The 94,074-nt window shown below is 40.7% G+C and carries 83 protein-coding genes and 2 pseudogenes; 42 read left to right on the top strand and 43 right to left on the bottom strand.

Going from position 1 to position 94,074, the window contains the following annotated elements; all coding sequences use genetic code 11:
- From ACM0OW_RS19250 to ACM0OW_RS19240, 3 genes and pseudogenes are all read right to left on the bottom strand, one after another.
- Positions 1-772 (bottom strand): annotated as a pseudogene (locus ACM0OW_RS19250) (NAD(P)/FAD-dependent oxidoreductase); the annotation flags it as partial.
- Positions 773-774: 2 nt separating this feature from the next.
- Positions 775-1,626 (bottom strand): cytochrome c biogenesis CcdA family protein, encoded by an 852-nt coding sequence (locus ACM0OW_RS19245; protein WP_414551759.1) that lies wholly within the window; start codon positions 1,624-1,626, stop codon positions 775-777.
- Between the two features lie 77 nt (positions 1,627-1,703).
- Positions 1,704-2,309 (bottom strand): thioredoxin family protein, encoded by a 606-nt coding sequence (locus ACM0OW_RS19240; RefSeq protein ID WP_414551758.1) that lies wholly within the window; start codon positions 2,307-2,309, stop codon positions 1,704-1,706.
- 205 nt (positions 2,310-2,514) lie between these two features.
- Between ACM0OW_RS19240 and ACM0OW_RS19235 the strand changes: the two genes are divergently transcribed.
- The 3 genes from ACM0OW_RS19235 (at position 2,515) to ACM0OW_RS19225 (ending at position 6,553) form a co-directional block, all read left to right on the top strand.
- A complete protein-coding gene (locus ACM0OW_RS19235; protein ID WP_414551757.1) occupies positions 2,515-5,010 on the top strand; it encodes a BsuBI/PstI family type II restriction endonuclease in 2,496 nt (831 codons plus the stop codon).
- A gap of 114 nt (positions 5,011-5,124) precedes the next feature.
- Positions 5,125-5,730 (top strand): sigma-70 family RNA polymerase sigma factor, encoded by a 606-nt coding sequence (locus ACM0OW_RS19230; protein WP_414551756.1) that lies wholly within the window; start codon positions 5,125-5,127, stop codon positions 5,728-5,730.
- Positions 5,723-6,553, top strand: a complete 831-nt coding sequence (locus tag ACM0OW_RS19225; protein WP_414551755.1) for an anti-sigma factor domain-containing protein — start codon at positions 5,723-5,725, stop codon at positions 6,551-6,553. Before ACM0OW_RS19230 ends, ACM0OW_RS19225 begins: the two co-directional genes overlap by 8 nt.
- 115 nt (positions 6,554-6,668) lie before the next feature.
- Here ACM0OW_RS19225 and arsS read toward each other — a convergent pair whose 3' ends face one another.
- From arsS to ACM0OW_RS19185, 8 genes are all read right to left on the bottom strand, one after another.
- On the bottom strand, positions 6,669-7,682 hold the full coding sequence (gene arsS, locus ACM0OW_RS19220; protein WP_414551754.1) for an arsenosugar biosynthesis radical SAM (seleno)protein ArsS: 1,014 nt from the start codon (positions 7,680-7,682) through the stop codon (positions 6,669-6,671).
- A 47-nt stretch (positions 7,683-7,729) separates the two neighbouring features.
- Entirely contained in the window at positions 7,730-8,698 is a 969-nt protein-coding gene (arsM, locus tag ACM0OW_RS19215; RefSeq protein WP_414551753.1) for an arsenosugar biosynthesis arsenite methyltransferase ArsM, read from the bottom strand.
- A 224-nt stretch (positions 8,699-8,922) separates the two neighbouring features.
- Complete coding sequence (locus ACM0OW_RS19210; protein ID WP_414551752.1) at positions 8,923-9,720, bottom strand: phosphate ABC transporter ATP-binding protein; 798 nt, start codon at positions 9,718-9,720, stop codon at positions 8,923-8,925.
- Between the two features lie 108 nt (positions 9,721-9,828).
- Positions 9,829-10,677, bottom strand: a complete 849-nt coding sequence (gene pstA, locus ACM0OW_RS19205) for a phosphate ABC transporter permease PstA (protein WP_414551751.1) — start codon at positions 10,675-10,677, stop codon at positions 9,829-9,831.
- Positions 10,674-11,528, bottom strand: a complete 855-nt coding sequence (pstC, locus tag ACM0OW_RS19200) for a phosphate ABC transporter permease subunit PstC (protein ID WP_414551750.1) — start codon at positions 11,526-11,528, stop codon at positions 10,674-10,676. The genes pstA and pstC overlap by 4 nt, the downstream gene beginning before the upstream one ends.
- Entirely contained in the window at positions 11,509-12,363 is an 855-nt protein-coding gene (locus ACM0OW_RS19195; RefSeq protein ID WP_414551749.1) for a phosphate ABC transporter substrate-binding protein, read from the bottom strand. The genes pstC and ACM0OW_RS19195 overlap by 20 nt, the downstream gene beginning before the upstream one ends.
- Positions 12,364-12,382: 19 nt before the next feature.
- The gene (locus tag ACM0OW_RS19190; protein WP_414551748.1) at positions 12,383-12,691 is read right to left on the bottom strand and encodes an ArsR/SmtB family transcription factor; all 309 of its coding nucleotides are present in this window, start codon (positions 12,689-12,691) and stop codon (positions 12,383-12,385) included.
- A gap of 164 nt (positions 12,692-12,855) precedes the next feature.
- Entirely contained in the window at positions 12,856-13,482 is a 627-nt protein-coding gene (locus tag ACM0OW_RS19185; protein ID WP_414551747.1) for a cupin, read from the bottom strand.
- Positions 13,483-13,744: 262 nt separating this feature from the next.
- On the opposite strand from ACM0OW_RS19185, the gene ACM0OW_RS19180 reads away from it, so the two are divergent.
- Positions 13,745-14,116 carry a zinc ribbon domain-containing protein gene (locus ACM0OW_RS19180; RefSeq protein WP_414551746.1) on the top strand — a complete coding sequence of 124 codons (372 nt, stop codon included), beginning with the start codon at positions 13,745-13,747 and terminating at the stop codon, positions 14,114-14,116.
- Here ACM0OW_RS19180 and nblS read toward each other — a convergent pair.
- Together nblS and purD are read right to left on the bottom strand one after the other, a co-directional pair.
- Positions 14,105-16,075 (bottom strand): two-component system sensor histidine kinase NblS, encoded by a 1,971-nt coding sequence (gene nblS, locus ACM0OW_RS19175; protein ID WP_414551745.1) that lies wholly within the window; start codon positions 16,073-16,075, stop codon positions 14,105-14,107. The two genes, ACM0OW_RS19180 and nblS, sit on opposite strands and share 12 nt — an antisense overlap.
- A 251-nt stretch (positions 16,076-16,326) precedes the next feature.
- Positions 16,327-17,604, bottom strand: a complete 1,278-nt coding sequence (purD, locus tag ACM0OW_RS19170; protein WP_414551744.1) for a phosphoribosylamine--glycine ligase — start codon at positions 17,602-17,604, stop codon at positions 16,327-16,329.
- A 348-nt stretch (positions 17,605-17,952) separates the two neighbouring features.
- Here purD and ACM0OW_RS19165 point away from each other — a divergent pair, with 348 nt between their 5' ends.
- On the top strand, positions 17,953-18,915 hold the full coding sequence (locus ACM0OW_RS19165; protein ID WP_414551743.1) for an NAD-dependent epimerase/dehydratase family protein: 963 nt from the start codon (positions 17,953-17,955) through the stop codon (positions 18,913-18,915).
- A gap of 157 nt (positions 18,916-19,072) precedes the next feature.
- Here the strand turns inward: ACM0OW_RS19165 and ACM0OW_RS19160 are convergent, their stop codons facing one another.
- The 5 genes from ACM0OW_RS19160 to ACM0OW_RS19140 all read right to left on the bottom strand — a co-directional run bounded on the left by ACM0OW_RS19160 (position 19,073) and on the right by ACM0OW_RS19140 (position 26,699).
- On the bottom strand, positions 19,073-20,674 hold the full coding sequence (locus ACM0OW_RS19160) for a hypothetical protein (protein ID WP_414551742.1): 1,602 nt from the start codon (positions 20,672-20,674) through the stop codon (positions 19,073-19,075).
- A 49-nt stretch (positions 20,675-20,723) separates the two neighbouring features.
- Complete coding sequence (locus ACM0OW_RS19155; RefSeq protein WP_414551741.1) at positions 20,724-21,059, bottom strand: SMR family transporter; 336 nt, start codon at positions 21,057-21,059, stop codon at positions 20,724-20,726.
- A 53-nt stretch (positions 21,060-21,112) separates the two neighbouring features.
- Positions 21,113-21,682, bottom strand: coding sequence for a YqeG family HAD IIIA-type phosphatase (locus ACM0OW_RS19150; RefSeq protein ID WP_414551740.1), 570 nt, complete (start codon positions 21,680-21,682; stop codon positions 21,113-21,115).
- Positions 21,683-21,703: 21 nt separating this feature from the next.
- The gene (locus ACM0OW_RS19145; RefSeq protein WP_414551739.1) at positions 21,704-22,690 is read right to left on the bottom strand and encodes a decaprenyl-phosphate phosphoribosyltransferase; all 987 of its coding nucleotides are present in this window, start codon (positions 22,688-22,690) and stop codon (positions 21,704-21,706) included.
- 148 nt (positions 22,691-22,838) lie between these two features.
- The gene (locus tag ACM0OW_RS19140) at positions 22,839-26,699 is read right to left on the bottom strand and encodes a DUF2157 domain-containing protein (RefSeq protein ID WP_414551738.1); all 3,861 of its coding nucleotides are present in this window, start codon (positions 26,697-26,699) and stop codon (positions 22,839-22,841) included.
- Between the two features lie 366 nt (positions 26,700-27,065).
- Here ACM0OW_RS19140 and ACM0OW_RS19135 point away from each other — a divergent pair, with 366 nt between their 5' ends.
- Positions 27,066-27,500 carry a hypothetical protein gene (locus tag ACM0OW_RS19135; protein ID WP_414551737.1) on the top strand — a complete coding sequence of 145 codons (435 nt, stop codon included), beginning with the start codon at positions 27,066-27,068 and terminating at the stop codon, positions 27,498-27,500.
- A 218-nt stretch (positions 27,501-27,718) separates the two neighbouring features.
- On the opposite strand, the gene ACM0OW_RS19130 is transcribed toward ACM0OW_RS19135, so the two are convergent.
- Positions 27,719-29,167, bottom strand: a complete 1,449-nt coding sequence (locus tag ACM0OW_RS19130; protein WP_414551736.1) for an FAD-binding domain-containing protein — start codon at positions 29,165-29,167, stop codon at positions 27,719-27,721.
- Positions 29,168-29,352: 185 nt separating this feature from the next.
- Between ACM0OW_RS19130 and ACM0OW_RS19125 the strand changes: the two genes are divergently transcribed.
- Positions 29,353-29,907, top strand: a complete 555-nt coding sequence (locus ACM0OW_RS19125) for an acireductone dioxygenase (RefSeq protein ID WP_414551735.1) — start codon at positions 29,353-29,355, stop codon at positions 29,905-29,907.
- An 89-nt stretch (positions 29,908-29,996) separates the two neighbouring features.
- Here the strand turns inward: ACM0OW_RS19125 and ACM0OW_RS19120 are convergent, their stop codons facing one another.
- The 3 genes from ACM0OW_RS19120 to ACM0OW_RS19110 all read right to left on the bottom strand — a co-directional run bounded on the left by ACM0OW_RS19120 (position 29,997) and on the right by ACM0OW_RS19110 (position 33,818).
- Positions 29,997-32,231 (bottom strand): CHASE2 domain-containing protein, encoded by a 2,235-nt coding sequence (locus ACM0OW_RS19120; protein ID WP_414551734.1) that lies wholly within the window; start codon positions 32,229-32,231, stop codon positions 29,997-29,999.
- Positions 32,231-32,998: a DUF928 domain-containing protein gene (locus tag ACM0OW_RS19115; RefSeq protein ID WP_414551733.1), complete on the bottom strand. Its 768-nt coding sequence runs from the start codon at positions 32,996-32,998 to the stop codon at positions 32,231-32,233. Before ACM0OW_RS19115 ends, ACM0OW_RS19120 begins: the two co-directional genes overlap by 1 nt.
- A gap of 304 nt (positions 32,999-33,302) precedes the next feature.
- Positions 33,303-33,818 carry a L,D-transpeptidase gene (locus tag ACM0OW_RS19110; RefSeq protein ID WP_414551732.1) on the bottom strand — a complete coding sequence of 172 codons (516 nt, stop codon included), beginning with the start codon at positions 33,816-33,818 and terminating at the stop codon, positions 33,303-33,305.
- A 345-nt stretch (positions 33,819-34,163) separates the two neighbouring features.
- On the opposite strand from ACM0OW_RS19110, the gene ACM0OW_RS19105 reads away from it, so the two are divergent.
- Positions 34,164-34,658 carry a formylglycine-generating enzyme family protein gene (locus ACM0OW_RS19105; RefSeq protein ID WP_414551731.1) on the top strand — a complete coding sequence of 165 codons (495 nt, stop codon included), beginning with the start codon at positions 34,164-34,166 and terminating at the stop codon, positions 34,656-34,658.
- 18 nt (positions 34,659-34,676) lie between these two features.
- On the opposite strand, the gene ACM0OW_RS19100 is transcribed toward ACM0OW_RS19105, so the two are convergent.
- The gene (locus ACM0OW_RS19100) at positions 34,677-35,312 is read right to left on the bottom strand and encodes a bifunctional 4-hydroxy-2-oxoglutarate aldolase/2-dehydro-3-deoxy-phosphogluconate aldolase (protein ID WP_414551730.1); all 636 of its coding nucleotides are present in this window, start codon (positions 35,310-35,312) and stop codon (positions 34,677-34,679) included.
- A gap of 496 nt (positions 35,313-35,808) precedes the next feature.
- Between ACM0OW_RS19100 and ACM0OW_RS19095 the strand changes: the two genes are divergently transcribed.
- Genes ACM0OW_RS19095 through ACM0OW_RS19085 form a run of 3 tightly spaced genes read left to right on the top strand, consistent with a single transcriptional unit; the run spans position 35,809 to position 38,294 of the window.
- Positions 35,809-37,155, top strand: coding sequence for an erythromycin esterase family protein (locus ACM0OW_RS19095; protein WP_414551729.1), 1,347 nt, complete (start codon positions 35,809-35,811; stop codon positions 37,153-37,155).
- 51 nt (positions 37,156-37,206) lie between these two features.
- A complete protein-coding gene (locus ACM0OW_RS19090) occupies positions 37,207-37,764 on the top strand; it encodes an HdeD family acid-resistance protein (RefSeq protein ID WP_414551762.1) in 558 nt (185 codons plus the stop codon).
- 32 nt (positions 37,765-37,796) lie between these two features.
- Positions 37,797-38,294: an Hsp20/alpha crystallin family protein gene (locus tag ACM0OW_RS19085; protein WP_414551728.1), complete on the top strand. Its 498-nt coding sequence runs from the start codon at positions 37,797-37,799 to the stop codon at positions 38,292-38,294.
- A 67-nt stretch (positions 38,295-38,361) separates the two neighbouring features.
- Here ACM0OW_RS19085 and ACM0OW_RS19080 read toward each other — a convergent pair whose 3' ends face one another.
- The 6 genes from ACM0OW_RS19080 to ACM0OW_RS19055 all read right to left on the bottom strand — a co-directional run bounded on the left by ACM0OW_RS19080 (position 38,362) and on the right by ACM0OW_RS19055 (position 45,991).
- Positions 38,362-39,918 carry a hydantoinase B/oxoprolinase family protein gene (locus ACM0OW_RS19080; protein WP_414551727.1) on the bottom strand — a complete coding sequence of 519 codons (1,557 nt, stop codon included), beginning with the start codon at positions 39,916-39,918 and terminating at the stop codon, positions 38,362-38,364.
- 177 nt (positions 39,919-40,095) lie between these two features.
- A complete protein-coding gene (locus ACM0OW_RS19075) occupies positions 40,096-40,839 on the bottom strand; it encodes a pyridoxine 5'-phosphate synthase (protein WP_414551726.1) in 744 nt (247 codons plus the stop codon).
- A 49-nt stretch (positions 40,840-40,888) separates the two neighbouring features.
- Positions 40,889-41,365, bottom strand: coding sequence for an ester cyclase (locus tag ACM0OW_RS19070; protein ID WP_414551725.1), 477 nt, complete (start codon positions 41,363-41,365; stop codon positions 40,889-40,891).
- A gap of 105 nt (positions 41,366-41,470) precedes the next feature.
- The gene (locus ACM0OW_RS19065) at positions 41,471-43,567 is read right to left on the bottom strand and encodes a hydantoinase/oxoprolinase family protein (protein WP_414551724.1); all 2,097 of its coding nucleotides are present in this window, start codon (positions 43,565-43,567) and stop codon (positions 41,471-41,473) included.
- 93 nt (positions 43,568-43,660) lie between these two features.
- The gene (locus ACM0OW_RS19060) at positions 43,661-45,607 is read right to left on the bottom strand and encodes an ABC transporter substrate-binding protein (RefSeq protein WP_414551723.1); all 1,947 of its coding nucleotides are present in this window, start codon (positions 45,605-45,607) and stop codon (positions 43,661-43,663) included.
- Positions 45,608-45,751: 144 nt separating this feature from the next.
- Positions 45,752-45,991 (bottom strand): hypothetical protein, encoded by a 240-nt coding sequence (locus ACM0OW_RS19055; RefSeq protein ID WP_414551722.1) that lies wholly within the window; start codon positions 45,989-45,991, stop codon positions 45,752-45,754.
- A 16-nt stretch (positions 45,992-46,007) separates the two neighbouring features.
- Between ACM0OW_RS19055 and ACM0OW_RS19050 the strand changes: the two genes are divergently transcribed.
- From ACM0OW_RS19050 to ACM0OW_RS19035, 4 genes are all read left to right on the top strand, one after another.
- Entirely contained in the window at positions 46,008-46,478 is a 471-nt protein-coding gene (locus ACM0OW_RS19050) for a GNAT family N-acetyltransferase (protein ID WP_414551721.1), read from the top strand.
- A 392-nt stretch (positions 46,479-46,870) separates the two neighbouring features.
- On the top strand, positions 46,871-48,760 hold the full coding sequence (locus ACM0OW_RS19045; protein WP_414551720.1) for a transketolase: 1,890 nt from the start codon (positions 46,871-46,873) through the stop codon (positions 48,758-48,760).
- A gap of 164 nt (positions 48,761-48,924) precedes the next feature.
- Positions 48,925-49,158, top strand: coding sequence for a hypothetical protein (locus tag ACM0OW_RS19040; protein ID WP_414551719.1), 234 nt, complete (start codon positions 48,925-48,927; stop codon positions 49,156-49,158).
- 418 nt (positions 49,159-49,576) lie between these two features.
- Positions 49,577-50,377, top strand: a complete 801-nt coding sequence (locus tag ACM0OW_RS19035) for an exosortase-dependent surface protein XDP2 (protein WP_414551718.1) — start codon at positions 49,577-49,579, stop codon at positions 50,375-50,377.
- Between the two features lie 291 nt (positions 50,378-50,668).
- On the opposite strand, the gene ACM0OW_RS19030 is transcribed toward ACM0OW_RS19035, so the two are convergent.
- From ACM0OW_RS19030 to ACM0OW_RS19020, 3 genes and pseudogenes are all read right to left on the bottom strand, one after another.
- Positions 50,669-51,421, bottom strand: a complete 753-nt coding sequence (locus tag ACM0OW_RS19030; protein WP_414551717.1) for an alpha/beta fold hydrolase — start codon at positions 51,419-51,421, stop codon at positions 50,669-50,671.
- Positions 51,422-51,562: 141 nt separating this feature from the next.
- A complete protein-coding gene (gene fldA, locus ACM0OW_RS19025; protein ID WP_414551716.1) occupies positions 51,563-52,075 on the bottom strand; it encodes a flavodoxin FldA in 513 nt (170 codons plus the stop codon).
- A gap of 149 nt (positions 52,076-52,224) precedes the next feature.
- Positions 52,225-52,359: pseudogene (locus tag ACM0OW_RS19020) on the bottom strand (chlorophyll a/b binding light-harvesting protein); the annotation flags it as partial.
- A 678-nt stretch (positions 52,360-53,037) separates the two neighbouring features.
- On the opposite strand from ACM0OW_RS19020, the gene ACM0OW_RS19015 reads away from it, so the two are divergent.
- The 4 genes from ACM0OW_RS19015 (at position 53,038) to ACM0OW_RS19000 (ending at position 57,750) form a co-directional block, all read left to right on the top strand.
- Positions 53,038-53,385 carry a hypothetical protein gene (locus ACM0OW_RS19015; RefSeq protein WP_414551715.1) on the top strand — a complete coding sequence of 116 codons (348 nt, stop codon included), beginning with the start codon at positions 53,038-53,040 and terminating at the stop codon, positions 53,383-53,385.
- Between the two features lie 73 nt (positions 53,386-53,458).
- The gene (locus tag ACM0OW_RS19010) at positions 53,459-55,684 is read left to right on the top strand and encodes a hypothetical protein (protein WP_414551714.1); all 2,226 of its coding nucleotides are present in this window, start codon (positions 53,459-53,461) and stop codon (positions 55,682-55,684) included.
- Positions 55,677-56,327 carry a flagellar motor protein MotB gene (locus ACM0OW_RS19005; RefSeq protein ID WP_414551713.1) on the top strand — a complete coding sequence of 217 codons (651 nt, stop codon included), beginning with the start codon at positions 55,677-55,679 and terminating at the stop codon, positions 56,325-56,327. Before ACM0OW_RS19010 ends, ACM0OW_RS19005 begins: the two co-directional genes overlap by 8 nt.
- Positions 56,328-56,340: 13 nt before the next feature.
- Positions 56,341-57,750 carry an EH signature domain-containing protein gene (locus ACM0OW_RS19000; protein WP_414551712.1) on the top strand — a complete coding sequence of 470 codons (1,410 nt, stop codon included), beginning with the start codon at positions 56,341-56,343 and terminating at the stop codon, positions 57,748-57,750.
- A 14-nt stretch (positions 57,751-57,764) separates the two neighbouring features.
- On the opposite strand, the gene ACM0OW_RS18995 is transcribed toward ACM0OW_RS19000, so the two are convergent.
- Positions 57,765-58,025, bottom strand: coding sequence for a hypothetical protein (locus ACM0OW_RS18995; RefSeq protein WP_414551711.1), 261 nt, complete (start codon positions 58,023-58,025; stop codon positions 57,765-57,767).
- 148 nt (positions 58,026-58,173) lie between these two features.
- Between ACM0OW_RS18995 and ACM0OW_RS18990 the strand changes: the two genes are divergently transcribed.
- From ACM0OW_RS18990 to ACM0OW_RS18940, 11 genes are all read left to right on the top strand, one after another.
- On the top strand, positions 58,174-58,548 hold the full coding sequence (locus ACM0OW_RS18990; RefSeq protein ID WP_414551710.1) for a DUF4870 domain-containing protein: 375 nt from the start codon (positions 58,174-58,176) through the stop codon (positions 58,546-58,548).
- Positions 58,549-58,994: 446 nt separating this feature from the next.
- Positions 58,995-59,837, top strand: coding sequence for a DUF2382 domain-containing protein (locus ACM0OW_RS18985; RefSeq protein ID WP_414551709.1), 843 nt, complete (start codon positions 58,995-58,997; stop codon positions 59,835-59,837).
- Positions 59,838-60,059: 222 nt separating this feature from the next.
- Positions 60,060-60,926 (top strand): DUF2382 domain-containing protein, encoded by an 867-nt coding sequence (locus ACM0OW_RS18980; RefSeq protein WP_414551708.1) that lies wholly within the window; start codon positions 60,060-60,062, stop codon positions 60,924-60,926.
- A 225-nt stretch (positions 60,927-61,151) separates the two neighbouring features.
- The gene (locus tag ACM0OW_RS18975) at positions 61,152-62,051 is read left to right on the top strand and encodes a YsnF/AvaK domain-containing protein (RefSeq protein ID WP_414551707.1); all 900 of its coding nucleotides are present in this window, start codon (positions 61,152-61,154) and stop codon (positions 62,049-62,051) included.
- Between the two features lie 136 nt (positions 62,052-62,187).
- Positions 62,188-63,858, top strand: a complete 1,671-nt coding sequence (locus tag ACM0OW_RS18970) for an alpha/beta hydrolase (protein ID WP_414551761.1) — start codon at positions 62,188-62,190, stop codon at positions 63,856-63,858.
- A 104-nt stretch (positions 63,859-63,962) separates the two neighbouring features.
- Positions 63,963-65,402, top strand: a complete 1,440-nt coding sequence (locus tag ACM0OW_RS18965) for a phosphoglucomutase/phosphomannomutase family protein (protein ID WP_414551706.1) — start codon at positions 63,963-63,965, stop codon at positions 65,400-65,402.
- A 117-nt stretch (positions 65,403-65,519) separates the two neighbouring features.
- Complete coding sequence (gene rdgB / locus ACM0OW_RS18960) at positions 65,520-66,104, top strand: RdgB/HAM1 family non-canonical purine NTP pyrophosphatase (protein WP_414551760.1); 585 nt, start codon at positions 65,520-65,522, stop codon at positions 66,102-66,104.
- A 189-nt stretch (positions 66,105-66,293) separates the two neighbouring features.
- A complete protein-coding gene (locus ACM0OW_RS18955; RefSeq protein ID WP_414551705.1) occupies positions 66,294-66,593 on the top strand; it encodes a deoxyribonucleotide triphosphate pyrophosphatase in 300 nt (99 codons plus the stop codon).
- A 140-nt stretch (positions 66,594-66,733) separates the two neighbouring features.
- Positions 66,734-66,976 carry a deoxyribonucleotide triphosphate pyrophosphatase gene (locus ACM0OW_RS18950; RefSeq protein ID WP_414551704.1) on the top strand — a complete coding sequence of 81 codons (243 nt, stop codon included), beginning with the start codon at positions 66,734-66,736 and terminating at the stop codon, positions 66,974-66,976.
- Between the two features lie 466 nt (positions 66,977-67,442).
- Entirely contained in the window at positions 67,443-67,931 is a 489-nt protein-coding gene (locus ACM0OW_RS18945) for a hypothetical protein (protein ID WP_414551703.1), read from the top strand.
- Between the two features lie 31 nt (positions 67,932-67,962).
- On the top strand, positions 67,963-68,643 hold the full coding sequence (locus ACM0OW_RS18940) for an ATP-dependent Zn protease (protein ID WP_414551702.1): 681 nt from the start codon (positions 67,963-67,965) through the stop codon (positions 68,641-68,643).
- Between the two features lie 52 nt (positions 68,644-68,695).
- On the opposite strand, the gene ACM0OW_RS18935 is transcribed toward ACM0OW_RS18940, so the two are convergent.
- Positions 68,696-69,727: a GGDEF domain-containing protein gene (locus tag ACM0OW_RS18935; RefSeq protein ID WP_414551701.1), complete on the bottom strand. Its 1,032-nt coding sequence runs from the start codon at positions 69,725-69,727 to the stop codon at positions 68,696-68,698.
- 801 nt (positions 69,728-70,528) lie between these two features.
- On the bottom strand, positions 70,529-70,729 hold the full coding sequence (locus ACM0OW_RS18930) for a heavy-metal-associated domain-containing protein (protein ID WP_414551700.1): 201 nt from the start codon (positions 70,727-70,729) through the stop codon (positions 70,529-70,531).
- Positions 70,730-71,218: 489 nt separating this feature from the next.
- Here ACM0OW_RS18930 and alaS point away from each other — a divergent pair, with 489 nt between their 5' ends.
- The 3 genes from alaS (at position 71,219) to ACM0OW_RS18915 (ending at position 74,645) form a co-directional block, all read left to right on the top strand.
- A complete protein-coding gene (gene alaS, locus ACM0OW_RS18925) occupies positions 71,219-73,861 on the top strand; it encodes an alanine--tRNA ligase (protein WP_414551699.1) in 2,643 nt (880 codons plus the stop codon).
- Positions 73,862-73,962: 101 nt separating this feature from the next.
- Positions 73,963-74,202: a hypothetical protein gene (locus ACM0OW_RS18920; RefSeq protein ID WP_414551698.1), complete on the top strand. Its 240-nt coding sequence runs from the start codon at positions 73,963-73,965 to the stop codon at positions 74,200-74,202.
- Positions 74,199-74,645, top strand: coding sequence for a putative toxin-antitoxin system toxin component, PIN family (locus tag ACM0OW_RS18915; protein ID WP_414551697.1), 447 nt, complete (start codon positions 74,199-74,201; stop codon positions 74,643-74,645). Before ACM0OW_RS18920 ends, ACM0OW_RS18915 begins: the two co-directional genes overlap by 4 nt.
- A 32-nt stretch (positions 74,646-74,677) precedes the next feature.
- On the opposite strand, the gene ACM0OW_RS18910 is transcribed toward ACM0OW_RS18915, so the two are convergent.
- From ACM0OW_RS18910 to ACM0OW_RS18895, 4 genes are all read right to left on the bottom strand, one after another.
- Positions 74,678-75,232: a hypothetical protein gene (locus ACM0OW_RS18910; protein WP_414551696.1), complete on the bottom strand. Its 555-nt coding sequence runs from the start codon at positions 75,230-75,232 to the stop codon at positions 74,678-74,680.
- A 56-nt stretch (positions 75,233-75,288) separates the two neighbouring features.
- On the bottom strand, positions 75,289-78,117 hold the full coding sequence (locus ACM0OW_RS18905) for an SNF2-related protein (RefSeq protein ID WP_414551695.1): 2,829 nt from the start codon (positions 78,115-78,117) through the stop codon (positions 75,289-75,291).
- A gap of 24 nt (positions 78,118-78,141) precedes the next feature.
- Complete coding sequence (locus tag ACM0OW_RS18900; protein ID WP_414551694.1) at positions 78,142-78,654, bottom strand: hypothetical protein; 513 nt, start codon at positions 78,652-78,654, stop codon at positions 78,142-78,144.
- Positions 78,655-79,415: 761 nt separating this feature from the next.
- Entirely contained in the window at positions 79,416-80,246 is an 831-nt protein-coding gene (locus ACM0OW_RS18895; protein ID WP_414551693.1) for a DUF2887 domain-containing protein, read from the bottom strand.
- A 311-nt stretch (positions 80,247-80,557) separates the two neighbouring features.
- Here ACM0OW_RS18895 and gap point away from each other — a divergent pair, with 311 nt between their 5' ends.
- On the top strand, positions 80,558-81,574 hold the full coding sequence (gap, locus tag ACM0OW_RS18890) for a type I glyceraldehyde-3-phosphate dehydrogenase (RefSeq protein ID WP_414551692.1): 1,017 nt from the start codon (positions 80,558-80,560) through the stop codon (positions 81,572-81,574).
- A gap of 275 nt (positions 81,575-81,849) precedes the next feature.
- Complete coding sequence (locus ACM0OW_RS18885) at positions 81,850-82,854, top strand: transaldolase (protein ID WP_414551691.1); 1,005 nt, start codon at positions 81,850-81,852, stop codon at positions 82,852-82,854.
- 161 nt (positions 82,855-83,015) lie between these two features.
- Here the strand turns inward: ACM0OW_RS18885 and ACM0OW_RS18880 are convergent, their stop codons facing one another.
- Entirely contained in the window at positions 83,016-83,357 is a 342-nt protein-coding gene (locus ACM0OW_RS18880) for a hypothetical protein (RefSeq protein ID WP_414551690.1), read from the bottom strand.
- A 135-nt stretch (positions 83,358-83,492) separates the two neighbouring features.
- On the opposite strand from ACM0OW_RS18880, the gene ACM0OW_RS18875 reads away from it, so the two are divergent.
- Positions 83,493-84,716 carry an acetate kinase gene (locus tag ACM0OW_RS18875; protein WP_414551689.1) on the top strand — a complete coding sequence of 408 codons (1,224 nt, stop codon included), beginning with the start codon at positions 83,493-83,495 and terminating at the stop codon, positions 84,714-84,716.
- 148 nt (positions 84,717-84,864) lie between these two features.
- Here ACM0OW_RS18875 and atpC read toward each other — a convergent pair whose 3' ends face one another.
- A complete protein-coding gene (atpC, locus tag ACM0OW_RS18870; protein ID WP_414551688.1) occupies positions 84,865-85,278 on the bottom strand; it encodes an ATP synthase F1 subunit epsilon in 414 nt (137 codons plus the stop codon).
- Between the two features lie 106 nt (positions 85,279-85,384).
- Positions 85,385-86,833 (bottom strand): F0F1 ATP synthase subunit beta, encoded by a 1,449-nt coding sequence (gene atpD / locus ACM0OW_RS18865; protein WP_414551687.1) that lies wholly within the window; start codon positions 86,831-86,833, stop codon positions 85,385-85,387.
- Between the two features lie 386 nt (positions 86,834-87,219).
- Here atpD and ACM0OW_RS18860 point away from each other — a divergent pair, with 386 nt between their 5' ends.
- From ACM0OW_RS18860 to ACM0OW_RS18850, 3 genes are all read left to right on the top strand, one after another.
- Positions 87,220-87,792: a TetR/AcrR family transcriptional regulator gene (locus ACM0OW_RS18860; RefSeq protein ID WP_414551686.1), complete on the top strand. Its 573-nt coding sequence runs from the start codon at positions 87,220-87,222 to the stop codon at positions 87,790-87,792.
- 162 nt (positions 87,793-87,954) lie between these two features.
- Positions 87,955-88,794 carry an alpha/beta fold hydrolase gene (locus ACM0OW_RS18855; protein ID WP_414551685.1) on the top strand — a complete coding sequence of 280 codons (840 nt, stop codon included), beginning with the start codon at positions 87,955-87,957 and terminating at the stop codon, positions 88,792-88,794.
- 81 nt (positions 88,795-88,875) lie between these two features.
- Positions 88,876-89,082: a glycogen debranching protein gene (locus tag ACM0OW_RS18850; RefSeq protein WP_414551684.1), complete on the top strand. Its 207-nt coding sequence runs from the start codon at positions 88,876-88,878 to the stop codon at positions 89,080-89,082.
- 84 nt (positions 89,083-89,166) lie between these two features.
- On the opposite strand, the gene ACM0OW_RS18845 is transcribed toward ACM0OW_RS18850, so the two are convergent.
- Positions 89,167-90,660 carry an aldehyde dehydrogenase family protein gene (locus ACM0OW_RS18845; RefSeq protein WP_414551683.1) on the bottom strand — a complete coding sequence of 498 codons (1,494 nt, stop codon included), beginning with the start codon at positions 90,658-90,660 and terminating at the stop codon, positions 89,167-89,169.
- Between the two features lie 970 nt (positions 90,661-91,630).
- On the opposite strand from ACM0OW_RS18845, the gene ACM0OW_RS18840 reads away from it, so the two are divergent.
- The 3 genes from ACM0OW_RS18840 to ACM0OW_RS18830 all read left to right on the top strand — a co-directional run bounded on the left by ACM0OW_RS18840 (position 91,631) and on the right by ACM0OW_RS18830 (position 94,047).
- Complete coding sequence (locus tag ACM0OW_RS18840; RefSeq protein WP_414551682.1) at positions 91,631-92,179, top strand: methylmalonic aciduria and homocystinuria type D protein; 549 nt, start codon at positions 91,631-91,633, stop codon at positions 92,177-92,179.
- 30 nt (positions 92,180-92,209) lie between these two features.
- The gene (locus tag ACM0OW_RS18835; RefSeq protein ID WP_414551681.1) at positions 92,210-93,196 is read left to right on the top strand and encodes a heme-dependent oxidative N-demethylase family protein; all 987 of its coding nucleotides are present in this window, start codon (positions 92,210-92,212) and stop codon (positions 93,194-93,196) included.
- Between the two features lie 434 nt (positions 93,197-93,630).
- Positions 93,631-94,047 carry a CBS domain-containing protein gene (locus tag ACM0OW_RS18830; protein ID WP_414551680.1) on the top strand — a complete coding sequence of 139 codons (417 nt, stop codon included), beginning with the start codon at positions 93,631-93,633 and terminating at the stop codon, positions 94,045-94,047.
- The last annotated feature ends 27 nt before the right edge of the window (positions 94,048-94,074 follow it).

The following is a 94,074-nucleotide window of genomic DNA, read 5'->3' as shown; positions in this document are numbered from 1 at the left end:
GTTTTTGCGATCGCTTGTTTTTTCTCCGACTTCACAAAATCGCGTTGCTCCCAGTTAGAAATTGCACCAGTCAAATTATCCTGAACTTGAACGCAACGTAATACCTGATCACCATCTACACTGATAGGTGAGCTATACCAATGGATATGAATTTGGCTGTGATTAAATACACGCTCCTGCATAGTCTTGGAAGCTCGTAGGCGATCGCCTCTTACCAGTAAATGTACCTGACGAGCATATTTAGTTAGATACAGAGCTTCTTCTATAGCCGAATCACCGCCACCAACCACAGCAATATCTGCATTCTTAAACAAACGATTTGCCCCATCGCAGATTGCACAGGCAGAGATGCCGTTATTCCAAAACTTTTCTTCACCCGGTAGATGTAATCTTTTCGCAGTGGCTCCCGTACAGATAATCACAGCGCGAGCCTTAACCTCTAGGGTATCATCAGAGGCGATCGCAAAAGGGTATTGAGAAAAATCCACAGCGATCGCCGCAGGCGGGGCTTTGCCCATCGCATCATCAGTAATTAATTTAGCACCCCATCGCTGTGCTTGCTGGCGCATCTCCTGTATTAACTTTGGCACCTGAACTCCTGCGGCAAAACCGGGATAATTCTCTACCTCAGTAGTGGTCATTAATTGACCTCCAGGTATTCCCCAGCACCGAAACCTTCAAATACCAAAGGCTTTAGTTGAGCGCGTCCTGCATAGATAGCGGCAGTATAACCCGCAAGGCCAGAACCAATAATCACCAGATTCTCGACCATGACTAACCTCCTACAAACCATTGAGTGCCAGTAAATAGGTAATATGCTCCAGTGAAAAGGAGCGCTACACTGCCAAAGCGGATAATGCCCTCAGAATGTCTCAACAACTTATTACTTTGTTTAGCCAGTCCCGTAAATAAACTCGCTAGGAAAATCAGGAGAGTATAACCCAGCGCATAGCTAACCATTGTCAGCGTACCCAACACCTGCGAACCTGTAGCAGCTGCCGCAGCCAGGACAGCAAACAGCACCGGACTAGCACAGGGGGAACTCACCAGGGCAAAAGTCAAACCCACGCCATAAGGGCCAGCCTGGGGGAGATTTACATTCATCTGCGGTAGGGGAAGTTGTACCACCCCCATCAACCACAGACCCATCACAGCCATAATCACACCCACTACTATATTGATATAGCCCCGGTAATCCACCATCACGGCTCCGGCGAAGGATGAGACTAAGCCAAACAGACTTAAAATTGTCACTGCTCCCAAAACAAACAAGCCAGCCTTACTAAAAGCATCCCAACGGGAGTTAATTTTTAATGTGCCAATGTAACTCAGGTTAACTGGTAAAAGTGCCAAGATACAGGGAGATACACTAGCAAGTACCCCACCGATAAACGCCAAAGGCATCAATACCAATGGATTTGTTGTGTTTTGTTGGTCAAACCACTGTTGATAGCGGTTTTCCACAATAGAAATTACCCGTTCAACAGGGTGACTGATTACAGAACCCAAGGTGATTACCAGAATTAAAGAGAGTAATCCCAATCCACCGTAAACTAGCCATTTTTTCGATATTTTAGAACGCCGAGGAGCTTTCTCCTCAGTGGAAGACTGAGATATCTGTTTCATTAAGTTATCCTTAAGTCAGGTAAAAATGAAGTTGCTTCTTCAATAACAAAGGAAGGCGCAACTCATTTTTTGGTAATTTATTGAGTCAAAGCAGTATCAAGAACCGTTTTGTAATCTGCTAAATTCGGATTGTTGCGGTGCTGTGCTAATATTTTTCCGGTTTTAGGCTCAACGATGGTCAGCATTCCTGTTTGAGACTTATTGGCAGATAAAAATTCGCTTAGTCCTAGTTCTTTTGCTTTCGCTTCTGCTTCAGCTGTGGTCGCTTTATCGCTAACATCCAAAACCACGAAATGGACTTTTCCTTCATAGTCTTTTTCCAGTTGTGATAATGTCGGCGCAATATTCTTACAAGCGGAACACCAGGTAGCAAACACATCTACCAGTACTGGTTTATCCTGAATTTCTTGGGCGAGGGGACCTCCTACAGATTTGGCTTTAGCAGCACAGGGGTTTTTAGATGCACAGGGATTTTTAGATGCACAGGGATTTTTAGATGCACAGGGATTTTTAGACGCGCAGGGATTTTTAGACGCGCAAGGATTTGACTGAGCAACATCTGTAGTTGATGGGGAGGCTTGATTTTGAGAAATATTATCTGGGTTGGTTGCGCTACACGATACTGTCAGAACCAGTCCGCTCAAACACAGTAGACTTAAGAAAAATTTGCTCGGTTTGTACATTGTTCTTTTCCTCACGCTTCAATGGTATTGTTCTGCCACAATGCAGTTTGGGTGCATTTCCAGTTATTTCCCTGTATTTAGGGATGGGAACTGTGAATTGTGGCGCATCTATTTATAAGACGAGTGAAGATCAGAATTGGATTTAATTCTTGGTGAAACGAGTTTAAATTAAATATTAAAATGTAATGTTGGCTAAATTAACAGCATGACGACGTTCCTTACAGACTCCACTGACATCACCAGGATTCATGTCTCTTCCAGGTTGGATTTGAAGCAGCGTAGTGAATTGGGACAGTTTTTAACTCCTGCTCCAGTTGCTCGTTTTATGGCTAGACAGTTCGACAGTTTATCTGGTCACATTAGTCTTCTAGACCCTGGAGCCGGAGTTGGGGCATTAACTGCTGCATTTGTAGAGCGATTATTGGCAAATTCTCACCAGATTGAAAGTTGTTTCATAACAGCGTATGAAGTTGAAGCTACCTTTTTATCATCTTTGAAGCAATGTCTTATAGATTGTTGTGTAGCTTTAGAAAATAAAGGCATTCAAGCAAATTACTGTTTACATGAGAAAAATTTTATTAAAGATGTTGCTGAAATAAATTTACCACTTTTTACCACTTCTTCTTCCACCAGTTTCACTCATGCAATTCTGAATCCACCTTATAGGAAGATTAGCAGCCAATCAATTGAAAAGAAAATTCTTTCAAAACTAGGGATTGAAACTGTAAATCTATATAGCGCATTTGTTTGGCTGACTGTATTACAGCTAACTGAGGACGGAGAAATAGTTGCAATTACGCCGAGAAGTTTCTGTAATGGTGCTTATTTTCGTCCTTTTCGTCAAGCTTTTCTGGAAAGTATGGGGCTGAAAAAAATTCATATATTTGAAAGTCGTTCAGCAGTTTTTGCGGCAGACAATGTATTACAGGAAAACATTATTTTTCAGGCAATTAAAACCAAAAATAAACCTGAGCATATAGAAATTAGTAATGATTCTGAATTTGATTTATATGATTATTCTGAATTAAGATATGTTCCTTACAGCGAAGTAATTGAGACTAATGATTCAGAGAGATTTATTCATATTGTTACAAACTCTCTTGAAGATTATTTGAGAGTACAAATGAAGCAATTTTCATCTACTTTAGCTGAAATTGGTTTAGAAGTTTCAACGGGTCCAGTTGTTGATTTCCGTCTCAAATCAGCTTTGAGAACTTGCTTAGATGAAAAAAGTGTTCCACTGCTTTACCCAGAATCTATGAAAATAGGGAAAGTTTTATTCCCGCCTAAAAACCCTCGCAAGTCGATAGCGATCGCACAAAACCAAGAAACAGAAAAATGGTTGGTTCGATCAGGTTGGTACGTTTTGATAAAACGTTTTTCTGCTAAGGAAGAAAAGCGTCGTGTAGTTGCTGCTGTGTGTTCTCCTGTCGATGCACCTCTATTAGGCATAGAGAATCATCTTAACTACTACCATGCTAGAGGTCAAGGAATGAACCCTGACCTGGCACGAGGTCTGACAGCATTTCTCAATTCAAGTTTATTTGATTATTACTTCCGGCAGTTTAGTGGGCATACACAAGTCAATGCAACAGATTTGCGTAAAATTAAGTACCCTTGCAAAGATGATCTAATCCAACTAGGAACCCAAATTGGTGATTCTCACTTTAATCAAGAGCAACTTGATACAGTTGTACATAAAACTTTGTCGATTATGAGCGAAGCAACAAATGCAATTCAGGCTGGTAAACGAATTGAGGAAGCACTTGCAATTCTCAAAGATATTTCTGCTCCCAGAGAGCAGCAAAACGAACGATCAGCACTTTGCTTACTCGCTTTGGCAGATATTCGACCTGTAACACCTTGGAATCAAGCCACTGCACCAAGACGGGGAATTACACAAATGATGGATTGGTTTCGTGATAACTACGGTAAACAATACGCACCGAATACACGCGAAACAGTTCGACGGCAAACAATGCACCAGTTTGTGCAGATGGGGATAGTTGTTGAGAATCCAGATCAACCAAATCGACCGATTAACAGTCCCAAATGGTGTTATCAGCTTCATCAGCAAGCATTATCGCTTCTGAAATCCTATGGTTCTGAGCAGTGGGAAGAAGCTCGTAAAAATTATGCTGTTTCAGTCACAAATCTGTTGCAGGATAGAAAGCGAAATATACCGATGATTCCGGTAAGTTTGCCTAACGGTCAAGCTATTCAGCTATCATCAGGTGGACAAAATATATTGATAAAAGACATTTTGGAGAGCTTCTGTCCCAGATTTACACCTGGAGGTTTAGTTCTCTATGTGGGCGATGCTGGAGATAAGTTCATTATCAATGAAACTCAGAAATTTCGAGAAATGGGGATTGAGCTAGATCCTCACGGTAAAATGCCAGATATTGTAGTTGACTATGAGAAGCAAGACTGGCTTGTATTGATAGAAGCTGTGACTAGTCATGGTCCGGTCAACTTGAAACGTCACAATGAATTAAAGCAGCTGTTTCAGTCCAGCCTTAAGGGATTAGTTTTTGTTACAGCTTTTCCCAGCCGTAAGGAAATGACTCGGTATCTTGCTCAAATTTCGTGGGAAACAGAAGTTTGGGTTGCAGATCAACCCGATCACATGATTCATTTCAACGGAGAAAGATTCCTTGGTCTCTATGAAAATCCAGAGAAATCCAATCCGATCGCATGACACCAGTCGTCATCAGAATAGATGGTATTTTCCAGAGGAAATGGAGAGAGGTGATGGAACAAAGATTATCACTCACTGGCTCCGGTATCTGTTCAGTCCTGTTTTTAACACAGCATGGAGCCTAAACTACCCCAGCCAAATGCTAAAGAACTTTCATCTGCTACAGATGAAGCTTTATTTGTGGCGCTCAAAAATGGCGACTCCTCAGCATTAAGTATTTTGTTTAATCGTCATGGTCGTCTGGTATATGGGTTAGCGTTGAAAATATTGGCGAACTCCCAAGAAGCCGAAGATTTAACTCAAGAAATTTTTCTGACACTGTGGCGAAAAGCATCTAGTAATCCAGATTGTCGCTTTTTTGTGCGCTATCTGGTAACTGTAACGCGATCGCGCGCCATTGATAAACTACGCGATCGCAACAGACAACTCAAACTTGTGGAACGGTGGGGACAAACCATGTCAAATGAAGCAACACCTTCTCCAACGCCTGTTGAGCAAGCAACTTTTGTAGAGCGATCGGGGCGAATTTACAAAGCATTGAGACAACTTCCCGAAAAACAGCGTCAAGTAATTGAACTGGCTTATAACCAAGGATTAAGTCAGTCAGAAATTGCCAAACAAATTGACATCCCTCTGGGTACAGTCAAAACCTGCACCCGTCAAGGATTACTAAAACTTAAGCGCATTTTACTAGATTTGGATTTATCAATATATGAATAAATCTTTCGATCCCGAATACATCAAAAACCTAGCTGCGGGGTTTGTCGTAGATGACCTCACCCCTGAAGAAGCAGAAGAATTTCGGCTATTACTTGATCAAAATCCAGAACTTGTAGCTGAAGTTGAGGATTTGCAGGAAGTTTTGCGACAAGTTGTAGATGGTTTCACCGAAGTAGAAGCACCAGCCAATTTATTACCAAAAATTCTAGAACAAGCCAAAGATTCCACCAAAAAAGCTACTGTGATTCAAGGACACTTTCCAGGAGTCGCTACGCGAAACTCCCAAGGAGTCGCTACGCGAACGACTCGACGGTGGATAAAAATGGCTGGTAGTATAGCAGCATTGTTTGTAGTGGTTCTAGGAGTTGATAACTATCGACTACGGCAAAATCTCGGTATTGTCACAGCCGATAACCAGCGTTTACGCCAGGATTTTACCCAAGCTCAAATGGTTAAAAGCCTACTCCAAAATTCGCAAACGCGATTATTTACTTTTCAAGCGGTTAACTCAACAGAAAACAGTTCAGGAAGCGTGATTATAAATCCTGAGCAAGAAAAAGCGGTGATGGTTTTCCAAAATCTTCCCGCCCCACCGCCTGGATATGTTTACTTACTATGGACTGTTGTTGCTAACGAAAAGTTACCCTGTGGTGAAGTTAAGCCCTATGCTTGGGGAACTGCTTCCCATGAGCTACCGTTTACTTCTCAAATGTACAAAGAATTTTATCACCCACAATTTTCTGGGCTAGTTGTCACCTTGGAAACAGATCCAAATGTCTCTCGTCCTACGGGAACTGTAGTTATGCAAAGTTCACAAATTTGACATTTAGGGTGCGTTATGGGTGATTTGGCGGAAATCATATTAGTCATGACGCATTGAGAATCTATGATGGTGCGTTGCGCTACGCGACAACACACCCTACATAAAAGTTCTTGGGTTAAATTAAAGTGCCGCCACAACTAGAACCAGACCCAGCAGTACAACCGTAACAGTAATGTGCAGTCCTAATTTCTGTAATTAAATCTAATGTGCCAGCAGCCAACAACTTCGCAACATTTAGGGTTTCGCCAGCATCAGTTTTTGAAGGCAAATTTTCCATTTGGTTAAAGTCGCAGTCATAAACATTACCCAAATAGTCAATTGAAAGTTCATCTCTACACATTAAATGTTCAATCGTTGTAGAGTTGAAATGAGATTCTAAAAATTGGAGATAAGGTCTGTACAGTTTTTTGTGTTCTAGATGAAACTTAGTTCTGCCAATGGGTAAATTGGTAATTGCAAACAAGTCATTAAAACTAATACCAAAATGTTCTTGTAAGAACATTTTATAATCCTGTTTAAGTTTAGCTTGATTGGGTGTGAGGGAAAAATTCTCGGAAGTGGGAATTTGCGGGTTATAAACTAAATCAATAATTAAATTGGGGTCTTTTCCATAGCCAAGACGGTTCAGCCATTGCAAAGCGCGAATTGATGCATCATAGACACCATTTCCTCGCATTTTATCAACGTTATCAGAGAGATAGCAAGGCAGAGAAGCCACAATTCTGACTTGATTTTGAGCGCAATATTCGGGAATATCCCCAAAACCAGCTTCAAAATAAATAGTCAAGTTAGAGCGCACAATTACCTGTTTCCCATTTGCTCGCGCTGCTTCTACAATTGGTTTAAAGCCATAGAGCATTTCGGGAGCGCCACCTGTCAGGTCTACAACTTTAATTTGGGGAAATTTCTCAATTAATTGAATTAATTGCTGGCAAATTTCCGGGGAAAGTTCTTCAGTGCGTTTGGGACTGGCTTCTACATGACAGTGGCTACAAGCCAAATTACAACGTTTACCCAAATTAAGTTGTAAAACAGTAATTGGGTTTTTAGTTAGGGGTAAATTCAGCTTTTTTCTAAAAGGGGTGATGTCTGAATTTAAAGATAAAGGATTTACTTTTTCCTGAACCATTCTCAATCTTCATTCTGTGCTACAAAAAACTAATTAAGGGAGAATTACTAACAACATCCACCACCATTGTAATGCCAAGTTGAATTTGTAATCAGGATTTCTTCAGGAGCGGCTTCACCTAATTTACCAGCAGTTTTATCACATACCGCCGCAGGTACTCCCGATTGCAGAATATGTCCGGCTTGGTCATCAAAGAAGGGTTCTACTCCGGTGTAGATTGCTGTTTTTCCTGTAAAAATACAAGCTCCATCTTCAGGAATTGGCACTTTAAAAGCCACAGAATCGAGACTTTCTAGCAGCAAGTTTTCTGCTAAATTATAATTTTGGCGATTCAGGAGACGGTAAGGACGACGCGCCCGGATTTCTACTTGACCAAAGCCCGCATTTACCAGATGTTCAATATACTGTTCGTAGGTCATTGCTCCCGATAGACACATGGCGCGTAACCTGTCATCATTTTGCAGATGTTCGGGAATGGGACGAGTCGCAATGGGATCGCTCATCAGTAAGCGTCCGTTGGGCTTTAAAACTCGAAAGGTTTCCTGTAAAGCTAACTGCAAATCTGCGGGTTTAAATATATTAAATAGACAATTTTGTGCTACTACATCGACAGAAGCATCAGGAATCGGTAACGCAAAGGCATCTCCTTCCCGAATTTCGACAAAATTCGGCTCAAACCAGTCATTTTCTTGAGCAGCAAGTTCTAAATTCCGAGTCGCTGCTAAACGCATAGCCGCTACAGGTTCAATCGCAATTACTGACCCTGGACGACGGGAGAAGTAAGCAAATTGCAGTGCTTCCAAGCCACCGCCAACGCCTACATAAAGTACCGTTGGGTCGTTAGTTAGTTCTGTGGGATGTACGGTTGTACCGCAACCATAGTTCATTTCCTGCATCTGGGAGGAAATTTTGAGTCCTGGTAGTTGTAACGGACTGCTTTGGACGCAACATAATCCCACTTGTGGTGTTTCGGCGACTTCACTATAAAAGTTAGCGGTTGTTTCAAGATAAGTCATGATAATTTTTTGGTTGTATGACAAAGGTGTGAGTTAGTTTCACGCAAAGGCGCATCAGCGTTCGCGCAGCGTGCCGTAGGCTCTAGCGTTCGCGGAGCGTGCCGTAGGCTCTAGCACGAAGTGCGTTAGGCGCAAAGAAGCCAAGAATCAGAGTTCAAGTTCAAATTTAGCAAGGTCTGAATTAGGGCTTTGTAGACTAATACGAAACTGAAGCTAAAAAGGATTTAACCGCGAATACCGTTGACATAAGCAGCAGTTAAGGCGTGCTGCGGGGCGGTAAACATCTGCTCGATAGTACCATACTCGATTAATCGCCCTACTTCGGCTTGTACCCAAAATAAGGCGGCGTAATCACCAATTCGTCTAGCTTGGGCGAGGTTGTGAGTCACAATTACTACTGTATAACGTCCCCGCAGACTGGCAATTAAATCTTCTACTATTCCACTAGAAATGGGGTCAAGGGCGCTACAGGGTTCATCAAATAATAGGACTTCTGGTTGCAAAACTAAAGCACGGGCAATACATAAGCGCTGCTTTTGTCCACCTGATAAAGATAAGGCGGAGGTATTGAGGCGATCTTTGACTTCTGTCCACAGTCCCACGTCTTGCAGTGCGGTTTCAATTAGCCAGTCAAGTTTTTCGCGGTTTTTGATTCCGTGTTCTTGTAGGGGAAATGCGAGGTTTTTCCAAATTGAGAAGGGGAAAGGGTTGGGTTTTTGGAAAATTGTACCTATCCGCCGACGCAGTGCGATCGCATCTACAGAATTATGCAGAATTTCTCTAGTATCTAAGCGGATACTTCCGGAAATTTTGGTGTGCGGGATTAAATCAGTTAGGCGGTTCAGACAGCTTAAAAAGCTGCTTTTGCCACAGCCAGAAGGTCCCACTAAGGCGGTAATTTTACCTGCTTCAATGGGCATGGTGATATCTGTAAATGCTGCTTTTTTTCCGTAATATAAACTCAGTGCCTTGGTTTGCATTGAGGGTAGATGTGACCGGGAATTTTGTGTGGGTTGAGACATAAAGGATAAACTTAGACCGAAGGGCTTGCCGTAGGCTACCGCAGAGACGCAGAGGACACAGAGGAAAGAGAGTTTGAGTGGTCACTGAGCTTGTCGAAGTGAGGTTTTTTATTTGGAAGTTCTGAAGCAAAACTGGGTTGTCCAAGTTGCTATACTATTCACCAGTAGTAATAAAATTAAGAGGACTAGGGCTGAGGCGTAGGCGTTAGCGTCTCCTCCAGCAATATTCATGGATAAATCGAAAATGTGAACGGATAGCGATCGCCCTGAATCTAGTAATGATTCTGGCATTCTATCTACATAACCACTGGTAAAAATTAGTGCCGCTGTTTCGGCGATCGCGCGTCCAATTCCCAAGACTAAGCCCACTATTAGACCCGGTGTGGCTGCTGGTAAAAGTAGTTTCCATAATGTGGTAGTCCGTGATAATCCCAAGGCTGCTGCCCCTAATCGATACTCTGCGGGAACCGCCTGCAATCCTGCTTCTGTGGAACGAATTAGTATAGGCAACACCATACAAGCTAATGTCAAACCACCGGATAAAATGGAAAAACCGAGTCCCAATTTTATCGAGAAAAAGGCATTACCAAACAAGCCAAACACAATCGATGGTACTCCGGCTAAGACATCTAAACTGCGACGAACTAAACGCCCAAAGGCATTTTCTGTACTTGTAAATTCGGCTAATAATATGGCTGTACCCACACCCAGGGGAAGAGAAACGGCCATACAAACTCCTAATATTAAACCAGTAGAAATCAGTATCGGGGCAATTCCTCCTTCACGCCCAGCATTTCGCGGTTCTGTTGTTAAGAATTCTACAGAAATTTGCCCGATACCATGCCAAATGATATCGCCTAAAATCCAGCAAAAAATGGTGGTGACAAACAGAGCGATGGGCAAAGCCCCGCCTCCGGCGAACGCCCACATAATTAGGGTAGGTAATGACAGTTTCATGTATAAATGTTCCTCCGGCTGACACCTTCGGCTATGACTACTAAGAAGGCGATCGCCATCATTAATAACAAGCCACTCACAAACAAGGCTGAACGGTGGTTCCCAGTAGCGTAAGCCATCTCTAAAGCGATATTAGCAGTGAGGGTGCGAACAGGGTCAAATAAGCTGGTGGGAGTCTGGACAACATTGCCACAAACCATTAAGACTGCCATCGTTTCCCCAATGGCGCGTCCTGTGCCTAAAATCAAACCAGTCAATAAACCGGATTTAGCCGCAGGTAAAACAATGCCTCGGATGGTTCCCCAATGAGAGATTCCCAAGGCGGCTGCACCTTGTAGATACTCTTGGGGAACTTTGGCAAAACTGGCTTCTGCGGTGAGTGCAATTGTTGGTAAAATCATGAATGTCAAAATAGCGATTCCTGCCAACAAACTGGTTCCGGGTGGTTGCAGTTTGCCAATCAGGGGGACAAGCACAACTAAACCCCAAAACCCGTACACAACAGAGGGAATTCCTGCCAGTAAATTAATTAATTGCCGATAAAATATAGCAATGAAAGGCGGTGCATAATACTGACAAAATATCGCCGAACTTATGCCTATAGGTGCAGCCAGAATTACCGCACCGAGTGTTACTAACAGACTTCCCCACAACATCGGCAGCAAATTATAAAATTCTTCCACTGGATGCCAAGATGGATCTGTGAAAAAACGTAACCATCCTATCTGTTGTATTACTGGTAATGCTTCGAGTAATAGAAATCCCGTAATCAAGATAACTATAATACCTGTGATTCCAGCAAATAAACGTAATATCCACAGGAGAACGATATCACTTTGAAATGGGGACAAATTCTTGTTTTTGAACAATATCATGGACTTGAGGCGACTGGGCAAACTCGATAAATGCTTGTTTTAAGCCTTGGGGCTGGTTTTTAGTAACCAAATTTAGGGGACGAGAAAGGGGAAATGTCTGATTTTGGACATTTTCAGTAGTAGCAGCGATTTTATTCAGTGGTAATAATTTGATAGGAATACCACTATTGAGGCTAAATTCAGCCGTACCAATTGATACATAACTAATAGCATTGGGATTCCCTGCTACTGTCTTAATACCTTGCTGATTATCGCCAATGACTACAGATGATTTAATATTGCTATTCTGGATTTGGAAGTAATTAAGAAACAATTCTAGAGTAGAACGTCCTTCAGCTTTATTGACAACTGTAATCGGGGCATTGTTGCCATTAACCTGTTGCCAATTGTCAATTTTACCAGTGTAAATGTCTAAAACTTGTTGATTTGACAGAGATTTTACTGAATTATCTTTGTGTAGAATAATGCCAATTCCATCACGCGCGATCGCAAAACTTTTTAAGTCTGTTTCTTCATCTTTGAGGCTACGAGATACCATAGCCACATCAGCAACTCCTGTCCGCACATCAGCGATACCGCGAGATGAACCTCCTGTTTGTACATCCACTCGCACATCAGGATGCTTTGACTCAAATCGTTTACCAATTTCTGCTGCTAATGGTGCTACTGTACTAGAACCTGTTAAAACCAACTTTCCTTGTAATTGATTTGTTGATTGGGTCGCTATTTGGGATGGTTGCGTACAAGATTTTAGCCCTAAGCAAATTGTGAAACCGACAGCGAGAAATGCTAGGTTTTTGAGTTGTTTCATTAAGAAAGGTTTCTAATTTCTATTCAAAGGAAAGGAGACAACAGCCTAAATCAATTACTTTACTAGTATTGACTTGTCGAACCGTTGGCACAAAATGATAAAGTACCGCCTTACCATCTCTTTTCGCCTCCACAAAACCTGCTGATCGCAAAATTTTTAAATGATGGGATAATAAACTCTGCTCTAGTTTTAAGAAAGTATTTATTTCCCCGACGTGTTTAGGGCTTTCCATGAGAATTTGGAGAACAGATAGACGAGTTTTATCTGCTAAAACTTTGAGTTGCTCGGCACAAAAGGATGGAGACGATAAATTTTTAGGCTTCATCATTCACCATGATTATGGTTTGAATTGCTATTGATATGAAAATATTTTCATATCATTTAGAATATACCACACTTTTTGATTATTTTCCCAAAGTATAGGATTCCTATATTTGATTCAAGACAGTTCAGTAGTCGTTCTAGAAGACGCTGAACTGTCTAACATCGACATCAAAAATTTTTCGCAGTCCCGGTAACAGGATCAAATTCAAAACGCTGTTGATAGTTGGTTTCACCATACAAATTAAAGCTAATTGTCGGTTCATCACCCAAGGCTTCAACATGGTGAATAGCATCAGGCATGAAGCCAATAATTTCGCCTGGATTTAAAATAATATCTCCGGCTTTTTCAATGCTACCGTTTTGATCAGTCCGTCTCCAAATAGTATTTTTTTCTTCTCCACTAATTAGTGCGACAACTCCCCAAGTAGCATGGTTGTGAATCGGTGAAACTTTTCCCGGTAGCCAGGCGACTGTTTGCACAGTCAAGGGAAAATCAGGCTCATCATATAGGGTGAGGACTGACCAGCCTGTTTCAGGATTTGGTTCAAGATATTCACCTTGCAACCATTCCGAACTGGTCAATAATCGCCGCACTAAGGGACAAATTGCTTGTAGTCGCAGGCGATAGCTGCGCTCGCCGGAGGCATCGCTCTGACATTTATGTAGAATATCTTCGAGATCCGTTAAAAACCGATAGAGTCGATATTGACTGGTTAATAATTCTAAATCATCTGGTGATTGTTCCCAAGTTTCGCACTTACCATCATCTGTGACTAACCAATCTTGACTTAACATATTTTTTAAAGATGACTACATCTACTAAACTGAACTTGTTTTATACCATTTCTCAATGAAGTTGCATTTACAGGTATTTTCAGGTAAATAGACCAGCGCAAGACCTTGCGTCCTGACGACTAGCGCACGTGATAAGATTGCACGACGCACTTGTTTTCTGGAATTACAATTTACCAAGAATGATTATCATATAATTTTAAGTAGTGTTGCAACTGGTGATAAATCGCTAGAATCAAAATGTTTACTTATTTGTGCTGAAGTTGTGGCTACTATATCTTGTCCCCATTGCCATCAACTCGTTGATAGTCAGGCGATTACTTGCCCCTATTGTCGTACAACTCTCAAAGCTTACGGTCATCCAGGAATTCCACTGCACCGTGCTACTGGGGAAGAGTATTTGTGTGACAGCTGCACATATCACGCCGATGATACTTGCAACTTTCCTAAACGCCCCTACGCTAAAGACTGTACTTTGTATGAAAATCTGGAAGCAAGCCAGTTAAGATTACAAGAGCAACGCGAAGCTAGCAGCTTTGATGCAACTGTGAAAAAGTGGACTAAACGCCACCAATCTTTGCTGCTGCTACTAGGTTTATTATTCATCTGCTTGCTCGTAGCTTTGTCAACTGGCTGATATTGTGATTGTTTCTGCCGTAGAGTCAACTGGGATATTTGGCTTTTCTTCAAATAGCGTTAAATCGAACCAAAAAGTAGTCCCAACTCCCACTTCACTCACCAGATGCATTTGACTACGATGCCGTTCCATGATGTTTCTCACAATGGATAAACCCAAGCCAGTACCTTCGAGGGTATGAACTCGGTTCTCTACACGGAAAAAACGGTCAAATATTGCTTGTTGGTCTTCTGAGGCAATGCCAATACCAGTATCGGAGATTTCCACCCGCACATAAGCCTGCTGATTGTGTGAGTCCGGTTTGGTATCTAATTGGTAGGCGCGAATTGCCACTTGACCACCGGACTCAGAGAATTTGAGAGAATTCCCCACCAAATTAGCTAATACTTGCAACAATAAATCATAATTACCTAAAACTAAAGGTAAATCCAGAGGGACTTCCTGAATTAGTTCAATACCTTTGTCCCTAGCATTAAGTTGGTAAGTACGCAAAGTTTGGTCGATGGCTTGTGCTAAATCCACCCCACCAAAGTTGTAGCTGCGTCCAGATTCGAGTTTGGACAAATCTAAAACATCGTTAACTAAACGGGTCAATCTATCGGTTTCATTATTAACAGTTTGGAGAAAATCCTGTCGTTGTTCTACACTCAGGTCTTCACCATACTCATGTAAAGTTTCAATAAAGGATTTGATATTAAATAGCGGTGTGCGTAGTTCGTGAGAAACGTTACTGATAAATTGGCTTTTGGCCTCATTCAGTTCTACCTCGCGAGTAATATCTTGCACAGTGATGGCAATACCTTTAATGCTCTCCCGTTGGAGATTGAGTACAGTAGTCAAAAGAATGCGGACAGTACGCTTGGTGGGTTCGTTCAAATGAATGCGGAACTCAGCACTCTCACATTCGCCTGCGGCCATTTCATACAAAGGACGGGTAATTTCCATCTGTACGGCTGGGGGCAAATGATGTAAAACGTTACTACCTTCAACTTCTATCCCTTCCCAGCCAAAAATTCGTCGCGCTGTGGGGTTAACTAAAATCACCTGCATACTGTTATCAATTAATACAGCGCCATCGGCGATTGTGGAAACCAGCGTTTCCAATTTGGCTTTTTCTGCCGTTAATTCTTCAATATTTTGCTCTTCATAGCGCTCTAGACGCTCTGCCATTTCATTAAAGCTGAGAATTACCTCTCCCAGTTCGCCACCTAGAGGTAAGTCAATGCGCTGCTTAAAATTACCCGCAGCAATTTGTTTTACCCCTACTAAAAGTTCTTTAATCGGCTTGGTAATGGTCAAAGCGTTAATTACTCCTGCCAAAATCACCATTACCCAAATCGTGATAAAAACAGCAATGGTGACATCACGGGTAAAATTAGTCGAAATAACTGCGGTTTGATTAGGGTTGATGCCAATGGCCAATACACCCTGGTATTCTTGATCGACAATTAGGGGGATAAATACATCTGTGACTACCCCATCTGGAGTTGTATGTTGCCGCACCATCGGCTTTTCCAGGTCATTGGTGTAATCTTCTGGCAGTTGTATTCTTCTTTCAATGCTCAGGGAGTTTTCCACCTCTGGTTGCCAAAAAGGAAGGCCGAAAAATATCTTGCCAGTTTGATCAGCGTAAAGCATATAACGCACACTAGATGTGGTGCTGTAGAAGCGTTGGGAAAATTGGGCAACTTCTGTGAGATTATGATCAGCTATGAGGGGCGCAACGTTGGCAGCAAGCAGTAGTCCTAGGTCACGACCAAAGCGGGTGTCATTCATTCGAGCATCTTGCTGAATTGTATTCACAGCCCAGAAGGTTAGACCACTCATGACCAATGACACCACCAAGGTGGCGACGGCCAAAAGTTTGGTCTGGAGGGTAAATTCAGACCACCAGTTAGCGAGTGTCTTGGACACGCCGTTGGCGAACGCTTCTCGGATTGTTTTTAAGGGAGCCAGCATTTTAAACAAAGTTGTTAGTAGTTTCGGTTATTCAACCCAACAACTAAAAAATTAACAGTTAATTTGATAAATATGTTAATTGAAAGATGAAGGTACGGATGAGATGACAACTTGCAAGGGTAGATTGTACTTAATTGCGGCAGATAAGGTCAATGATCTTCTACTACACCTTCATCATACTGTGGTCTTCGTGGTGAGGTGAGATGCGCCACGCCTTAGACATCGCGTAGCGCGCAAACCAGAAATAATTTCTATTTCAGGACTCGATGACCGATATCTTTACGGTAATACATCCCCTCAAATTCCAGGGACTTAATCCCAGTGTATGCTTGAGCGATCGCCTCCTGAAAATCTTTGCCGATAGCAGTCACATTTAACACACGTCCCCCGTCTGTGACTATTTGTTGTTGCTGGTTTAATTTTGTCCCTGCGTGAAATACAGTTACTCCTGCTGCCTCCGCCTCTTTAATCCCAGTAATCACTTGGCCTTTGTGGTATTCCCCCGGATAACCACCGGAAGCGGCTACCACAGTGGCAGATACGCCCTGTTTCCAGGCTATGGGGGGCATTTCGCCTAAACGCTGCTGTACACAGGCCAAAATCAATTCTTCGAGGGGTGTGTCTAACAGTGGCAAAATCACCTGAGTTTCCGGATCACCGAAGCGACAGTTAAATTCTAAAACCTTCAAATCGCCATCGGGGGCAATCATTAATCCAGCATACAGTACGCCTCGGTAGTCGATGCCTCTGGATCTTAAACAGGCGATCGCTCTTTCCAAAACTTCTGTTTGAACGCGTCCCATTAACTCTGGTGTGGCTAGAGGTGCGGGGGCATAAGCTCCCATTCCACCTGTGTTTTCTCCTGTATCGCCCTCCCCAATCCGCTTATGATCTTGAGCAGGTAGCAACGGGCGAATAGTTAACCCATCAGTCAAGGCTAAAACTGATACCTCTTGACCAATCAAACATTCTTCAATAACTACATAATTTCCCGCACTCCCAAACTGTCCTTGAAAAATAGCATCAATGGCACTTTCCGCCTGTTCTAAAGTTCCGGCCACGATGACACCCTTACCTGCGGCTAAACCATCGGCTTTGACAACGATGGGTATTCCCTGTGTTTTTACATAGGATTTAGCTGCAACTGCTTCAGTAAATACCACAGCATTAGCTGTAGGAATTCCCGCCGCCTCCATTAAAGCCTTTGCCCAAGCCTTACTTGCTTCAATTTGCGCTCCTGCTTTCCCAGGCCCAAACACCATTAATCCTTGACTTTGGAGGTAGTCTGTGATTCCCATTGCCAGGGGTACTTCTGGCCCTACTACCACCAAGGAAATCCCATTTTCCAGAGCATATCGGCTCATCCCCTCAAAATCATCTACAGCCAAAGTCAAATTCTGGCAACCTTGCAGGCTAGCCGTACCCCCGTTCCCTGGCACACAGACAACTTGCTCAACTTGCGGAGATTGCAACAGTTTCCAAGCTAGAGCGTGTTCGCGCCCCCCATTACCGACAACTAAAACTTTCACTTATTTCCTCGTGCGTCCCTTGTGAAACGAGAACACCCTAGCGGGGAACTCGTGGATCAATTTTTTCATCAATTATTGTGCTTATGCAAGTCCCTAATCAAATTTTGTGCTAATCACATTAGAGGTTATACTTATTTTATTCGTATATTTAAGGAGTAATTCTATTTTTTTAGAACAATAAAGTTATAAGTATTTAGAAAATATCAACACAGGTCTTCAGTATTTATCAGGGATTTTTCAACGTTAAAACAATTAACTGCAAAGAACTTCCTAATTCATGACATTTGATAATTTTAAGTATTAACCTGTGAATATTGAAAATAAACACATATCAATAGAATAGAATACATGGCTAAAAATATTGTTACTGGAGCAGCAGGATTTATTGGTTCTCACCTTGTGGACGCATTACTGCAACAAGGAAAAGAGGTAATTGGAATTGATCAGTTTAATGATTACTATGATCCGATATTAAAACACAAAAATATTGCACATTTACAAGATTCACCTAATTTTACTTTAATTAAAGGCGATATTCAGTCTTTAGATTGGCCGGCGCTGCTTAAAGATGTTGATGTGGTTTACCATCAAGCAGCACAAGCAGGAGTAAGAGCCAGTTGGGGTGAAGGTTTCCGGAATTATACAGAACGAAATATTAGTGCAACCCAAATTTTGTTAGAAGCGGCGAAGGATGCTCAAAATCTGAAAAAATTAGTATTTGCCTCTACATCAAGTGTATATGGCGATGCCGAAACATTACCTACCAACGAGAAAATTCCGCCACAACCTGTTTCCCCTTATGGGATTACCAAACTAGCGGCTGAACGTTTGTGTAGACTATATCACAAAAACTTTGGTGTACCCATTGTGGCACTACGCTATTTTACCGTTTATGGACCCAGACAGCGCCCAGATATGGCATTTCATAAGTTTTTTAAAGCTATATTGCAAGATGAAGCAATTCCCATTTATGGAGATGGACAGCAAACGCGAGATTTTACCTTTGTCAGTGATGCCATAGCTGCTAATTTAGCTGCCGCCACTGTACCAGAAGGCACAGGTGAAATATTCAATATTGGTGGTGGTAGCAGGGTAGTTTTAGCAGAGGTTTTGGATACTATGGCAGAAATAGTAGGCAAACCCATTAAAAAGAATTACATCGAAAAAGCGATGGGAGACGCGCGTCATACTGCGGCTGATGTCTCGAAAGCGCGGCAAATTTTAGGATATCAGCCCCAAGTTTCCTTGAGGGAGGGTTTAACGCAAGAATGGCAATGGGTTCAGGCTTTGTACAGTGCTGAGTGCTGTTAGCGGCGGGTTTAAGCAGTCAGTCTGTGGTTCGTCAAAATCCTTAGTAAACCCGCCCGTACAGGACTAAGGAGTTCTGAGTGCTAAGTGGGAAAAGTGGTAAGTTTCTTTTCCCTCTGCTCCCTGCTCCCTGCCCCCTGCCCCCTGCTATGCCTCTGTTTCAAAGGGTGTTGTTGCTGAGGGTAGAGGCTGCTTCAATAATTTGCTTCATTACCCACAAATTATTTGTTCCCATCAAAACAATTAAAGCTACTAAACCAGCTTTGTAATACCTATTTTTAATTAATGAAAGGTTGGTGACAATTGCTAGAACTAAAAAAGTAAAGTGACAGGTATAGAGAAACATTTCATGTACACCAAATACCGAATGAAGTGCGATATTAAATAGAATGCATAGGAAAAGTCCGTAGAACATAGGCCTGTTCTGATGAATCATTTGTATGTTCTTGAATAGGCCTGAAATAAAAATAGACAGCCAAAGAACAATCCCTGCTAATCCCACGAGGTTGTAATTCAGAGGACGCTTAAAAAAGCCGATAATTGGTCTGCGAGTGAGAATTTCTTCCGCCGGTGGCAAAGGTGAGGCTGAGACAAAATTGACAATGAAAAAATGTTGCCCCAATTCATGGAGCGTAGTTAAAGGTTGATTAATAATGTTAATCGCTGTATATTTTAGCTCTGTTACAACTGTTGAAGGTACGAAAAATAGAGCGGCGTTGGTAAAAATTTTGTATTGAATCAGACTTAATAAAAAAGATATTAGGAATACAACACCAATATATTCTGCAACGATGGCAACTCTATCTTTTCGGCGAAGCAAAATAACGACTACCGAAAAGCAAATGATGCTTTGGGCAAAATTGGTAATCGTGATCCCAAATGTAAATAACCCTGTTAAAACCCAATATTCAGTGTATAGTTTTTTGTCTCGTAAACAAATAAAGAATAATATATGGGTGGCAATAATGCTAGCAGCAGCAAAGGCATAGGTTTCTGGTATCATTCCAAAAGCTAACTGGCTCATACTGAAGCCAAATACGAGCGTTAAAAGTGTCGCATCCAAAAATTTTCCCAGCACCAAGCGAAAGAAAATAAAGGCTAAGAAAACCGCTAGACTGGCAAAAAAGGCATTGAGAAGGATAACGGTTACGACTTTAGATGAGATTAATTGATGTAGACCTGAGCCTATAAAATCTACAAACAGCAGAATTAAAGGATGAGATCCTTTGTGATTACTGTTCCACTCCATAGATGTCCAACCGTTTATCTGCTCACCAATATCTGATCCAAAGTAGTCAAATATTTTGAAATAGGGCGATATTTGTAGACCCAGTATCACATAAATGACAAAAAAAGTTAACGGGATACAGATTGTGGTAACTATTAACTTCCAATCTCGATCTGGAAGCATATTTTTTTTTATTCCTACTATGAACTGGTGAGAAATGTTGGCATAATTAAAATTATTTCTAATTTGCCTAAGATATTTCACAGATGATATAGCACCTATTAAACAAAAAGAGCCTAACAGGTTAAAGGCAATAAAAAATTTAATATACCTGAGAATATAAAAGTCTAGGGAATTTTCTGTGCGACCTGAGAGGGGTTTGATAATAAAGAATGATTCACCTGAATATAATCTTGAAATAATGGGATTTACAACTAACAAAGAGACAAGTAAATTAAATATTACTAAGGTTAGAGTAGCTAAAAGAATCTTATTTCTCTGACTTAGCGATGTAACAGATTGTTGTAGTTGCATAATAAATTAAATACTGATTGATTGGAAGACTCAGACGACAAAAAATTTACTAACTTTTTGCTAAAGCGATCGCCCAAATACCACTTAACACTAAACCCACCCCTATCCATTGAGAAATTAATACTTTTTCACGCAAAATTATAGACCCAGCAATCATTGTGGCAAGAATTGTTAAACCTATCACCATTGGATAGGCAACAGATAAATTCAATTTCCCTAAAACTAATATATAAAATATAGTACTCAATCCATAACTACAAATACCTCCTAATAAATAAATATTTAAGGGATTTTGACCTGCTCCTAATTTCAACAGAGTTTGTGCTAGTGTGTTTAACCCCACTGTAATTAAAATTAGTAAACTAAAGATAATTGGGTTGGTCATAACGTCAATTTTTTACCTGCATTTCTGATGTTTTGCTTACTCATAAAAATTATTTACTGAAAATTTTTATAATTAATATTATCATGGAATTCCCAAAGTTCTGCTTTCTCTAAATAAGGCATTTGAATCCATTTACCTGCAATTTTTTCCCACCATCGTGGCGGATGGGGTAAGCTAGCAACTTGGATGGAAGGACAACCACAAAGCCATGCTCCAACAATATCGGTATGCAAACTATCACCAATAACTACTACATATTTGGGTGATAGTCGCATTGAGTATATGGCTTGGCGAAAAGCAGAGGGGAAGGGTTTCTTAGCCGGACTAATTGCGGGAATATTCAGTCGATGCGACCAGAATTTAACGCGATATTGACGTTTCCCATTTGAGAGCATAAACAACTTTAATCCGGCTAACTTTGCCTCGGTAATCCAATCTTCTGCGCCAGGTGAGATGTAGCGATCATCTTCGGAAATAATAGTGTTATCTAAATCTAGAATAATTCCTTTAACACCACACTTCTGAATTTGCTCAATATCTATCTGGGCTAGTTTATGGCTGCGTTGTGGAAGTTTGTTGCTTCCTTTTTGCCACTTCCGCCAAAAAAATGTCAATTTTTTCATCTGCAAGCTTCTGAAGATGCCTTACTCTATAAGACCTTGATGTTTGAACCAGAGAATGACAAAGCAAGTGATCACCCAACTCAAGACTGTAAACAGAATAGGCAAGTCTTTTAATAAAACTTCTTCTGGTCGTTCACTACGTCCACCTACTTCTGAAAGACTATCACCCTGACCGGAAATTTCTTGGGGATCACTCAGGAGTTGATAGCGAAAAACACCATACAAAACAAAAGGTAAAGTCAGTAACATCCAAGAGGTAGATGCTCCATTCAGGGCAGGGCCAGAACTCCAAAGTGCATAGGTAACAATCGTACCAGTTGTGACTACATTTTCCATGCGATTCAGCAACGGTAGAGAGTAACGCTTGAGAACAGAACGAGTTTTGCCACCTTTAATTTGCGCTAACCGCAATTCTGCTTTGCGCTTTTCAATTCCCAAAAACAGTGCCAGCATTGCTGTACACAGTAAAAACCAAGTTGATAAGACAATACCAGTAGCAGCTGCACCAGCATAGGCTCGCAGTACAAATCCGGTAGCGATCGCACCTACGTCCAGAATTACTGTCCGTTTTAGTCGCAGATTATATGCAACTTGCAAAATTGCATAAGCAGTGATTGTTGCTCCTAATTGGGGCGATCGCCACCATGCGATCATTAAAGAACTACTTAGCAGCACCAATGCCATGCCTATGGCTACTGGAATACTGACTAAACCAGCCGCAATTGGTCGCTTACACTTGACCGGGTGCTGACGATCAGCCTCTACATCTGCGAGGTCATTAATTAAGTAAAAACTACTAGATGTGTAACAAAATAAGACTAATGCTAATACACTACCCAGTAATGACTCAAAATTGATACTAAAAGCAAATAAGGGTGCTGCAAATACCACGAGGTTTTTAGTCCATTGTCGTGGACGCAAAGCATTAATGTGGTGAAGCAACTTCTTAGAACTCTTTGCTATAGCAAGCAGCAATTTTTCAATAGAGGAAATAGGCCGAGAGTTCATATAAGGTTTGTCTCTCTGTGGTAGATAAATGCAGTCAATGCATATCTGGGACAAGTAAAAATACTGTTGCCAGTAGCATAATAATATTACTACCACAATAAAATTCTCTAGTAACAGTTTAAAAAAACTTCACCGAATCTTTACGTAACTATTGCCATTGTTTCAGTTCATCACTGATATTGCGAAGTAATATATTGATCTGAGTACGGCGAGTTTCAAAGTTAGCAGCGATGGAAATCAGTACGATACCTACTAGCAAACCCACAATCCATTTTAAAAAGGGGTAGCTGAAGCTGAAAATCACTAACTGATAGAAACTGGTAATCAAAAACGTCGCTGTACCAAGATAAAGAAATGCCCTGGTTCGCAAGGCTAATCCGGCAAAGATAGCTACAAGGCTGAAACCCCCAGGAATTAAAGGTGTATTTTGATTAAATAAAACTGCCCATCCACAAATCAAACCACTACCTAACAATCGTAAAATGTGGCGAGCCGTTTTATACGCTGGTAGTTTAAGTTGAGTATCTACTTGAGCAACATACAATATTGACAATCCCATTGGTGTTACATACCACAAAGGATCATTCAAAAGTAAGCTACCAAACCAGCGAAATAATCCCCAATCAATTATGGCTACACTGATATATGTAAAACGAATGTTGTTACCCATTTTGGACAGGAAGATATAAAACCCAGCTGCTATGAGTAAGGCAATGAGGGAAACTTGCAGGTTGGTTTCCCATATAATTATTAGGGGTAGGATGTATGCGGCTTGTTGCCAAGGTCTTTTTGACCAACCCCAACTTTCCCAGGGTAAGATATAGAGAAAATAGGCAATTACGCAAGCGATCGCACCGTTCCAAGGCACTAAGGGACCACCGAACCATTGTCCCACTGCTGTTTCCCGCCAATAAATTCGCATAGCGGCTACCTGTAAGAATCCGAGGTAAACCCACAATTCTCCTGTAGTGATCATGCCAAAAATGCGGGGGATAGCAGGGGTTCCCTTACCCTGAAATATGGCATATCTAATTAAAAATACGCCAGTACCTAATCCCACCAAACGGTTAATATCAATAGGTAGGAGAATAGCCGCCATTAATAAGGCACTACTCCAAAACCAGTGCAGATGGGAGATACCTTTAATTTCTGCGGGAGTCAGACGTAAATAGCCGACAATCCAGGGGGTGAGGATACGATAAGCATACATGATGCTCGTCCCTAGGGCAGACATCGCAATTAAGCCATCACCTAATGCGCCTCCCGTGGTTTGAGACATTTGATAAAACAGCAGTTCATAAGCAGAAATAGATACGCCAATGATGCCTAAATACAACAGAGGTTTGAAAACTTGATTGCGTCGCCCCACACCAATGAGAATTAAAGCTACACCCAAGGAAAATAAACCAGTCCAAGCGGTGAAGGTGTCTAAACGCAGCAATACACTAAATCCGCCATAGATTAAGGGCAAAATGTGCAAGCTGCTGGGGATTCTCTCTAATTGGTGTTTGCGTCGCCACCATTCTCCTAAAAGTTGGGCGATTAAACCCAAAGCGATGTTAGCAACTGCAATCCTGATTAATGAATGTTCTCCAAAAGCCAGGATTTCAGCAATTAACAATTCTGCACACCAACCAATGCCATAAAATCCCCAATTTGTGGGAGACTGCCAACTACGATAAATAATTGCGCCTAATGTGATGGTGGTGGCGGTTAAAAATAATGTTCCTGGGGTAAATAGCCCTAAATATACTAAACCTGAGTGTAGGGTCATCGTAAATAATTCGATGCCACATAATATACTCGCCCAGCCGTCACAGGCGACTGCATATATAGTTGCTAATTCGTTACCCCTGCGGTTGAGGGCGGTTCTGGCTAACCATAAACTGAGAATTGCGATCGCCCCGACAATAAACCACCCAGGTATACTAAGTTCAGGTATACTCGCCCACAGCAACGCCCCGGTTAAACTCAAGCCAAAACCAACTGTAATTACAGCCGTGGCTTTATCTCTCAAATACCAAGTATTGGCAAACATTACCGCCGTAGCTACACCCAGACTAATTAATCTGGTTCCAGGCAGTGCTAAAGTTAATAGTTGACTTATACTGATAGCGAGAATACTTAATAAAGTATTTGCTGTGCGCCGTTGTCCAGTGGTGCGACTAGCTAAAGCTGTGAGACTAATAGGGGTAATTAGCCATAACCATCCCCAAGGATATCGGTTAAGAATTAAGTTATAGCCAGTTTCGAGATTATTTACCCACAAAAGGCTAAAACTGACTATTGCTAGTCCTATGCCGATGTACCATGCACTCTGTTGCCATAAGCCTTCGCCCAAACTAAATACCCATTCTGCTACCATCAAAGCGAGTAAAATAGTTACCCAGATGTGTATAGCTAGATTTGGTAATAGCCAATGAATACTGGAACATAAAGTCAGCACCCCCATGATGTGAGTCAGATATACCAAGGGAAGGGGGACAGAAGAACGGCGTTTGGTGACGACGGCGAGAGTGATGGTAGAAAAGAGGAAATTGAGCGATCGCACTGTGGGATTTACAGTCCCAATGGTGGTTAAAAAAGTACCAAATAACAGCGTCAGCAATTCACCAAATTTAGCTAATTCCCGCTTTTGGGGGCGATTTAGCTTTTCGGTAATTACCACCATAAAGATTAAATAAGGGAATAAAGCGACACTCAATAACGCCCAAGGTTCATTGACAGCGTTAGTAAGTTGAATGCCAATGGCGATCGCACTTTGTTGGATATCTAAAGGTACTAACCGCCAACCTAGCCAAACTGCTTGTAAACCAATGGTAAAAAATATTGCTAAGTCAATCGGTAAGGAATATCTTCCTAAGCGATGACCGACATACCACAAAGCCAATCCACTCACGGCTATGGCTTGTGCTGGTTGATCGAATACTGTTATTAGCCAGCCCAAGAATAAGAAAGCGCCTCCCAATCTTTGCCAAACAGATGCAGAATCTCGGTTTTGTGCTAACCAAGTTGCTAACCAGCCGCAAATCCCAATGGCTAACCCTAACTGAGTGATATCTACTCCATTGACAAAAATAGCTCGAATTAATAGAACAACTAAGGCATAAATAATTACAGATGCGAATAAGCTGATACCTAAATTATTCGGTGCAGCATTGGAATTTTCGGAAGTAGTAGGGGGCTGCGGTGGATAACGATGGTGATAAATAGTAATGATAGTTGTACCCACCATTGCCACGTAAATAGCAATTACCGGAAAGTTGGGAATTTGCCAACCCCAATGCAAATAAATTAACCCCAGAATATTAATTAAAGGTAATTTCCCTGTGGGTAGGTTGCTAAAAACAGCGCGATTTTTGCAGAGTACAGCTGTAATAAAGGTCAGAGTAGGACAGGCGATCGCCACTGTCAACCAGTCCAAAGGATTTTGCCATAACTTAAAGCTATCCATTGCCCAAAAGTTCACCGGGATTAATAATAAGGTGACAATCAGCAACGTCTGCGCTGTTAACCTGAGATTATCTTGTCTCCCAGCCCAAAAGCTAAATCCCCAGAAACTTAAGGTATAAAGGAATAAAACACCATACTGTCCAGAAGCCGGAAACCTCTCCCACTGACTAGCAGCGAGTACGCCAGAGGAAACCACAACTAAAAATAAACCTAAAAATAATAGCCAACGCACACTCAATTCTGCCCCCAGGGACTGCAACATTGAGGTGAGGAAGTTAGGTTCTGGTGGTGGTTTGGGTGTTTGTCTGCGGCTACTAGCTAAGGCTGCTACAGGTAAAGGTTTTACAGGGTCAGAAGCCTTGACAATTACTCTTTCTGGTTGAGTGGCGGGAACTAATACTAATGTACAGACTAGAAACTGTCGGCACAGGTGCATAACTTGGATATCAGAGATTAAACCCAAGCGCAACCATATATCCAATCCTTCTAGTAATTGCGGGTGGGAGGATGATACCCTCAGTTGGATTTTTAAGAGGTCGTCAGGTGGAGATGGCATAAGCCGTAATCGTATCGGTAGATACTTATATCATTATTCTTTAATGGTGAATTTAGGCGATCGCTATGCCAGTTATTTTTTCTGACCTTTTATCAAAAATCTCCTTTCAAAATTATCAATTTTCTGTTATACAGAATTAGAACTATAAAGTTTTATTAATTAGAGTCATATAAATAATTTTCGGGTGCGAGGAGAAACAGACCGTGATGCACTATCGAGTTCGTGCTATTTTTCTCGTGAGTATTGTTTGTGCTGTCACCTTATGGGGTACAGTAGTGGACTGACAAGGCTAAAATAGTGCATTAGTTTGGAGGTAAAAAAACGCCGATAAACGCAGATAAACGCCGATGATATGGACTTTGGCTAATGCCTCATTTTAAGCTTGTCACGCCAGTAGGGCGATCTGCTTGCAGCAGCGCTTCGCTATCGCAAACAGTCGAAGCTGAAGAAACTGGAATTGAAAAAGTTAAACCTTTAACCAGTGGGGATGCTCAAGTTGCAATGACGACTATAGAGCCGAATATCCCTGTTGATGAGCTACGTTTATTAGTCAAACCCCTGACTCTGGAAGAACTTCAGAATGAAACCGCAGCATGGCTGTTATTACTCAAAGAAAAGGTGAGAAAAATTAGCCATGCGGAAATTGCCATCAAGCGCCAAAATCAGACCATTAAAAAACAGCAAGAGGCGACTTATGCCTTAGAACAAGCCAAGCAAGCCCTCACAGCAGCTAAAGAATACCAATTTCGCTCTCATCTAAACCTCAAACCCTTACCAGTCTTGGAAGGATTGAAACTCTAGCACTCTCATATTTACATCAGTTTTCATGTATTTGAACCACACGGTAGGGGCGCAAGGCCTTGCGCCCCTACCGTGTGGTCTATTTACCTGAAAATGAAAATACCTGTAATTGGCTTACCATTCAGCACTTTGCTATAAATGGGTTTTGGAATGTATGCCGACAACTATTTTGTTAATCTCACCAGAAAATTGATTGTGGCATAGTTCCAAAACCTGAGTCAAGATTCAGAACTAACGAGAATTCTTTGCTCTTGATACATCCGTTTAAATAAAGCTTGCTGCACCTTATGGTCTACAATTGGTGAAGGATAGTCAATACCGTGAAGCTCCAAAGGTGGAATTTTTCCAGTAACTAAATACTCTGTATCTACAGAACTTAATTCTGATACCCATTGGCGAATATATTCCCCTTCCCCATCAAACTTTTGGGCTTGACTAGCAGGGTTGAAAATCCTTAACGGCTTCGGGTCCATACCACTAGAAGCACTCCATTGCCAACCGCCATTATTAGCAGACAAATCACCGTCAATTAGTTTCTGCATAAAATATTTTTCTCCCCACTGGGGATTAATAATTAAATCTTTAGTTAAAAAACTCGCCACAATCATTCGACAACGGTTGTGCATCCAACCCATTTCATTTAACTGGCGCATAGCCGCATCCACAATGGGATAACCAGTTTTACCCTCACACCAAGCCTGAAAATATTCCTCGTTATTTTGCCAAGGAAAATCTTTAAAAGTGTCACGGTAAGCACCCTCAGCCAACTCTGGAAAATTATACATAGCGTGTTGATAAAACTCCCGCCAGGCTAATTCCTGTTGCCATGTGCGGATACTAGCTTCTGCTTCTTCGCTGCGGCTAAATTCTCGCGCCTCTAAAGTCGCTGACCACACCTTGCGAATACCAATTACACCAAACTTTAAAGCCGCACTCAATCTTGATGTACCATCAACACCAGGAAAATTACGCTGTTCTTGATATTCAGTAATAGCACTAGTAGTAAATTCCTCTAATCGTTCTTGTGCTGCGGCTTCTCCTGGTGCAATACTTAAATCTCCATCCCAGATAAATCCTAAATCTCTAGCTGTGGGTAAGGGAATAACTCCCGCTTGTTTAGCAATTTCTTGTTCAGCCTCTGTTAAACCTACAACATTTTGCAGTGTTTCTACTGGTTTCGCCTTGGGTTTGCTACTCCAATTTTTCCAGAAAGGACTGTAAACAGTGTAAGGACTTTTCGCACCTGTACGAATTTCATCGGGTGAGTGGAGAATTTGATCCCAATTTTCCAGCAGAAATTCAATGCCCTTTGATTTTAGGATATCAATTATTGTGCGATCGCGTGTTTGAGAATAGGGTTCTACATCCCAGTTCCAAAATACAGCCTTAGCATTTAACCCTTCCGCTAAAGCTGGTATAACTTGTATAGGATTGCCATGCAGGATTAACAATTGGCTACCAACTTCGGCATATCGCTGTTGTAGTGCTTGTAAACAGCCAATCATGTATGTAACTCTCGCCGGGGCGACATCATCCCGTGACAGAATTTGAGTATCTAGGCAAAATACACCCACAACTTTTGCACTCTGTTCTCTAGCCGCAGCTAGTCCTGTATTATCAGAAATACGTAAATCACGACGATGCCAAAACAAAATTAAGTCAGACATTCCACACCCATAATAGTTCGCTTGTACTAGCTTAGACTCTTATGGTATTTTTGCACATCATTCTAATGACAATCGCTGGACTACACAGGGTAGAATATATCAAAGCGTAATCTCCGGTATATCTATCGGGATTGTGGCTTACAGAGTTAAAGTTAAATATAGTTTTTTTATTTAGTATTTTTGTCATGCCCACCTTATTACTAGACGACGGCACAATCAAGAGCGATTTCCATGAAATACTCAGAGAAATTGCGCCTCTTGGTATCTGTTTAAAACATTATGACCCAGGAACATCTCTGCTTTTTCCCCAACTTCTAGAACAGGATATTTTAAATGATGCCGAGAAACAGCAGATAATAGAGTTACATAATAGTGTTTTTGAATTTATTCAGCAAGAAAATGGCTATATGTGGGCTGATTTGCTAAATATACATCCAGGTTCACCGAATTTTCAGAATATTATAGCTACTTACAACCGCTACCATCATCATACTGCACCTGAAGCTCTCTACATATTGGCAGGAGAAATGATTTTTGGTTTTGTCAAACCTGATGGTCAGCAGATACAGTTATTAATTCAATCACAAAACTATATTCATATTCCCGCAGGTGTTGAACATTGGTGTAGTCCTACAGCTTTGTTACATTTAAAAGCGGTGCGCTATTTTACAACCGCAGAAGGATGGGTTCCTCATTATACAGAAACTCAATTGAGTGATTCTCTGAATCAGCCACAATAAAACAGTTTTAAAACTTTTTGGCATATCCAGATCCCCGACTTCTTTGAGAAGTCGGGGATCTATATCGTCAAGGTTTTATGTTTAATGTACTATTTTAGGCTTGTCAGTCCAGGACATAAATTATTTAACACTGAAACTATTTCAGGAGGAATAGCTGTAAACCGAATTAAAAAATAATGCTCGTCAGCATCTAATTTTTTAATGACCTTACCATAAAAATGCCCTAAATCTGTAGCTGATTCTGACTTAATCAATAACTTGAGTTTAAGATTACTAAAAAGTTCTAAAGAATCAGGCGATCGCAATTGTGCTTCTTTTGGTGAGAGACTTACTAATGAACCCTGTAATAAGGTTCCTAGATCGTGTTTTCCTTGCAAAATGGTGTATTCAATAGGCAATTCTTGACTTAATTTAATCATTGCCTCATTATCTTTAGGCAAAAACAGGTTGTATTTACCGCCAATACCACGAATATCATATATGGTAACAGGGTCTTTGATTCCCTTGGGTTCTATTTGCAGTTCTCCGACAATTTCCAGGTCAATATCGGCATCTTTGCAGGTATTTTCAGAAATCAAAATCTGTCCTCCCACAGTATAAGTCTCAATGCGGGCTGCTAAATTCACATGACTGCCAATAATTGTGTATTGAGCGCGTTTTTGAGAACCTATATTTCCCGCAACCACTTCACCTGTATTAATCCCAATTCCCATTTCCAGGATTGGTAAATCCATTTGTTGATTTTTAGCATTTACTTGCTGCATCGCTAATTGCATTGCTACCGCACAAGCGATCGCTCTTTGAGAATCATCTGCACGACGAATGGGCGCACCAAACATTACCAAAATGCCATCGCCCATAAACTCGTTAATTGTGCCTTGATACTGGTTAATTACATCGGTCATTGCGCCCAAATACAGATTGAGAATTTTCACGACTTGCTCAGGGGGAAACTGTTCTGCAATCGCGGAAAATCCTCTTAAATCAGACATGAGTGTGGTGACTTTTCGCCGTTCTCCGCCTAGCTTTAACCCAGAAGGAGTTTCCAGAATATTAGCCACGACTTCATCTGTGAGATAGCGCCCCAGGGTTCTTCGCATCTCGGTAACACTTTGGGCAATATACTGAGTTAGGGCGATCGCAGACCCACCTAACGCTAACAGTAAAGGTACAATAGGAATCCACCACCCAGCCAAAAACGCCAAAAAGCTGCCACCAAGTAAACCAGCACCCACTAAAGAAATACTCACAACAATCACAATTTTTTGGTGATTAGTGTGACGTTCTAACCAAGCTAAAGTAGCACCAAGAATTGAACAGCCTAATATTAATAGCCATTCGATTGGTTCAGGTAAATACTTAATCAATGGACGACCATCTAAAGCCGCACTCAAAATTTGACTAATCAAATTAGCATGAATTGTCACACCCGCCATGCGTTCGGGATGAGTCAATATATTACTACTATAAGGCGTATAAAATAAATCTTTCAAACTTTCTGCACTTGCACCAATTAATACTATTTTGTCTTGCATTAACTGACTGGGGATGCGGTCTGCTTGCACATCTGTGAGGGAAATATTGGTAAACTGCTGTATCCCACCTCGATAGTTTAACAGAACTTGATAGCTGCCAGCATCGGCTCGGACATAACCCCCATCGTTAGCTTCAAAAATCGGGAAAATACCTTTACCTAACTGTAAATAATTAGGGTTATTAGCGGCTGGCTTTTCGGTAATTCCTTCTGCTTCCAAGTAAAATAATGCTAGTTCTAATGCAAAGCTTCTTAAAGTTTGATCATCGTCTAAATTGACATATAACAATGCCCGGCGAATTTTGCCATCACCATCTAAAGGTAAGTCATTAGCTCCAATTTGCTCAAGTTCCTTGAGTAAAGGAGATGGATCAACGGCAGAACTATCAAAAGTATCAGAAACCTTTTGCACTCCAATTAAATTGGGTGTAGAAGCAAATACTTCAAGTAAGTCTTGATGACCAGGATTTACAGGTAAATCACGATAGATATCTAAACCAATGGCTTTGGGTTGCTGTTGTTTAATTTTCTCTAACACAATGGCTAGAGATTTATCAGACATAGGCCATTGTTTTTGTTGACGAACATCTGCTTCATTAATTTCAACTATGACAATCCGAGAATCTACAGGCTCTGGTGGACGCAGGAGAAAGAATTGATCCAGGGCTGCTAATTCCAACAATTGTAATAATCCAGTCAAGCGCAGTGCAATTACTAAGAGTGTAATATGAGGAACTGCAATTATTACACCTCGCCATTGCCAAATTTTGGGTTTCAGCTTTGCCCACATTATTTTGCTAATGTATCCTCAGCAACACAGCAATCAAGGAAGGGTTCTGAGGCGATCGCATTTAGCCCCACCGAGTTAAAGAATTTTCGCCAATTCAATCTGACGTTGAAACTATTCGGTTCTGCACGGCGTAGTTCCACCAAACTTGTTAAAGCCTCATGCCAAATTCCTGCTTCTGCATAGATAGTAGGCAAAGTCCGCAGATTTGCTGTTTTTAACGCTGCGGATAGGGGTAATTCTGGCTGAATACGTTCCACAAAACCATTTACCCCCGGATTGCCGCTAAAGTCATTAGCATTACACACAATGTTTAAAGACCAGTTATAAGTTTTACCTACTTCCAGTGCATCAACACTTTCCGGGAGGGTCAAGCTAATAATTCCTGGTTGATTTGGTAGTTTCAAAGTAGTTTCATAAACGACTTTTTGAGAGTTATCAGTTAAGAGTAGAAACCTGGCTGTTTTTACTGGAGTTTTAGGTATAAACCAGAAAAATGTCGGGTGTGTTGCCAATGTTAGCCCCAATTTATCTGGAGGTGTTAAAGAAATTAATTTTTGGTTATTCGTGAGACAAGTAATACCACGGGTTGAACCACCAGCACTTGCGGGAGGCGCACCTCGTTTTGGTGGTTTAAATGTTTGGCTAATTTGCCAAGTTTCTTTTGTCTGCTCAGACTGATATGGTGTCTGTGCTGAAGCAACAGGAGCATGAAAATATAAGGGCAAGGAAAAGGCTACAAAGTATAGAGATATTTGCTTCCAGTTCATATTGATATAAAATACTTAGGTTTTAGCTTAGACAAGTAAGATTGCCCGCTAAATTTTTTTCCAAAACTAGCTTTAGATTTTGCAGTAGGGGCAGGTTGAGCAATATACCCGTGAAGAACGAATAATATTGGTGATAGCTTGCATAGCGTAGCCATACTTGCCTCTACTGGTTGGATTTTAGATATTTATTCAGTATTATCACTAACTATATCACTTTTTTAACTGAATAGGCATCTGGTAGAAAATAATTATACATTGCCAGAAATTTTCCCTAGGGGCAATTCATTAATTGCCCCTACACCTTTTATCTCCGGACTACGACTAAAGTCCCAACTGAAGCCCAGTTATATAGTTTTCGAGCTTGGGACACTGGTAAATTGGTACAACCACGACTCATTGGAGTCCCAAAGTTGTTGTGCCAGTAAGCACCGTGAATGGCATAGCCTCGGTGGTAATACATCGCATAAGGAACATCAGGAATATCATAGCCCCTGCCTCGCATTCGGTTAACGCGATGCTTAGAGTTAATTCGATAACTACCTGTAGGAGTGGGGGTAGAGCGTTTACCTGTAGAAACTCGGTATGAATATATGAGTTTTTTACCTTCCCAGGCGCGTAGGCGTTGTTCAGATAAGCTAATTTCAATCCGGCGAGGTTTGGAGTTTCGTTGCGCTATGGTGAAACTATTGTTAGGTGGTGCGGCGTTGACTATAGCAGAGTTGGAGTCACCTGTGGTTGGTGGTGGACAGGAAACCAAAGTCGCGATCGCTAATACTACACCTGTGCAGAAAGTTCCTGTTGAACGTATCCACCTTTGCATATTGCATTACCTTATATATTTGGTTTGCTGGTTTCGGCAAAAATGAGCTGTTGCTATCGTGATTAGTCGTGTTGATCGAAAATACAAATCATCAGGTGTTGATCTTTGGGAAATTCCCCAACACTTCCAGATCAGTCACCGTAGATTTATTGTGGCGATGTAACTTAAACTACAAATTTTTCGGTCAGGATTTACGCAAAATCTCTTTGAGATAAACAAAATGATTTACCTCTACTATTTTTTATTTCGGGCTTAGTTAGATTGATTCCGGAATTTTCTGGTTAAATCTGCCAAATGTCTTGATTTATGGTTATTTATGGTTATTTATGATTTATTGGATTGAGGGTGAAGCGTCTGACTGCCCATACAAAAAGGCAGTACCGCCTACCCAGTGAAGCAGAATGGGAATATGCCTGTCGTGCTGAAACTACTAGCCCATTCCATTTTGGTGAGACAATTACAACCGATTTGGCTAACTATGATGGCAACTACACCTATGGTGATGGGGTTAAAGGAGTTGACAGAGAAGAAACAACAGAAGTAGGGAGTTTTGGGGTAGCCAACAACTTTGGATTATACGATATGCACGGCAACGTATGGGAATGGTGTCTGGATGATTGGCACGGTAACTATGAAGGAGCGCCAATAGATGGTTGTGCTTGGTTTGATAATAATGATAATTTTTACCAGAAAAAAGGAAGAACCGTACTGCGGGGCGGTTCCTGGGGCATCTATCCTAGAAGCTGCCGTTCTGCGTTTCGCGACTACTATGGTCGCGACGACCACTACTACGGTCTTGGTTTTCGGGTTGTGTGTGCCGTCGGGAGGATTATTCAGTAGCCCTTTATACTTCTTAGGCTATGTTGTTACACTCTGCATTAGTTGATTTGCGTGGGACGCGATCGCTTGCCAATTTCCTTGTATAACCAGCTTTTCAGGAAATAATTGACCACTCAAACCCACAGCGATCGCACCAGCTTGGATAAATTCTGGAGCATTTTCTAAAGTCACTCCCCCAGTGGGAATCAAGGGAATTTCACCCAGTGGCCCTTGTAAACTTTTAATATAATTAACTCCTCCCACAGCTTGCACAGGAAACACCTTCACACAACTTGCACCCTGATTCCAAGCAGTGACAATTTCTGTGGGAGTCATAGCACCGGGTATAATTGGCACATCTTGTTTGACTGCGGCTTGAATCATGGCAGAATCAACGTGGGGGGAGAAGAGAAATTGCGCCCCAGAAGCGATCGCCTCTTGCAATTGTCCGACATTAAACAGCGTCCCCGTGCCAATGAGACAATTTGGTAACTCCGCCCGTAATAGACTAATTAATTCCCCAGGGCGATCGCTATTCCAGGTAATTTCAATCAGCCCCATTCCCCCATCAGCCGCAGCCATAGCCATTTTTTGAGCTAACCGCATATCTGAGGCGCGAATAACTGCGATCGCACGGTGTTTTTGCAGATGTGATAACCAAACTTGATCAGACATTTCATAAAAACGTGAGTTCGACGGAACCTAACCCCAACCCCTTCCCTACAAGGGAAGGGGCAAAAAATCTATAACGTAGTATCAAATAAATAATAGGCTTTTTCAGCCTCTCTCCTTGCAGGGCTATGGTGTTGTACATACAAGTCTTATCAAGTTGCCTAACAGCGTTTCGATCCCCCCTAACCCCCCTTGAGAAGGGGGGAAATAGAATCAAAGTCCCCCTTTTTAAGGGGAGCAGATCACTTGTGTGTACACCGTAGTTCCTTGCAGGGGAGAGGAATGGAAGATGCAAGATATGTGTTTTGACTATTCCTAGAGGGAGAACCATATATTTAGTATCATGCGACCTTAGCCAGATGGAATCAGAGATGAAGATTTTTAAGCTGAAAGTAGTAAGAACCGAAATATAACAGGTGTAAAAACCGTATCGAACTTAACTTGCGCGGTGATACGGAATTTAAAACCCGTGCGGGTATTTCTCAATCATTAATTGATTATGGCAGACGCAACTATCACCAGCATAGTCGATGCGCTGCGTGGGTATGCACACCGATTAACAGGCGCAGATCAAGACTACGACCCATTAATGAATTTAATCGGCAATGCGCGTTTTGTCTTGATTGGCGAAGCCTCCCACGGGACTCATGAATTTTACGAACAACGGGCGGAAATTACCAAGCGACTAATTCAAGAAAAGGGGTTTACAGCCGTAGCGGTGGAAGCAGATTGGCCTGATGCTTACCGAGTTAATCGTTACGTCCAGGGTGTCGATGATGATCCTACACCGGCTGAAGCACTTTTAAATTTCCAACGCTTCCCTTTATGGATGTGGCGAAATACAGAGGTGCTAAATTTTGTGGGCTGGTTACGAGAATACAATGATCGTTTGCCCAAAAAAGCTATTAAAACGGGTTTTTATGGGTTAGACCTTTATAGTATGTATGCTTCCATAGAAGCAGTTCTCGGCTACCTGAATCAAGTTGACCCCGAAGCCGCCCAACGCGCGCGCGATCGCTATTCATGCTTAGAGCATTTTGGCGAAGATGCCCAACAATATGGGTATGCTACCAGTTTTGGCATTGCCCAATCCTGTGAGCAACAAGTAATTAATCAGCTCCAAGAATTGCAACGTCGGACTGCGGAATACGTGCAGAAAGACGGGCGAGTTAAGGCTGATGAGTTCTTTTATGCCGAACAGAACGCGCGATTAGTCAAAAATGCTGAACATTACTACCGTTCCATGTTTCAAGGGCGAGTGTCTTCCTGGAATATTCGCGATCGCCACATGGCCGAAACCTTAGACCAGCTGATCACACATTTAGATCAACAAGGTCAACCAGCCAAAGTTGTGGTTTGGGAACACAACTCCCATTTAGGTGACGCACGCGCCACTGATATGGGGTCAATGGGTGAGGTGAATGTTGGTCAATTGGTCAAAGAACGTTATGGCGATGAGGCTGTAAATATCGGCTTTACCACCTATACCGGTACTGTCACCGCAGTTTCTAACTGGGGGGAAACGGCTCAACTCAAACAAGTTCGCTCTGCTTTACCTGGAAGTTATGAAGCTTTATTCCATGAAACTGAAAGACCCCAATTTTACCTCAACCTCCGGGATGAGAATCAAGCAATTGTGGGTCTACGGCAACCCCGGCTAGAAAGAGCAATCGGTGTGATTTACCAGCCGGAAACTGAGCGTGTGAGTCACTACTTCCATGCTTGTTTACCTGAACAATTTGATGCGGTGATTCACATTGATGATACCAAGGGAGTCCAACCTCTAGACCGAGTTCCCACCTGGGAAATGCGGGACGCACCAGAGACTTTTCCCTTTGGTGTTTAGACAAACCTTCAACGCCAGTTACAAACTCCAGCTATGACAAATCTTGACCCCATGAGAATGGGAACGCGCTTGGCCAGGAATTGGTGGACAGTTGCATTACGGGGAGCGATCGCCATCATCTTTGGTTTAGCAGCCCTCTTCTGGCCAGATATTACCCTAACAGCTTTGATATTTATCTTTGCTGCCTTTGTCTTAGTCAGTGGAGTATTATTAGCGATCGCTGCCTTCCGAGATGGTCTAACTCATACCCACGGTTGGATAATGTTGCTCGAAGGTGCAATTGGTATTGCTGTTGGAATCATGGCTTTTATCTGGCCAGGAATCACAGCATTAGTCTTGCTTTATCTGATTGCAGCTTGGGCGATCGTTACTGGCGTTTTAGAAATCATCGCAGCCATTCAGATACGAAAAGAAATTCAGAATGAGTGGTTACTAGCGATCGCCGGCATCGCCTCGGTATTGTTCGGCATATTGTTGCTCGTCTGGCCTCTTGCTGGCGCATTAGCAATTCTGTGGATTATTGGTGCTTACGCCATTATTTTCGGTATCTTACTCCTGATTCTGGCTTTTCGCCTCCGGACTTGGGGAACTGAACGCAGAATCTTTTAAACACCTAAAACAATTAATTGGAGATAAAAATCATGGTATTAAGTCGCTGGGAACCTTTTAGAGAAATAGAAACCATTCAACGCCAAATGAATCGTCTACTGGATCAAATCACACCCTCAACTGATACAGGCGAAATCATCAGCGATAGATTGACATTTGTACCTCCAGCAGAATTGGAAGAAACATCTGATGATATCAAACTGTGGATGGAAATTCCTGGGATTGACCCCCAAAACTTAGATGTCAAAGTTGCCGCAGATACGGTTTCTGTAACTGGTGAACGTAAATGTGAAATCAAGGACGAACAAAAAAGAGGTATGCGGCGTTCAGAATTTCGTTATGGCAGATTTCAAAGAGTAATACCTCTACCATCTCGAATTCAAAACGATAAAGTACAAGCTGACTTTCAGAATGGTGTTTTGTGTCTCACCATGCCAAAAGCCGAAGAAGAAAAAACCAGAGTTGTGACTGTTCAGTTACCAGGACAAAGCCAACAAGGGCAAATTTCCGGAGGTAAAAAAGAGAAATAAAACCTAACCGCAATAGAAAGATCCCCGACTTCTTCAAGAAGTCGGGGATCTGAGTCTTAGTTCAAAATTAGGAGAGTGAACCAAATCCGCCGCCGCCAGGGGTTTCAATCACAAAAACATCTCCAGGCTGCATTTCTACTGTAGCGGTACTGTTTAAATTCTCTTGGGTTCCATCCTGACGTTCTATCCAGTTGCGTCCTACTTTTCCTGCTTCCCCTCCATTTAATCCCAAGGGCGGAACTACGCGATGGCTAGAGAGAATATTTGCTGTCATGGGTTCTAAAAACCGAATGCGGCGAATTACGCCATTACCACCGGAATGTTGACCTTTACCGCCGCTATGGGGACGCAGACTAAAACTTTCTACTAATACAGGATAGCGGGTTTCTAAAACTTCTGGATCAGTTAATCGGGAGTTGGTCATGTGGGTATGGACTGCATCAGTACCATCAAAATTAACTCCTGCGCCAGAACCACCGCAGATGGTTTCATAATATTGATAACGCTGATTTCCAAAAGTAAAATTATTCATTGTTCCCTGGGAACCAGCCATGACACCCAACGCACCATATAAAGCATCGACAATGGTTTGGGAGGTTTCCACGTTACCTGCGACGACTGCGGCCGGGTAGATTGGGTTAAGCATACAGCCAATTGGCACAATTATTTCTAAAGGGTTCAGACATCCAGCATTCAGGGGAATATTATCATCAACCAAAGTCCGGAAGACATATAAAACTGCTGCTTGAGTTACGGCTTTGGGAGCATTAAAGTTACTATTTAGCTGTGGAGATGTGCCAGTAAAATCAATGATAGCGCTACGATTTTCTCGATCAATTGTGACTGTGACTTTAATTTTTGCCCCATTATCCATTGCATAAGTAAATGAGCCATCTTTGAGTAGATTTATCGCTCGCCTCACTGATGCTTCGGCATTATCTTGCACGAATTTCATGTAAGACTGCACTGTGTCAATGCCGTATTGAGTAACCATTTTTTGGAGTTCTTGCACTCCTCTAGCATTAGCAGCAATTTGGGCTTTGAAATCAGCAATATTTTGGTCAGGGTTACGCGCCGGATAGGGATGATTGGCGAGGATTTTTCGTACTGGAATTTCCTGAAATTTTCCCTGTTCTACTAAGAGAAAATTATCAAATAAAATGCCTTCTTCTTCTACTGTGGTGCTGTGGGGAGGCATGGAACCAGGTGTAATCCCACCAATATCGGCTTGGTGTCCACGAGAAGCTACGTAAAACAAAGGAATTGAGGTGTGAGTATCTTCGAGGAAAACGGGGGTAATGGCAGTGACATCTGGGAGGTGAGTTCCGCCGTTATAGGGATTGTTGGATAGGTAAACATTTCCTGGTTTAATGGTGTCGCCTTTATCGTTAATTAAACTGCGGACACTTTCACTCATTGAGCCTAAATGTACGGGAATATGGGGGGCGTTGGCTACTAATAATCCAGAAGTGTCAAAAATAGCGCAAGAGAAATCTAGGCGTTCTTTGATATTTACCGATGCGGCTGTATTTTGCAGCACGATTCCCATTTGTTCAGCAATAAATTGATAAAGGTTTTTGAATATTTCTAAGCGGACGGGATCGGGTAGATGTGTTGTATTCATTATTCAATCTTATTTATAAAACCACAGAGACGCAGAGAACACAGAGAGAATTTAGATGACTGAGTTTAAGTTGTCTTCTGAGCTAGGATAATGACTGTTCGTATTTATAGCGATCGCATCAGTGTAGGATGGAAAAAACTCTCCTAGCAAGGGGAGCAACGCGAGAATGTGGGAATTTTACATTTTCCATTGTTCTGAGTTAGCTTCAGACAAAACCCGCAAGTATGCTTGAACAGCCGCAGATAAACCGCTTTCTAAAGCATCTGCAATCAGCGCATGACCGATGGAGACTTCCAATATATGAGGAATTGAGCAAAATTTACTCAGATTTTGCAAATTTAAATCATGTCCAGCGTTGATTCCTAAACCAACATCTTGAGCCGCTTGTGCAGCAATTACATACTTTGGAAACACAGATTGAACATCACCATGATGGAATGCAGCAGCATAAGGTTCTGTATATAATTCAATTCTATCAGCACCAATTTTTTGAGCCAGTTCCATTTGCGTTGGTTCTGCATCCATAAACAAACTAACACGAATGCCAAGAGTTTTTAATTCTTCGATAATTGGTATTAGTCGCTGTCCATCTGCTAACAAATTCCAACCGTGGTCTGATGTAAAAGTATCAGGAGTGTCTGGCACTAATGTGCATTGTGTCGGCTTTACCTGACGCACTATTTCCATAAATGGCGCTTGAAAGGGGTTGCCTTCAATGTTGAATTCTACCGTTAATATCTCTGCTAAAGCGTAAACATCGGCTGGACGTATATGACGCTCATCTGGGCGAGGATGAACTGTGATTCCTTGCGCTCCTGCTTCTATACAAATTTTCGCTGCTTTGGTAACACTTGGTATTTCTAAATTGCGCGTGTTTCTTACTAAAGCTACTTTGTTCAGGTTGACACTTAGATTAGTCATTGTTTTTAATTTTTGAGCAACGCAATGATAGTTATTTGGTTATCTTTTTCTAGCGCTTTTTAAATGGCTTGGTTAAAAGATTTTTCATGATATGTGGTACAAGTGTGAAACCTGGAATAAAAACAATACCCAATTGTTGCATTAATCCTAGTGCGTCTCCTTGTCCCCAATGCTCTACAATTTTGCCGTTTTCAACGCGGTCAATATGCATGATTGATAACTGGATTTGTTTACCTGTTGGTGGAATACCTTGAAAGTTACCTAGATGTGTAGCTGTGAATGTCCCACAAGTAACGATTTTATCTTCTTCAACAATCACCTGATCAAATTTGTGTTCACTATTAGTAAAGGCTAAGTAGAAAGCCATGCCAAATTCTTTAAAACCTTCGCCATTGAGGGGTTCAGAGACACCAGCCATGTGAGCTACAAAATTTGAAGCGAGAAGTGCAAATGCTTTGTCAATATTTCGATTGTCGAAAGCTTGATAAAACTCAAGAACTATGGCTTTATTTTCCTGGGGTAACATTTATTTTCTATTTAGGTTGATTACAAGTGAATTGGCATAATCATTGCTAAGGGTTTTAGAGGATATTTGAAAAGTTTTATTGTAGGTAGATGCGCTAAACTATGATTAGGAACGGTGTAAAATTAAATGATTACGTTCAGTTAATCTGGCTTGCCAATTTGGTTCAACTATAATTGTACTAATTTTTTCTACGATAATCGCAGACCCATGAATACTATCTCCTGGTTGTAAATCTTCTCGCCGATAAACTGGTGTATGATGCCATTGGTTATCTGTAAACATTCTGACTGTTTCCACAGATTTGGGTGCTTCGTCTCTGGGACGGATACGAGTAATTAAGGGTTCTTCAGGTGTATCCATTTTCTGAATTACTTCTACTGAGGCGGATTCGATAATTAAGGTTTTGTCTTGTTGAATAAAACCGTAGCGAGTTTTATGTTCAAGCTCAAATTCTTGTCGCATTATTACTACATCTGAAGCAAAATTAATATTTAAGGTTGAGTTAGTTCCTGCATATTTTAAATTCACTTTTTGGACTACTGATTGTTCTCCATTTACACCGTCTGAAGTTAATTCATTTCTCGCTTGAGTTTCTAATATTGCCATTAGTGGCTGTAATTGCGGGATTAGTTCTGTATTTAAAGGCTGTTCTACTCCCGCTTCTCTAATTGACCTAATATCAGCTAGTCCCATACCATAAGCGGATAAAACCCCGGCGTAAGGGTGCAAAAATATGGTTTTCATGCCTAATGTGTCAGCAATTAAACAAGCAACTTGCGCCCCAGCACCGCCAAAGCAACACAGGGTATATTGACTGACATCATAGCCTCTTTGTAGGCTGATTTTTTTAATGGCATTTGCCATATTTTCAACTGCGATCGCCATAAATCCAGCTGCTACTTGTTCTGGTGTACGATGATTGTCTGTGACATCGGCAATTTCTTGGGCTAACTGGGTAAATTTCTCAATCACAATATCTCGATCTAAAGGCAAATTACCATCTAAGCCAAAGACAGAGGGGAAATATTGGGGGTGAATTTTGCCTAACATCACATTGGCATCTGTAACTGCTAATTTACCACCTCTGCGGTAACAAGCCGGCCCAGGATTTGAACCCGCAGATTCGGGTCCGACACGATAACTAGAACCATCAAAAAACAGAATTGAACCGCCACCAGCCGCAATGGTATTAATTGCTAATACGGGAACTCGCATCCGCGCCCCAGCGATTTCCGAATCTAATTGGCGTTCATATTCTCCTTTAAAGTGGGCAACATCTGTACTGGTTCCGCCCATATCAAAGGTAATTACTAATTGGAAATCTGCTCTTTGACTGGTTTGAACTGCGCCGACTATCCCTCCAGCCGGTCCACTTAAAATACTATCTTTACCTTGAAATTGTTGGGCTGCTACTAATCCGCCGTCAGATTTCATAAACATTAATTTTACTGCGGGTAACTGGCTAGCAATTTGGTTGACGTAGCGGCGCAAAATTGGTGTTAAATAAGCATCTACAACTGTTGTATCACCTCGGCTGACTATTTTCATTAAGGGGCTAACTTGATGAGATACAGATATTTGTGTAAAGCCAATTTCTTGGGCAATTTGGGCTACTTGTTGTTCATGCTGGGGATAGCGATCGCTGTGCATAAAAACTATGGCACAACTGCGAACACCTGTGTGGTAAACTGCCTGTAAATCGCTTTTGACTTGTTGAATATTAACAGGGGTTAATTCTTGACCCTGGGCATTATAGCGTTCATCTACCTCAATTACCTGCTCATATAACATCGTGGGTAAAACGATATGACGGGCAAAGATATCAGGGCGGTTTTGGTAGCCAATGCGGAGGGCATCTTTAAAGCCTTTCGTAATCAGAAGAACGATGCGATCGCCTTTTCTTTCTAAGAGGGCATTTGTGGCTACTGTAGTCCCCATTTTGACTACTTCTATGGCTGTAGTAGGAATGGTTTCGTTACCTGCTAAACTCATGATATCCCGAATACCTTGAATGGCTGCATCTTGATATTGTTCGGGATTTTCTGAAAGTAATTTGTAGACTATCACCCATTGCTTTTCAGGAATAGGCACAATTAAAAATCTATCAGGATGTCTGGATAGTTTATCAATAATTTCCTGATTATCAGTGACAGCAACTATATCTGTGAATGTCCCGCCTCGGTCTGCAAAAAATTTCAGCATTACTTATTTCCTTGATGGTCTAAAATTAAGATAGCAATGGGTTTGTGAAGATTTCTACTGCATCTGTAGAAGATTTAGACGACAGGTGAAGAATTAGATGATATTCCATTGCCATTTTTGCTGTTTTGCATTCCATTTAACGCCTACTATTTCTGAAGGAGGATGCAGGCGATCGCCATTTTCGTTAAACTCAATAATTCCCGTCACTCCCTGGATTTGTTTTCTCTGTTCTTTGAAATATTGATTGATATGTATTAGCAAAGATTGATTATCTTGAATTTGATATTTTTCTAACATTCGGAAAATTATTAATACTGAATCAAAGGCTGTAGCGCTGCGCCATGTTAAGTTTTCTTCTCCCCATAATTGCGTAGCTATTTGACAGAATTGCTGAGATAAGAGATTATTACTATTACAGCCATTTTCTCGGCTGTTTATATGCCAAGGAATACAAGCAATAATTTGGCACTGTTCTTGATTATTTTGATTATATTGGTTTTGTTCGTGAATCCAATGCAAAACATTCTCTTGGTAAAATGTCGCAGAACCAGCTATTAAAGATTTATGCAGATTTAATCGACTAATCAGCCCAGAGTTATTCAGAGAATTGGGTTCAATTCCGCCATCGGGAATTATAATGATAATATCCACGCTATCTTTGTTAATACGTTCTAAATAATCTTGAATTTGATAATAGTTTTCGCTAATATATCCGCATTCTTTCAGGAAAGTAAACTCTTTTTTGTGCGGTGCTAAATATTCTTTAAAACTATTTTTATAAGAAGTGCTATAAGTGCTATTCTGGTTATAGATAATAGCTACTTTCTTTAAGCTTTGATGTGAAAACTTTGCTAGCAAATAATTGGCTAAAGATGCTGCACTCACACTATCTTGAGTGGTTATTCTAAAAAAGGATAAACTTTTACCTCTAGATAAATGGGATAGTTCATTAGATGTACTGCTAGAATTTACTAAAACTAGACTATTCTGAGAATAAAAGCTCAGGGCTTTTTTAGTCATTTCGCTGGAGTAATGACCAATAATAGCGATTAAATTTAACTGCGGGGCTAAATTAGCTAAATTTTCTGCTGTTTGATTATATGGATCATATAAATTATTTTGATCATTAACAACGAGAATCTTTAAGACTAATTGACTATCTGTATTATTGAGATTAAAGAATATATCAGGTTTAATATCATCTAAATTTATCTCTTTATTTAGAGACAGTTTCTCAAAAATTGGTAAGTTTACTTGTAATTGAATTTGGGCGATTCCGCGCAAAATTTCCGCAGCTACATGACCCTGATTATGATGAAATGGTACAACCACAGCCAGAGGATAAATTTTAATATTTCTGGTTTGTAAGAGAGATTGCTTGTATTCGATTAAACAGTTATTAATGTAAATCAAAACTTCAGGATTACCAAATTTATAAACCTCTATTTCTTTTTTCCAAGCCCAGATAAAACACTTCAAAGCTTGATAATAAAGTCCCTTTTGATAAAATTGTGTGCCTTCAATTTGAAACTGCACAATTTCTTGATTAGGAGGATAAATAAAAATTTGTCTGCCAAAACTACCTTGAAAGTTATCATTACAGCACTTCCGGCAGCTATGAGGTACATCCCCAAAACTGAAAGCTATGATAGGAGAGGGACACAGGATAAATCTGTATTGCATAATAGCCGGAAGCGCTGTATTTAACTGAGGAGGGGGATTTAATTTATAAATATTATTTGGTTCCAGTAAGAAATTGAGAATTACAACCCAGTTACCTGCTATTTGCTCTTGCTCAACTTGCAAAGTTTCTGCTATTCTGGGATAAATATATTTACTCAGTCTATCTCTAATATTTTGCTCCGATAGATTGGCTGTATTCGCTATTTGTTGTCGAGAATATCCTAATAGAGATTGACAGATAATTTTCTTGTCAAGGTCGCTAAGGATTTTTTTATTTGAACCTGTTGCTAATTTTTCAAAGAACAGATTAATATTAATACTTAACTGTTCTGTAACTTCCTGGCAATTTTGACACATATCACTACATCATCTGTTTCTCAGAATTATAATCTGATTGCCAAATTAACTTATCTATGTCTGTGGAAAATTTTTCTACAGATGTATTACAGTAAAATTACTATGAATAATAATTTTCTGATATAGTCTATTATGGACAAATACTTAAATCATTAGCAAGAAAACTATCAGAATCATGCTGAGGGTAAAAGCAAATAACAGAGCATATTCAAGTCTGCGGCTCAAATATCCCACAGCAGCAATCAAACTGATAAAAAGTATAGCAATACCAATATACTGTTCGCGTTGCCAACCTTTCGCAATGAGTGAATCTTGCTGCGCCGGTTCGGTGGCGGGAATTTCTTCAATTGTACTGGGTAATGGTGTCTCAGGTTGTGAATTCATAAAATATACATTAATTATGAAAGTACGAAGATACGAAATAGGTGATACCGCAGAAATTATGCAGTTGTTCTATGAAACTATTCATGAGGTGAATATTCGTGATTATACAAAACCACAGCTAGATGCTTGGACATCAGTAAATATGGATGTTGACGTTTGGATAAGTAGCTTAAAAAGTAAGTTTACTTATGTCGCAGAAGAGGAGAATAAAATTGTTGGTTTTGGGGAACTAGAGACAAATGGACATATTGACCGCTTTTATTGTCATAAAGATTTTCAAGGTCAAGGAGTTGGGACTAAAATCTTAGAACAAATTGTATTAACAGCCAAAAGTTTAGAAATTCCCAAATTGTTTGTAGAAGCTAGTATTACAGCTAAACCTTTTTTTGAAAGAAGAGAATTTCTGGTGGTAAAAAAGCAAGAAGTCGAACGCAGAGGGCAAAAATTAATAAATTTTGTCATGGAAAAACTATTATTTCAAGGCTGAAGCACTCTGGATATATCCAGAGGTATTTTTTAGCCGAAATTCACATGAAGCTATTAAAGGTAATTCTAACTCTTTAATTATGTAAATTGTATTTTTTATAAAAAATACATAAATACTGGATTTGGCTATATATACCCTAAGAAAGAAAGGGTATTTATTCCATTAGAAAGAAGTTATTACACATCCTACTCTCTAAAGTGAACCCAGGAAGAGTGAAATAACTTCCTGAGCAATTTGGGTTGTTTACCAGTTACCATTCATCAGAAAATTCAAGATGAGAATCTTTGTATGGGAATAGAGCCTAGCGGTAATTTCTACGGGAAAATAGCTTAAATTAGCCAAAAAATGCCGAATTTTATAAATTACCTGTATTTTGATTTAGGAAAAGTATTATGACTACACAGGAACAACTGCAAGGATGGCATGAATTAGCTCAACAGTTGCGTGTAGATAGTATTCGCGCCACAACCGTTGCGGGTTCGGGTCATCCTACCTCGTCTATGTCACCGGCGGATTTAATGGCGGTTTTACTATCTAAATATCTCCGCTATGATTTCAATAATCCAGATAATCCTAATAACGATCGCCTGATTTTCTCTAAAGGTCATGCTGCACCTTTACTATATAGTATGTATAAGGCAGCAGGGGTAATTAACGATGATGAATTGCGATCGCTGCGGTGTTTTGGTAGTCGTTTAGAAGGTCATCCCACACCGCTTTTACCTTGGGTTGATGTGGCTACCGGTTCTCTAGGACAAGGTTTACCCATTGGTGTAGGGGTAGCTTTAGCAGGTAAATATTTAGATCAATTACCTTATCATACCTGGGTGTTACTTGGTGATAGTGAAACGGCGGAAGGCTCAGTTTGGGAAGCTTTTGACCATGCTGCACACTATACCCTAGACAATCTTATTGCCATTATTGATGTTAATCGCCTTGGGCAACGGGGTCAAACCGAATTGGGTTGGAATACAAAAGCTTATGCTAAACGTGCTACAGCCTTTGGTTGGCAAGCCATTGAAATTGACGGTCATGATTTAACTGAGATAAATCAAGCATACAGCGCGGCGGTGACTGTGAACGATCGCCCCACAGTAATTATCGCCCGCACAAAGAAGGGTAAAGGTGTGGCTTCCCTAGAAGATTTAGGCGGTTGGCATGGTAAAGCCCTGGAATCTGATGCTGCCAAACGAGCAATTTCGGAGTTAGGTGGTGAACGACAGATTACAATTTCAGTGGATACACCTGACGAACCAGGACAACCAGTCAGCATCGGGAATCCTCAACCATTGCAACTCCCCAAATATGACCAAGGTGCAAAAGTCGCCACCCGTCGAGCTTATGGTGACGCTTTGGTAGCATTAGGCGCAGCACAACCCAATATAGTTGCGCTGGATGCAGAGGTGAGTAACTCAACTTACGCCGAAGATTTTGCTGAGGCTTACCCTGAGCGTTACTTTGAGATGTACATTGCTGAACAGCAAATGGTAGCAGCTGCGGTGGGGTTACAGGTAAGAGGATATAAACCCTTTGCTTCTACCTTCGCTGCTTTTCTGACTCGTGCTTACGACTTTATCAGGATGGCGGCTGTGTCTCGCGCCAATATTAAATTAGTGGGTTCCCATGCGGGTGTATCCATTGGTCAGGATGGTGCTTCACAGATGGCTTTGGAAGATTTAGCCGCATTTCGGGCTGTGTGGAGTAGTACAGTACTTTATCCCTGTGATGCCAATCAGACAGCAAAATTAGTCGCCCAAATGAGCGATCGCAATGGTATTGTTTATCTTCGCACTACTAGAGAAAAGACAATGATTATCTATGATGATCATGAAGATTTTACTATTGGTGGTAGCAAGATTATCCGTAGTTCTGACCAAGATCAAGCTGCTGTAATTGGTGCAGGTATTACTCTCCATGAAGCAATTAAAGCTTACGATATACTGAAAAACGAAGGGATTACAGTCCGTGTCATCGATGCTTACTCAGTCAAACCCATTGATGTCCAGACATTGCATCAAGCCGCACGGGATACCGAAGGTAATTTAGTCGTTGTGGAAGACCACTGGATTGAAGGTGGACTGGGTGCGGCGGTGCTGGATGCCTTTGCTGGTACTAGCAATACTCCCATTTATGATGGTTCCCAACTGCAATTAATTAAATTGGCGGTGCGAGATATGCCAGGCTCAGGTACACCAGAGGAATTACTTCATGCTGCCAAAATCGATGCTGATGCCATTGTGGAAGCTGTGAAATCGCAAGTTAGACAGCCAGTCAGACTGTAAGTAGGGGCGGCTTTACAGATATGATTCATCATTAACTCTACCTAGATTGAAGTATTTTCAGCCTATTTGCTGATCAGCATTAATGTCTAATTATTTCCTCTGGTAGGAGTTAATAGTACAAGACAAAGTTACCTTAGAAACTACTGTCACCAGGATTGAAGAAAATGCCTGATAAATATCATACTGGAACCAACGACGAACACTTTAATCTGGTTAGTGTGCTGTACCACGCCTTGCAAGGTGCGGCTTGCTGTGAAACCTATCTTAACGATGCACAACAAGCAGGCGATCGCGATTTGACTCAATTCTTCCAAGATGTGAAAAGCCAAAACCAGAATTTAGCAGAGAGAGCAAAGCAGCTATTAGCACAAAGAACTGAGCAACTTGTGGCGCATTAGTGGGGTTACGCCCCTTAAGAATAGGAACCACCTTCGGGCATACGCTGGGCGAAGAGCTTTAGATGCAAAGGACGCAAAGACAGAAAACTTCGCGTCTTTTTTGCATTTTTCTCTGTATTTCAATTAACCTTGACTTAACCTTAAGGGTATAATTGCAGATAAGTATCCAGTCACTTACAGTGAAAATGTAATGGAAGTGTGAAGATCAAGAATAAATTCAATTGCACAAAAATGCCAGTAAATGCCGAACTAAGGAAGATGAAGTCGTGGAAAAGCCTGTAACATGGGACTTTTTTTTACGTTTCTGTATAAATACGGAATTTACAGTTCCAGGATAAGATTATGTGAACTATATATACTTCGGAATCTACTTGTGGCATTATGAAATGGCAAGCACAAATCTTCTCGGATTCAAATTATGAAACTGCAAAAAATCTCTACTTTGACAGGTTTAATGGCTGCTGGTGTTTTAGCTTTATCTTCAGCTCCTGCACAAGCTTTTTCGTTCACCACTAACTTCACTCAGACTGGCGGTTCCAAAGGAGATACGACTTTGAACTCGGTAGAAAAGGACGGACAGATCATCGATAAGTTTATCTTCGTTAACCGCGCTGATATCCTTGAGAATGATATAGCAATTCCTGCTAATCCTAATAGCGGTGGAGCTAGTGCAGATAGAGGAGATAATGCCACAGGTATAGTTGTTCCCAATCCTAGCGACGCGGATATTGTCACAGCACTAGGAAATAACAACCTCAATAGCATCATTGATGGTGAAGATGGCAATGTTGCAGATAGCGGTAGCTTTAAAATGAACCTTTTCTTTAAAAAAGCAGTAGACCACTTGTTTTTCTGGGAACGAGGACAGAATAGTGATTTAAATGTCCAAGCTATTGATAAGGATGGTAACTTGCTTGGTAGCTTGTTGAAGATTTTACGTGGTGAATGGGATAATGCTGGTTACAGCATTGACACTACTGAGATTCCTGGCGCTCAAAGTGTTGGCTCTAGAGGTGTGAGTTTAGCAGATTTGGGTCTAGATATTAAACATATCTACGGGATTCAAGTCAGTGCATTCGCCGACCAAGGTTTTAACGGACCTGACTTCAAAGTTGTGGGTGCAAAAACCGTACCTGAACCAGCTAGCTTGTTAGGTCTTGGTTTAGTAGCTGGAGTAGTTGGTTTATCTCGCCGTCGTCAAGGTACAAAAAACGCGTAGACCACGCCTGTTAATATATACTCGGCTTTGATAAAAAATAATAATGAATTGATGCGATCGCACTTTGCAGACTTGAAATTGTGCGATCGTTTTTGCTATGGTAGTTTTCATGTATTTGAACCACATCTGTCGTAGGGGCGTAAGGCCTTGCGCCCCTACCACGTGGTCTATTTACCTTAAAATACCTGTAAGCAGTAAAAAATTAGTGATATCGGGCTACGCCGTCACTAAGACAACTATTTTTAGCAATTAGGAAGATGAATTATTTGTTCATCTCCCTCTAGTTTTTCATTAATGTATGGAAGTAGTGGAAGGTTGTGCAGATATTGTAAGCGATCGCCTCTCGTAACAGCCCCAGAAATTCAAAATTTGTGCGCCAACTTCTTGTGGGTGAAAATAGTGAAAGAAATGATAACCTTGGGGAAATTGCCAAAGTTTATCTTCTGGTTTTAGCCAATTGCGCCAGTCATCTAATGCAGGTGGATTAACTACTGAATCAGTTTTGCTACCGCAGACCATCATCGGCATAGAAACGCCTCCCTTGGGTAAATAAACCAACTTAAAAAGAGAATGGGGTGAAGGCGATCGCTCTAAATCCTTGTCTAAAGCCGTCATTAGTTTTTTAGTGGTGTGACATGGTTGTTTACCAAACAGACTGCGAACACTGTTGGCTAAAACTTGCTCACGGCTAATTATAAACATTTGTCGTTGAAAGTAATAATGAGCGTGCCAAGTATTAGCTGGTTGAGATCCTACAGCCAGGAGAGTCAGCGATCGCACCTTTTCAGGATAACGTCTAGCATAAGTTAATGCGATCGCACCACTAATCCCATGACCACCTAAATGCACCGCATCCGGGTAAGAAGCTAAAAACTCATGCAGCAACAGCACAGCTTGGTCTATAGAACTAGCTTCATCCCTTGTTTGTTGATATTCCCACTGAGCAATTTGCAAATACCCAGACAGGTGTTGAAGTAAAGGTTGATCAAAACGCTTCAAAGCCGGACTAGCATTTAACCAAAGAACATCGAATAAGTTAGACATTTTAAATCAGTGAACAGTGAACAGTTATCAAGAGACTTAAATCAGTAAATAATGAACAGTTATCAAAGCCTATAGCGGCAAACTCCCAATAATGTCTCCTGACTGATAACTGGTAACTGATAACTGTTCACTGATTATTTTCTACAAGCCGAATTCCGTCTTCAACTGTGTAACCCAAGCCTGAATGCGCTCGTCTGTGAGGTCAGATTGATTATCATCATCAAGGGCTAGACCACAAAACTTACCATTTCGCAAAGCTTTAGAATCGCTAAAATCATACCCCTCATTAGGCCAATACCCCACAGTTTTACCACCCTGTTGAGCAATCTTATCTTCTAAAATACCGATAGCATCCTGAAAATTATCACTATAGCCAATTTGGTCTCCCGTACCAAAATAAGCCACCATTTTACCGTTAAAATCAACATCATCTAAGTCAGGATAAACACCTTCCCAATCGCTTTGAAGTTCCCCAATATTCCAAGTTGGGCAACCAATAATCAAACATTCATACTCATCAAAATCAGCAACTTCAGCTTGAGCCATATCGTGTAATGTCACCACATCACCACCAAAAGCATCACGAATCATTTCAGCCGCAGATTCAGTTTTGCCAGTTTGAGTCCCGTAGAACAAACCAATTTTTTTCGCCATTTTGACACCTAATAAATAGTTTTAACTTGAGTTTGAGGAATGAGACTTGCTCAATCTCCAACCCCTACAAAAAAGAGACTGAAAATATCTTGTGGGGTGGGCATCTTGCCCGCCCTAAATATTTAACGATTTCAAATAGGGTTGTTTGTCGCACCTGCCCACAAAACCATCAACCCCGCATGAGCAACATGAGCGCCTAAAAGTCGCCCTGAGAGTTCTGTTAACCGAGCATTCCCTGACCACCAGGGAATAGACACCGATTTTTGAACAGCCATGCTTGTCATGACATTAGCTCCTGAGAAATTTTGCCTATACCTGAGATCAATCACCCAACTAATGAGTATCTATCTCAATAAACCTTAAAAACATATTATCAGACTTGTTGATAGTCTTTGTCACTACTTTACTGTGAATTTTTGTAATGTAGCCTATAGCTAAAGCTGCAAAATGCTTGTATGCCATAGCTTCACAGGATATTAGTGCTTAAAAAATCTGTAATGATAAAGAAATAATTAATAAAAAGTACTATTAAATCTCAATAAGCTCATGGTAAACTGGAAGCTACTCACACAATGTTAATAAACCTTCCGCATTTATTAGGCTGAATCATGTTTTGAGAACTTGAGATAAAAAAACAAGGATTTAGCCTTTTTGTATGCTACAGAAACTTTTAAAATCCTGACTCTCTGCGTTCTCTGTGCCTCTGTGGTTCAAAAAGTATTTTATTTGCAGCGATTTTCAGATAAGAGACTGACAACGAATAAAATCCCCAATTTGTAGGGTGGGTTAGGACGATAGTCCGTAACCCACCATTATCGCGTAAAGAGGCAAAAGAGTCACTTGGGTTGAAATTAGCCGTGCATTTGACATATAGTTTCCCTATTTTTGGCAAAAAAGTGAAATAAGTTGCGATTTTTGGGAACAATAACCCTATTGTAGCTCTGGTAAGTAGGGTAAAAGCATTGACAAATCAAGCGGCTGAACAGTTGCGCCCCTCTGTGGAGAAGTTGGTTAAAGAAATTGTCGCAATTAACCACGCTTGGAAAGTCGCGCGTGAATTATTTGGAGAAAATTCACATCTATCTATTTCTTCACGGGATTTAAAAACCTGTTTGCAAGTTCGTTTGTTGCGAAGTTATGCACCAAAACAGGTTTATTTAATTGAGGATAAAGAATCAGAAGGTGAACCCGCTTATGGTTTACGTCTCCGGGAACCTATAGGAAACCGCCAGGATGCAGAACATCTGCCAATACGGGTAGCGCAAAAAGTTCTCACAAATAAAGAGTTAGAACAATTCCAAAAGATATAACCAAGATAAACAAGAAGGGTGCAGTGTGGAAATAATACAATTTGGGAACATTTCAGACAACGTACTTTTTTATTTGGCAATTGCTGTTGTGTTCGTTGTCGCAACTATTATTGAAGTTTACACAGTATCGCAGTATTTGGATGAAACTAAAGCCGCGATTAATTTTTTGGGTAATGTAAAAAAAGGTAAATATGTAAAGCCTGTAGGCAAAACTAACGAGTGGTTAGAAAAGTATTTAGATCCCGAAGATATAAATATAATTCGTAAAGAAAGGGAAAAGAACGGCAAATTCATATTGATAAAGTATCCATCTGCTTTAGCCCGATCAGCACCTAGAACCTCCTTGCGTTTTGTGACTACTTTATGTACAGCTATTGGTGTTTTAGGGACATTTTATGGTATACAACAGGGACTTCAAGGAATCAATTTATCTACAGAAGATACCAAACAACTGATGACTGCTAGTACAGAGTTATTGGCAGGAATGAAAACGGCTTTCTCAACTTCCTTGATGGGGCTTGGTTCTGGTAGCTTGTTTACTTTAGTTTTGTTTGGCAGTGATTTAGCACGACAAAAAAGGCGTTATAGTTTGCGGCACAAATTGCAGAATATCGCAACTTTAAAAACCACAGAGAATGATAACCTTGAAGTATCTAAAGCACTTACGCTTGTAGCACAAAACTTGACCGGATTCAAACAGCTAAAAGCCGAAGATATTGGTCAAGCTGTAGGTAGGAGTATAGCAGAACAGTTTGCAGGTTTAAATCAGTTGTCAGCCCAAGCTATTGGAGAATCTGTCAAACAGCAAATTTTTCCACTCTTGAAAGAAATATTCCATGAACAGAAAAGACTTCGGGAACTCCAAGAAAATCAGGGACAAAGAGTTTTAGAAGAACTTATTAATGATTTGCGAATTCAGGTACTCGAACCGATTGCAGAGCGACTAGATAAAAGTGCTGAGTTAACCCAGCAAGCTTCCACAGCCGTGCTGAATCTACATCAAGAACTCGGCGGAATCTCTGAAAGTTTGGCAAGTTCTATCCTGACAATTCAGAACTTTCAACAAGAAACTTTGGTACAACTCCAAGGATTTGCTCACAATTTGGGAGACACTTTAAATGATTTTAAAACAGATACAAGAGGTGTTTTACAACAAACAGCCCACGAAATTAATCGAGCTGTAGATCATAGTATTGAGGGAATGACAGCCCAACGCAGTGCTTTTGAAGCAAGTGCAGACCAAGCTGCTGATACTTTCCGAGGAATTCGAGAGGAATTACAAACAGCGTTACAAGAACGCGCCACAGTCGAACAAGAAATGCTTCAAGGATTTGCTCACAATATGGGAAAAACTTTGAGTCAATTCAAAACTGAAACCACAGGAGTTTTACAACAAACATCTCAAGAAATTCATCACGCTGTAGATCAAAGTATTGAGGCAATGACAGCCCAACGCAGTGCTTTTGAAGCCAGTGCAGTTCAAACTGCTGACACTTTCCGAGGAATTCGAGAGGAACTGCAAACAGCATTACAAGAACGCGCCGCAGTGGAACAGCAGATGCTTCAAGCTACTCAAACTGGAATTATCCGAATTCTCACCCAAGCAAATAGAAGTTTTCATGAGCAAACTAATACTCTAAAAACAGTGGGTGAAAAAGCCTCTGGATTGATGAATGATGCGAAGGATAATCTTTTGGCTACTTTAGGAAATATTGACGAAAGACTCACAGCCACTCGCCAAACAGTAGAAGATGATTTGACAAGGTTTAGGGAAGAATATCAACGTAATTTACAGATGTTTTTTCAAGAGCAAAATTCTTTACTTGAGGATACACTAGGCAGACAACAGGAAGGATTATCTGGAGTTGTGAACCATCTTGATCAAGTCTTCCAAGATGAATGTCAAAGACGTACTGAATTGACTCTAGAAGTAGATGCAAGTATGACTAAAATTCAGGAATCTGTCGCACAAATTAACAAATTAGTAATTGCGGCCGGATTGAACGATGGACAACGACTCATACAACTAGAAAATCTAGCTCGTGGTATTGGCGAGCAATTGCAAACAGTGGATAATTCATACAGAAATTTAAATCAAAAGTTTGATCATAGCCTGGATGCTTGGCAAAGTCATCTTGAAGGTTCTATGCAAAGGACTGTTGACTTACAGGTGAATTTTTTCCAACAAGCAGATACTTCTATGGCTAGAGTTTGCGGAGATTTACTCAGAACGGCAGAAGTTCTAGTCGCTGCAAATGATAACCACCAATCTGGTAACGGTGCAAGCAATCATGGATAATTTTATTAGAGATGAAATTGATGCAGAGATTATAGAGGATGATGACTCTAGTATCTATCTGTCTATTGGCGATTTGATGTCTGGTTTACTGATGTTTTTTGCTTTGCTATTTATCACTGCATTACTCCAGCTTGCACAAAAGGATGTACCGAAACGGTTAATAATTGGTAATGTGGTGGGCGAGATGAAAAGTAACAATATCAATGTCAAAGTTAATCCTGAGACTGGAGATATCAGCATTCAGGAGTCAATTCTGTTTGCTCAGGGAAGTAACGAACTGAAACCAGAAGGTAAAGCTTTTCTCAGTCGCTTTATTCCCGTTTACAGTGGGGTGATTTTCTCAAAAGAAGAATTTGAAAAGGAAATTAGCCGTGTAGTTATAGAAGGTCATACTAGCTCGGAAGGAGATGAAAAAATAAATCTGGAACTGAGTTTAATGCGGTCTTTGTCAGTTTATAAATATATTTTTTCTGACATTAATTTCCCCACAAAAACGGCTTTAAGCCAGAAAATACTAGCTGCTGGTCGTGGAGAAGTTGAAGCTGATCAGAGTCGGGATAATCCAGGCGATCGCAAGGTGGTTTTCCGCTTTCAGTTTCGTAATGATGAGTTAAAAAAAGGTATCACTGAAAGCTCACTTTAAAGGATAAATAATCTTGAATTTTCAATTTTCTCTTCCTTCCCTACCTGAACCTCCAAAATGTATTCCTAATCAACTGATTCAGCTTACAAGTAACTTACCGGAGGCAACAATCTCAATACCAAGTGTTGATAAAGTATTAGCAGCGATTGAACAGGGTAAAGCTGATCAAGTAAGTCAATTAGACTGGATTTACTGCATCCATGCTAAAGCACAGTGGGATAAACAAAATACTGACCGTTCTCAGAAAACCTCAGCAGCCATTTGGAAGGTAGCAATTTCTAACTCATGGTTACAACATCAGCTATTGTGGCGTTTAGCTCTTTATTCTCATCATCAGCAAGAACAAGTATTAGCCAAGTCTCTAGCTGAATCTTTTGATATCTTTGCTAATTCTAATTTAGTTAATCACCTCCTACCCGTTCAAATTGTGCGGGCGCTTTGCAGTCAAAAACCAGGGAGAGAATTAGCCAAAATTGCTGATGAGCAGCGTGTAAATCAAACTGAATTAGTTAATATAATTCGCCAAGATTTACCAGTTTGGATTCCATCATTTAGCCAATTTATAGAACATATAACGCCATATTTTGTAAAAATTATTTCTCCAAATCAGCAGCAAGTAAGCTGGCTGTTAAGTTGCTTGAATGAAATGTCAGATGGTCAGCAAATCAAAGCTGTTGATCATTTACTCACTCGTGTTTCTAACGATATAGGTAAAAACCATTCTTTCCTAGTTGATTGGTTGCGAAATAACTATAGAAATGGTGAACATTGGTATAAAGTTTCCGAACCAGCTAGGGAAAGACTTCGAGAGTGGATTGGAGGGATTAATTATGGCGATTTCCAAAGGTTAGTAGATGTAATATTGAGCAGGATCGCTTTAGAATCCTTTGAGTCAAATAGGCTACGTAGTCGCAGAGCATTTTGGGCTAACTACAGTAACCGCTTTGAACGGCTTCGCATTTTGTTACCCAGCACATCACAAATTGCCATAGGGTCTCAAATTCAAGGTGATGTCGATCTACTAGAGGATGATGGTAGTGATCCCACGGAGGTTTGTATATTCGATTTTGGTGACTTGTTTGTAGTCGAGTTTTTTCGTGGAAAAGGGAGTGAGACGCGTCTGTTTCCTAACAATTCCCAAACTCAACAAATCCTTTTTGGTGAATCAAGGCTTTCGGTTAAACGGATTCGCTGTCTGGGTGGCGATAAGCACGATCATGTCTATATTTGGCAAAACTTTTGCACCATCTGGTTGTCCGATAATGGCATTTCACCTAATCGAAATACTCCCCCTTCTAGAAACCCGACAGCAACTAGATTACGAGAGAGAGAATACCAGCTTGAACGCTGGAAAGGAGAAATTAAGTCTTTGGAACGGGAAGCTAGACTCTACTGTGATGCTAATAAAGATATTTTATACTAATATTTATACTGACATCAGCCGTGAAGGTTGGCTTGCTCTTGTAACCAGGGGTCTACAGGCTGTCCATCTTTGCGACGTAGTTCAATTTCTATGGCTATAACTTCTTTGGAACCTGGAGGCGCGGGTTTTTGATGGAAAATGATGTCATAATCTAGTGGGTTATGTTTGCGTTCTTTTAACCAGTCCTGCACCTTGGTTGTGGCAAAAAATGATTGCCCTTGCTCAAACATCCGGGTAATCTGCATTTGTAATGTGTAGGGATTGATGCGACCCATTTTTTAGCTCCTTTCCTAAGTAAACCTCATATTCTAGTTTATCTCAAGGAACGTGGGAAAAACTTTTAGGGTACGGTAAACTGTAATACTCCCCATATTATGTGTTCGTTACAATAGGAGTTATAAACTAAGTTGAGAGGACACCAGAATGGAAGTTAGATACGACCCTGATAAGCGTAAATTGCTATCATCACTGTCTCACGGGGCAATTTTCTTTAGTACAACATTATTTTCTATTGGGGTTCCTATAGTTATTACCTTTATTTCTGATGACCCAGTGGTAAAAAGCAACGCTAAAGAATCGATTAATTTTCACTTTAATGTTTGGTTTTGGGCAACTGTAATTGGCGTTCCAATGGGGATTTTATCTTTCCTTACCTTTGGACTGGGGGGAATTTTATTCTTTCCCGTGGTTGCATTGGGTTTTGCTCTGCACTGGGGATTGACAATTTGGGCGTTGCTGCACTGTTTCAGCCAACCGAATGAACCATTCCGTTATCCGTTTATTTTTCGACTGTTCTAATTGCAGTCAGTTAATTTTTGTTGTTGCTGATTTCAAATATGGATTTTTGTCACGCAGAGGCGCAGAGGCGCAAAGGTAATTGAGGCATTTCATATTCTGATTCAGCAACGCCAATTTTTTAGTCTATCAAAAAGGGCGAGACAATAATAATATTGATTGTTTTTTTATTTTACCATGCTGTTTGATACGGTGGTAACTAAATCGGGTAACAGGGTAATGGTCAACCAAATTATATTCCTCAAGGGTTTCTGTTCTCTGACTTGGGGAATATTTTAACAGAGTAAAAAGATATATCTGAAGTTATAGACAAATAGATCATGAATTCAGGGCAAAGAATTTGATATTTCCACCATAAAGATATTCCCTACATTCAGCCGCCAGCCAGAGGAAAACAAGAATAATAATATTTAGAATCATTGGTATAAATATTCTACACCTAGAAATATATGCCTCTTTACAAACTCGAACATTTTGACCCTAATTACCGAGAAACCTTTGGCGGTGATGATGTGAAGGCTTTAGAGCTTTACACCGAAGGAGGAGTAAGAATCGGCTCGGTGGCTGATGCTTTAGTTGACCAAGATGGACGTTTTCGGTATTTAGTGATTGATAGTAGCTGGGATTCTCTTAGTAAGAAGATATTACTACCAATAGGGCTTTCCCACATTAATTATCCGGCAAAACGTGTTTACGTCGATGGACTTAGTAAAGAACAAGTCGAACATTTGCCAGAATATCAAGAAAGCATGACTGTTGATGAAGATTATGAAAGGCAGGTACGTCATGTTTTTCGTCCTGAAAGCAGAAATGAAGCTGACAATCGCGAAATATCTATTTACGAAAGAGAACCAAATTTATATACTTTAAATGAACAATATCATCAAACTCTCAGGCTGTACGAAGAAAGATTGATTGCTAATAAACATCGTGTTAAAACTGGGGAAGTAGCTGTTGGTAAGCATATTGAAACACAAACTGCACGGGTTACAGTACCTATTAAAAAAGAACGTGTTTTGATTGAACGAGTTCCACCTACAGAAACAGGAACAGTTGTAGACCCGAATGCACTCAAATTTCAAGAAGGGGAAGTAACACGCATTGAATTGTATGAAGAAACGCCTGAAGTTCGGAAAGAAGCTTTTGTGCGGGAAGAAGTAAGAGTGAAAAAAGTTGTAGACCGGCAGACGGTAGAAGCACAAGACACAATTCGTCGAGAACAGTTAGATATTGATACTACAGGCGAGTTGTATGTGGATGAGGCTGGAACAAAAACAAATGAATCTGTTTGAGTAGTTAGTTAATGAATTTGCTTTGGAGATTAATATGACATTATGCAGACAGGGAGATTTTGTACTCTGTCTGTACTTTTTTATCTGATTAAATTCAGAAATAACTATAACTTTTGATGTCGTTATTTTGAATGAAGTCAGTCGATAGTAGGAGGTAAATCAGCACAGAAAGATTTACGTTATTTATTAAGAGATGGTATGAAAACTCAGAGGTGAATTTTAATGGTTCTTCATAGATTAGAAGATTTTGATCCAAATTACCACGATACTATTCAAGGTAATGATATTAAAGGGCTAGGTGTATACACAGACGTAGCTCATGAAAAGATTGGCACTATTAGTGATGTTTTAGTTGATGAACAAGGGCATTTTCGGTATCTAGTTGTTGATTTAGGTTTTTGGATATTTGGTAAAAAAGTATTGCTTCCAGTTGGACGTTCTCGCATTGACTATGATGCTAATCGCGTCTACGCCATTGGTATGACTAGAGAACAAGCGGAAGATTTACCGAGGTTTGAAGAACGTAGCACCCTTGATTACGACTATGAAGAAGAGGTACGCGGTGTTTATCGTGATAGTAAGTATGGCACCACACCTGTAGAAACTCCATCCCGCACTGCTACAGCGACAACTAAACCTAGTTATAACCGTGACACTTATACTTATGAACATGAACCTTCTTTGTATAACCTCAATGAGCAAAATCATCAAACTCTCCGGTTGTATGAAGAACGCCTAATTGCGAACAAAAGACGCGAAAAAACTGGAGAAGTAGCAATTGGTAAACACGTTGAGAGTGAAACTGCAAGAGTTTCAATACCTTTAGAAAAAGAACACGTTGTGATTGAGCGTGTGACTCCAGAAGATGCGGGTAGGGTAGTTTCTGCTCAGGAAGCTAATTTCCGAGAAGGCGAGGTGGCTCGTGTAGAACTCCATGAAGAAACACCGGAAGTTCGCAAAGAAGCCTTTGTACGTGAAGAAGTTAGAGTTAAAAAGGTTGTAGACCAAGAGACAGTTGAAAGTCAAGGAACTGTAAGACGCGAGGAGTTAGATGTGAATGCTCCTAATCTTCCAGTTGAGGAACGTTAATTAAATCGGTGAATAGTTAACAGTTATCAGTGATTAAGGCATAAAGTGGGGAATTAGACCCGCTATCAATGTCTGCTATTAATTGGCTTTCAGTGATGAGATGTCAGTTAGCACCGATGCAGTAGGGGATTTAAAAGTAATTATGCCTCTTGACTGATAACTGATAGCTTTTAAGTCACGAGTACAAATTATATAGTTTTATATAAGCATCTCATCATTTTTTTTATGAATAGCCAACCAATGGTGAAGCAGTTTAAAGAAGTAACCCATCAGGCTAGTATCAACGCCTTGCTAGAAAATTTGAGAAATAAAGTCCGCAATTTTTATGTAACTGATCCGCAAGGACAAATAGTAGGCAAAGTTAAAGATTTGATTTTGGATGCTAATCGCCGGATCAATTTGGTGATATCTCAACAAGAAAATCCCAAAGTTCTCACAAATGAAACATCAAATGTAGATTGCCAGCGATTAGTGTTATTGTTGAGCAAAAAAATCAGCAAAATTGATAATTGTACTAAATCTATTCTCCTAGATATAGATAAATCAGAAATAGAGCTTATGCCTGAATATTTAGAACCAGAAACACAAGACGGTCAAGGAATAGTAGATGAATGGAATGAACTGAATACGAATACAAAAATACTCCCCAGTGAAATTGAAACGGCTAATGCTACAAAAGTTGATGAAGAAAACATTGTCCGTTTGATAGAAGAACGATTAATTGCTGATAGCAGGACACGTAAATTGGGTGAGGTGATTGTTCGCAAAGAAATTGAAACTCGGATGGTACAAGTTCCTGTCCGGCGGGAAAAATTAATTGTGGAACAAGTTGGGGCAGAAAATAAACAACTTGCTGAAATTGACTTAAGCCAAGGTGATATTTCTGGTATTGAGTTGATGGCAGAAGAAAGACCTGAAGGGACAATTATAGATGGTCATTTAACTGTGGGTGGTAATTTTACGTCACCGAAAATTGCTAGTTTACTTTTAAATGCGATCGCACTCGAACAAAATCACGGCTGTCATCAGGTTAAAATCACAATTGCTGTCAAAGATGAGTCACTTCAGCAAAAATATCAGGAGTGGTTTGATCGTTGTTCTAAAGGTCAAAAACCCAAGGTATAAAAATCAGCTTACGTTAGTAGTTTAACAGGGTGGGTAATCATGCCTGCCCTCTGTTTTTGGCTATTTTTAACTTTATTTTCCATAATATATAGTATAAGTAAGTTTAGGATGAATTTGCCAAGAATCTATTAAATTGATGAAAACTTTAGGTAAATATTTAAGTTTAGGGATATTATCTACATTTCTGACTGCTACTCCGGGACTGGGGGCGGAAAGGATTAACTTTTTTTACCCTCCCTACGGTGAATTCTCTCTCAGTGTTGACTCTTTAGAAACATTTGCTAAATCAGGCAAAATCACTGATGAATTTGCCTTTTATGCTAGTCGTGCTAATCCCCAACAACTGGCTCAATTACGAGAACTGCTCCAGCAGGAATTTGATGTCACTCCTACGCTTGTTTCTCAGGTGGCTTACTCACCCATTGGCAAAGACCTCATACAACGTTTAGGAAGCTTAATTCGCACGGAATCTAGCCAAAATGGCTTTTTTGCCCTTAGAGGTGCGTTGATATTGGCTGCGGCTGATCCAGAGGGCTTAACAGTGGTAAATGTGCTGCGTCAGTTTCCCTCCCGGACAATGCGGCTAAGTTTTACAGAAGGGCTAAAGTTAGTCGATAATTTATTGCAAGTGTTACAGAAAAGAGATGAGGTTGTAGCTTGGATTCAACAACAAGCAGACAGCACCGCACTAATTGATCTCTTAAACGCAGAAGTTACCAATACTACCATTGATTTCTCGCAACTGCCAGATTTGCGATCGCCTGGTTCATTTACTTGGGAACGCCAGGAATTGACTTTCCGGGATAGGTCGCGAAATCGCATTATCCCAACGCATATTTATATCCCAAAAGCCACACCATTAACTAGCCCTGAAGATCCCTCAGCGCCCTTTCCCCTGATTGTGATTTCTCATGGTGTGGCTTCAGACCGTTCTTCTTTTGCTTATTTAGCTGAACATTTAGCATCCTACGGTTTTGCAGTGGCTGTATTAGAACATCCTGGGAGTAATGCTGAACGAGTTGAACGCTACTTAACAGGTTTAGCTGGACCATTAGAAGCCAAAGAATTTATCAACCGACCTTTGGATATTAAATTTCTCCTTGATGAACTTGAGTACATGACAAAATCAAATTCTAGTCTCCAGGGGAAACTCAATCTTGAGCAAGTCGGGGCAATTGGTCATTCTTTTGGGGGTTATACTGTTTTAAGTTTGGCGGGAGCAAATATTAATTTTGAGCAACTGCAAAAAGACTGTGCTTCCGATATTTCTTCGTTTAATTTGTCGCTGTTTTTGCAATGTCAAGTGACTGAATTAGCATCTCAAGATTACCAACTCCAAGATGAGCGGATTAAAGCCGTATTGGCGATTAATCCCTTATCTAGCTCAATTTTTGGTGAAAGTCAGGTTAGTCAAATTCAAGTTCCTGTGATGCTAGTTGCCAGTACTCAGGATATAGCTACCCCAGTTGTATCTGAACAGGTTCGCCCTTTTACTTGGCTGGCTACTCCTGATAAGTATTTGGTATTAATTGAAAACGCGACTCATTTTAGTGCGATCGCAGAACCAACTCCAGGTAATAATGTGTTACCCATCCCACCGGCTTTACTCGGACCGAACCCAGCACCAGCCTATGGTTATCTGAAGATTCTGAATATCGCTTTCTGGCAAACACACCTTATGAATCGCCCTGAATACGCCTCTTATTTACAACCATCTTATGCCCAATATCTGAGTCAAGCTCCCTTAAATCTCAGTTTATTAAAGTCGTTGTCAGCAGAGGATTTGAATCAAGCCTTGAAAAAATGACATCTCTGCTTGTAGTTGCGCTTCCGCACCTCTTGATCACATATTTTTAATTCATACACTGTAACAAATGGTAAAATTCTCTCGTAAATAGTGAGGATACCTCAATGCCAGTTGCTGCTAACTCCATTAAATTTGGTACAGACGGCTGGCGGGGCGTTATTGGTGATGAGTTCACCTTTGAACGCCTAGCCCTGGTTGCGCCAGTTGCTGCACAAGTATTATATAATACATATTTTTCTACGGTTGGCAACAAAACAATTATTGTCGGCTACGACCGCCGATTTATGGCAGAAGACTTTGCTCGTGCTGTGGCTGATTCGGTCAGCGCTATCGGATTTGATGTTTTACTCAGCGAAAGTTTTGCCCCAACTCCGGCTTTTAGTTGGGCGGCTAAAGACCTGAATGCTTTGGGGGCGCTAGTAATCACAGCCAGTCATAATCCTGGTACATATTTAGGGTTAAAAGTCAAGGGTTGTTTTGGTGGTTCCGTACCGCCAGAGGTAACACAAGAAATAGAAGCTTTGTTATCTGCGGGTGTACCTGAACCAGTGGCTAACCCAGGGAAACAAGAACCGTTGAATCCCTGGCCTAGTTACATTACAGCCTTAAAAGCTAAGGTGAATATTAGTAAGATTCAAGCAGCGATCGCCTCTGGTAAACTGACATTATTTGCTGATGTCATGCATGGTGCAGCAGCTGGGGGGTTAGGGAGATTACTGGGCGATGGTGTCCAAGAAATTAACAGCGATCGCGATCCTTTGTTTGAAGGTGGTGCGCCAGAACCTTTACCAAAATACCTATCTCGTTTATTTTCGGTGATCAAAACTTATCGGCAAACAGATAAATCAGGTTTAGCCGTGGGGTTAGTATTCGATGGTGACTGCGATCGCATCGCCGCAGTGGATGGAAACGCCAACTTTTTGAGTTCCCAAATTTTAATTCCTATACTAATCGACCACTTAACCCAAAGGCGCAGCTTTAGCGGTGAAATCGTCAAAACTGTGAGTGGTTCTGATTTAATTCCCCGTGTAGCAGCACTGCATAACTTGTCACTTTTTGAAACAGCCGTAGGATATAAATACATTGCCGATAGAATGTTAGTTGCAGATGTATTGTTAGGCGGAGAAGAATCGGGAGGAATCGGTTATGGTAGCCATATTCCTGAACGTGATGCACTGCTATCAGCGTTATATGTTCTAGAAGCCATTGTAGAATCTGGTTTAGACTTAAGCGACTATTATCACTCCTTGCAGGAGAAAACAGGTTTCACCTCAGCTTATGATCGCATTGATTTACCCTTAGCCAGTATGGAAGTGCGATCGCGTCTGTTAGAACAACTGCAAACCCAACCATTAACAGAAATTGCCGGGAAAGCTGTCATTGATTGTCAAACAATTGACGGCTATAAATACCGACTAGCTGACAATAGCTGGTTAATGATTCGATTTAGCGGTACAGAACCAGTATTACGGTTATATTGCGAAGCCCCAACCATCGAACAAGTGCATCAAACCCTAGCTTGGGCGAAAAATTGGGCAGAGTAAGTGCTGAGTGCTGAGTGGGAAGAAGAAATCTCATAGCCTTTTTAACTCAGCACTACAAATTACGAATTACGAATTACGAATTACGTTAGCGAAGCTCCTCTGAAAGAGGCATTACGAATTATGAAAATACTCGTAGTAGCTACAGGAAATCCCGGTAAATTGCGGGAAATGCAAGCTTATCTGGCTGATTGTGGTTGGGAATTAACTCTCAAACCAGCAGAATTAGACGTTGAAGAAACAGGCGAAACCTTTGCGGCGAATGCTTGTCTGAAAGCTTCCCAAATTGCTCAAGCTACAGGACAATGGGCGATCGCAGATGATTCTGGTTTGGCAGTAGATGCCCTCAATGGCGCACCAGGTGTATATTCAGCACGTTATGGCAACAGCGACTCAGACCGTATTGCTAGGCTATTGCGGGAATTAGGTAACGCAGTCAATCGCCAAGCTCAATTTATCTGTGCAGCAGCGATCGCTCGTCCTGATGGTACAATTGCTTTAGAATCAGAAGGTATATGTCGCGGCGAAATTCTTCATGCACCCCGTGGCGACGCTGGCTTTGGCTATGATCCTATATTTTACGTTCCAGAACAGCAATTGACTTTTGCACAGATGTCGCGGGAATTAAAAGGGTCAATTAGCCATCGAGGTACAGCTTTAACAGTTATTCGTGATCAGTTATCAGTTATCAGTCAAGAGACATAATTGGGTTTAATTCCCCACTATATCGGGCGTTGGTGGCGGGTCTAAATCCCCCTCTATACGTCTTGAGAACTGTTCACTGATTTAAATTCAATGTCAAAATCTAACGCAAGATTTTTGCTGTTCTAACTTGAGTTGGAGAACTACCATTTGTAAATTGTTGACAATAAAACCACAACTTTAAAGCGGAGTGTGGCGTTAGCCATAGGTAAGTATATGAAGCTTTTAGGAAATCTTGCTTTAGCCCTACTATTTGGCACTATGTCAGTTACAGCCTTAAATCCCATATCTCAGACTATAGCCCAAGAAGCCCCAGAAGCCCAAGAAGCCCCAGAAACAGAGATGCAATCTCCTACTGAACCTGGTACTAACCAACGGATAGATGTGGGAGAGCTAGAGATTCAAATAGAAGATGAAAAGGAAGTAGAATTAGAACCTGAACAAAGTATCACTAATACTCCAAAGCCTATGGAGGAAAATAGTTCCGATTAGCAGCACCTATTCCTGGATACTTCCAGTCACCTGGTGCAAGATGTCCTTTTTGTCTGGTCTTGCACCAATCTATTATTATTTGAATTTTTTAAATGACAACCTCTGAAAGCGGATCGTGGCGTTAGCCATAGGTTAAGTTTATGAAGCCTTTAACAAATTTTGCTTTAGCGCTAATATTTGGCAGCATTTCTACAGCCTTAAATCCCATGTCTCAGGCTATAGCCCAAGAAACAGAAATATCATCTCCTCCTGAATCTGTCAACCAACAGATAGATATTCAAAAGGTAGATATTCAAATAGAAAATGAAATTGAAATTGAATTAGAACCTGAGCAAAGTATTATTTATACACCAGCACATAAGGAGGAAAATGCTTCAGATTAGCAGCATTTAGTATAGCGGTATGCACTTGAATGAAGTACATTATAGGCCAATACAGTTCAGTTAAGCCTAAAAGTCAACGTCTACCCAACCTACAATTTTCTTAACTGAACCGTATTGCATTATAGGCCCCTCCTCGCTTGCCTACGGTGTACACACAAATGATTAAATTACTCCAAATCTTTTTTTGTAGGGTGTGTTGTCGCGTAGCGCAACGCACCATCCTAGATTTGCGGTGCTTTAGGACTAACTTCCATAACACACCCTACCAAAATCAAAGTTTTTAGACTTGTGAGTACACCATAGCCTCGCTTGCGGTTTGGGGGTGGGGTTCTTGTATCTCACTTAGTTGAGAACCGCTATAGGAATAATCCTGAATTGTCCCTACTGTTACCGAGATAGTAATTTTTGATAACGTTGAGGTGAAGTGATAAAATATTATTAGTAATTGCTATAATTCCCGCCCTAGATGAACAAAGCATTGAATGAAACGCTTTCAATCTTAATTGCCCAAACCATAAAAAGCAAAGCTAATAAGCCGTTTGATAATGCTTACAAAGCGGTATTAGCCACAGAAAAAGCCAAGTATGTTCAGGGATTCTTAGCTATTGCCCAAATGCCATACGAACCCATTGAACATGGTTGGATAGAATTAAGCGATGCTTCTAACAATGATTCTGTTGTGAGTATTGTCGATCCTACTTTACCACACCTGCACAAAACGTCCCAAGAACTTTGGTATTTTGCCGCCCAAAGCTTTAGTATTAAGCAACTGAAAGCGATTATTGAGGAATCAAAAGAAGATTATCCAGAAGATGATCCTTTACCCATCTATGGTGATGCACCTTATGAGTACTACGGGGATGTCATGTTGGGTGGACAGGAATATTTAGCAGCTTATCAGGCAGCAGAGGCTAAGTGCAAAGAACTTAAAGAATCTCAAATTGAGTATAAATAAAGAAAGATTAAGGTGCATTTACGAAACCCACATGAGTCAAACTGCTTTAAATTTAGTTGCAATATCTATATTTCTCATGACCTTTTCGGTGCTGTTGGGGCCATTAATTCATCTATCCCCCGCAGTACCAGCGCTAGCTACCTTCGCTATTTTGGGAATAGCCACTTTCGATAATTTCAGTTTGCAAGGTCAGGGAGGGACTATAATCTTAGACTGGATTGCAGGTTTCTCTCCCAAACACCGCGATCGCATTATCCACCATGAAGCGGGTCATTTTCTCACCGCGCATCTGCTAGATATTCCTGTAACTGGCTATACACTCAGTGCTTGGGAAGCTTGGAAACAAGGACAACCAGGACAAGGTGGTGTGAGTTTTGATGATGGTGAATTAGCCACGCAATTAGAACGAGGAACAATCAGCGCCCAAATTATCGACCGCTATTGTACAATTTGGATGGCGGGTATTATGGCGGAAACTTTAGTTTTTGATCAAGCTGAAGGTGGGGCTGATGATAAAAACAAGTTAGCTGGAGTATTAGCAGGTTTAGGTTTTTCCGCAGCAGATTCTCAACAGAAACAACGGTTTCACCTTCTGCAAGCCAAAAATTTACTGCAAGAAAATTGGTCTAGTTACGAAGCTTTGGTAAAATCCATGCAACAACGCGCTTCTGTGATCGATTGTCAGCGTGTGATTGATGATTCTACTACATGAACCCTTGTACAGGCGCGATTCATCGCGTCTCTCGCGTCTCTATTCAGCATTTTCATGAAGAGACTGCTTTCAGATGGGAAACTGAAACTGAGGAGGAAGAATTATAACCTACAGCTTGATTACGTCCAGCTGATTTAGCCTGTAACAAGTATTGATCAGCACGATGCAGTAGGTTGAACCCATGAATATCATCTTTTGCTTGCAGACTAGCAGCACCTAAACTAATGGTGATATGAATAGAGAGTTTACTGTTGATTGTAAACGGTTCCTCGCCAATGATGCGATTGAGTCGCTTTGCTACCAGGAATGCTTCCTCGCTATTAGTGTTAGATAAAACCAACACAAATTCCTCTCCACCATAACGAAAGGGTGTATCTTGAAACCGCAGATTATGCCGCAGACGGTTACACATTAATTGTAAGATGCGATCGCCTACTAAATGCCCATAGGTATCGTTGACTTTTTTAAAATAGTCTATATCTAAAATAATTAAACTCAAGGGATCTCCCTTAGTCCGTGCTTGAATGATTTGTCTGGGTAATTCCCATTCCAACGCCCGGCGATTATTCATCTCTGTCAAGGAATCAGCTAAAGCGATCGCTGACAATAAATCATTTGTCTGCAACAATTCTCGGTATTTCTGCGCTTTCCGCACACCCACCATTACTTGAGCTAACACTAGAGTATGATGTGCAGTTATACTTGTCACAGTAGCATCTATTTCTGTCTCAGGGAGTTGCCAAATATAAGCGTCAGCCCCTTGTCTGAGTGCAGTTGCAGTTGCTTCTAATTCCCATTCCCAGTCTTGCTGATGTCTAGCAGCTAGCTGTTGGGGACGATCTTCTAAGAGAATACAGTATACCCACGATAACTGAGTTTGGGTTTTCAACCAACTGCACAATTGCATACTGTCATCTATGCTACCTTGTGCAATTACTACATCTGGCGGTGCAATTTGAATGTGCGACACTGCCTGATTGATATCTATAATCCTTTCTATACTAAAAGCGCTATCATCAAGGATAGGATGGGGAAGTGTAGCCAGAAAGTTTTCACTTCCAAAGACCAGAATAGAAATTTTCATTATTTTACTTTCTGCCCCATTTCAAGCTAAGATTTACCGTTTTTTCTTAAAATTAAATATAACTGTATTTATGTAAATGGAAAATTACCCTCTATTTGATATGTACATTATATATATACAACATACGTGTACTTGATTCAACTTTGATAATTATTAATTACCAAAGTTAGCATTTATTTTTTTAAACAGTATAAATACGGAACACATTTATAAGACTTAAGATTTTTGGTCTAAATGCCTGTCATAACTGTTATGAAAAGATTTCACCATCCGAAAATTTGTATTTACCTGAGTTTTCAAAATCACAAACTTTTATTTTATAAATAATATATATTTTTTGTGAACATTTATTGTTTTTTGTGAATTTTACAAGTTAACCTGGAAGAAAAATACGCCTAATTAATAATTTTTCTTATTAAAGTACAGGATAAAATAGTAGCGACAACCACCAATATCAGCCAATGAGTGTAAATAAAGTTAACTGTTGAGAGTCATCATTTAACTTTGATTACCCTTGATGAGTCAGGCTTTCAGGACTATTTATTTACATAATACACCTTGGTATATTATGGCTGAATTTTTCATATTACGTATATTCACTTAAATAAATACATTGCTAATTTTAGCAAAAAGCTGAATAAACCTAGAATTAGGGATTTAGATAAAATTATTTAGATTATTTTATAAAAATTATCATCGGCTTTACAATTCCGCCCATTTAATGGGCAGAAATATCAGGATTATATACTTTTGAAATAGCTAGTTACATATCTGAAGTTTTGAAAAATTTATAGTTGATCATCAATAGCCTTCAATGTGAAAACCAGCAGCAACAATCACCTGTTTAATTGATTCCTCAGCAGCAGAAGATTCCACAGAGACTGTTTTATCTTGAACATTTACATCTACTAGAGCATTCGGCTCCATGACGTGAATAGATTCGGTGATTTTTTCTGCACATTGATCACAAGCAATATCTGGAACTTTTAGTTTAAGTGCCATAACTAACCTCAATACATAAGTTTTATTTTTGCTGATTAAACCAATCTTATGGGTGCAGATAGCGATCGCACATCTAACTAAAGTTAGGTAAATGGGGATTTTACAGATTGAGAAATCCGGGAATAGACATCTGGGGAAAAGGAATGTAGCGACGTTTCAGAAGGGTTCTGGATAACGCAGATTTACATCTGTCGTAGGGGCGCAAGCCCTTGCGCCCCTACCGCATGGTCTATTTCCCTACAAATACCTGTAAATTCCGTCGATGCACAGGACTCCCCACAAGCAAAAATGGCTGGCAGGAAACTGAAACAAAATGCCAAAATATAAATACAGCAGCTTTCATTGAGATAAATTAAAGAGTTATCTGTGTTTATCTGTGTCCATCTGTGGTTGATTATCTTTTGATTCCCAACTTATGGCATAGAAGCCCTATCCTGGGGCATACTTTTTCTGTAAAAACGACTATTATTGAAACTAACTTTTCAACCCATGCCTGAAAATCCCCAAAAACTGAGCGGTAATGCAATTCGCGACATATTTCTGAACTTCTTTGCCGAAAGAGGACACCAAATACTCCCCAGCGCTTCCCTCGTCCCAGAAGACCCCACTGTGTTGCTGACCATTGCGGGGATGCTACCATTTAAACCGATATTCCTGGGACAGCGCACAGCAGAATTTAATCGCGCCACCACATCGCAAAAGTGCATCCGCACTAACGATATCGAAAACGTGGGACGCACCAAACGCCATCATACATTTTTTGAGATGTTGGGTAATTTCAGCTTTGGGGATTATTTTAAACCACAAGCGATCGCCTGGGGTTGGGAATTATCAACTCAAGTTTTCGGCTTACCTCCAGAAAAGCTAGTAGTCAGCGTCTTTGAAGATGATGATGAAGCATATAATATTTGGCTCAATGATATCGGCGTACCAGCAGCGAGAATTAAGCGCATGGGCGAAGACGATAACTTTTGGGTATCTGGACACACAGGCCCTTGTGGACCCTGTTCCGAAATTTATTATGATTTTCACCCGGAACTTGGTGATGAAAATATTGATTTAGAAGACGATACCCGGTTTATCGAGTTTTATAACCTGGTATTCATGCAATATAACCGGGATGCTGAAGGTAATTTAACACCTCTGCAAAACAAAAACATTGATACCGGCATGGGTTTGGAGAGGATGGCGCAAATCCTGCAACAAGTCCCGAATAACTACGAAACTGACCTAATTTTCCCGATTATCGAGACAGCAGCCCAAATTGCCGGCATTGATTACCACAAAAGCGACGAAACCACCCAAGTTTCCTTAAAAGTTATTGGTGATCATGTCCGTTCTGTGGTGCAGATGATAGCTGATGAAATTCGCGCCTCCAACGTGGGACGCGGTTATGTATTGCGGCGATTAATTCGGCGGGTGGTACGTCATGGGCGATTATTGGGAATTAACAGTGAATTTATTACCCAAGTTGCCGAAACTGCAATTTCCCTCTCAGAATCAGCTTACCCCAATGTTAGGCAACGGGAAGCCGCAATTAAAGCCGAGTTGCAACGGGAAGAAGCCAATTTCCTCAGAACACTGGATAGAGGTGAGAAACTTTTAGAGGAAATCATCGAAGAAGTGAAACAGCAAGGCAAAACCTCTATTAGCGGTGAAAGTGCTTTTACTTTATATGATACCTTTGGTTTTCCTTTAGAACTGACCCAAGAAATCGCAGAAGAAAATCAGCTAACTGTGGATGAAGCCGGATTTAACGCCGAAATGCAAAAGCAGGTAGAACGTGCCAAAGCTGCCCACGAAACTATTGATTTAACTGTGCAAGGTTCCCTGGATAAGTTAGCTGAACACATCCAAGCCACGGAATTTATCGGTTATACCCAACCTGCGGCGACAGCAAAAGTCGAAGCCATATTAATCGATGGCATTGCCCAAGAGGAAGCAGAAGCCGGGACAGAAATTCAAATTGTGATCAATCAAACCCCATTTTATGCCGAGTCTGGGGGACAAATTGGGGATAAAGGTTATATCTCCGGTGATGGTGTGGTGGTGCGTGTGGAAGATGTGAAAAGAGAATCTGATTTCTTTATCCACTTTGGACGCATAGAACGCGGTACAATCCGAGTAGGAGATACTGTAACTGCTCAAATTGATGGGACCTGTCGTCGTCGCGCTGAAGCTAACCATACTGCAACGCACCTATTGCAAGCGGCGTTAAAGAAACTTGTCGATGATAGTATATCTCAAGCCGGTTCTCTGGTTTCCTTTGATAGATTGCGCTTTGATTTTAACTGTCCCCGTGGTTTGACAGCAGCAGAAGTAGAACAAGTGGAAGCACAGGTAAATACTTGGATTGCGGAAGCACATACTGCAAACATAGAAGTATTACCTATAGCAGAGGCGAAGGCTAGGGGTGCTGTGGCGATGTTTGGGGAAAAATACGGTGAAGAAGTGCGGGTGATTGACTTTCCTAGCGTTTCAATGGAACTCTGCGGTGGGACTCATGTTAGTAATACTGCGGAGATTGGCATCTTTAAGATTATCTCTGAGGCGGGTGTGGCTTCTGGGGTGCGACGCATTGAGGCTGTATCTGGCCCGGCGATATTGGATTATCTCAATGTTCGTGATAAAGTAGTTAAGGATTTAAGCGATCGCTTTAAAGTTAAACCCGAAGAATTACCAGAGAGAATTACTACTCTGCAAACTGAACTGAGAAATAGTGAGAAACAATTAGCCACACTGAAATCACAATTGGCGATCGCTAAATCAGATAGTTTGCTGCAAACGGTAGAATCTGTAGGCGAGTATCAAATTTTGGTAGCGCAGATGGAAGATGTTGACCCGGAATCATTGAAAACTGCGGCGGAAAGGTTACTGCAAAAAATCGGTAACGGTGCAGTGGTGTTGGGTTCTGTTCCGGAAGCTGGGAAGGTAAGTATAGTTGCAGCCTTCAGTGCAGAGGTGAATAAAAAGGGACTGCAAGCGGGTAAATTTGTCGGTGCTGTAGCGAAGATTTGCGGCGGTGGCGGTGGTGGTAGACCGAATTTAGCCCAAGCCGGCGGACGTGATGCGAGTAAGTTACCGGAGGCGTTAGCCAAGGCGCACAGTGATTTGCACTCAGCCTTGAGTTAATTATATTCTCTTGTGGGGCGGGCATCTTGCCTGCCTTTGATTACTCATCAGGAAAAATTTTTCCCTCACCTTGACATCGCACTACAATTTAAGAAACGATCATGATAGCTACCGACATGGTATCAATTCCAATCACCTTGGAACAACTCATTACGGCTGTACAACAGTTGCAGCCTGATGAACGGGCAAAAGTCGCCAGAGCCTTGATTCAACTAGATTTACGTTCAGATTTGACGGCTTTAATTCAAGAACTTTATGCTGAACCCCCAGTTGATGATATTACAGACGATGACATCATGGCTGAAATTAAAGCTGTGCGTCAGCAATCCCAGCCGATATGACGTTGCGAGTAGTCATTGACACGAACATTTGGATTCGCATTTTGCTAAAAGGACGAGTTACCTTGCCGATTTTGGAAGCATTTAATCAACATAAATTCCAGTTGGTAATGAGTCAATTTCTCATGGAAGAACTCCATCTTGTTTGGAATCGCTCCCGTTTAAGAAAGCGGATTGATCCGAGTCAGGCGATGCGCCTGGAACAACAATTGCAGTACCGCTCATTATGGGTTGAATTGAAAACTATTCCGCCTAATTGTCGAGATCCTAAAGATTTACCTGTATTGGCAACAGCGATTGATGGTGAAGCGAGAATTATCGTATCTGGAGATGATGACTTGCGGGCTGATGATGACTTGAGAGCAATAATGGCAAGCTATAGTATTCAGTTACTGGGCGTTAATTCTTTCCTGAAATATTTGGATGAAAGTGGTGAGTCAGGATGATCTCTCTACTCTTTAGCTAAGGAGACGAAAAATTATCTTCCCTTTGCCAAATCAGCATAAATGATAATTTCTATACACAAAAATATTAAAAATACTAGTTCAATCAAACAAAGAATTTGAGTAGTCCAATGGGGTTGTGGTGATAGTAACCAAAACGCTATTAATCCGACCATTCCAGAACATACAAATGTAACTTGGTCAATAATGAGCTGCGCTATTTTGCGTCGTTTCCGTCGCTCGTCATTTCGATGTGCAATTTCCCAACCAAAGATAGACTCAATATCTGGATTACCAGTCGTTTCTTTGATTTTTGCAACCAAAATTAAGCGAATATATCTACCGATGGCAGTAATTTTTTCATCATTAACTAGATAATTCCAACCAAGAATTAAAGAAACCCAAGGGATAACAAGAAGTGCATAATAATTTGCTTTACTGGCAACTGCAAAAGAAATTACTGCACCAAATACTCCAAGTGTGACATAAAGCAGGTTATCACGGAAACCAATACGCTGCGTTTGCTCGTCCTTGAGTTTTTCATATTCCTGAAGATAAACTTCCAACATTAGTTGTTTATTGTCGCTCATAATGCGTTCCTGTCAGGCAAAGTTACGAATTTACAAATAGATTAAAAATTAAAAAGCTAACGGGTTATATTTCTTGGTTCAAGAGGTCGGTCAAGAAGAAAATGTTTAGTATAGCCTGCGGCAACTGCGGCAGCATAGGGATGCCATTCACTATTTTTACTAGAGTCTGCAAAATCGCAAATCGATCTGATAACCAAGTGACGAACTCGCTCAAAGCTTTGCCAAGCAGCCTTGCTCACACCGTATCCTTCCATTTCAATTGCTACTATTTTTCTATTGTGAGCAGCTATATTATCACGCATTGCTGCGTCAGCTATTACCTGTTCTCCAGAAGCAATTACCCCAAGATGAATTTTCGGAATAGTATTTTTACTGTCAGGTCTTGACACTGAAATAATTCCATTCCAATCAGGAAGAGAAATAATCCTACTCCACAAAGTTTGATCAACAGGATATTGGTAAGGTTCAGGTTTTAAACCATCAGGCGTAATTTTTCCTCGTTCATAGTAGTAAATAGCATTTCCCACAACAATATCTCCTAACGCTGGATCATCACTTGCTGCACCTGCTATACCAACCATTAAGATAGCCTCTGGATGCCAGTGGTGAATTGTGTCAGAAGCTAAAAGAGCTACATCCACATTAGCCATATCAGGTGACTGTGCAACCACGATTTCATAAAATTCACCGTCTTTAAGTTCCAATCGATTGCGCCAGTATACACGCGAGCCTTTACGCACTCTATGCTCTGGTGTCATTTTAAAAGCTTCACATACAGCCTTAAGTTCAAACTCAATAGCTGTAATTATTGCAAAATCTATCATAGGTTCTGTAGAATCAAAACTTGCTGCTTGATCTTCATTATTTGGTTGCAATGGTAGTGGTTTTTTATTTTTTGTTGTTGATTGCTGAGGCTTTGTTTTGACTCCAAGCATATCAAGCCACTCTTCAGTAGTAACTATATTATTGAAAGCCTCTTCTGCTAGTGGATCTATTATGTTCTCAATAAGGGAGCGTTTCTCATATAATTTCTTTTTAATATTTTCTTCTATAGTGTCTCGCATCCAGAAACTATAAACGGTTAATTTGTTAACTTGTCCAATGCGATGCGCTCTATCTTCTGCCTGCTGCATTACAGCCGGATTCCACCAATGGTCAAAATGAATTACATAGGATGCTTCAGTTAAAGTTACCCCAAAGCCAATCGTCTTAAAAGTACCCAGCAATACATAAATATCAGGTTTATTTCTAAAATCATTTAACGCTTTATTTTTATCAGTTTCAGACATTCCACCCTTATATGACACAAAGCCAATTCCTTTTTTTTCTAAAACTTTTTCTAGCTTATCAATTCCTTCTGGTACATACTGTGAAAAAATCAAAACTTTTTCATTATTTGCAGATATTGTTGTGATGTACTCAATTAGAAGTTCAGTTTTTGGGCTACTTAGTTTGCTATCAGAAAAGTTGCATATTTTTTTTAACTTATGAAGCAGAGCAAAAATATGAGTTCTAGTCTCTTGATTATTTATAGAATTTTCAAGTTTATTGCGACCTATACTTAATGCCCTATCGTACTCTGCTTTTTGAGAAGAATCGAGTTCTAGCCAATCTTCTTGATAAACCTTTTCTGGGAGGTCTTTTAAAACATCTCGTTTTAAGCGACGCAGCATATATGGTGCAATAGCATTTTTAACTTGCTGTGCTAAATAATCAACTCCTCCTGTGAAAAGACCTGGTTGAACAAACTCAAAAATAGATATAATATCTTGAGAACTATTTTCAATTGGTGTACCCGTTAAAGCCCAACGGTATTTAGGCGTTAATTTACGAACAGCTTGTGATATTCCAGAATGTTTATTTTTTATTTTTTGAGCTTCATCGATAATAACGGAATCAAATTTTATTAAATCACTTTCTTTTAATGTGCCTTCTTTTAAATCATTACGAAGCGTTTCATATGTTGTAATGTAAATATGAGCAGGTGTTTCCCAATCAATTTTACGTTGTTCACGATTATCTCTAATAACAGTAATTAAAAGTTCTTTTGCCCAATTGTAAAAATGACCATCCCACCCCTCAGATTTTCCAGTTTCTTCGCTCAAATAAGCACTACCAATAACTGCCAAAGGACAAATTATCAAAGCACAACGTATTCTTCCTTGTCTAAAGAGAATACGTAAAGCATTGACTGTTTGAACAGTTTTACCGGTTCCCATTTCATCTGCCAGTAACGAAGAAGAGTTGTTAATTAAAAAATTAATACCATCCACTTGGTAGCTCCGCAGACGCTGAAAAAAATCAATATCATCGAAGTCGAAAATCAGAGGTGGACAGAGTGATGGGTAAAGTAAACTCCACTGGTCTAAATTTGTTACTTGAGAAGCAGCCTTACGTATTTTTGGAACTGATGTTAATTTGCTTGTTTGTATTTTTCTTTTTAATGCTTTAAAAAAAATTTTGCCTTTTATCTCTGGTTTTTCAAATTTTATAAAAAGATTATCCGAAATACTTAGCTGTACTTGTATTAATTCATTTGAAAATGTTAAGATTTTAGGATAAATAATATGTATATAAGAATAATAATCAATTATATTAATAATTGAATTTAATGCAAAATCTATAAACGGCTCATAGTTAATGGCAGGTAATAATAGTTCATGCTTATCAAGAATTTCAGGACAAGTAATCAGTAAGTTATCAGAAATTATTACGTTTGAAATATTATAGCAGATGTTACTAGATATTAATACCGAATTAATCTGAAAATATTTTTCTTGAATATTTGGATCACATAATTTCCAATTGCCAATTTTTTTATATGGAACAATCGTAAAATTAGAAAATAATTTTATCGTTTTGAAAGCAAGCTTTTTTAATACCATGTCAACTCTAAGGCAGACTAATTATTAATTATTTATTTGTGTACAAGTTTGTTGAATACGTTTAAATGGTTCAAGTAAGTCCCTAATCATATATATTTCTTCTAGACATTGTTGTATATCAATCAATTTTGCTTCTAAATTTTTAGATACGATTATACGTAGACTAGGAAATTTAGAGGATTTTATGTCTTGTATAATAAATTTATTTTTCTCATAGTTTACAGATTCTTGTGCTTCTAAACGAATCACAGGAATTTCTTGCTTATTATTCACATCCATAAACATATCATCATCAACTAATACAAACTTAGGTTTTTCTGTCAGCGCAGCAAGTAAAGGAACTGCTATTAGTTCAACAAGTATATAATCATATAAAATTTCGCCATAAAGTGTTCTTTGAACTTTAGTCGGACGGACTGCTTCAGTTACACGAAATTCTAGTGGTTTTGTTTCTTTATCTGTAACTAGTACCGCTCCCCGAATTGCATCACTATCAAACTGGTATTTTGAGAGAAAAGCTATTTTAAAGTCATTCATATTTATAAAAAATGAGACCTTATGCTAATTAATCAATTTCAAGGTGCTAAAAGTAGTATATACTACTTTTTATTCAGAGGGAACTACTGTTACATTGTAAATGGTCATCAATCTTTAAGATCCGCTATCGCACAACCCCCAATTCCCACAAAGTGATGAGACTCAAATTGCTCTGTCTTCAGACATGGCACTACAATAGACTCTCTTCTAGAAGAAACACTAGACTTTCTGTGCTTTCTCAAGACTAAGCAAGAAGCAGACAAAAAAGATACACCTGCCTCACTAGTTAAATCAGAAGATACCCAGCGACTACCAGAATCCAATTCAACAGACAGTTCTCAATTACCCTACCGTCCAGCTTCCGGGCGTTCAATTCTGAGACACGCCAGAACCTGGGAAGGCGATGATTTTCAAGAGTGTCTTCAGTTGGTTTACGCTACCCGTGGTAAAGCCAAATCCGATTATCAATAGCAAAAACGATCGCACAACTCTAACTTACACCAAGTACGATCGCCTGAATTAGCGGTATTATATTACAGAAGTTTTCTATATCACCTGTCGCAAGGGTTCAGGGATAAAATCAGCATCTGAGTTGAAGGATTTGAAATATTTATGGCGATCGCCTCCGGCGGGGCTTTGCCCATCGCACTCTCAAATACTGGATAATTAATCTTATTAGATTAACACGCGATCGCCGGAGGTGGGGCTTTGCCAATCGCTTGTCTCAAAATCCACAGTCAAATTTGTTGAATTTGTGTAAACTAATTAATTCGCGTTTCTAACCAAGATTGCAAGTCAGTCAAGCTGGTAAAATCTAATATTGCTTCGCTCAAATCTTCAAGCACAGGCAAAGGTAAACCAGAAATTGACGCGCGCATTTCACCAGGTATTTCTCCAAAACGCTTAGTTAGCAGTCGGATAATTAAATTAACTGTTGCCTCTTCCTTAATTTCTCGGTAAACTCTCGTTTCCTTGAGTGTAATTCCTAGCATAGACTCTACCTCGATTCGGCTCAACTTTTCAAACTTGTACACCATGATCGTGGTGATCATTTCTATTATGGCGCGACTTGATGCTAATGGTGCTTCTTCACGGGTTCTAGCTAACAAATACCTCGCTTCTTCTGGTGCTTGTTCATCTTCTAATGTAGTCAGTATCATCAGCGCTACCCATAGAGGTAATTGGCGAATATTTCCCAATTCATCTAAATACACTCGATGTACTTGGCTTCCTTCCAGTAGTGTTCGATAAGGATAAATATCACTTTGTTCGGTACTACGAGAGGGATAAATTATCACTGTTTGCCAGTCGCTGTACCTAGCACGGGTGCGGTAAAAGTAAAGTAGAGATTCTGCAAATACTCGTTCATAAAGCTGTTCATCTTTTTGGAACTGCACCTCACAAAAGTATACAACTCCAGCACCTTCACTTTCCGGTGGCAGAAACACCCCATCAATTTCAAATTTGGGTTCTTTAACAGCTACGGAATCAAATCGATAGGCATCCGCATTTGTGGGCGCAGTTGTCAATAGCTTAAATAACAGCGTGGGCGATTGTTGGAATAATTTGTAAAAAATCGAATCTCGTCGCATGGAAAATTATACTTTATTTATGAAAGTGGCTTTACTTCATCTCAAGCAAACCATTGAGCGCCAAAAATTTAATCGTAATTAATGTTACCAATTTAACGTGCGATCGCTTGTCTCAAAATTCACAGTCAAATTTGTTAACATCCTGTGTATAGCCCTACACCGCCTACGCTCACAGAATGCAGAAACCTTAAAAGATGTCAAGTAAATATGCCTTAGCTAGTTAAAACTGTCAGGATCAAAAAGTAAAGAGTAAAAGTCATCTTCTTTTATCTTTCACCTTTTGTTCAACTCCCACAACAGGAGGTTTAATCTTGACTAAACTAAAAGTTGGTATCAATGGCTTCGGTCGAATTGGGCGACTTGTGCTACGCGCTGGCATCAATAACCCTAATATCGAGTTTGTCGGGATTAATGACCTCGTACCGCCAGATAACTTAGCTTATCTATTTAAGTACGATTCTACTCACGGTCAGCTCAGAAGTAAAGTTGAAGCCAAGCCTGATGGTATCCTCATTGATGGGCATTTTATCCCTTGTATGTCGGTGAGAAATCCGGCTGAGTTACCTTGGGGCAAATTAGGTGCAGATTATGTTGTGGAATCAACAGGACTGTTCACCGATTATGATGGGGCGGCAAAACACCTGCAAGCTGGTGCAAGGCGAGTCATAATTTCTGCTCCCACAAAAGAGCCTGATAAAGTGCAGACTTTGTTAATGGGTGTGAATCATCAGCTATTTGACCCAGCCAAAGATTTGATTGTCTCTAATGCTAGTTGTACCACAAACTGTCTCGCTCCCATCGCCAAGGTCATTAATGATAACTTCGGACTGACCGAAGGGTTGATGACCACTGTTCACGCCATGACTGCAACTCAGCCAACTGTAGATGGCCCCAGCAAGAAAGACTGGCGGGGTGGACGAGGTGCAGCCCAAAATATTATTCCTTCTTCCACGGGGGCAGCAAAAGCGGTAGCATTAGTTTTGCCAGAATTAAAAGGTAAGTTAACTGGTATGGCTTTCCGGGTTCCTACTCCCGACGTTTCTGTGGTTGATTTAACTTTTAAAACTGCTAAGGCTACCAGTTATCAGGAAATTTGCGCGGCGATGAAGCAAGCTGCTGAAGGTCCGCTAGCGGGGATATTGGGCTATACAGACGAAGCAGTGGTTTCTACTGATTTTCAGGGTGATACTCATTCGAGTATTTTTGATGCTGGTGCTGGAATTGAGTTGAATTCCAATTTCTTTAAGGTTGTCGCTTGGTATGACAACGAGTGGGGTTACTCAAACCGGGTGCTGGATTTAATGTTGTCGATGTCCGCAAAAGAATAACTTAACTCACTGGTGCTTGATGGGAGACGCGATAAATCGCGTCTCTACATGAGAAATGGCTAAGTTGGGAACAACCGATTTAATTAAAGTGCATTCCATTGGACAGCCAATTTTGCCATAACGCACCTAAAATAGGGCTGTGGTTAATTTTAGCTAGCCAATGTGGGCAATGTTTAAGAAAAGTTGCCAAAATCGGAATTCTGAGGAACAGTCAAGAGTGTAAACAAGTAAGGAATTAAGTACGTCCGAAACCAGCACAACTCACGGAGAAAAATATGTCTAAAACTTTACTAGAACAATTACGCCAAATGACCGTTGTGGTGGCGGATACAGGTGATATCAAGGCGATTGAGAAGTTTACACCCCAAGATGCTACTACCAATCCTTCTCTGATTACTGCGGCTGCACAGATGCCGGAATATCAGGAAATTGTTGATCAAACTTTACTCCAAGCGAAGAAAGATGCTGGTGCTGCTGCTAGCCAAGCAGATATCGTGACTTTGGCTTTTGACCGTTTAGCAGTGGCTTTCGGGTTGAAGATTTTACAAATTATTCCTGGTCGTGTTTCTACAGAAGTAGATGCTCGTTTGTCTTTTGATACTGAAGCTACTGTGACCAAAGGCAGAGAATTGATTGCTCAGTACAAGGCGGCTGGTGTCGATCGCGATCGCGTGCTAATTAAAATTGCCACCACTTGGGAAGGCATTCGCGCTGCGGAAATTCTTGAGAAAGAAGGTATTCATTGTAACTTAACATTGTTGTTTGGTCTTCACCAAGCGATCGCCTGTGCAGAAGCCGGCGTTACCTTAATTTCTCCCTTTGTCGGTCGGATTCTCGACTGGTACAAAAAAGATACTGGACGCGATAGCTATCCAGCCGCCGAAGATCCTGGTGTATTATCTGTCACCACAGTTTACAACTACTACAAGAAATTCGGACATAAAACCGAAGTTATGGGAGCTAGCTTCCGCAACATTGGCGAAATTACCGAACTGGCTGGTTGTGACCTGCTGACCATTTCTCCCGGACTATTAGCTGAATTGCAAGCAACTCAGGGAGAATTGCCACGCAAACTTGATCCTGCTAAAGTAGCAAACATGGAAATCAAAAAGATATCCATTGATAAAGCTACCTATGACAAGATGCACGCTGCTGACCGCATGGCATCTGACAAACTAGCAGAAGGTATTGATGGCTTTACCAAAGCATTAGTTGCTCTAGAAAAACTATTAGCAGAGCGACTAGCGAAACTTGAAAGTGAAGCGATCGCCAGCCGTTAAGGCACTATTTGAGCAGTATTAAAGGTTGAGTAAATCCTCAACCTGCTCATCTCATCCCCTATTTTGTGCGTGCTTTATCAGTTATCAGTTATCAGTTAAGAGACATAATGGGGTTTAAGTCCCCCACCTTATGCCTTGATAACTGATAACTGTTCACTGATTTAATATCTTCGCCAATCATACATTAATCTACCATGACGATCGCGCACTTTATGCCACCGTCCACGACGATAGTATGGCCCACGATAATTAATACGTTGATATCTTCTTCGGTTGTAATGCCCTCTGTGATTACGTCTTCTACGATTATAGTGGCGGTGTCTGGTGCGTCTGCGGCGATAGTGTCGCCGATGATGGTGCGCTAGCAAAACTTCGGGGCTGGTATTGGTATCTACCTCTACTAAATTTGCCTCTAGTTCTACATTCTGCTGCTGAAGAACATTATCTACATTACTATCTTTAGCTTCAGCCATAGCAGGCGGATAGATGAAGGCAAATAGCAAGATTGTAATTGAATATAGCTTGTGGAATCTTTTCACTTTTTGCCCTTCTTCAATTAGCGGTACTTAGTTTATTTAATAGCTGAAAATTAGCAACCATATAGTTAACATTTCACAAACGTCAAACAGGTAAATGTAATGAAAGTATTAGTTCTAAATGCTGGATCTAGTAGCCAAAAAAGTTGTTTGTATGAAATTGCAGATAATTGTTTACCAACGGTCGCACCCCAGCCGCTATGGTCAGGAAAAGTTAACTGGACTCAAGACCGGGGTGTGGCAGAAATTGAAGTGAAAACATCTACGGGTGAAACGCTGCAAGAATCAATTTATGGCGACTCGCGACGCGCACACGTTGCTTATATGCTCTACACCCTGACTCGTGGTGCTACTAAGGTAATCGAACATCTTTCAGAAATCGATATGGTGGGGCATCGTGTAGTACATGGTGGTCAGGAATACAGAAAAAGTGTGGTAATCACCGAAGAGGTGAAACAGACAATTGCCAAATTATCTAGTCTAGCTCCAGCACACAATCCAGCTGCTTTAGAAGGGATAGAAGCCATTGAGCAAAGCTTGGGAGATGTCACCCAAGTAGCAGTGTTTGATACTGGATTTCATGCCACTCTCCCGGATGCCGCAGCCATCTATCCTGGCCCTTATGAGTGGGTAGAGGAAGGTATTCGCCGTTATGGTTTTCATGGTATTAGTCATCAATATTGCTCAAATCGTGCGGCTCAAATCCTCGACCGAGATTTAGCATCCTTGCGTTTAATTACCTGTCATTTGGGGAATGGTTGCTCGTTAGCAGCGATTAAAAATGGACGCAGTATTGATACTACTATGGGATTCACTCCCCTGGATGGGTTGATGATGGGTAGCCGTTCCGGTTCCGTTGACCCAGGAATATTAATTTATTTATTGCGCCAATCGAATTACTCTGCGGAAAGGCTAGACTATGTATTAAATAAAGGTTCTGGCTTACGAGGAATTTCGGGTGTATCCAGCGACTTACCCCAGGTGATTGCGGCGATCGCCCAAGGTAATTATCGCGCTCAACTAGCTTGGGATATGTATGTGCATCACTTACGGTCTGGGATTGGTTCCATGTTAGCCAGTTTGGGCGGATTAGATGCTTTAGTATTCACCGCAGGTATAGGGGAAAAATCCCCAGGAATACGCCAAGCAGCCTGTGAAGCCTTTAGCTTTTTAGGATTAAAAATTGACCCATCCAAAAATCAGCAACAGCCGATTGATCAAGATATAGCCACAGCTAACTCATCTGTGCGGGTATTAGTAATTCGGACTCAAGAAGACTGGGCGATCGCGCAACAATGTTGGCAATTGGCAATTCGTAATTCGTAATATTTCCTATGGCTAACGCCACGCTGCGCTATCGGAAACGCTACGCGAACGTAATTCGTAATTAAGAGGTATCAAGTTTACTCAGCATTTTTAAAACAATAGGGTAAGCTTTCAGCTCACCCTATTAAATTGAGATGCAAGTAAAATTTTAGACAGCACCGCCAGCCGCTTGGAAGCGAGCGCGGGCGCGTTTAAAGGCTTGGGTAGCCTGAATTTGGGCTTGCTTTTCTCCTGGGGTCACTTGATTTAGCCGTGTTTGCGCTTCGTTGTAAGCCGCACGAGCATCTTCAAGTTTAATCGCGTCGCCACGTTCAGCACCATTCACTAGAATGGTCACTTCATCTTCTTCAACTTCAGCAAAGCCACCCCATAAAGCGATCGCTTGCCAATCTTCGTTTTTGCTAGCACGGACGCGCATCACACCTGTATCTAAAGCTGTCAACATCGGTGCGTGTCCACTAAGGATACCTAACTGACCTGTAGTGCTAGGTAGAACTACTTCTTCAGCTACAGCATCCCATACTGTTTTATCTGGGGAAACTACACGAACGGTTAGAGTCATTTTTCAGTTGTCAGTTGTCAGTTATCAGTTATCGGTCATTGAATTATCAATGAACAGTTATCACTTTTTTTCTGAATCACTGTTCACTGATAACTGTTCACTGAGCCTATCCTTTCATCTTCTCAGCTTTAGCGATCGCTTCGTTAATGTCGCCCACCAAGTAAAAAGCTTGCTCTGGTAAAGCATCTAATTCACCAGACAGAATCATTTTAAAGCCCTTGATGGTGTCTTCCAATTTCACATACTTACCAGGAGAACCGGTAAATACTTCTGCTACGAAGAACGGTTGAGACAAGAAGCGTTCAACCTTCCGCGCCCGTGCTACGATCAAACGGTCTTCTTCAGACAATTCATCTAGACCGAGAATGGCGATAATGTCCTGAAGTTCTTTGTAACGTTGCAGAGTTGACTGTACAGCACGAGCAGTACTGTAGTGATCATCACCAACAATTTCTGGCTGCAACATGGTGGAGGTAGAACCTAGTGGGTCAACTGCGGGATAAATACCCTTAGAAGCCAAACCACGAGATAATACTGTGGTTCCATCCAAGTGAGCAAAGGTAGTTGCAGGTGCGGGGTCAGTTAAGTCATCCGCAGGTACATATACCGCTTGAATCGAGGTGATGGAACCCTCTGTAGTCGAGGTAATCCGTTCTTGTAACGCACCTACGTCGGTTCCTAGTGTAGGCTGATATCCTACTGCTGAAGGCATCCGTCCCAATAGCGCTGATACTTCAGAACCTGCTTGGACAAACCGGAAGATGTTGTCAACAAACAGCAATACGTCCTGCTTACTTACATCACGGAAGTACTCAGCCATAGTCAAGCCTGACAGACCAACCCGCATTCTGGCTCCGGGTGGCTCGTTCATTTGACCATAAACTAGGGCAATTTTGGAATCGTTGAGGTTATCTTTGTTAATTACCCCAGATTCCATCATTTCGTTGTAAAGGTCATTACCTTCACGGGTGCGCTCACCCACGCCAGCAAATACTGACACACCACCATGTTGTGTAGCGATGTTGTTAATCAATTCCATCATGATGACGGTTTTACCAACACCAGCACCGCCAAATAGACCAATTTTACCACCGCGTCGATAGGGGGTGAGAAGGTCAACAACTTTAATCCCAGTTTCAAACACTGAAGGTTTGGTTTCTAGGTCAGTGAATTTGGGAGAAGGGCGGTGAATGGGTAAGGTTTGTTCCGCATTCACAGGGCCGCGATTGTCTACGGGTTCGCCTAGAACGTTGAAAATCCGTCCCAAGGTAACTTTACCAACTGGGACGCTGATGGGAGCGCCTGTATCAACAACTTCCAGACCACGGATTAAGCCGTCAGTGGTACTCATCGCCACAGTTCGCACTTGGTTGTCACCCAGCAACTGCTGTACTTCAACGGTGAGTTTGATTTCTTGTCCGGCTTCGTTGGTACCTTTGATAGTTAAGGCGTTGTAGATTTGGGGTAGTTTTCCACCGGCAAATTTAACGTCTACAACTGGGCCAATGATTTGGGTGATGTAGCCAATGTTGGTTTTTTCTGCTGTTGTTACCATGCTGCGCCTAATATTTGTAGGAAGATTTCAGATAGGGTCTGGGAAGACATAAGATTATGCAATTTGACATACCTCCTCGTCCCAAAGTCCGAGGATTCCTTGACGCTTCTTCGGGTTGATGCTCCCAAGATAGTCTGACTATCCCTCCACGTCCGTTTAAAGTCTCCCAATGCCATAAGGCGACTATATTCCGATTTTACCAGAAAGCCGTAGAAGGACTGGGCTTGTATCCCGTTATTCTCGGTCATCTTACACTCTAGCACCGGAGGGGTACACAACTCCTTTAGTAATTCCTTAAAAAAGGGACTGGGGAATAGGGAATAGGGAACTGGTATTCCAGTAAACCTTGTGATATATTAAAAATATCGATTGTTCGATATAAAAATATGCCAAAAATAGTTGACCATGAGCAATACCGTAAAGAACTTCTGAGCAAGTGCTTTGATTTATTTGCCCAAAAAGGTTACGGTGCGCTCACCATGAGACAAATTGCTGAGAGTTTAAATGTTTCTACTGGTACGCTATATCATTATTTTCCTAGCAAACAGGTTTTGTTTGAGCAATTAGTCGAGGAGATAAGTCAGCAAGATATCAGTTCAGCATTGGCGGAAATCAAAGGAGTAGAAACACTTTCAGAAACAATGACTGCGATGGGAAAATATTTAGTTAAAAATCAAGATTACTTTATTAATCAAACTTATATCTTGGTTGATTTTTATCAGCATCACGACAAAGAAACAATAGCCAATAGTCCGGTATTTCAAAGTGTAAAACAAAGGTATCAGCAAGCAGTTTATGATTTTTTAGGAATTCCAGATCCAGTATTAGCTTCCTTTGTTTTGAGCTTTATCGATGGGTTGATTTTAGCAAAACTTTGGGGTGTTCAAACAATTGACTTGCGTGAACAATGTGAATTACTAGGTAAAATGCTCACCAGCTATTTACAAGAAAAATCATGATATATAGGACTCCTATTTGATTTATGAAACACACCCTACATATACTTAGATTTCTTCAATAATCAAATCGGATTGATATAGTTAATTTCTCCATCAGATAAAAGCTTTACTTCTTTATGTCTAAATATAGCAACAGCAATTCTTTTTTAGTCAGAGGTTATCATGCTGACAAATATACCGCCAGACCAATACATTAAAATCGGTGACATCAATACTCGCTACTGGAAATTAGGAGACAAAGGAAAAACTATTATCTTGCTTCATTGTGCTGGGGGTTCTGTAGAATTCTGGTTATATAACATTCATATTTTAGCGCAACATCACCGTGTATATGCTGTGGATATGGTGGGTTCTGGTCTTTCTGATAAACCATCAGCTTCTTATTCCTTAACCTACCAAGCCGAATTTATCAAAAACTTCATGGATACCCTAAATATTGAACGAGCCACCCTAGCGGGAAACTCAATGGGAGGTGCTGCTGCTATCCAGTTTACCTTAATGTTTCCACAGCAAGTAGAAAAGTTAATACTTATAGGCAGTTTTGGGCTAGGTAAAGAAATTATCCTGAGACTTCGTTTAGCAACTTTACCCTTTGCTTTGCATTTTTTCCGTCCTAACCCCCAGATGATTGGGTCAATATTAACAGTGGATGTTTATGATTCGACACTAATTCCACAAGAATGGAATAAAATTCGTTATCCAATTATGATGATTCCTCATAGAGACAAAGCATTGGCTCAATTAGCACGGACAAATTTAAACTTATTTGGTGTGCGGCGGGCAATTTTTTCAGCCATAGTTAAGCAACTTGCAACTATTACAGCGCCAGCACTAATTATTTGGGGTAAACAAGACCGTATTCTGCCTGTTTCTCATGCTTATGTTGCAGCTGAAGCTTTACTGAATAATCGATTACACATTTTCGATTCTTGTGGTCATTATCCCCATCTTGAATGTCCCCAAGAATTCAATGCTACGGTTTTAGAATTCCTAGCTGAATAAGAACTTGTTAAATCCTCACCCTTAGTAGTATCCTAAAATTACAATGTCAGCGTTCATTGTTTAAATTTAGAGGATATATCGATGAAAATTTGGGTAAATGAGCAAATAGATCCTTCTGGGATGATTTATGCCTGTATTGCTTGTTGTGATGAGTTACAAGCCCAAGATTGTCATGAGTCCTTTCAAGGAAATTTAACCGCTAGTCAAAAGTCATCCGGTTGGATAGCACAATTGCGGATAGTTAGTTCTTGGGATGAAGTACCGGTGAATGCGCTCAAACTTGATTAATTATAGCAACCTCCAAGGAGGTTACGAAATTAGGAAATTGCTGATTTCTCAAAGCCACTTGGGTTGTACTCAACAGATATCCTTTTATTCTGCCAATTTGATGTGAACTGATTTCGTTTCCAAATACTCTTCTAAACCTTGGTGTCCTACTTCTCGACCAATACCACTTTGTTTATAGCCACCATAAGGCATACATGGTTCCAGTCCAGAAGCGTGGTAAGTATTAACCCAGACAGTACCAGCCCGGATTCCCTTAGCTACCGAAAGAGCGATATCAATATTTTTTGTCCACACGGCTGCTGTTAAGCCATACATCGTATTATTAGCTATTTGCAGGGCTTCGTCTTCATCCTTAAAAGTTATCACAGACAAGACAGGGCCAAAGATTTCTTCTTGGGCAATTACCATTTCATTAGAGACACTATCAAAAATAGTGGGTTGGATAAATAATCCTTGTTCAAAACCCTCAACTTGATAGCGTTCACTTCCACCAATGAGCAATTTTGCTCCTTCACTTTGTCCAGTTTTAATGTAGCTTTGAATTCTCTGAAATTGCCGCTCGTTAATTACTGGCCCCATCGTGGTTGTTTCATCGTTTGGGTTGCCTAATTTCAGAGTTTTGGTTGCAGGTATTAATTGGTGCATAAATTCATCTTTAATTGATTCATGCAACAGCAAACGAGAACCAGCTTGGCAAACCTGACCACTGTTAAGATAAATTCCAAATAATGCCCCACTTACAGCTTGTGCTAAATCAGCATCTGGAAAGACAATATTTGGACTTTTGCCTCCCAATTCTAAACTAATTCGTTTTAGAGTTGGTGCAGCTTTTGCCATGATTTGTTTACCAACAGCAGTTGAACCAGTAAAGGCAATTTTGTCAACTAAAGGTGACTCAACTAAACATTCTCCCACAATAGGTCCATCACCTGTGACAATATTAACTACACCTTCAGGTAAACCAGCTTCGGCAAGAATTTCTGCTAGGATAAAAGTATTAGAAGGAGTAAATTCACTGGGTTTAATTACCATTGTGCAACCAGCAGCTATGGCAGGGGCTATTTTCCAAGAAACTAGTAATAAAGGAAAATTCCACGGTGTAATAATGCCAATTACACCCACAGGTTCATACATTGTTAAACCAATGGCATTATTGACATATTGAGTAGTGGATTCACCATGAATATTGAGCGCTAAAGCTGCAAAATAATCATATACGTCAGCAGCAATTTGTACTTCACCAAAACAAATGCCAATGGGTCTGCCTACTTCTTCACAAAGTGTCTGGGCAATCTCTGGAGCTTTGGCTCTGAGTAAATCTGCTGTTTTCCGTAAGATATCGTGGCGAATGCGGGCAGGAGATTTTGACCAGCTATTACTGTCAAATGTCTGTCTGGCAACTTGAATTGCTTGCTCTGTATCTATTTTATTACTCCAAGGTATTTGAACTATTCCTTTTCCAGTTAATGGACTTTTCCGTTCATAAGTTTCTCCAGAATTTGCAGAAACCCATTTACCATTAATAAAGTTTTGATAGCTACGCATATTAGTTGTTGTGTTTCCTTGTTCTGTTAACATGATTTTAGCGTGGCGCATCCCCAATTTCACGGGTGCGATGGATTATTGAGTGTGATATATAGCGGTTATCAGTTAAGTAAGATACAAGAACCCCACCCCCAACCCCCTCCCCGCAAGCGAGGCTACGGTGTACACACAAGCCTGAAAATCCTACCTAACGCTTGGTTTCGTTGTCTAGTTCTAAGCTATAGGATCTATCCCGAACGCCTGTCATTGCGTTCGCGTAGCGTCTCGCAGAGAGGAGGAACGACGTAAAGCCTTCGGCATAGCTAGAGCCTCCGGCACGCTAACGCGAACGCTTACCGCGTAGCGTGTCGCCTTGCGACTCAGCAATCGCATAGTCCCGTGGTTTTTGCGATTACTTCACTCCGCTATCGCTCCGTATGGCTAACGCCACGCTCCGCGAACGTAATGACAGTTAAAAGGGTCTAGAAACCTTGAAACCCTTGCAGATACTACTTGTGTGTACACCGTAGGCAAGCGAGGAGGGGGCTATGATGTATTTTATGTGCAGTACATACCGCTATATCTGTTCGTTAACCCTTAGCACCTAGTATTGGAAGCACATCTGTCGTAGGGGCGCAAGGCCTTGCGCCCCTACCGTGTGGTCTATTTACCTGAAAATACCTGTAAAAATCCTATTTTTTCATTAGTCCACGGAGGTGGACTTTGCTTATTTTGGCTGTCCTTGGTGTTTAGCAGGTATCTCTGACCTCTCCACAATAAATTTTGGGATAATAATGCGCCTTAAATTTTTTGCTGTTGATTCAGTAAAACTCAGTAGTTATAGTAGCGCAATAACTAAGTATGTGTTAATAAAGCATAAATATTAATTGGAAAAAATCACGATTCCTACACAAAAACTTTTAAGAAACCTCACATTTTAGGGAAACTTGATGATATTTAGGAACTTTTAAGGGTTATTATCATACAAAGAGTTCAATGTAAAACTTGCAAAAGCCGAATTAATATGGTGAACTATTCCCCAGTTTACACTTCGGAGCAAGGCTGTCCTATTAATTTGGTTGGCGAAACAGGACAAGCGGTGCAAATTTCCATTCATTCCCCCAGTCAGTATATCTGTGCCAACTGCGAACGGATATTACCAGATTGGAAAAATCAACCTGGTTTCTGGGTTGTAATTGTTTTACAGCAGTCACTTTATCCACTCGTAAAAAGTACGCCAGAAATCGAAATGGAGAAAGAACGCCTGCGGGAAAAGTTTATGCGGTTTGGCTTTGACTTAGCATTTCAATTGCGGGATATCGGCTATTTAACAGACTTAATTGATCCTCGCACTGGCTATCCTTTACTTTCTCATCCGGGGGAAATTCCCCACAATGACACCGCAGTTGTGAAAGCCTTACTCAACTATCCAGTGCTTAAAAATAAATGTCGTGTGTTGGTTCATCCTCTCTGGGGTGCAGCAGTTTATCCCAGTGTTTTAATATCAGCAGCACCGCCAAGAATTATCGAAACTTTCACCAAAGATATTGCACCTTTACACGCATGGCATTAACAGTTTACAGTCAACAGTTAACAGTTAACAGTGAAACCTGATAATCGTCCAGCTTGTTATTTCCCCTTGAGCAATGGACGCTATGAAGTCAAGCCGGGAATGATGCCTTTTGGCTGCTGCTTGGGTAATGGTGAAGCTGATCAACAGGTGTTCCAAATTGATGATCATTTTACCCATTACCGCCAAAATAAAATTTTAGCTCGTGGGGAAAGTTTGAGTAAATATTATCAGACCTGCAACTATTCTCAGGCTGTAGCAGGTGCGATCGCTTGTTTAATAATTGAACGTCTCACTCAAGAACACCCGCAATATTTTGACTGTCAAAAAATAGCCAACACGCTCAAATTCCATAGCCGACTAACTCAAGAAACTCTGTATTTAAATGCAGATTGGCAATTACAGCAAGTCCAAGGTAGTTCAGTTATTCCCCCTTACGCCTCAACCCTGGATGCTTTAGCCGCACAAATCCAAGAAGATATTACAGTGATTTCTCGTTCTGAGGATGGTAGTAATTGGTTAAGTGCTGTGCATTTGTGCTACCCTAATCATTGGTCAGCCGAGGCCAAAATTGGTAAAAACTTCGCAGCGATTCATGCACCTGTCGCCGGAATGGAAAAAATCAATCTACGGGGAAATGCGATTGTGAATACAATGATTGAGCAAACACCAATGGTGCGTTTTGCTTGGGGTTTGAGTACCGATACCCGTCTGAATCATCATCCTCAACCGCCGTTTGGTGTATCAGTCAATCAATGGCAAGGTAGAAGTTTTGACCCGCAACATCCCCAACTTTACCTGCGAATTGAGAGACAAGTGATTTGGGGACTACCGAAGTATGAAGCGGCACTGTTTACCATTCGGACTTATTTTAAAGATTGTGGCGTGATTAAACAAGACCCAGTGATGCGGTCTAAATTGTGTGCTGCAATTGAGTCTATGACATCGCCATCACTTATATATAAAGGCTTATTAGAAAGCAAAGCTAGTATTTTGCAGTGGCTCGAAGAGATGTCATAAGTACAAAGGCAATTTTAGTTAAATTTTTCCGATTTTTTCTATCTTTCCTTATATATGCAACATTCAAATAATCACTTAATAAAAGTTTATGTAAATCTACACAAAATATATAACCACATCATTATGATCGGAACAGAAACAACCATATAATTACCGAATTATCTCCAAAAAAAATAATTTAAATAGTAAATACCTTGAAGTTTAGCCTGTAACTCAGTAGACATTTCCGATAAAGACTTTAGCAACGTTTTATGGAACCTCTCTACAAGGGTTTAAGAAAAAGCATATTTAAATTCGGTCAATTTCTAGTGAATAATTAGAATTTTTCTAACATTGAGAAAATATCGCAAGTATGACAACCGCCAAGACGGTTAGGAGATGACAAAACTCTCAAACCAATTCACAGCAAGCTTTTGAATTTTTATTTTTGCTATATGAACCTTATACCAGGAATTGAACCCTTAGCTAATTGTGTGTCTCTGGAATTGCCTACTCTCAAGAATATCATTTATTGTTTCCCTTTAACTGTGACATCTGATACTCGTGTAATTGATGCGATCGCCTTAATGAGTCAAGCACGAGACAGTAATCAGGATTTACCTACAACGCAGGAAAGAGCTAGTTATGTTTTGGTAGTTGAGCAAGAAAAACTAGTAGGGATTTTTACAGAGTGGGATGTAGCTAGGCTCACGGCTACAGGTGTGGACTTATCTGAGATGACCATCGCGGAAGTCATGATCCACCCAGTGATTACTATTCAGCAATCTCAGGCTGAGGATATGCTCACAGTGCTGTCCATCTTGCATCAAAATCGCATTCGCCATCGGGAGCAACGCGATTTTGTGAGATGACCCTACTTGAAGAGCGATCGCCAATAA

Origin of the sequence: Anabaena sp. CCY 0017, assembly GCF_963920885.1 — a bacterium.
Taxonomy (GTDB): Bacteria; Cyanobacteriota; Cyanobacteriia; order Cyanobacteriales; family Nostocaceae; genus Nodularia.
Note: the sequence above shows the minus strand (reverse complement) of the source record. Positions and strands in the feature narration are given on the sequence as shown.

What these genes read in the sequence shown, in the direction of transcription:
- ACM0OW_RS18885 (WP_414551691.1), top strand. Translation starts at nt 81,850, where the DNA reads ATGTCTAAAACTTTACTAGAACAATTACGCCAAATGACCGTTGTGGTG.
- ACM0OW_RS19035 (WP_414551718.1), top strand. Translation starts at nt 49,577, where the DNA reads ATGAAACTGCAAAAAATCTCTACTTTGACAGGTTTAATGGCTGCTGGT.
- pstA (WP_414551751.1), bottom strand. Translation starts at nt 10,677, where the DNA reads ATGAAACTGTCATTACCTACCCTAATTATGTGGGCGTTCGCCGGAGGC.
- ACM0OW_RS19095 (WP_414551729.1), top strand. Translation starts at nt 35,809, where the DNA reads ATGGCAGACGCAACTATCACCAGCATAGTCGATGCGCTGCGTGGGTAT.
- ACM0OW_RS19145 (WP_414551739.1), bottom strand. Translation starts at nt 22,690, where the DNA reads ATGAACTCTCGGCCTATTTCCTCTATTGAAAAATTGCTGCTTGCTATA.
- ACM0OW_RS18935 (WP_414551701.1), bottom strand. Translation starts at nt 69,727, where the DNA reads ATGAAAATTTCTATTCTGGTCTTTGGAAGTGAAAACTTTCTGGCTACA.
- atpD (WP_414551687.1), bottom strand. Translation starts at nt 86,833, where the DNA reads ATGGTAACAACAGCAGAAAAAACCAACATTGGCTACATCACCCAAATC.
- ACM0OW_RS19110 (WP_414551732.1), bottom strand. Translation starts at nt 33,818, where the DNA reads ATGCAAAGGTGGATACGTTCAACAGGAACTTTCTGCACAGGTGTAGTA.
- ACM0OW_RS19080 (WP_414551727.1), bottom strand. Translation starts at nt 39,918, where the DNA reads ATGAATACAACACATCTACCCGATCCCGTCCGCTTAGAAATATTCAAA.
- ACM0OW_RS19210 (WP_414551752.1), bottom strand. Translation starts at nt 9,720, where the DNA reads ATGTCTCAACCCACACAAAATTCCCGGTCACATCTACCCTCAATGCAA.
- ACM0OW_RS19060 (WP_414551723.1), bottom strand. Translation starts at nt 45,607, where the DNA reads ATGTGTCAAAATTGCCAGGAAGTTACAGAACAGTTAAGTATTAATATT.
- ACM0OW_RS19005 (WP_414551713.1), top strand. Translation starts at nt 55,677, where the DNA reads ATGGATAATTTTATTAGAGATGAAATTGATGCAGAGATTATAGAGGAT.
- fldA (WP_414551716.1), bottom strand. Translation starts at nt 52,075, where the DNA reads ATGGCGAAAAAAATTGGTTTGTTCTACGGGACTCAAACTGGCAAAACT.
- ACM0OW_RS18980 (WP_414551708.1), top strand. Translation starts at nt 60,060, where the DNA reads ATGGTTCTTCATAGATTAGAAGATTTTGATCCAAATTACCACGATACT.
- ACM0OW_RS19230 (WP_414551756.1), top strand. Translation starts at nt 5,125, where the DNA reads ATGGAGCCTAAACTACCCCAGCCAAATGCTAAAGAACTTTCATCTGCT.
- ACM0OW_RS18910 (WP_414551696.1), bottom strand. Translation starts at nt 75,232, where the DNA reads ATGAGCGACAATAAACAACTAATGTTGGAAGTTTATCTTCAGGAATAT.
- ACM0OW_RS19130 (WP_414551736.1), bottom strand. Translation starts at nt 29,167, where the DNA reads ATGTCTGACTTAATTTTGTTTTGGCATCGTCGTGATTTACGTATTTCT.
- ACM0OW_RS19100 (WP_414551730.1), bottom strand. Translation starts at nt 35,312, where the DNA reads ATGTCTGATCAAGTTTGGTTATCACATCTGCAAAAACACCGTGCGATC.
- ACM0OW_RS19030 (WP_414551717.1), bottom strand. Translation starts at nt 51,421, where the DNA reads ATGTCTAACTTATTCGATGTTCTTTGGTTAAATGCTAGTCCGGCTTTG.
- ACM0OW_RS18995 (WP_414551711.1), bottom strand. Translation starts at nt 58,025, where the DNA reads ATGGGTCGCATCAATCCCTACACATTACAAATGCAGATTACCCGGATG.
- ACM0OW_RS18940 (WP_414551702.1), top strand. Translation starts at nt 67,963, where the DNA reads ATGAGTCAAACTGCTTTAAATTTAGTTGCAATATCTATATTTCTCATG.
- ACM0OW_RS18930 (WP_414551700.1), bottom strand. Translation starts at nt 70,729, where the DNA reads ATGGCACTTAAACTAAAAGTTCCAGATATTGCTTGTGATCAATGTGCA.
- alaS (WP_414551699.1), top strand. Translation starts at nt 71,219, where the DNA reads ATGCCTGAAAATCCCCAAAAACTGAGCGGTAATGCAATTCGCGACATA.
- ACM0OW_RS18875 (WP_414551689.1), top strand. Translation starts at nt 83,493, where the DNA reads ATGAAAGTATTAGTTCTAAATGCTGGATCTAGTAGCCAAAAAAGTTGT.
- ACM0OW_RS18905 (WP_414551695.1), bottom strand. Translation starts at nt 78,117, where the DNA reads ATGGTATTAAAAAAGCTTGCTTTCAAAACGATAAAATTATTTTCTAAT.
- ACM0OW_RS18990 (WP_414551710.1), top strand. Translation starts at nt 58,174, where the DNA reads ATGGAAGTTAGATACGACCCTGATAAGCGTAAATTGCTATCATCACTG.
- ACM0OW_RS19155 (WP_414551741.1), bottom strand. Translation starts at nt 21,059, where the DNA reads ATGACCAACCCAATTATCTTTAGTTTACTAATTTTAATTACAGTGGGG.
- arsM (WP_414551753.1), bottom strand. Translation starts at nt 8,698, where the DNA reads ATGACTTATCTTGAAACAACCGCTAACTTTTATAGTGAAGTCGCCGAA.
- ACM0OW_RS19190 (WP_414551748.1), bottom strand. Translation starts at nt 12,691, where the DNA reads ATGATGAAGCCTAAAAATTTATCGTCTCCATCCTTTTGTGCCGAGCAA.
- ACM0OW_RS18840 (WP_414551682.1), top strand. Translation starts at nt 91,631, where the DNA reads ATGGTGAACTATTCCCCAGTTTACACTTCGGAGCAAGGCTGTCCTATT.
- atpC (WP_414551688.1), bottom strand. Translation starts at nt 85,278, where the DNA reads ATGACTCTAACCGTTCGTGTAGTTTCCCCAGATAAAACAGTATGGGAT.
- ACM0OW_RS19065 (WP_414551724.1), bottom strand. Translation starts at nt 43,567, where the DNA reads ATGCTGAAATTTTTTGCAGACCGAGGCGGGACATTCACAGATATAGTT.
- ACM0OW_RS19045 (WP_414551720.1), top strand. Translation starts at nt 46,871, where the DNA reads ATGACTACACAGGAACAACTGCAAGGATGGCATGAATTAGCTCAACAG.
- ACM0OW_RS19040 (WP_414551719.1), top strand. Translation starts at nt 48,925, where the DNA reads ATGCCTGATAAATATCATACTGGAACCAACGACGAACACTTTAATCTG.
- ACM0OW_RS19240 (WP_414551758.1), bottom strand. Translation starts at nt 2,309, where the DNA reads ATGTACAAACCGAGCAAATTTTTCTTAAGTCTACTGTGTTTGAGCGGA.
- ACM0OW_RS19050 (WP_414551721.1), top strand. Translation starts at nt 46,008, where the DNA reads ATGAAAGTACGAAGATACGAAATAGGTGATACCGCAGAAATTATGCAG.
- ACM0OW_RS18915 (WP_414551697.1), top strand. Translation starts at nt 74,199, where the DNA reads ATGACGTTGCGAGTAGTCATTGACACGAACATTTGGATTCGCATTTTG.
- ACM0OW_RS19150 (WP_414551740.1), bottom strand. Translation starts at nt 21,682, where the DNA reads ATGAAAAAATTGACATTTTTTTGGCGGAAGTGGCAAAAAGGAAGCAAC.
- ACM0OW_RS19090 (WP_414551762.1), top strand. Translation starts at nt 37,207, where the DNA reads ATGAGAATGGGAACGCGCTTGGCCAGGAATTGGTGGACAGTTGCATTA.
- ACM0OW_RS19115 (WP_414551733.1), bottom strand. Translation starts at nt 32,998, where the DNA reads ATGAACTGGAAGCAAATATCTCTATACTTTGTAGCCTTTTCCTTGCCC.
- ACM0OW_RS18945 (WP_414551703.1), top strand. Translation starts at nt 67,443, where the DNA reads ATGAACAAAGCATTGAATGAAACGCTTTCAATCTTAATTGCCCAAACC.
- ACM0OW_RS19165 (WP_414551743.1), top strand. Translation starts at nt 17,953, where the DNA reads ATGGCTAAAAATATTGTTACTGGAGCAGCAGGATTTATTGGTTCTCAC.
- ACM0OW_RS18850 (WP_414551684.1), top strand. Translation starts at nt 88,876, where the DNA reads ATGAAAATTTGGGTAAATGAGCAAATAGATCCTTCTGGGATGATTTAT.
- ACM0OW_RS18965 (WP_414551706.1), top strand. Translation starts at nt 63,963, where the DNA reads ATGCCAGTTGCTGCTAACTCCATTAAATTTGGTACAGACGGCTGGCGG.
- ACM0OW_RS18970 (WP_414551761.1), top strand. Translation starts at nt 62,188, where the DNA reads ATGAAAACTTTAGGTAAATATTTAAGTTTAGGGATATTATCTACATTT.
- ACM0OW_RS18950 (WP_414551704.1), top strand. Translation starts at nt 66,734, where the DNA reads ATGAAGCCTTTAACAAATTTTGCTTTAGCGCTAATATTTGGCAGCATT.
- ACM0OW_RS18900 (WP_414551694.1), bottom strand. Translation starts at nt 78,654, where the DNA reads ATGAATGACTTTAAAATAGCTTTTCTCTCAAAATACCAGTTTGATAGT.
- ACM0OW_RS19125 (WP_414551735.1), top strand. Translation starts at nt 29,353, where the DNA reads ATGCCCACCTTATTACTAGACGACGGCACAATCAAGAGCGATTTCCAT.
- ACM0OW_RS19225 (WP_414551755.1), top strand. Translation starts at nt 5,723, where the DNA reads ATGAATAAATCTTTCGATCCCGAATACATCAAAAACCTAGCTGCGGGG.
- ACM0OW_RS19120 (WP_414551734.1), bottom strand. Translation starts at nt 32,231, where the DNA reads ATGTGGGCAAAGCTGAAACCCAAAATTTGGCAATGGCGAGGTGTAATA.
- ACM0OW_RS19055 (WP_414551722.1), bottom strand. Translation starts at nt 45,991, where the DNA reads ATGAATTCACAACCTGAGACACCATTACCCAGTACAATTGAAGAAATT.
- ACM0OW_RS19235 (WP_414551757.1), top strand. Translation starts at nt 2,515, where the DNA reads ATGACGACGTTCCTTACAGACTCCACTGACATCACCAGGATTCATGTC.
- ACM0OW_RS18920 (WP_414551698.1), top strand. Translation starts at nt 73,963, where the DNA reads ATGATAGCTACCGACATGGTATCAATTCCAATCACCTTGGAACAACTC.
- ACM0OW_RS19070 (WP_414551725.1), bottom strand. Translation starts at nt 41,365, where the DNA reads ATGTTACCCCAGGAAAATAAAGCCATAGTTCTTGAGTTTTATCAAGCT.
- ACM0OW_RS19160 (WP_414551742.1), bottom strand. Translation starts at nt 20,674, where the DNA reads ATGCAACTACAACAATCTGTTACATCGCTAAGTCAGAGAAATAAGATT.
- ACM0OW_RS19135 (WP_414551737.1), top strand. Translation starts at nt 27,066, where the DNA reads ATGCCTCATTTTAAGCTTGTCACGCCAGTAGGGCGATCTGCTTGCAGC.
- nblS (WP_414551745.1), bottom strand. Translation starts at nt 16,075, where the DNA reads ATGCTGGCTCCCTTAAAAACAATCCGAGAAGCGTTCGCCAACGGCGTG.
- ACM0OW_RS18830 (WP_414551680.1), top strand. Translation starts at nt 93,631, where the DNA reads ATGAACCTTATACCAGGAATTGAACCCTTAGCTAATTGTGTGTCTCTG.
- ACM0OW_RS19185 (WP_414551747.1), bottom strand. Translation starts at nt 13,482, where the DNA reads ATGTTAAGTCAAGATTGGTTAGTCACAGATGATGGTAAGTGCGAAACT.
- ACM0OW_RS19085 (WP_414551728.1), top strand. Translation starts at nt 37,797, where the DNA reads ATGGTATTAAGTCGCTGGGAACCTTTTAGAGAAATAGAAACCATTCAA.
- ACM0OW_RS18855 (WP_414551685.1), top strand. Translation starts at nt 87,955, where the DNA reads ATGCTGACAAATATACCGCCAGACCAATACATTAAAATCGGTGACATC.
- ACM0OW_RS19195 (WP_414551749.1), bottom strand. Translation starts at nt 12,363, where the DNA reads ATGAAACAACTCAAAAACCTAGCATTTCTCGCTGTCGGTTTCACAATT.
- ACM0OW_RS18985 (WP_414551709.1), top strand. Translation starts at nt 58,995, where the DNA reads ATGCCTCTTTACAAACTCGAACATTTTGACCCTAATTACCGAGAAACC.
- ACM0OW_RS19075 (WP_414551726.1), bottom strand. Translation starts at nt 40,839, where the DNA reads ATGACTAATCTAAGTGTCAACCTGAACAAAGTAGCTTTAGTAAGAAAC.
- ACM0OW_RS18860 (WP_414551686.1), top strand. Translation starts at nt 87,220, where the DNA reads ATGCCAAAAATAGTTGACCATGAGCAATACCGTAAAGAACTTCTGAGC.
- ACM0OW_RS18895 (WP_414551693.1), bottom strand. Translation starts at nt 80,246, where the DNA reads ATGCGACGAGATTCGATTTTTTACAAATTATTCCAACAATCGCCCACG.
- ACM0OW_RS18845 (WP_414551683.1), bottom strand. Translation starts at nt 90,660, where the DNA reads ATGTTAACAGAACAAGGAAACACAACAACTAATATGCGTAGCTATCAA.
- ACM0OW_RS19140 (WP_414551738.1), bottom strand. Translation starts at nt 26,699, where the DNA reads ATGCCATCTCCACCTGACGACCTCTTAAAAATCCAACTGAGGGTATCA.
- ACM0OW_RS18975 (WP_414551707.1), top strand. Translation starts at nt 61,152, where the DNA reads ATGAATAGCCAACCAATGGTGAAGCAGTTTAAAGAAGTAACCCATCAG.
- ACM0OW_RS19245 (WP_414551759.1), bottom strand. Translation starts at nt 1,626, where the DNA reads ATGAAACAGATATCTCAGTCTTCCACTGAGGAGAAAGCTCCTCGGCGT.
- arsS (WP_414551754.1), bottom strand. Translation starts at nt 7,682, where the DNA reads ATGGTTCAGGAAAAAGTAAATCCTTTATCTTTAAATTCAGACATCACC.